The organism is Balneolaceae bacterium (assembly GCA_034521495.1).
In the GTDB taxonomy this organism is placed as follows: Bacteria; Bacteroidota; Rhodothermia; order Balneolales; family Balneolaceae; genus Rhodohalobacter.
This window is the reverse complement of the sequence record JAXHMK010000002.1, coordinates 1-113347: the sequence shown is the minus strand read 5'-3', so window position 1 is coordinate 113347 and position 113347 is coordinate 1. Positions and strand designations below refer to the sequence as shown.

Here is a 113347-nt window from a genome sequence, read left to right as displayed (position 1 = left end):
TTTACCCGAGATAAGCTCTCAGAGCAGCACTTCTGTTGTGGTGTCGAAGTTTACGAAGTGCTTTTTCTTTGATCTGTCGAACACGTTCGCGAGTCAGGTCAAATCGTTCACCGATCTCTTCGAGTGTGAGAGAGTGTTCGCGGCCAATTCCAAAATAGAGACGAATCACTTCAGCCTCACGCTTTGTGAGTTTGGAAAGCGCCCGTTCAATCTCCACTTTCAGAGATTCGCCCATCAGGTCGTTATCGGGATCGGGAATTTCTTCATTTTCCAGCACGTCGAGGAGCCTGTTGTCTTCGCCTTGTGCAAAGGGAGCATCCATGGAAAGATGGCGGCCGGAAATTTTCAGCGTATCTGCAACTTCAGAAACGGTCATGTCCAGGCTTTCAGCCAGTTCGGCAGCAGAAGGAACACGCTCATATTCCTGTTCTAATTTGGAGAGCTCTTTACCAATTTTATTGAGAGCTCCTACCCTGTTCAACGGCAGACGCACAATTCGGCTCTGCTCGGCAAGTGCCTGCAGGATGGACTGTCGAATCCACCAAACGGCATAGGAGATAAATTTAAACCCTCTTGTTTCATCAAAACGCTTTGCTGCTTTTATCAACCCGAGATTTCCTTCGTTGATCAAATCACCGAGTGATAAACCCTGGTTTTGATACTGTTTTGCAACCGAAACCACAAACCGAAGATTGGCCTTGGTCAGATCTTCAAGAGCTCGTTGAGATCCTTTTTGAATTTCTTTGGCAAGACGTACTTCGTCTTCCGGGGTAATGAGTTTCTCTTTTCCAATTTCGTGTAGATAGCGATCCAGTGATTCTGATTCGCGAGTAGAGATGCCTGAACTTTTAGCCACTATATTTTAAATCTAAGTTAAGATTCGATTATTTACTTCGGTTTAACTACGAACAGAAACCGAGTTTCGTATATAAAAGGAGGTAGTTAAACAATCTTTAAAAGATATGAATTATTGACACTATAAGAAAACCATACGATCTATTTTATAGACTGCTCAAAAAGGAATCTCCCTGCAAGCTATTTTCCACTTTATGCACGTCTAAAATTGTAGCTGAAGCATCTGAAAAAGTTTCCAGGGTTCCTAAATTAACCCCCTTTTCTGCTCCTTTTTTATAGGCTAAGAATCGGGACGAATTCACGTGTGTGATCCGTACTATCATCAGCCGGGTCGTTTCCATGATCTCCTGAAATAATCAATAGGTCGTCTTCCAGGAGTTTATCTAACATAGCCGGTAGGGCCCGGTCAATCTCTTCAAGGCATCTGCCATACCCTTCGGGATCCTGCCGGTGGCCATATTTCTGATCTGTATCAATCAAGTTTATAAATGTAAAACTGTTCTGAATATTGGCACTCATCAGGCTCAGCAGTTGAGAAATTCCCTCTGCATTATCACTTGTTTTTCGATACTGTGTAAAATAATGATCTGCAAAAAGATCAATCACTTTCCCAATGGAGTAGATCGGAATTTTATTTTCCTGTAAAACAGAAAGCAGATTTGGCTCCGGGGGGACGAGAGAATAATCATGCCGTTTTTCTGAAATTCGCTCAAAAGATCCCGGCTCTCCATAAAAAGGCCGAGCAATCACCCTCCCAACGCCATGTTCACCGACCATCACTTTTTTTCTGGCAAAATTGCACCACTCGTAAAGCTGTTCAATCGGAGCTACATCCACATGACACGCAACCTGGAATACGCTGTCGGCAGAGGTATAAACGATGGGATTTCCTGTTTCCAGATGTTCTTCCCCGTAATCAGCAATCACTTGAGTGCCGGAATAGGGTTGATTACAAAGCACATCATCAATTCCTACACCTTTACAAAATTTCTCTATTACCTCACTCGGAAATCCCTCCGGATAGGTTGGAAAAGGTTGTTCGAGATGAATTCCTGCAAATTCCCAATGGCCGGTTGTGCTGTCTTTTCCGGCTGATACTTCTCTCATTTTTCCGAATGATGCTTTGGGTGAATCTACGGAACGAATCGACTCAAATTTCCTGATATTTCCTAAACCCAATCGTTCGAAATTTGGGAGTTTCACTTTTGCGATCCGGCTTACATTTCCAAGAGTATCTGCATTCTCGTCGCCATAAAGGTGTGCATCTTCCTGTGCTCCGACTCCCAATCCATCGATAATCAACAAAAACGTTCTTGGCATAATTAAAGACCTGATATAGTGGCATTTTCATCTCTCATCGCACTGCTTAAAGACTGTTTAACCTCTTTCCAATGCTCATTCATATCTCCTGAACCACTCTCAACCTTTTTTGACCCGTGATTTATTTGAACCTCAACCTTCCGTCCATCTCCAAGATCCAGCTTGTCCTGCAAATCTCTCTTAATAGTTTGTAACCACTTATCATGTTCATTTCTATCTGAACTCATCAACACATAGGAGTACACATAATCACTATAAAAACCGATCAATCCATTAAGGCCCAGCCTGGACGGATTTAGCGCTTTCACCATTAATCTCTGCAACTTTTTAAGATCTTCAAGACGAAACTTTGAACGAAGCTCCGAGAGATTTTCAATTCCAATTAACCCAAACCAGATCTGCTTTTTTCCAGTATCTCTTCTCCTCTCATTTTCTATACAAATATTCATAACCTCCGGCTGAAAATTTCCATATTCGCTGGCCAGAATATTTTGATTGTAATCATGTGTATTCTGTTTAGCCTGTATGGTAAGCGAAGTAATTTTAACCAGGTTTTTCAGCTGGTGCTTGGTTGATTCCTTAAAAGTTAGTGGATTTTTGTCGTATGCCAGAACAACAGCAAAACGCTTTTCGGCCATCAAAACAGGAATTGCAAGCGTAGCTCCCTCAGTGGATTTTTCAGAGGCAGAAATTCTCTTTGGATTTTGATTGAAGTGAATAGAAAAAAGTGTCTCCCCTTTCTGAAGTGCATCATATGCCATCGACTTTTCATCAACCATCAACCCAATTGTGGGCGATTCCGGAGAGTTTGACGAACGAAGAACATTCACCCACGTTTCCATACCACGCAGTACAACACAAACCCCACCTGTAGGCAGGAGCTTTTGCATCTCCTCAGCCATCGCACTAAATAGTTCAAACTCACTTAACTTGGTTGTAATTTGATCAGTGGATGCATCGTAATCCGTCCATTTTTTTTGGTCCTCATACAGATCCGTTAGTTCGAGGTAGGTATTCAGCACATTCATATGTGCATTGCGGTAAGCAGAAATTGGTTTCTCAAACTCTTTCAGGTCCAGGGGGTGCTCCGTTTCAAGAACAGTTAATGCTACAGTAGAATTGTTGTTTTCAAACGGAATAATCGTGAGGTAGCTTGTGGGAACATGATTGTAATAATGAAGCAGATCTTCCCGTGGTATCTGCCTTCCCACTTCGAGTTGCTGAATATTGTCAATGTCTTTAAACTCGTTCAGGAAAAAATTTTCAAACTCAATACGATCCTTAAATCTTACGTTAGAAAGCTCTGTGTAAGTCGTCTCCAATACAAACTGCTTACGCGACCGGTTCACCCAATACAGGTAAGCCGTTTTGGCATCTGTCGACCTGCCAACCAATTGCATCAGGTCGTCCATAATATGCTTAAATTCCAACAGTGCTTTCTCTTCCCGTTTCGAGCTCATACCGTATTTAATTTATCTCTAAAGAGTTATAAAGTAGGTTTTTATAGGGAAGCTGCCAATTCTTCAGCGTCTTTTACCATCTCCTCAAAAATATCGAGTCCCCGGCTCCAGAAATTCTTGTCTTTGATATCGAGTCCCATCGTAGAAACCAGGTTATGCGGCCAGTCACTCCCTCCTGCTTCAAGCAGTGAAAGATATCTATCTGAAAAACCATTTTTCTGTGATTTATACGAATCATACAGTGCGAGCACAAGAAGCTCCCCAAACGCGTACGCATACACGTAACCAGGTGTATGCAGGAAATGAGGGATATAGCACCACCAAATGTTGTAATCATCTGTGAGTGTTACAGAATCACCGTACAGATCTTTCTGAGACTCAATCCAAAATTCAGAAAACTGCTCTTTTGAGAGTTCTCCCTGTTCCCGCCGGGCTGTATGAATTTTATCTTCAAACCGGTTCATAGAGATCTGGCGAAAAACCGTGGCAATCGTATCGTCAATCTTACTAACCAGCAGAGCAAGTTTTTCAGCGGGGTCATCCAGGCGGTTCATTAGTTTATTGAACACAAGCATCTCGCCAAAAACGGAAGCTGTTTCTGCGGTCGTCAGCGGTGTGGATGATTGTAACTCTCCCTGTTTTCTTGAAAGGTACTGATGCACGCCGTGACCCAATTCATGAGCCAGGGTTTGAACATCCCGTAACTTCCCGTCAAAATTCATAAACACATACGGATGAACCGACGTAACCGTGCTTGCGGAGTAAGCTCCACCTCTTTTCCCCGTTTTGATGGCAGCATCAATCCAATTCTTCTCAAAAAACTCACCGGCAATGGAACTCATTTCGGGATGAAAATCTCCGTAGGCTTCCAGTACCATATCCTTCGCTTCATTCCACTGTACTTTTTTGGTGGATTTTGTGATAGGAGCGTACCGATCATAATCGAACATCTCTTCAACGCCAAGCAACTTTCGCTTCAATTTGTAATAACGCTGAGCAAGCGAATAGTTATCGGTTACGGCCGTTACAAGAGCGTTTACAGTTTCCCGATCCGTTTGGTTAGACAGGTTTCGCGATGTAATCCAGCTATCATAGTTGCGGAGTTTATCATTGGTGTATTTATCCGCCAAAATAGTATTAAAAATAAACGTCAGTGTCCTTGAGTGATCCTGAAATGTTTCAGTGAGCGATGCATGAGCTTTTTTTCTTAACTCGCGATCTGGTTCATGCAATTTGCTCAACACCTCCTGCTCAGTGAGCGTATCGTCATCCAGCTCAAACCGGGCGGCGCCCAGTGTTTCATCAAAATATCGGTTCCACGCGGCACGCCCCGTCACCGATTTTGCGCTCATCACTTTTTCTGCTTCCTCACTCAGTGTATGCTCCTTATACAGTCGGGAAACTTCCAGGTAGTGTTTCCATTTTTTAAGTTCGTCGGACTGAATCAATTTGTTTGCTTTCTCATCATCAATCTTCAGCCATTCCACATCCGAAAAAACCAATTTTTGGCTGACTTCGGAACTCAGTTCATTCGCCTGTTGCAACAACTTTCCAAGTTTAGGATCTTCCGTATTTGTAGACCAAATTAAATGAGAATATGAGCCTATTTTACCCAGAATCTGTATGATCTCTTCATATTCCTGAAGCATTTCGGCAAATTCTTCGGCACCCAGTTCACGAACTTTACCGCGGTAGGTGGCGTTAAATTTTTCTGCTTTTTTGATGACTTTTTCTGTATCTGCTGTTAAGGCAGTATCGGAGGGCGAATCGTACAGATCCGACAGATCCCAGTGAATATTTTCAGCGCCGTTTTTGTTACCCATTTAATGTAATTTATATCTGTTTTTATATAGATGAATTTGAAATTTAATATAAAGAAAGCAACACCCTCGATAAATGACGATTTTGATAAAAATTAACTATACAGGTGTACAAAAATCATCGTATTTTTGAGCTTTATTGGTTAGTTTTGTACTGTTTTATAATGTTAAATACGCTAAAATCATCTATATTTTCGAAAAAGCCGGAACAGGGCTCGTCGTACAGATGCATATTCTTAAATCATTTCTATCTAACTACATTCCCAATTTTCAAGACTCCCTATTTTGAAATCACTTGAAGCCGTTTTTGGACCGAATTCCGCACTTGTAGATGAACTATACAAACAGTACCAGGAAGATCCCGAGTCTGTACCCGGGCACTGGAAACGATATTTTGATGAACATGAAGGTATAGAGGTCGAGGAAGAGCCGAGCCAGGAAAATGGCGCTCCCGTAACTAAAGAAAAACCAGCTCCTAAAGAGGAAAAGCCGGCTAAGGAAAAAAAGGAACAAAAAATTCCTGAGGACGCCGAAGTCGAAAAAATAAAAGGAGTAGCTTCCAAAATTGTTGAAAACATGGATGAAAGTATCTATGTGCCAACAGCTACCTCTCTGCGTGTTTTGCCGGTAAAAATGATGACAGAAGATCGGAAGATCATCAACTCACATCTTCTGAAAACCAGCAATATGAAAGCCTCTTTCACGCACCTGATTGCATGGGCGGTTATCCAGGGGCTGAAGGAATTTCCGAATATTAACTCCTACTATGCCGAAAAAAATGGCGATCATTTTCGGGTAAAACCGGACCAGGTGAACCTTGGAATTGCTGTAGATCTTGAAAGCAAAGATGGTTCAAGAAATTTAGTTGTCCCCAATATTAAAAATGTGGACAAAATGAATTTCAGAGAGTTTCTTGAGGCCTACTCCGAACTCATTGATAAGGCTCGTAATGGAAATCTTGAACTTGCTGATTTTGACAATACCACCATCAGTGTTACAAATCCGGGTACAATCGGTACAGTTTCCTCTGTCCCCCGCCTGATGAAAGGCCAGGGTGCAATTATTGCAACAGGTGCTATCAACTATCCTGCAGAATTTCAGTCTATGGCCCAGGATGTGTTAAATCAGCTCGGCGTGAGTAAAGTAATGACGATGACCAGCACGTACGATCATCGGGTGATTCAGGGTGCAGAGTCTGGAATGTTTCTGCAGCACATTCATAACCTGCTGAATGGCAAAAAAGATTTTTATGAGAAGATCTTTTCTGATCTGGATATTCCTTATGAGCCCTTCCCTTACGGAGAAGATAAATATGAGGGACAGTTAGGCGGCCGCGGAAATACACTTGAGCAAGACCGAAGAGCGATAGCCGTTTGGAGGCTCATCAACATGTATAGAATGCGGGGTCATGTTCTTGCCGATCTTGACCCGCTTGAAACAGAACCGGGCCGGGGACCAGAACTCGACCTTGAGTACTACGGGCTTACTCTCTGGGATTTGGATCGCGAATTTTACTGTGATGGACTTGGCGGTAAAAAGACTGCTAAACTACGCGATATTATCCAGCTCCTCAGAGAAACATATTGTGGCAAAATTGGCGCTGAATATATGCATCTGCTCGACCTGGAGGAGAGAAAGTGGTTGCGTGAAACGATGGAATCGACCACCAATACCCCTGATCTCACTAAAGATGACAAAGAAGATATCCTCCATAAGCTTAACCAGGCGATGGCATTTGAACAGTTTCTCCACAAAAAATATGTAGGACACAAACGTTTTTCCCTGGAGGGAGCCGAAACCCTTATTCCGATGATGCATTTTCTGATGGAACAAGGAGTCAAAAACGATGTGAAAAAATTCTTTCTGGGTATGGCGCACCGCGGGCGTTTAAATATTCTCGTGAATATTATGAACAAACCGTATCGCAAAGTTTTTGCAGATTTTGAAGGAAATGTTGATCCCGACACAATCCAAGGATCCGGCGATGTAAAATACCACCTTGGTTCAAAAGGATCGTACAAGATTGATGAGGATGAATCTATTGAAATCGAATTGATGCCCAACCCAAGTCATCTTGAAGCAGTAAACCCCGTAGTTGAGGGTGCTGCCAGGGCCAGTCAGGATCACTACGATGAAGATGATGCCCGGAAAAAGATTGTACCGATTTTAATGCACGGAGATGCCGCATTTGCCGGGCAGGGTGTGGTTGCCGAAACACTGAATATGTCTCAACTGCGAGCCTATGAAACCGGTGGTACCATCCACTTCATCATTAACAATCAGATTGGCTTTACCACGCTGCCAAAAGATGCCCGTTCCACGGAGTATGCATCGGATTTGGCAAAAATGATTCTTGCTCCAATTTTTCACGTAAACGGAGATGATCCGGAAGCGGCCGTTCATTCCATCAACCTGGCGATGAATTACCGTCAGAAATTCGGTAAAGATGTTGTTATTGATTTGATCTGTTACAGAAAACACGGTCATAATGAAGGGGATGAACCTGCATTCACGCAGCCCGGACTATACAAAGAGATTGAAAACCATCCGACAGTTCGCGACAGCTACGTTAAAGAATTGCTCAGAAAAGGTGAGTTTACTGAAGAGGAAACTCAGGCAATTTTTGATGAGTTTGATGAACTGCTTCAACAGGCATTTGAAGATGCAAAAAGTTCGCCCTCTCTCGAAGTGACAGATAAAATGCTGAAACGTTCTGAGAAGGAACAGAGTGAACGGGATGAATTTCCCGATACCACTTATGAAATTGAGAAACTGAAAGATATTGCGATTAAACTCAATACCGTCCCAAAAGATTTTGATGCCAATCCCAAGCTTTTGAGACAGCTTGCCAAACGAGCTGAAGCGGCTCAAAACAACGACAAAAAAATTGATTGGGGATTTGCTGAGGCGCTTGCTTTTGGATCCTTACTTAAAAACGGGCGAACGGTTCGTCTTGTTGGCCAGGATGCCGAACGTGGTACATTTTCTCATCGCCACGCAGTATTGCATGGAACACAAACTGCTCAACGATTTACCCCCCTCAACCATTTGAGCGATGACCAGGGAAATTTCTATCCTTTTAACAGTTTATTGAGTGAGTTTGCAGCCCTGGGCTTTGAGTTTGGGTATTCATCCGCCACTCCCGAAGCACTTGTCATTTGGGAAGCGCAATTCGGTGATTTTGTAAACGGAGCTCAGGTTATTATTGATCAGTTTATTTCAGCTTCAGAAGAAAAATGGGGACAAAAAGCAGCGTTGGTAATGACACTGCCCCACGGATATGAAGGTCAGGGGCCTGAGCACTCCTCTGCAAGACTGGAACGTTTTCTTCAGTTATGTGCCGAGGATAATATGCAAGTGGCAAACCTGACAACACCCACTCAGTACTTTCATATCCTCAGAAAACAAACTCTTCAAGACAAGAAAAAGCCGCTTATCATAATGTCTCCCAAAAGCTTGTTGAGACACCCAATGGCAGTTTGCAGTGTTGAAGAATTAGCAAATGGAGCGTTTCAACCATTTTTACCGGATTCTGAAGTTGAAGATAAAAAATCAATCGATCGGCTTATTATTTGCTCCGGCAAAGTGTATTATGATCTGTATAAAGCCAGGGAAGAAAATGAGAAAGAGAATATTGCTATAGGCAGAATTGAGCAGTTCTATCCTTTCCCGGACGAAGATCTTGAAAAATTCCTTGATGATTATAAACATGTGAAGGATATCATCTGGTGCCAGGAAGAACCGAAAAATATGGGCGCATGGACATTTCTCTTTCCACGGCTCCAATCACTCCTCAAGGAGGACCAAACCATTACTTATGCCGGAAGACAAGCAGCCGCTTCTACCGCAGCCGGACAGAAGAAAATTCACGATGCTGAGCAGGAGAAGTTAGTGAACCAGGCACTTGGATTGGAGTAATACTTGGTGAAACAATTTCCTAAAACATGGTATTTTTAGAGCCAGCATTGAGTAAAGAAGATGCGCTGAGTTATTTATCTATATAGAACTTCAAAAGTGTTTCGAAAAATACCATGTTTATCTTAACCTCTTTTATCTGAGACCATTCGGCACACCTTTACAAATGCGACTCACGGCATCATGGCTGTGTAAACTCTCCAGGTGAGCGCATCGAACTACAAAATCTCTGATTCGTTCCTCTTTGTTCAGTTCGTCATATAAAAGGCGAGCTGCATCTTCCACAAACTTCTGGAAGGCTCCGTTCATCTCTGCAAATGCTTGCTCATCTTCGCGTTTTACAATTACCTGCGTCTCTGTTTGTAGTGCTTCCCGGCAGATCTCAACCAGATCATTCACAAACATTTCACTGTTTAGTTGAACAGTGAGGTTGGCAACACTACGCTGACTGTGCGGAATTGCAGCGATATCTCTTGTTTCGCGAGCATGCTCGGAAAGTTCATATGAGCATGGACAGGCACTGCTGTATTCAAAATCAAGATGCATAAAACTGGCGAACCGGTCATACTCATCTACTTTTCCTTCTATAGATACCCTATAATATTGATATCCTTCATACTCGGAACGAAGGCTTTGTTTCATCATCGGATAGTTAAATGAGAGCTTTAAAAAGGCCGTATGGCTCTCCACATCTTCTTTATAAGCAAGTAGTATCTCTTCCAGCTTATCAGGATGAAATACATCATCCTGGAATTTATAAAAGGTCCGCATGATGCGACCCATGTTAATTCCCTTCTTACCTGCATCGAGGCCTACATATCCGTCTACAGAGGTTTCAAGCGTAAGAAGCTCTCCGGATGGAGTGGGATATTTCAAAGGGAGCTTAAAATTAGAAATACCAACTTGCTGAATGGGAACATTCGCACCTTCAATGGAAGAGGCGGGGCCATTTTGCATGTCGGGAAGGCTCTCTTTGTACTGGTCAGTTACTGCAAAGGTTGGGTCGTAAAATCGTTTTAAGTTTGTTGTAATCATAAATAAATTGGAAAAATATAGATTCTTATATCGAAAGGTTAGGACAATATTCCGCGCTGTTTCGTTCGGTTTCCTGCAGGCGTACCGAGTATAACCTGGAATCATTATCTGATAGTTGTTCGATCTCCTCTTCTATCTCATAAAAGAAAGCTTTACACAAATTTTCTGTAGAGGGAATAATTCCATCGAGAAAAGGAACTTCAAGGTTGAGATTTTTATGATCGCAGGGATCGATAATTCTTTTTTTGATGATGCTTTTTAATTCACCAAGATCAATTACATAGCCCGTTTCGGAATCTGGCTCACCGGCTATCGTTACTTCAATGATGTAATTGTGACCGTGCCAGTTTGGGTTGTTACATTTCCCAAAAACTCGCTTATTCCACTCATCCGATTTATTTGGATTATGGAGCCTGTGTGATGCGTTAAAATGTGCTTTTCGTGTTACGTGTACCAAGTCTTTACCCATAATTATTTATTGTCCAGCAAACTAACACTATTTGATAGAATCCTGTTCCCGATATACCTACTGAATATAAAAAAGCCGATTGAGTGTCTGTCAATAACACTCAATCGGCTCAAAGAAACGTTTAGCTAATTTTTTTGTTGTCGGCTAAAAGCAGTTTTAGAGAGCTTTGCAGAAACAATCATTTGTTTTCGACTTCATTCGTCGTACCTCCTCATTGCGCTCAAACTGACGTCCTATTGAGCGCAGCGGAGCGAAGTCGAAATATGTCCGGTATTTCAAAGCTCTCTTTTAGCTTTTAGAAAGAATATTCAAATCCTAAACTCACAGCTGTATAGGGACGATATAGGCTGAAAATCTGTTTTTCAGCTTTATAGCCTTGATAAAACTCTCCTCGCTGATCATTCAGAATATTTGTAACACTGAGGTTTACAGATGCACGATCTTGTGGGCCAAGTGTTTTATTAAGATTCAATCTCAAATTGTGAAATGGATTGGTGTACACATCAGGGAACAATCCACCCCCAACAGCGGTGAGTGTTTCACCCTGAACATTGTAGAAAAGTCCACCTTCAAGCCCTAAGCCCGGATTATCGTACGACAATCCAGCATTAATAATATAGGGTGCTTGTCCGGCCATTTGCCGGGTATCATCAATGGTTTGTCCGGTTTTTTCACGGTTTTTTCGTGCTTCAAACTCTTGCTCGGTCATATCAATTTCAGACTGTACAAATGTTACATTACTGTTGATATGGAAGTAGGTAAGTACTTCAGAGATAAACCCAAGATTTTTTCTGAATTCAAATTCAGCACCAAATACCTGGCCATCCCCCACGTTCCGAGGTTGAAATTCGCTTGAAGTTGCCTGAGCCTGGATTCTTACTAACTCAATCGGATCATCAAATGCTTTATAGAAGAAACTTATGGATAACAGTTGTCCTCTGTCAAAAAACATTTCCCAGCGAGTATCAAAGTTTTGGATTCGGGTTTCAGTCAAATTTCCGTCCCAGTCATCGATCGGGAATAATCCACCGTTAAAAATCCTGTCTGATACAGGATCTAAAATCTGCGCAAATGACAGTTCTTTAAATGATGGCCTCGCAATAGTTCCCGAGTATGAGAACCGAAGATTTTGCCGATCCGTTAAAAAATAAGTCAGATTTGCTGAGGGAAAGAAATCCAGTGCATCCAGTACTTTTTCATTATCCAGGTTATTTCCGTTACCACCTTGCGCAAAAATGGCATCCCTTCCGGTATGTCTTTGAACGTAGTTTTCAACCCGGAGGCCAAGGCTGGTTTTCAGATTGGAAAACAGTTGAAACTCGTTCGAAGCATAGAATGCATAATTATTGATATTTGAACTATATGCATTCGGATTAGGATCGGGATTTCCTGACTGATAGTAAATACTACCATTGGGATAGATATTCTCCGGCTTCAGGATTTCTGATGGATCACCGGTTAATTCGGGGATGCCACCAAAGAACTGCATATTAAAAGAAAGGATTTCATAATCTCTCTCTTTATAAATGTAGCTGCCGCCAAATTTTACTTTTGCAGGGTCACCAAACAGTTGATAGTCGCCGGTAATATCCATCCGGCCAACCCAGTTTACTTCGTCCATATTTCTCCAGATTCTGCTGGGGAATCCACCTGCTCCGGCATTAAACCTGGGGCCATTAGCTGAGCGGGTATATGTGGTTTTTCTTATATCAGGGTCATCCATGGTTGAAAAGGTTGGAGATACACGCCAGTTCACTTCCCATCGGGCATCATTAAAATAGTGGATTCCATTCAATAAGAAGTTTCTTACACTTCTCTCACTGTACTCAAGGTTGTACGAATCTGCTGTGTATCCTGACTGTCCCGGAGCGTCCACACTGTTATCAATAAAGAAATCAGTTGAGCGGTTCTCACCATTTTGCAGCTGCATACCCGTTAATTTATATTTCGACCGATTTGTTTTAAATGCCAAGCCGGCCATTCCGCCCAGAAGTACATTGCTCTCCGATACCGCCCCGTTCTGTATGGTCGCATATTTTAATTCATACGCATTTGCATCCGGCTGTGTTTGATACTCTCCATATTGATAATTTTCGTAATAATTACTCGATCTTCTATATGTACCTGTTAAAATATAGCCAAGCGTATTTCCGCCGCCCACATCAAACTGGTTGCCAAGCGATACCCCGGCACTCATATCCATCGGGTTCGTTAGCTCTTTTGGCCCCAGCGTTGAACTGAAACTGTTTACAAAATCATTTACTTCCTGATCTGAAGCGCCGCTGATAGGAGTAGGTATATTATTTTCAGCACCTGCACCACTCGGCAATTCACGTGTACCGCCATCAAAGCCTAAAAAGTCTGTCTTGCTTCCGTCGTAACTCAAAAAGTTACTGTTAAAGTGCATGGATGGATTATAATTTGTACTGAATGACACATTGAGTATCGGTTCTTCAGGAAATTCTTTTGTCTCAATGTTTACAATGCCCCCGGTAAAATCAGCCGGCATTTCTGCAACTGCTGTTTTTGTGATAATCATATTGTCGATCAGATTGGTTGGGAAAATATCGATCTGAAGACTGTTTTTATTTGGATCTAAACTTGGTATATCCACGGAGTTCATCATGGTCTTGGAGTATCGGTCTCCTAAACCGCGGACGTACACATATTTGCCGCCTTCAACAGAAACACCGGTAACTCTTTTTAAAGCTTCAGCCGCATTTGAATCTCCAATCGTTCTGAATCTTTCGGCAGAAATACCATCAAGCATATTTGCTGATTTTCTTTTTGTGGTGATCATTGCCGCTTCTGATATATTCATGACTTCAGCAGTAACTACAACTTCATCCATCTCTTCTACTGTTTTCTGCAAACGGATATTATTGATAATAGTCACCTCGCCTTCTTCCACTTCAATTTCTTCAATAATTACTGGAGTGTAAGAGACGTAACTAATTCGCAGATCGTATTCTCCTTCAGCAAGCGAGAGATTAAATTTTCCATCAAAATCGGTTGTTGTACCGTTTGATGTGCCTTGTACAAGAACAGTAACACCGTAAACGGGCTCACCTGTCTCTTCTTCGATAATGGTTCCCCGAATAGTTCCATTCTGAGCATGACTGATGTTTGAAAGGCCTATAAGAAGGCATATCGTCAACGCAAGTTTATGTAACATTTTCATAATCATTTTTTGTGATTTTAACGGCTGTTTATTTTTATCAAATAACGAATTGAATTTGAGATATAGATTGGTAGATCGTTTAAGAATGGCTTACTTCCGATTGTAAAAACCGGAAATAAGCCAGTATTGAATTGCATTATCAGAGCTAATTTAGAGTCCGATTGAACTGAGTGCTCCGGACTGGCTGGCCCATGTCCAGCTAAAATCTGCCACATTTGGCCCAACACTGTTACCATTGACGGAAACTTCGGTTAAAATCTCAGTCGGTACACCGGTAAAGATATCCTCAGCAGGAGCTCCACCTTCTGCGAGAGTATATTCCCAATTCGCAGATTCACAGTTACCGTCTCCACCGAAATTTGGTACCGGTTTGAATGATTCAGTTGCACCATAAGAGGGGCTAAAGCCATAGAAGTACACATCCGTTAAACCAGCATTGGTATTCTCATCGAAGTCAACCGTACTTACAATATTGTCACCTGCATACAGGATACCGTTTGTTAGCGTAAAACATCCACGATTTGTATCACCTTCAGGCCCGTCCAATTCGAATCCATGACCACCTGGAGTGACAATCAGGAAGTTAGATGCCGTACCGATCCAATCCTGGTCGGTGTCGAGTCCATCATCTCCTACGTTCCAGCTCACAATGCCATCTACGCTAACGTTTCCGCCAAACCATTCAATACCGTCATCCTGGTTCGCTACAACTTCAACCATTTCAACAACTGTACCCGATCCAATGGCGCCTAAGGTAAGGCCGTTAATTTCATTTCCTTCACCAATGTTGGCACCACCATGGCGAATAGAGATGTATCTAATCGTTCCTGAGCTTTCTGTTGGGTCATCACCGCCGTAGAGTCCGTTTGTGTCGGATGCCGGGATACCTTCAATTTGAGTTGGTGATGTGGAAGCAGAAATCGGTGCATTTCCTAATACGATTACACCGCCCCAAAGTCCGTTAACATCAGGATCAAGATTTGGACTTCCAAAGTTACCGGCAGCTACATCATCAGGAGTGATTTCATCAGCCACTGAAGTGAAAATGATAGGAGCGTCTGCTGTACCATTCGCGTTCAACATTGCGTCTCTCGCTACCAAAAGCGCTGTAGCGTTTGCGCCTGACCCTGCTTCACCTTTCACGATAACTCCAGGTTCAATGGTAAGAGTTACACCGGCTTCAACTGCAATTCGGCCACCTAAAATGTAGATTTTTCCTGTTTCCCAGGTTGTATCAGACGTAATATTGCTTGTTAGCAAAACTTCTGATGATTCTTCACCAATTGTAATAGCTGTTGTTGCATCATCAGACATTCCATCTTCATCAGTAACTGTAAGAGTAATTGTTGCAGCACCTGAAGTATTGGCTGTGAAGTTAACAACAACCTGTCCACTTGTTGAACCAGCGGACGGCTCTGATGAAATGGATGCTGTACCGTTCGTTGCCTCAACACTTGAGGAAGCGTAACCACCTGGAACATTTATATTAAATGTAACGTCAGTGGCCTCACCAATAATCAGATTAGGATTAGAGGAAGCTTGGGGCGCTGTTACACTTGGAGGGTTAGCATCTGATGATCCATTATTATCATCGCTACAAGAAACCAGAAGTGTGAATGCCAGCAGTACGCTGGAAGTGAGTGTTAGTATTGATTTGAAATTCATATTTGTAAGAATTGTTTTTATGAGTGTTTTAAATAACACTCGTAAAATATTCTTACAATGTTACAGGCAGGTTAATCCAATGTTATGAAAATGATAACAAAACTCTCTTGTTCTTTAATAAGATCTTAATGTTATCGTAAAGATGAAATAAATTACTTCTATATAAAGTTATAAATATCAGTTATTTATCTTTATAGAGAAGTCGATTTAAAAAGAAGGTAGTGTTTTACTTTTGCTCTTCCTCTTCATTCTTCTCTATCTCTTCTTCTTTCTCTGATTTTTTCTGTTCATCAACTTTGTTGGCTCCGTTGGTTGTTTTTTTCTTATCATGATCAATTACATTTGGCGATCCGTTTGTAATTGAACTGTCGGAAGAAGGATCTTCAAAAATTCCCTCAGGATAATTACCACTTGGCCGGTCACCCAGCATCTCTCTCAGCTCGTGGTGATTCAATACTTCTTTCTCAAGAAGAGTTTCAGCCATTACTTTAAGTTTGTCTTCATGTTTTTTGAGCAGGTCGAACGTGCGCTGGTAATTACGCTGAATAATCCCGCGAACAGCCTCATCAATTTGTCGAGCTGTATGCTCGGAATACTTCTTGTTAAAACCATAGCTGTTTTCCGGGCTGCTGGAATCTTTCAATGAAAGGTATCCAAGTTCCTGGCTCATACCATATTCAGCAACCATTGCAAATGCCATATTTGTAATACGTTCAAGGTCGTTCTGTGCACCGGTCGATACTTTTCCAAAGACAATTTCTTCAGCTACCCGTCCTCCTAAAAGCGCACAAATCTTATCATCAAGTTCCTCGGTCGTCATTAAAAACCGGTCTTCAAGCGGTGTCTGCAAAGTATAACCCAATGCAGCAAAACCTCTTGGCACAATACTCACTTTTAAAACAGGATCGGTAAATTCGAGCATCCACCCAACTATGGCATGGCCCGATTCGTGAAAGGCAACAATCTTACGTTCGTGTGGACTGATCAATTTATTTTTCTTTTCAAGCCCGGCTACCACGCGTTCAATTGCATCCTGAAAATCTACCATCTCAACTTTGTCTTTGTCTCGTCGGGCAGCAAAAAGAGCCGCTTCGTTGCAAAGATTGGCCAATTCTGCGCCGGCAAAACCTGGTGTTTGTGATGCAAGTACTTTCAGGTCGATGTTATCAGACAATTCAAGATTTCTTGAGTGAACTTCTAAGACCTGCATTCTTCCTTTTAGATCGGGTTTGTCAATCATTATTTGGCGGTCAAATCGGCCCGGTCTCAATAATGCTGAATCGAGAATATCCGGACGGTTGGTTGCAGCCATAATAATTACGCCTTTGTCGGAATTGAATCCGTCCATTTCACTTAGCAACTGGTTGAGCGTATTTTCCCGTTCATCATTGGAACTCATTGCCATTCCACGGCCACGTGTTCGCCCGATGGAATCAATTTCATCAATAAATACAATACAAGGTGCTTTTTCTTTGGCTTGTTTAAATAGATCGCGAACTCGTGCGGCCCCAACACCCACAAACATCTCAACAAAATCTGATCCACTGAGTGAAAAGAATGGAACTTCGGCTTCACCAGCCGTAGCTTTCGCTAATAATGTTTTACCAGTTCCTGGAGGGCCAACCAATAGAACACCTTTAGGCAGTGTACCCCCAAGTCTTGTAAACTTCTGTGGATTACTTAAAAATTCTACAACTTCTTCCACTTCTGCTTTGGCTTCCTCTAATCCCGCTACATCTTTAAAAGAAACTTTACTTTCGGTTTGTTTATCGTATAGTGAGGCTTTGTTTTTTCCAATATTCAATACCTGTTGACCAGGATTCATTCGGCGGAAAATAAAGATCCAGAAAATAATAATGAGTGCAATTGGTATCAGCCAGATCAAAATTCCACTGAACCAGTCTTCTTCAATCCGCACATCGTAAACAACATTGTTTTCGTCAAGAAGGGATCTGATTTCATCTCCTTCAAGCATAGTTGTTGAAAATGAACCGGTTGATCCTTCAGATGTACTTGTCCAGCTATTTTCATTTTCAGTTGGACGTTCAACTAATCCCTCTTCGAAGGCTTTTTCTGAATAATCTCCCAGGATTTCAACCTGATTGGTGATCGTAATTTCTTTTACATATCCCTCTTCTACATACTCAAGGAATTCACTGTATTTAATTCTTTCGGAACTGTTTCCGGGAACAAAGTACAGGTTGAATGCTATGAGCACCAGAAATAAGACAACATAAATCCAGATCGGAAAACGTGGTGTTTTCTTACTGTTTTTTTTGTCTTGATTAGATGATTTTTTTGGGGGGAAATTTTTTTTCGGCATTTCTACAATTTAGATATCAAAAGAGCCTTAAATATAACTCTTTTTTGAAACAATTTTTTATGAAGAGAAGAAGCACTTATTAAAGTTGCTCTATTCAACGAACAATAATGGATTTTATGCGAATATTTAGAGTTCGAATTTAATTGTTTTGTCCTCTCCGGTATTAATTCTAAGCTCATTAAATTCGTTCGACATCTTTCCAATCACAGAAAAATCTTCAAACTCTGCTTTTAGTTTTTCGACTTGTGGTTCACTGAGCGTAAAAAGCATTTCGAAATCTTCTCCACCGTAAAAAGCGTACTTGTCTACATCTTCTTTCATTTCGTCTGCCACGTTACGTGTTTCGAGTGCTATTGGTACAGCAGGAGAATAAATTTCTGCTCCTAATCCAGAGCTTTTTGCAATTTCCTTTAAATCTGCAATCAATCCCTGGGTAACATCAATAAGACTGGAAGGCTTGTCTTGCCATACCGTTAAAACATCAGCAAAATCTTTACGAGCCTTCGGAACAAGTTGTCGTTGAACAACAAATTCATAGGGCTCCAATTCCGGTTGAAAGCGTTCAGATTTCTGTTCCTGCCACTCTTTCTTCTCACGCATTAAAATTCTAAGTCCTGCAATTGCAGATCCCAGATCTCCTGTCACACAAATCATATCTTCATGATTTGCACCACTTCTAAGTATAATATTTTCTTTTGGCGATGATCCCAAAACCGTAACGGATACTGCCAACATCTGGTGAGAGGCTGTGGTATCCCCACCCGTTAGCTGTACCTGGTAATCAGTACACGCCTTATCAATTCCTTTGTACAACTGCTCTATCATTTGAACTGAATATTTATTGGGAACGGCAAGACTGACAAGTATTTGAACCGGTTCACTATTCATAGCATAAACATCACTCACAGCCGCCGTAACCAGTTTATATCCTAAATGATTCAGGGGCGTATAGGTGACATCAAAATGAATTCCTTCCAGAAATATTTCTGATGAAGCAGCCGTAAGATTACCATCCCGTTCTTTATAAAGTGAGGCATCATCACCAATACCTTGTACTATCTCTTCTCTTTGTTTCCCGGTATAATTTGTAAACTTTTCAATGAGTGTAGAAAAGCCTAAGTCCTTAATCTGTTGAAAATCGTTTGAATCCATAAAAAAATAAAAAAGGCATTTACCCTATAAGGATAGATGCCTTTGAATGATAAAATTAAGTTAAATAATTAAATCTCGCGTCTTGTAGAGTAGTTAATTCTAAGGGTTCCGGCATGCCTGAGTTCCTGTTGAACATCAGTCACAACGCCAAACTCAGAATCATTATCAACCCGTAGAGATACGATAAGTCTCGGCTGTTCCATCAATTTATCGTACATGATATTTCGAATGGCTCCCATTTCGTCAACAAGAGCATCATCAATTTGAACAGCAGTTTCCCCTACCTGGTTACCACCCATACGTTTCGGACCAATATAAACGTAACTTACAAGTCGTTTCTGCTCAATCTTTTCTATGTTTTCTGCAGCCGCGTAATCAACCTGTACCTGCAGTTCCACTTCGCGGAGAACAGTGGTTACCATAAAAAAGATCAAGAGCATGAATACAACATCCGGCATGGCAGATGTTGGGACAGCTTGACTGGTTTTCGCTTGTTTCTTTTGAAAATGTGCCATAAAGATTAACCCTCGTCAGGTTCTGCGATTGAAATTTTCTTCGGATATAATTCCTGAATCTCCTCTCTTGGAGCACTATTGTCATCAAATGAGTCGAACGGTACACCATAGCGTTCCATTGACGCTTGATTTCGCAATTCGGCATAAGCGCCCATCACTTCATCAAGCATATCAATATAAACATTATACGGTGTTTGCCGAGTTGTCTTAATCGAAACAATTGCATCATCAGGTGATTCTGAAAGATCGGGGTTCACACCGTTATTGTCGACAAAAGTTTTAATTCTGTCTTTAACATTGGCTAACGATGCGGGTTCTTCGTCGATGAGAACCATTCCCTGTGCATTCACCAGAATATTGAGAAGATTACGCTCTTTTACTGGTGGTGGTTCTGTAGTCTCATCGGGAATGGGCGGCAGAATTAACCCAATGCCTGTATCAACGTCTATCGTTGTTACAACCAGAAAGAAAATCAGAAGCAGAAAGGCAATATCAGCCAGAGAAGACATCGGTATGTCAGCATCTTCTCTGCCTCGCTTTTTCTTTAACATATTGACCTGATTTAAAAGTTAAGTGTTCCTCGTGTTCCGGTTACTAAAATAGATAGCACCATCAGAGATATCATAAATATCATAGTTGCCACACCTGCTTGTACAAATGTTCCCATAATTCCAAAGGATGCGGCAAAAATGATGACTGGTACTACCATAACAGCAATTCTTTTGAAATCTGATTTGCCGGTGATCAGGTTTTTAATTCCTGATACAAATATGGCAATGACTCCAATTAGAATAAGACCTAAAGCTAAACCTATTGCTATATTATTAATCATAAAATTATCCTCTTATATAATCGAGTTTCGGTTTTGAGGCGTTATTCAGTTTCTTCTTCTTCAGAAACAATTTGTTTGCCTTCTTTGAGGAGTACAATAGAGTCAATAAGTGTAATAGAGCTTTCTTCCATGTCGGAAATCAGCCTGTCAATTTTAGATACACAGTAATTGTAACCGATTTGAAGAATAATACCAGCAAGAAGTCCACCAGCTGTTGTTAAAAGTGCAACTTTAATACCACCGGCAACAAGGCTTGGTGAAATATCAGCTGCAGCTTCAATAGCATCGAATGCCTCAATCATACCAACTACAGTTCCAAGGAATCCAAGAAGTGGTGCAATTGCAATAAACAAGGATAGCCAAACAAGCCCTCTTTCAAGGAAACTCATTTCAATAGATCCGTAAGTTGTAATCGCTTTTTCAGCAGCTTCGATCCCTTCATCGGCGCGCATTAGACCTGCTTGAAATACAGATGCTACTGGCCCGCGAGTTTTAGCGCACAGATCTTGTGCAGCCGGGATACCGCCTTCTTGCAATTCTTGTTGTACTTCCAATACAAATTTTCTGGTATTAATGTCAGCTAAATTCAATGTTATTATGCGCTCCAGAAAAATAGCCAGACCGAGAATCAGGGCAATTAATACAGGCCACATAAATTCACCGCCTTCATTAAATTTTTCGACGATTACATTAAAAAAGCCAGCATCAGCCCCAGCTTGTAGAAAAAAGAGAGCTAAAGATGAAGTCATACGTTTACTCCGCGTTATGTTTTGGTTTGAGCTTAATTTGAAGCAAAATGATAGATCATTTGTTACATAAAGTCAAAATATCAAATCATTAATGACATCTTTATAATTATGAACAGATCTATTGTTTTGCAATTTAAAATGTATACTATTGGAATATATTATTTGATAGCACTAAGTGCCAAACTGATTATCCAATTTCTCAATAAAAAATTTCATAGTTACTTCTTGTAAAAAAGGTAATCCAGTATGGATTCGTATAGTGACAGATATGAAAGATTTATTTACTTCCTTTAGATAGATAATATATTTCTATCGCAGAAACAAAAAACGCATCCTCTTGGATGCGTTTTAAAATTTAATTTAACTTCTCGGATTTATTGGGTGCGATTCCGCTCTCCGGTTTTTCTCACATCCGGGTGTGTCGTTATCCATCTCCATTTGCGAACATGGCACTGGAGCTTTCCCTAAACCGCGAGACTCAATTCTGTCTTCGCCAATTCCATTCTGACGATAAAAATCCACGACAGCTGCCGCACGACGTAAACTAAGTCTGAGATTATACTGGTCTCCTCCAACATGATCGGTGTAGGCATCAACGCGTACACTTGTTGCCGGATGATCTCGCAGCATTGTTACGTTATCGGCAAGCAATCTTGCAGATTGATCAGTTATACTATACAAGTCGAATCCAAAATTGATTGTATTCAGATCTTCAACAGTTTCAACTTGTTCTTCCTCTTCAGGTTCTTCTTCCTGCCAGTCATTGTCTTCTTCAACCGTTTCTTCTGTAACTGTTGGCTCCGGTTCCGGCTCCGTAATTTCTTCAGCGGTTTTACAAGACATAAGCAATGCCCCAATTGTTATAAAGACAAGGAATAGTGTTATTTTATGCAGTTTCATATTATTTATTTAATTGTTAATACTTGAAAAATAAAATCTAAAAAGACCGGATTCTTTGCAATAAAAAATCAACTATCATTCAATTTTTTTGCTGTGACACAGTTCTTTATTGATTTTCCAAAAGAATCTAAAAAAAATGTTTTGAAAAAATCACAAATCAGTAGTTTTTAAATTTTTCAAGTTACTTTAGATGCCATCAGACCGGAATAACATTACAAAAGTTTTACGACAAATATGTAAAATATTTTTAAGAAATGATGATTGATGCGCACTACTCTTTGCCCATCCGGATATTTTATGTGAAATGGAAATAATTGAAACAGAGGTTGCAGTTTTAACCTGGCAATTTATCGTTGAGTATTTTTTTTCTAAGGAGTTTATATACAACTAACAGGGTTAAAAAAACAGCAAGAATAATTAAAATAACCTCTGCTATCCAGCGTAGAGAACTATCATTCCTATCTGAATTATTAACAAACGGAGAATCTGAAACTCCGGCTAAAAAAATCGTTTCTTTCACCTGTTTAGTTTTCGGAGGTAGACAGGATTTATCATCACAAACCTGGTACAGCGCTTCAAGAATTAGTGTCTGTTCACCTTGCAGGTTGCTGCTAAAAGCGACCGGAATTGTGAATTGTGCAGTATTTGAATGCCAGCCTAAATCAGTTTCAAAATTTGGATCAAAAGCAATATCGGCTTCAGATTCTTCTATATTTCCTGCAATTACCATCTCGGATAAAGGAGTTGAAAACTGTGTTGGATAGGGTCCTGCCTCAGGAGTATTTTTGATTGAATACAGATGCCATTCCTTGTCTATTGAAGCCTCAACCGTGACCTCAAAAACCTGTCCCGCTTTTACCGTATCCGGTACATTGCTTAGCGTATATTCTACCGGGTCTAATAGTTGAGCAGAAACAAAAAATGGGGATAACGCAAAAAGCGTGATCCCCATAAAAAATATTACCCTATTCATCAGGTTATTCGATTTCAGCTAAAGCAAAATTTATGAATCTGCTTTTACTACCCAAACTTTCACCTGTGGATTTAAATCACCCATCAAATCGATGGTTGCTGTATATTCACCAAGTGTTTTAATATCCTGATCGATGGAAATTTTTCTCCGGTCAATCAAAATATCTCGCTCTTCGAGTGCTTCGGCAACCTGAATATTTGTTACTGTACCGTGGATTTTTTCATCCTCGCCTACTGTAACCGGTATAGTAACCGATGTATTTTCGAGCTGTTGAGCCAACTCTTTCGCTTTTTCAACGGTAAGTTCTGCCCTCAACTCTGCTTCTCGTTTCATCTGTTCATGGTGCTTAATAGCACCTTCTGTAGCCAATTCAGCTTTTGCCTGCGGTATCAGGTAATTTCGGCCATATCCGGGCTTTACATCAACCAAATCACCTGCAGATCCAAGTTTTTCAACGTCTTGTTTAAGTATCAGTTTCATATCTATACCTCTATCTCATGTTTTCACTTACGTACGGTATCAGCGCTAAAAACCTGGCTCGTTTTACAGCCGTTGAAAGTTGTCGCTGATGTCTTGCACTTGTTCCTGTAACACGACGAGGCAGAATTTTACCCTGATCGTTGATAAATCTTTCAAGAATATCGGTTTGTTTGTAATCGATATACTCAATTCCTGCTTTTGTAAATTTGCAGTCCTTACTTTTTAAATGTCCTTTCTTCGGATGCGATGGATTGTTAATCATAATCTAATCTCTTTGCTTATTCGTCTTCGTCTGATTCTTCTTCTGTCTCCTCATACAAAGCAGGCAACTCACCTTTCTTTGCGAGAGTGTAATGACGCATCATTTTTGCATCATACTTCAAAGTGAGATATCTCATGATATCATCATGAATTCTCATGTTCCGTTCAACCACTTCAATGGCTTCACCGGGTGCTTTAAAGTACATATTCACATAGTAACCTGTACTTTTTTTATCAATATCGTAGGCAAGCTTCTTTACTCCCCATTCATCAACGTCAACGACATCTCCATCGTTGTCTTCTATTAGTTTATTTACATAACTCACAATCTCTGAAAACTTATCCTCATCGAGAACAGGATTCAGGATGTAGGTCAATTCATAAAAATGTTTTTTCATATGATCTATTTGTCTTTGGTTGTTTTCCATTATTGGAAACAGTTGTCGTACGTACAGCCGACAACAGAGCCTGTAAAGATACGGATTGATCGGTAGTTAAACAATCTCCCTGGATGAGTTTTTAACACTCATTTTGACACAAATCCCTTGGACTGACAACGGTTGCTAACTTGTACATCAATTATCCAAGTCGCAAATTTGAACCAGTTTGAAAAGCGCAAGAGAGCAATCCTTTATTAACGCATGTTTATTACTTGTGCAACGATGGTCCAAGTTACAAACTTGAACCAGTGACAAGCTTATACCCAGATTGGAAAAGCCAATAGACAGATCTAATTGTATAGCAAAGCAGATAAAGAGCCTCTCAGATCGAGATTTCCTTTTCCGAAAGGCAAAACAACTAAACTGTATAGTAGGAAGAGATAAGTTCCATCAGGCTTGAAGTTGGAAGAACCGGCTCAATTCCATAGTACACTGTGAGTACAGCTAACAAAATGAGTGTCCATTTAAAAAGGAAACCAGGCGTTTTAAGTGAATACTCTTTGTGAGCTTCTTTGAAGTAAAGAAAGACCATGACTCTTAAATAGTAGTAAACACTTGCTGCACTGGCCAATACACCGATAATAGCAAGGGGAATCAACCCGGCCTGAACCGCGGCTGCAAACACATAGTATTTACCGATAAATCCAACCATTGGCGGAATACCTGCCAGGGAGAAGAGGAAAACGGAGAGCATGACTCCCATAACCGGAACTTTAAAACCAAGGCCTGCATAACTGTCAATTTCGGTGAAATCTAAACCGTGGTTTCGCTCGTAATAGGCAATCACACCAAAAGCACCAGCATTCATTATTGTGTAAGCAAACAGATAATAGAGTACTCCGGCGTATCCGGCTTCATTTCCGGCGGCAAGTCCAACCATAAGATAACCCGCATGTGCTATACTTGAGTAAGCGAGCATCCGCTTCACATTATCCTGCGCGAGTGCAATTAAGTTTCCAACAATCATCGTAAGAATGGAAACCACCTGCAGTACCGATTGCCAATCTCCAAGTTCAGAACTTGGGAGCATCCTGGTGAGAACTAATACAAAAGCAACAAAGGTAGCTGATTTTGCCGCTGTAGCCATAAACGCAGTAATAGTAGTCGGTGTGCCCTGATAAACGTCTGGCGTCCACATGTGGAAAGGAACGGCCGCAATTTTGAAAAACAAACCTACAAGAAGTAATCCTGTACCGGCAAGAAAGAGAAATGTGGGTTCAGCGGCTGCAGCGATCTCCGTCAGATTAGTTGCAGCTGTTGCTCCGTAGATGAGTGCAATTCCATATAAAAGAAATCCTGTTGAAAACGCACCCAGTAAAAAATATTTCAGAGCTGCTTCAGCTCCTATCTTCTCATTTTTAAGCAGCCCGGCAAGAACATAGAGGCAGATCGACATCGTTTCCAGGCTGATAAAAAGTGTAATAAGATCATTTGAGACAGCAAGCCCCAGCATTCCCGTTGTTGAAAAAAGAATCATCCCATAAACTTCGCCATTATGCAGATCCAGATCCCTCAAATATTCCCTGGAAATGGCAACACAAAAGAGTGCCCCGAGAAGTACTACAACAGAACCAAATGCACCGACACCGCCATATACAATCATCCCTGAAAAAGCTGTACCTGCCTCGCCGTAAAGAGACTGAATGGCAAATAACAGCGCAATAGCAATCCCCCCAATAGTTACGCTATATGCAAAGGATTGCGGCTTTTTAAAAGCTTCAAGCAAAATTGCCGCCAAACCGGCAACTGCTACAATAATACCGGGTAAAAATGATTGTAAATCTAAAAGATAATTCATCAATTTTAATTATTTATCTAATCGGTACAGACGCTCTGTTTACAATTTGGAGCATCCTCAAGAAAGTGTTATTACTGGTAAATTTCTTCGATGGCTTTAGCCAATTTTATATCCTTTTCAGTCACCTTATCACCGGCATCATGGGTACTCAATCGGATGGACACACTATTGTATACATTCGACCAATCGGGATGATGAACCAGTGCTTCGGCTTCAAATCCTACTCTTACCATAAAAGAGATCGCTTCTTTAAAATCAGGGAATGAGAAATCTTTTTTGATGGTATCATTCTCTAAAGTCCAGCCATCAAGCTGTTCTAATTCCTGTTTAATCTGTTGTTTGCTAAGTGGATCCATCACTTTATTGTTTTTGAAGTGAACGATTCTACTTTAGTCTCTGACTCTTCAACATTGTAAATTTTGTTTGTCCAATCGGGAAGATTATTACTGTCTGCTTTTTCAAGCACAGCCACACTCTTCTCCTGGGACATTGTAATATAACTCTCAACCCAGTTTTCAGAATACTTCGTAAAATCAACCGGACGAATTCCTATCCACACCATAAAGATGACAAGAGGAATCAGCAGTCCAATCTCCCGTCTGTTCAGATCCAATAATTTCTTGTTCTCTTCATTTGTGATAGGACCAAACATCACACGCTGGAACATCCACAACATATAGGCAGCTGCGAGAATTACACCGACTGCCGCAAGAACTGCATACACTTTATTGGCATAAAGTTCTGAGAAGAATGAGCCATTCAAAATTAAGAATTCGCCCACAAATCCATTTAAACCGGGCAAACCGATGGAAGCAAGTGTTGCAATCATGAAGAAGGTGGTAAATACCGGCATCTGTTTCGCGATACCTCCAAAGTCGGAGATCTGACGGGTGTGTGCCCTGTCGTAGATCATTCCAACAATAAGGAAGAGTGCACCGGTTGAAAGTCCATGGTTAATCATCTGAATAACTGCACCTTGTACAGCTACCGTGTTGAAAGCGAAAATACCGAGTACTACAAAGCCAAGGTGACTGACCGATGAGTAGGCCACCAATTTTTTCACATCTTTCTGAACCATCGCCACCAGTGCACCATAAATAATACCAATTACAGCAAGAATGGCCATCATTGGTGCAAACTCGGCAAAGGCATTTGGAAACACCGGCAAACAAACTCTTACCAGTCCGTAGGTTCCCAACTTCAGCATAATTGCCGCCAAAACAACCGATCCGGCTGTCGGGGCTTCTGTATGGGCATATGGAAGCCAGGTATGAAATGGAAAAAGCGGCACCTTAATACAAAACGCAAGGGCAAACGCCAGGAATAGCCAGGTTTGTTCCACAAGACCAAGTGTAAATTCAGGACTTGAAATAAATCGCCAGTCGGCAGAAAATTCGTAAATACCAGTTGCAGTTCCTGCTGCATAACCCAGATAGATCAGCGCAACAAGCATGATGAGTGATCCAACCAGGGTGTAAATAAAAAATTTAATGGTTGCTCGAATTTTATCACTCCCACCCCAAATTCCAATCAGGAAGTACATGGGAATCAATGAGAGTTCAAAAAATACATAAAACACAACCAGGTCGAGAGAGGCAAAAACTCCAAGCGAAGCAGTTTGCAAAATAAGCAGCATTGAGTAATAGCCTGCTAAACTTTTATTGATGGAGTTCCAGGACGACAATATGACAATAGGCCCCATCAAGGTTGTAAGCATGAACAGCAGAAGGCTCAATCCATCCAGGCCAACCAGGTATTTTACATCCATACCCGTGAAAACAGGGGAACCTTCTGTTACATATTGTGGAATTGCAGAATTAGCAACATCAAACTGAAAAAGCAGCGGCAGAGACAGCAAAAATGTAATGCAGGTAACAATAAGACTGGTCCATTTGATGGCTTGATCATTCCGAAATATCAGGAATGCCAGAACCCCAATCAGAGGAAAGTAGATGGTAAGATTTAACAAAAACTCCATAAAATAATGTCAGATTCTTAAAACAATAATATGGTTAAAACAAGAATGACTCCGAGTATCAGGAACAGTGCATAATTGCTGGCAACACCGGTTTGAATGTATCGTAATAAACTTCCGGAAATTCGAACAATTCCAGCTATCATGTTCACGAATCCATCCACAATCTTCATATCAAAAACAGCTAAAACACGATCGGAGAATTTAACTATTGGGTGAACAACGACTCCTTCGTAAAGTTCATCGAGGCTGTATTTATCTTTCCAAACCTGGTAGAACGGTCCAAACTTAGAAGCGATCCAGGCATCGGATTCTTCCTGCTGATCGTTGCCATACAATTTGTAAGCAATGTAAACTGATACGACTGCAACAATGATTGCAAATATCATAAGGGTCCACTCCGCAGCACCGGAAAGTGTTAGTGGAATATCTGAAGCGACGGTGTGAAGCCATTCGTGCAGCCAGTTAATATGACCGTCTCCGCCAAATGTTTTTGAAACGAAGTTTGGCAACCCAATAAATCCACCTACAATTGAAAGACCTGCGAGCGACCAAAGTGCAGTGGTCATAGTAGCCGGGCTTTCATGAAGGTACTGTTCAGAATTTTCAGCTCCCTGGATAAGCTTGGGCAATTTAAAACTGCCATGAAAAGTGGTGAAAGTAAGGCGGAACATATAAAATGCTGTCAGGAATGCAGTGATTGTTGCTACCCCCCAAAGAATGAAATACATTGCTCCGGCATACTCACCAAAGCCCATGTTAAAGGCGTGCATAACAATTTCGTCTTTGGAGAAGAAACCTGCCAATGGCGGAATGCCTGCAATAGCAATTGTTGCAATTAAAAATGTTTTATAGGTGGAAGGCATATACTTTCTGAGCCCACCCATATTTCGAATATCCTGCGGATCAAAATGAACGTCTTTTCCCTTATCGTGCAGTTTATGCTCTACATGTTCCATTGTGTGAATTACAGAACCGGAGCCAAGGAAGAGACATGCTTTGAAGAAAGCGTGAGTTATAACGTGAAATATTGCTGCCGTAAATGCGCCTGAACCCAATGCTAAAAACATAAAGCCAAGCTGAGATACTGTTGAATATGCAAGTACTCCTTTGATATCATATTGCGTAATTGCTATAGTAGCTGCAACAATTGCAGTTAATGCACCAATCACTGCAACAATCATCATAACTTCAGGACTCAACACATACATGGGTGACATCCGGGTAATCAGATAAATACCAGATGTGACCATAGTAGCTGCGTGAATTAGTGCAGATACCGGGGTTGGACCGGCCATGGCATCCGGCAGCCAGACAAACAATGGAATCTGCGCACTCTTACCCGTCGCGCCAATCAGCATTAACAATCCAATCCAGAAAATATCGTTCCCGGTGAACGCTTCAAGGCTGGTAAGTATCACTTCAAAATTGAGACTGCCCACCGTTTCAAAAATCATGAAAATAGCTACAAGGAATGCAAAATCTCCTACCCTATTATATAAGAAAGCTTTTTTCGCCGCATCGGATTTGCTCATGTCGGCATACCAGAAACCGATTAACAGGTAAGAACAAAGTCCAACTCCCTCCCATCCAAGGAATAACAGCAAAAGATTATCTGCCAGTACAAGATTTAACATTGCAAAAATGAATAGGTTCAGAAAAGAAAAATACTTCCAAAACCCTTCATCATGGGCCATATACCCAATCGAGTAGAGATGAATGAGTGCACCCACCCCTGTAACCACGAGTGTCATTATCAAGGAGAGCTGATCAACCTGGTATGCAATATCCACACTAAAACTACCGGCTTCCATCCAGGTAAACAGGTGCGCAAATGCGGGGCCAGAATCGGCATTAATATTTAAAAAGAGTGTGAGAGCACATAGAAATGGAATAAAAACAGCAAGATTGGCTATTATCCCAATCAGTGTTTTTTTACTGCGGTACGCAGTAGAGGATAGCCCTATAATTCCATTAATTAAAAAACCGAGTAGCGGTAAACCTATAATCAGACTTACGAGCGCTGTGGGTGATTCCATTTAACAGGTTACTTAGTTTTGGCGCTTTTATTCATCACTAAAAGTTTTTAGTGATATTTTCAGGTGGCAAAGATACAAAAATCTTCTCCAAGTTAAACTTAAAAGGGTGGAAATATCATCATCTTTTAATTTTTTTTCGATACCTCAACTTTGAGGACTTACCCCATTATTGAAAGTGTAAACTTATTGCATGTTGTATGTCCTTTTGTCTTGATACAAAAGAACGAAAAATCAAGACTGTGAATACTTGGCGGCGGACACGAGTTCACCGTGGAATCCTTTCAATGGTCCATCAGGCTTTCAGCCCTTAAATTTCGCTCCTCGCCGGTATGAAAGGATTCTTCTCACGGTTCACTCGTTGTCCTTTTTCCCGCCAACTATTCAAGGTCGGTTATTTTCCCAAAATCACTATTTCTACTTGTTAAATGTATTAAACTACTGTTATTAAATATTTTAACATACTTAAACTTAAAATTTCGGGGTAACTTCTCCTCAACTTTACAGTCAAAAAAGGCAAAAAATGACACCTCATTTACCCCTGCAAAATTTAGCGAAATCGTAAAATGAATAAAAGTTATAAAATTTAATTGCAGGTGATTCCACTTTTTTAATAAGTTTAAATCTCACAATGACGGGGAAACCTGCTACAAAGAACCTGATGTCAAAATTCTCTTTTTTTAGCCTAACATTGTCGTTTATCTCTCTGATGCTCTTCTGGATTGTTATGAGTGGTTTCCTCGATGCCATTCATATCACGTTTGGCGTACTCTCAGTTGCAGGGGTTATCATCTTTAATTACCAATTGAAAAAGCATCGTTTCTATGATGATGACATGGATAACCTTGACGATCTTCGTTTGGGCAGGTTTATTATCTACTGCTTCTGGTTGATCTATCAAATTATACTTTCGGGCTTTCATGTTTTGTGGGTAATTATGAGGCCTACGATGCCAATTGAAACCACAATTGTGAAATTCAGGGCAGATCTGCCGAGTTCGCATGCTAAAATGATTCTCGGCAACTCCATTACTCTCACTCCCGGAACACTCACCATCGATATTGAAGATGATCTGTTTACAATACACGCTCTTGATTCATCCTCCTATGCCGGCCTTCAAAGTGATGAAATGCCCCGGCAGGTCTTACAGCTATTTCAAACAGAAATACGGCAGGTCGTAAAAGATTTTGAAATTATAAAGAGCAGTGAGGGAGCAGCAGCCTGATGGAAACATTTTTTCTTTATAGTGCCATTATTTTAACGATCATTATTGCGATTCCCCTTGTTCGAGTTTTAAAAGGGCCTACTCTGTTTGACCGGCTCCTGGCAACGAATGCCATTGCTACAAAAACGATTGTTTTAATTTGCCTGATCGGGTTTCTATACGGTCGGATCGATATGTTTATTGATATTACCTTAGCCTATGCTATTCTTGGTTTTATCGGCTCGCTGGTGATAGCAAAATATGTTATATCATCAAAAGCAATGAGGGATTAGAATGGCCATATCAAACATTATCTGCATAATTTTAGTAGTGATTGGTATTCTATTTATACTGATGGGTAGCATCGGTATACTTCGCCTCCCCGATTTTTATTCCAGGTCTCACGCTTCCAGCAAAAGTGATACACTTGGGATTATATTCGTGATATCCGGATTAGTGGTTTATGAAGGATTTACTTTGAGTGGACTAAAATTAATTTTCATTATTCTTTTTATTGCTCTTGCAAACCCTATTGGCACCCACGCACTGGCACGATCTGCCATAAAAAGAGGGCTGCAACCTTTTTTCAGTGAAGATGCCAAAAACAGAGGTAAATCATGATTTGGGAATTAGAACTTATACTTTATCTCTTTTTGGTTATTTCCGGTGTGGTAGCTTTAGAAGTAAAAGATATGCTGGTTGCCGTAGTAATGATGTCTGTGTTTAGTTTTATAATGGCACTTCTGTTTATTTCGATGGGAGCAGTTGATGTTGGCTTTACCGAAGCCGTAATTGGTGCCGGAGTGACCGGTATCCTCTTTGTCGTAGTTGTCTATCAAACCACAAGAAAATCAGCAGATTGAAATACCTGAAAGCTTTTATAATGGCCTTATTTGCTGCTTTGTTAATTTATGCAGCATCCGACCTGCCCTACCGCGGCGATCCCGGCAACCGTATGCATGATCAAAGAAGTATGGTTGATTCTCCTGTTGCCGGCAACTATTACATTCAAGAAGCCTATCATGATGCTCACACTCCAAATATTGTAACCGTTGTTCTGGGCGATTACAGATCAATTGATACGTTTGGCGAACAGGTGGTAATCTATACTGCAGGCATTATTACTCTTCTTGTTTTAAGAAGATCACGAAGGAGGTTTTCATGAGAAGTCAGTTTAACAGCCCCATTATTGTTCTTGGAGCTCGTTTTCTCGCTCCTTACATCATGGTATTCGGGCTTTATGTAATTTTTCACGGACACTACAGTCCCGGCGGTGGTTTCCAGGGCGGTGCATTGTTAGCAGCGGCCATTTTGTTGATACGCGTAGCAACCGGACGCCGGGTTTCTCGATTGCTAATAAAGGAATTTGCAACCACTCCGCTGGCGGTTATAGGGGTCTTAATCTATTTTGCAACTGGATTCGCCGCAATGATCACCGGGGGTTATTTCCTGGATTACGGACAACTGCCTATCCCCGGAATGGAACCGATGTGGCTCAGATATACTGGTATTTTAATTATTGAAGTAGGTGTTGGGTTGGCCGTTGCAGCAATTCTTGTCATGATTTTTGACAATATGGTAAAGGGGGAAGACTATGCTTGATTTCTTATTTGGACATTACGCATACTGGTTTACTATAATTCTACTCTGTATTGGCCTGTATGGAATGCTTTTTAAAAAGAATTTGATTAAAAAAACCATCGGACTGGCAATTCTACAGGCAGCAATAATCTTGTTTTTCGTATCTGTAGCATCAAAGGTGGATGCAACTGTACCTGTTTACGATTCTTCGATTCCAGTTGAACAGGTTGCAAATTATATGAACCCCCTGCCCCATACTCTCATGCTAACGGCTATTGTTGTAGGCGTGGCTACACTTGGAGTGGCATTTACACTTCTGATTGCCATCTACAACCGGTATCAAACATTGGATGAACAGGAACTGATAAAAAAGATCCATGATTGAAACACAACTTCCTGCTCTAATTGCTTTAGCGTTTGTACTGTTTGCAGTACTTATACCGGTTTTTGGTCTCTTTAACCGAAAACTCTCCCAGCCACTTGCCGTAGTTGGTTCAGGTTTGGCAGCTACCTTATCACTTTTCGGCTTCATCAATTATCTGAACAACGGGGCAATACGCTACTTTTTTGGCGGATGGCAACCACCGATTGGCATTGAGTTTGTTTATGATGGCCTCTCCTCTTTTATGGTATTGGTTATCAATTCGGTAGCGTTGTTAATATTGATTCATTCAAAACATATTTCAAAAAAGGAATATCCTGGCAAGGAGATGCCTTATTTTACAATGACCATGCTGATGATGCTCGGCTTCAACGGGATGGTGCTTACCGGTGATCTGTTTAACTTCTATGTATTTCTTGAAATATCGTCACTTGCCAGCTATGCACTGATTTCTATCGGTGAAAAACAGGCGCCATTTTCTGCATTCCGTTATTTGATTATCGGTACTACCGGCGGAACACTCTATCTGTTTGGACTCGGATTTCTTTACACCGTCACTGGCACACTTAATCTAATAGATATGTCTGCAATGCTTCCAATGGTTGCCGACAATACTGCAGTCGTTGCCGCATTAATTTTAATGATTGTTGGAATTGGCGTAAAAGCTGCCCTCTTTCCCATGCACGGCTGGTTACCCGATGCTTATACCTATGCCTCGTCCAGTTCCACGGCACTCATCGCCCCAATTGGCACAAAGGTTGCTGCCTATATGTTATTCAGAATTGTCCTCTATCTCTTTGGGGTTGATCTTATGAATGCCGTTGCACCACTCACTACCGTCATTGGTGTACTGGCATGTCTCGGAATTTTATACGGCTCAATAATGGCCATTGCGCAAACCGAACTGAAGCGGATGCTGGCATTTAGTAGTATCTCACAGATTGGATATATCATCATGGGATTGAGTTTGGCAAATCCATTTGGTTTCGCCGGTGCACTGTTGCATGTAGTTAATCATGCCGTGATGAAAGCGTGTCTATTCCTGGTTTCCGGAAATTTAAGATTGAAAGAAGGTCACACAAACATCACACGTTTCGATGATTCCTTCCGTAAAAAGTACCCCTGGTCGATGGCTTCGTTTACGGTTGCAGCTATCTCCATGGTTGGATTACCACCCCTCGCCGGATTTTTTAGCAAGTGGTACCTCGCACTTGGAACCATCGACAACGAGAATTGGCTCTTTTTAGCTGTGATTCTGATCAGTTCGCTGCTGAATGCGGTTTACTTTTTTAGAATTTTGGAAAAAGTATATATGAAAAATCCTGATGTAGCTGATCAAAAAGAAAATATTGAAGTAACAAACAATGAGGTTTCTGCAAGCATGTTGACTCCAACGATGATTTTAGCAATCAGTCTTTTTGTTATTGGATTCGCAAATGCTGCTATTGTTGGATTTCTGATGGGTATTTTCCCGATGCAATGAAAAAATATAAACGTAATATACGGTTGAAGAACTTGTTGAAGTGTGTCCCCCTTCGAAGGGGGCAATGGGGGATGATTTATAGTGATGTTGATGGGTTATTTGAATTATTAATGAACACAACATTACGAAGGTCATCCCCCTGCTCGCTTGGCTCACTTCCCCCTTCAAAGGGGGATTTTTTAAGATCTCACAAAATGCCATATGACATTTAAAAAGAAATTTTATTAACGATAAATGGCTAACTCTATCGTCCCTTTACTGGCAATTTTAATATCACTGGCTGCCGTGCCTTTGATCTTATTCAGTTCGTCGAAGCCTAACCTTCGCGAAGGCTGGACGATCCTTGCAGGAATCATAAAATTCGGTTTGGTATTATCACTTCTGCCCGGTGCCATTGCCGGACAAACCGTTGAGCTTCACCTATTTGATCTGGCTCCCGGAATGCCGTTTGCTCTCAATGCTGACCCGCTTGGAGTCTTCTTTGCTATCATCGCATCGGGATTGTGGATCTTTACTTCTTTTTATTCGATTGGTTATATGCGGGGTGCCGGTGAGAAAAAACAGACACGATATTTTGCGAGTTTTGCCGTCTGTTTGTCAGCCACCATTGGTATTGCGTTTTCCGCCAACCTACTGACATTTATCGTCTTCTATGAAATGCTGACACTGGCTACCTACCCCCTTGTTATTCACAAGGAAACTAAAAAAGCGATCAATGCGGGACGAAAGTATTTATCATACACACTGACCGCAGGACTTTTGCTGATTGCTGCAGCCGGACTCACATACTACTACACTGGTTCTATCGAGTTTAATCCGGGCGGAATTTTCGCTGACGCCAATGTTTCTCACACAACCATGCTGATCATCTTTATCCTGTTTTTAGGTGGTGTGGGAGTGAAGGCAGGCATCATGCCGCTTCATAGCTGGTTGCCGGCTGCAATGGCTGCTCCTACCCCGGTGAGTGCTCTTCTGCACGCGGTGGCCGTTGTTAAATCCGGTGTGTTTGCAGTTACTCGTGTTGTTGGATATGTCTTTGGCACCGATGTCATGGCATCTTACGGCCTAAACGATATTCTAATTGTCTTGGCCGGAGCAACGATAATTCTCGCATCGCTACTCGCTTTTGCCCAGGATAATTTAAAACGTCGGCTGGCATACTCAACGGTTGGACATTTGTCCTATATCGTTCTTGGGATAGCACTTTTAACGCCCCTGGGAATGCAGGGTGGAATCATGCACATTGCTGCACACGCCACAATGAAAATCACTCTATTTTTCTGCGCTGGTGCGATTTATGTAAACCTGCATCGCGAAAACATCAGCCAGTTAAATGGAATTGCAAAAGTAATGCCCTGGACCATGGCAGCGTTTACCATCGGTTCCATGGGGCTCGCCGGTGTTCCGCCACTTAACGGTTTTGTGAGCAAGTGGTTCCTGGCTATGGGATCTCTACAGGGAGATATGGTATTACCGCTTATTATCTTAATTATTAGTGGACTTCTGAATGTTGGCTATTTCTTCCCCATTATTCAGCGGGCCTATTTTAGAAAAGGAGAAGGACTTGAGAAATATGGAGAAGCTTCACCTTTCATGGTTGTTCCGCTTTTTGGAACCGCCGTTTTATCAATTTTATTCGGATTGTTTCCGAACCTGTTTTTTAGCTTTTTTGATTTGGCGACCTCTATCGCAGGAAGTTTATTTGCGGGAGGTTAAGATGTTCATTTTTAATCAAACAGAACTATGAAAACCTGGCACTGGATTGTTTTGGGAGTATTGGCTCTCATAACCCTGATCCTCGAGTTTACGGTTTTAGCGGATTATCACCATCATTGGTGGAACTCCATTCCACTATTTTATGGAATTTTTGGATTCCTGGGATGCGTGTTCACCATCTATATAGCAAAAGGATTGGGCAAACTGTTGATCTATAGAAAAGAAGGATATTATGATCGTTGATCTGTTATTCATACCGGCCGTTGTGATGATCCTGGGAGCATTTTTACTTCCATTGCTTCCGGAAAAAACGCGGTCCTCAGCATTTTTGGTGTTCCCGTTGATTGCATTGGTATCGCTTTGGCAATATCCAAATGGTTTAACGATGTCATTAGTATTCGGGGTATACGAACTGATACCTGTCCACGTGGATGCTCTCAGCAGAGTATTTGGAATTGCATTTTCTCTTGTAACGATTATTGGCGGAGTCTATGCATTGCACTTGAAAGATGTAGGTCAGCAAAGCTCGGCACTTGTTTATGCAGGTGGCGCTTTGGGGGTTACATTTGCCGGTGATTATTTCACTCTTTTTGTCTTTTGGGAGTTGATGGCAGTCAGTTCTGTGTACCTTATCTGGGCACGAAAAACGGCCGAAACGGATCGCGCCGGAATGCGTTATCTGATCGTCCATATGTTTGGCGGAGGACTATTGATGACGGGAATTCTGTTACATTTCTCTCACACTGGTTCTTTGCTGATTGAAAGTCTGCCCTATCGATTTACTCTGCCCTCAACGCTGATGCTTCTGGGAATTGCCGTAAACGCAGCCGTCCCTCCCCTGCACGCATGGCTGGCTGATGCATATCCCAAAGCAACGATCACCGGCGCTATATTTATGTGCGCTATCACAACCAAATCTGCCGTCTATGTAATGATTCGACTGTTCCCTGAATGGAGCATTCTAATTGGGATCGGTGTGATGATGGGAGTTTACGGGACAATTTTTGCTCTCATCTCAAATGATATTCGACAGATTCTTTCCTACTCCATTGTCAGCCAAATTGGTTATATGGTTGCAGGCGTAGGAATCGGGTCGGAAATGGCGCTGAATGCGTCCGCTGCTCACGCCGTAAACAATGTTTTGTTTAAGTCTCTTCTCTTTATGGGTGCCGGTGCGGTGATTTATGTAACGGGCAGAAGTAAACTCACAGAACTCGGCGGACTCGCAAACAAAATGAAAACGGTCGTTGCTCTCTACATGGTTGGTGGCTTAGCCGTTTCAGGAGCACCTCTTTTTAATGGATTCACAAGTAAAACAATGGTCGTAAGTGCAGCCGGAGAAGCTCATCTTGAATGGGGGATGCTGTTATTAACGATCGCTTCCATCGGCTCTTTCCTTCACAGCGGTTTGAAACTGCCTTACTTTACATGGTTCGGCGAGGCCAAAGAAGAGATTACCGATCTCAAACCAATACCAAAAAACATGATTGCCGGAATGGGAATTGGGGCTTTTTTCTGTATCCTCATTGGCCTTTATCCGAATGTGCTTTACAGTCAACTGCCATTTCCTGTAGAGTACCATCCGTATGATGTATACCACCTCGTGGAGATGGTTCAGATACTTGTCTTTGCATTCATCGGCTTCTGGCTCTTCAGAAACAAATTTGCCGGTACTGAAAACATTCTTTTAGATTTCGATTGGTTCTATCGAAAAGCCCGACCCCTGACTGAAAAAGTATTCGTCACAAATGTGGATAGGTTTTACGGCTACGCAGAAAATGCTACACTTTGGCTGGCCGGTTTTATGACTGAAAAATTCAAAGATCCCCTTGTTTGGCTTAATCCATTCACAGATACGCAGCAAGAATCTGCAAAATACAGTCATGCTGTGGAAGTTGTCATGAGCTTTATACTTCTCAGCTTTGTGGTATTCGCGATTATCTATTTTGTCTGATTGGTTCAGTTACTTCCATTTATTTTATAGATGAGTCCCTGACTCTTGTAATCTTTAAAACTGCCATTCTTAAAGAAATCTGTCATTTTTTAAACTGAAATTTGAAAAAATGTCAATTTGAATCGCATAAATTTGACATTTTTTTCATGATATTGGCATTGGCATATATTTTGTATTCACCAATACTGAAGTAGAAAAGAGATAACGTGATTTAAAAAAAACGGAGGTGAAGAGTTATGTTGACCAAAAATTTTCCAACAATGCCTGAAGATCAGAATGGAAACAGACCTGAAAGTTTTACTGACCTGATGGATCAGATGTTTGATAAAATGTCTACCATGAACAGAGATCGGTTTGTACCGAAAATGGATGTAGCAGAGACAGATTCAACATTTGAAGTAACACTTGCTCTGCCTGGCATGGATAAAGAAGACATTAATATTGAGATTGAAAACAGCGTGCTAACTGTGAGCGGAGAACGCAGTTGGAAAGAAGAAGAAAAAGAAAACGGCCGTAGATATCACAGAGTTGAGACCGGTCGTGGTAAATTTAGCCGTGCTCTGTCATTGCCCAACATTGTTGACAGCGAACATGTGGATGCAACTTTTACAAATGGTGAACTTCATATCACCATCCCAAAACTCGAAGAAAAAACAGCAAAGAAAATTGAAATTTCATAAATACTAAAAAACCGGAATTTGATTAATTGAAACCGCAGTTCGTAGCTGCGGTTTTTTATTTTAAAAGACACTTAAAGTTTACTCCTCACTACAATTTATCCTATTTTAGGCGATATGGGTTTATTATTATTTTATTTGGCACTTGCAATTGGAGTCTCCTTTCTATGCTCTATCCTGGAGGCGGTATTATTATCAATTACACCTTCATACATCGCCGTACTTGAAAAACAGGGACATGCCTCCGGTAATATTTTACGATCATTAAAAAAAGATATCGACAGGCCGCTCTCAGCCATTTTAAGTCTTAATACCATTGCTCATACTATTGGTGCTGCGGGTGTGGGAGCCCAGGCACAGGTTGTTTTCGGGAATGCATATGTTACGGCTACGTCCATAATTTTAACACTCGCTATACTCATATTCTCTGAAATTATACCCAAGACACTTGGGGCTACGTATTGGAAAAAACTGTCAGGTTTTGCTGCAAAAACAACCAAAGGTTTAATCATTATAACTTACCCGCTTGTACTGCTTTCAAAAGGAATAACAAATCTACTCTCAAGCGAAGAAAAACAGCCCTCTGTTAGCAGAGAAGAGTTTAGCGCATTGGCTGATATAGGACATAAAGAGGGTATTTTTGAGGAGGAAGAATCCAATATTTTTAAAAATCTGATTAGATTTAATTCTCTTCGTGTAAAAGATATTATGACTCCTCGAATTGTTGTCGTAAAATTTCCAGAGGATTTAACCATTCAAGAGGTTATGAGTTCCAAGGATGATCTTCGTGTTTCCCGAATACCTGTTTATGGAAAAAATGAAGAAGACATAACCGGTTATGTTCTCAAAAATGACATCTACCTGAATTACTCTGAAGGAAACGAGGAAAAAAAACTGAAGGATATCAAACGGGAAGTCTTGATTTTACCTGAAAATATCTCCATTAAAACTTTATTTGAACGTCTGTTGGAATCACAAGAACATATAGCTGTTGTAGTTGATGAATATGGTGGGTTCTCCGGGGTTGTAACCATGGAAGATGTTGTGGAAACATTGCTTGGAATGGAAATTGTTGATGAGATTGACGCCATTGACGATATGCAAAAATTGGCCCGCCAAAAATGGAGAGAACGCGCCAAGCGTCTTGGAATTCCTCTTCCGGGATCGGTAAAAGAAGAAAAGAATTCAGGCTAATGGAATCAGTTTGGTTAGCTTTATGATTATACACCTCTACCACAGGCCTATCTCAAAAAGAGTCTTCATACTTTGGTAATTATTAACCGCTCTTTATACTCTTTATTTTCGAATTGACGGGGATGTTTGGGATATATATCCAAACTTAAAAGCTTACTATTCACCTTTTCAATTGATACTTCACGAAGTTCCAGATAGGTGTTCAGTTCAATGTTGGTATGATCAAAACGAAGCTGAATTTTTCCGTTTCCGGCCCAAAAACAATTTAGATTTACAGGACAACGTAGTGCACGGGGGAATTTCGCAATCTTTTACTTCGACACTCAAATTTGTGCTATAACCAATCTCCTATATATACTATAATATCAATCATTTAACATATATTTTACATTATTTTTTGAATAATCCGGGTTTAAGGTTTTCTTTTTGGATTCTTACACGTTCAATACGATCTTCAATATGGAAATTGAAAAATTCTTGATTGATGATAATTATTGTAATGGGTGTATCGGGATGTGGAAAGAGTACAATTGGCCAACTTTTGGCATCCCATTTAAACCTGCCTTTTTATGATGCTGATGATTTTCATCCGGAAGCTAATGTTGAAAAAATGCGTACCGGCATCCCTCTCACGGATCAAGATCGAAAACCCTGGCTGGAAAACCTGAATGCATCAATGAAAAAATGGAATAGGAAAGACGGGGCTATTCTTGCCTGTTCTGCTCTTAAAAAATCTTACAGAGAGTTATTGAAGAAAGATTTTAACGAGAATGAAGTGGTTTTCATCTTCCTGGACGGTTCCAAAAAACTGATATCAGAACGTCTAAAAAAACGAAAGGGACATTACATGCCGCCCGACCTGCTTACTTCACAATTCAGAGCATTGGAAAAACCAGAAGACGCTATAAGAGTATCGATCGATCGCAAACCGGAAAAAATTGTCGAAAAAATACTTTCCAAACTTCCTATAAACAATTCGACTGGTTATAATTAAACTCATCATGTACCAACATTTTCAAACAGTCTATAAACATTTCATATTGAATCTTTCTTTGGTAGCTAAGAATTCCAATCAAAAATTTTAACACAGTAAACATACAGATGAACAGCTTACAAATAGGTATTTATGGCCTTGGGGTTATGGGCCGAAACCTGGCTTTAAATCTTGAAGATAACGGTTTTTCAGTGAGTGTTTTCAACCGAAAAGCTCCGGGTGAAGAGACAATTGTTCAGGATTTTATGAAGGCCGAAGGACAAGACAAGAATTTCTATGGGGCAGATTCACTGGTAGGGTTTATTCAATCGCTCGAATCACCCAGAAAAATTTTACTGATGGTAAAAGCCGGTAAACCGGTTGACCAGGTATTGGAGAGTCTTATACCACACCTCGATAAAGGTGATATAATTATTGACGGTGGAAATTCATACTACAGAGATACTATACGTAGGATTAATAAACTTCAATCCGATGGGGTCCAATTTGTTGGTATGGGAGTATCTGGTGGTGAACAAGGCGCCCGTTTTGGCCCAAGCCTGATGCCTGGCGGATCGCATGAGGCATGGCCCGAGATAAAGCCTTTCTTTGAAAATATTGCAGCAAAAGCATTTGATGGTACACCTTGCTGCAGATGGGTAGGCGAGGGTGGAGCCGGTCATTTTGTAAAGATGGTTCACAACGGAATTGAATACGCTGATATGCAGCTGCTTGCAGAGGTTTATCATATCCTGAAAGAATCGCTGGGTATGCAAGCCGCCGAAATCGGCAGACTTTTTAAGTTGTGGAATGAAACCTCCTTGAACAGCTATCTGATGGAGATTACATCTAAGATTTTTATGGCTACCGATGATGACGGAGAACCCCTGGTTGAAAAAATACTGGATTGTGCCGCCCAAAAAGGTACGGGGCGATGGACCGCAATTGAAGCTCTCCAGCACAATGTTGCCCTGCCGGGAATTTCGCAAGCTGTTTTTGCACGTTTCTTTTCCAATTTAGTTGAGATACGAAATGAATTTTCAGAAACACAGAATTCAATTAGTGCTGCTTCTTTCAACAGGGAAGAGCTGATTGAAAACCTGGAAAAAACATTACTTGCCTGCCGTTTAACTGCTTATGCTGAAGGATTTTTTATGATCTCCTCAGTAAGTGATGAGTTTGAATGGGATATCAATTATTCTTCAATTGCAAAAATTTGGCAGGGCGGCTGCATTATCCGGTCAGTACTTCTTAAAGAGATCGAACAGGTTTTTCAGAAAAAACCCAATCTCAAACATCTCTATCTTTTTGATGATTTTTCTGAACAGTTATCAGAACTGCAATCGGGATGGAGATCTGTGGTCAGCCATGCCATCAATTCCGGCATACCTGTACCCTGTATGTCTGCTTATATGAGCTTATATGACACACTTCGATCTAATACTCTGCCTGCAAATTTAATACAGGCACAACGTGATTTTTTTGGAGCACATACATACGAACGAATCGATAAACCCAGGGGACAGTTCTTCCACACCGACTGGGAAAATCAATAATAAACCTCAAATTTATGGAAAATTTTCAGCTATTAGCTGCTACCATTCTTGGAATTGCACTCCTCCTGCTTTTAATAACAAAATTTAAAGTTAATGCTTTCATCTCCCTGCTCATTGCCAGTGTTTTTGTAGGCATTGGTGCCGGAATGCCCGCCACAGATGTGCTTACCAGCATGCAAGAGGGAATGGGCGGAACATTGGGTTTTGTGGCAACTGTAGTGGGTCTTGGAGCCATCTTCGGACAGATCCTGGAGCACTCCGGCGGGGCAGAATCAGTAGCGCGTACACTCATTCGTAAGTTTGGGCGCGATAAAGCCTCCTGGTCAATGGTTTTCACCGGATTTGTTGTAGCTATTCCTGTTTTCCTGGATGTTGGTTTTATAATTTTAGTACCGCTCATCTACGCACTCTCACGAGATACGGGTAAATCACTCCTCTATTATGGAATTCCTCTTCTTGCCGGTTTGGCCGTTACTCATGCATTTATTCCCCCAACTCCCGGTCCTATTGCCGTAGCAGATATTTTGGGTGCAGATTTAGGATGGGTGATACTGTTTGGCTTTATTGTTGGAATACCTACAGCGATCCTTGCAGGACCTGTATTTGGAAAATATATCGCGAATAAAATTCATGTACCTGTTCCGGATTATGTGGAAATGGTTGAGCATGAAGAAGATCAAGATGAAGATCTACCCTCTTTCACCCTTCTACTCCTGATTATATCAGTACCGTTGATTCTTATTTTAGGCAATACCATTACAGAAGCACTTCTTGACCAGGCCGTGATAGAACCACGATTTTGGACAGAAGCTGTCATTTTTATCGGGCATCCATTTAGTGCTCTTACAGCTGCCGTGCTTATTGCCATGTACTGGTTGGGGGTTCGAAGAGGAACAACCCGGGAACAACTATCTGAGTTGAGTATGGAAGCGATGAAGCCTGCGGGTGTTATTATTTTGATTACCGGTGCCGGTGGCGTTTTCAAACAAGTTTTGGTGAACAGCGGCGTAGGTGAAATGCTGGCAAACGGTATGGCCGATTTTGGATTGCCTCTTATAGTCCTGGCATGGTTAATTGCACTTGCGGTCCGGGTGACTCAAGGTTCAGCCACTGTGGCAATGATTACGGCTGCCGGAATCCTCTCACCAATTCTAATCTCTTTTGATGTAAGCGAGCCGCACAAAGCCCTGATAGTTTTAGCAATTGCAGCAGGCGCAACAACTTTATCTCATGTTAATGACAGTGGATTTTGGCTGGTGAACCGATACTTTGGAATGAGTGAAAAGGATACCCTAAAGTCATGGACAGTCATGGAAACGATTATCTCTGTGGTTGGCTTTGCCCTTGTGTTTGCTCTGAGTTTTATCGTTTAATAACAACGTTTAAGGAAGTAGTCGTATTTGTTTCTTATTACATTCAAAGTAGTGGGTTTGAATGTAATAAAACTCCACCTTCAAGAGCTCTCATATTTATTCTGTATTGCAATTTTCTGTCAAGTTATAAGAGGAAAGCCTTCACAATTACATAGCAAACCCACAGAAAAACTTTAGAAAAGAGTAACGGCTTATCTAATGTTGCAGCTATTACCAACGCAAGAGATTAACCTGCGTGATATCTACAGATAGATTGTTTCTGAAGATAGCCAGAATAATAGCAAGCCCAATAACAGCTTCCGCGGCGGCTACTGCCAGGGAAAAGAATACAAGTATTTGTCCGGTTACATCTCCATGGAAAGAACTGAACGATATAAGTGTCAGATTGACTGCATTGAGCATCAATTCCACACACATAAAGATCACAATTGCATTTTTTCGAATAAGTACGCCAATCAAACCAATAGTAAAAAGAACTGCACTTAATGCTAAATACCAATCAATCTCAATCATTCTGATACTCCGTTATTACTTTTTTTGTATTGCGCAATCATAAGTGCACCAACAACTGCTGCGGTTAGCAGAATAGCAGTCATTTCAAATGCAAACAGGTAATCTGTGTAGAGCACATCGCCAAGTGCTTCAACTGTACCGGCCGTTTGCATATCGGGTGAGATTTCAGGCAGAAATTCAACCACACCTTCCAGGCTGTAAAGAATCAGGCTGAGAACGACTACCCCAAGAAGAAACGCTGAAATATATTTGGCGCGTACTTTACTAAAAAGTGATTTTTCATCATCCAAATTCAACAACATAATGACGAAGAGAAAAAGCACCATAATGGCACCTGCATACACTAAAATTTGAATCAATGCCAGAAATTGTGCTTGCAACAACAGGTAAATCCCAGCTATGGAAACCATGTTGAGTACCAGAAAAAGTGCACTGTTTACAGTGTTTTTGTTGAGAACCATTCCCAACCCCGACCCGATAGCCAGAACCGCTAAAAATATAAAAGTAAATGTATCCATTCTTATTGTTTAATTATACAAGCGTTAAGGTACCCAAATTTAAAAATGCCATCAAGCGAATTGAGGCTTTTTCATTATTAAAAAAAATAGATCAACCCTACAATGCCCACAACCCAACAGTAGTAGGAAAAATAATAGAACTTAGCATTCTTCAACAATCGCACAAGATAACTAAGAGCCAGGTAACCGGAAATAAAGGAGGTAAAAAACCCAGCTACAAGTGTTATAACAGCTGCTGTTTCAATACCAGTTTCCATCAGGTCTAACAAAGCGAGCAGCATTGCACCGGCAAGAACAGGTAAAACCATCAAGAAAGAAAAATTGGCAACTTCTTCTCGCCTCATTCCGGAAAAAAGTCCAATCGAAATTGTTGATCCAGCACGACTTATTCCGGGAATAATAGCAAAGGCCTGGGCTATTCCCATCAATAAGCTGCGAACTCCGTTTACCTCTTTTTGAGGTTCTGTTACAAATTTTGTTGAAAATAGAAGTGTGCCAGTCACTATCAACATACAGGATACAAAAAACGGGTTCATAAAAAGTTGTTCAATGTTATCCTGCATCGTAAAGCCTACAATCATGGCCGGAACCATACTAATCAGAATAAACAAGCAAAATTTTACATTAGAGTTAGTCTTATACAAACCACTTTTTAAACCCCGTGGCGTAACACTTTTAAACAGATCACCGAGAATTTCGGAAATTAGTTTTCGATAGTATAATACAATACTACAAAATGAACCGAAGTGAACAACAATCTCAAATGTAATACCTGTTTCAAGTTCTCGGCCAAAGAGCGATTGAGCTAACACAAGATGGCCGGAACTGCTCACGGGAAGAAACTCAGTAATACCCTGTAGAATCCCCAAAAAAATTGCTTGAAATAAATCCATTTATAAATCTGTTATAGCCGGTATGACAACCTTCTAAAAGTTTTGAAATTTATTGTTTTGAAGGATCAAAATTTTGCAGCTGATCATTATTATTCGTTCATTATAAACCGCTTTTAAGAGTTTGAAAAGATAGCAATTTGAACATCAACATCTAACTGAAATTTGATATATGAGTACTTCTGTTGATATGCAGGCGCTGGGTGAAAAAATTGAAAAACACAGTGCATTTATTGATGATATTTATTCTGAACTAAATAAAGTAATCGTTGGTCAACGTTACATGATTGACCGCCTCTTGATTGGACTTCTGGCCGATGGGCACGTGCTTCTTGAGGGTGTCCCGGGACTTGCAAAAACTCTTACAGTTTCTTCGCTGGCAACAGTCATTAACACAAAATTTCAGCGAATCCAGTTTACACCCGACCTTCTTCCCGCAGACTTGATCGGTACACTGATTTATAATCAGAAAGAGATGAAATTTACGGTAAAGAAAGGACCGATTTTTTCAAACATTGTTTTGGCAGATGAGATCAACCGTTCGCCGGCAAAAGTTCAAAGTGCTTTATTGGAAGCGATGCAGGAGCGGCAGGTAACTATTGGAGAAGAGACGTTTAAACTTGAAGTGCCATTTCTTGTTCTTGCCACCCAAAATCCTGTAGAGCAGGAAGGAACATACACACTGCCAGAGGCCCAGGTAGACCGGTTTATGTTAAAACTGAAAATTGGATATCCGTCTAAAAGCGAAGAACTTGAAATTATGCGGCGAATGGCCAAAACCGGGAAGAAAATGGAACTGAAGCACGTAGTAACTCCGGAACAGATCCTGGAAGCTCGAAAAGTGATCAACGAAATCTATGTAGATGAAAAAGTAGAACATTATATTGTGGATCTCATCTTCGCGACCCGAAACCCCGAAGATTACAATATCACTGAGTTGGATGATTTAATCTCCTTCGGCGCATCACCGCGTGCTTCGATTAATATGAACCTTGCTGCTCGAGCTCACGCATTTATGCAGCACCGTGCTTATGTAACCCCGGAAGACGTTAGAACAGTAACTCTTGATATTTTACGCCATAGAATTATTCCAACCTTTGAAGCGGAAGCCGAGAATATAACCACGGAAGATATCATCAAAAAAATTCTTTCTAACGTACAGGTTCCATAAATTCTCTTTCTTCAAAAGACTGTTCTTATCTGGTGTGGTCAAATTCAATTTTGACTTAACTAATCCCGTTTCGTTGTCTCATTACTTGATTAACAGCTAAAGATCATTCAATAAAAGAACAGGTTCTGCATAGAATTCGGGCATTTTCTGTAGGCTCTATTCTTCTTTTTAATTTATCTCCTCCTTTGAGTACTTTTACATCTATATTTTTTTCTTTCCTATACCAATTTAACACGGATAACGCGTTTACCGGTTGACCAGAAAAGTGACCATGAAGTTTTTGCATTTCCCATCACATCGGGCGGAACTCCTTTTGAGCGGTAAACGTATCATAGATATAACTTTAACAGCATTGTAGACTGTCATCATTTTCATTAAACTGATCAAGAAGAATGTAGAGTAACCTGTAAATATGGTATTGAATTGTATATTAGCAGATATATATTTAATTATTTTTTAATTGACACTTTTTAAAAAATTAAAATATCTATTTTAAAATATTATACTTGACATAAGGCAATTTTAAGTATTTCTTATTTATAGTGTCTATAAAATTAGATCGTAACTCATAATTATAAAATTATGAAAATTAACATTGTACCAAGATCTAAAATTAAGTTTTCAAGAAAAAGCAGATCTAAGTACCAAAAATTACGGGAGGCCATCTCTAAGCTCAAACCAGATGGTGATGCAATACGGGTTGAATATTCTACAAATAAAGAGTTGAACTCAATACGGAATGTAGCTTACACCTACAACAGGAAGACAGGCAGTAACGTAAAAAGTACAACAAATGCTTCTAAAGATGCTGTGTTTTTCTTTATAGAAGAGCAGTAGGAATCTCTTTTAAAGATAAAAAAAAGGCCTCCTGTGTAACAAGAGGCCTTTATCAATAAATATTGAGTAGCGTAACTTAGTTATCGCCGTTCTTCTCTTTTTCAGCAAGTTTATCTGCCAATCCAGAAACTTCACCTAAAGTAGGTGTTCCTGTTTCAACATCCTCAGGTTTCTTGGATGGTTTTTTAGATTTTGGCTTTTTCTTCTTCACATCCTCTTCAAGTTGTGAAAGTTCGATAGTCTTGCTTGACTCTTCAAACTCAACGACAAAACCTTCAATCTTATCGCCTTCGTCGAAGCTTTCTTTCAAGTCTTCAACAGGTTCTTCAAGCTTACTTCCGGCAAGAAAAGCGTCAACGCCCAGATCCAATTTCACAAACATTCCTTTGTCGGTGATCTTGGAAATTTCGCCTTCTACTTTTGAGCCGATTCCGTACTCTTCCGCGTATTTCTCCCACGGATTTTCCTGTACTTGCTTGTGTCCGAGTGTGATTCGCCGGTTGTCAAAATCAACAGCCAGAATTACAACCTCAATCTCTTGCCCTTTATCGACAACCTCGTTCGGGTGCTCAACTTTTTCAGTCCAGCTCAGGTCAGAAACGTGGATAAGTCCGTCAATTCCCGGCTCGAGCTCCACAAACACACCAAAGTTAGTGAGGTTTCGAATTTCTCCTTTGTGGGTTGATCCAATTGGATACCTGTCCAGAAGATCTTCCCAGGGATCTTTCTCAAGCTGCTTCACACCAAGAGAAATTTTCTTCTCATCTTCGTTAATATTCAGAATCACACATTCAATAATGTCGTCTTTCTGAACCAATTGTGATGGGTGCTTAATATGTTGAGTCCAACTCATTTCACTAATGTGAATCAAGCCTTCAACACCTTTCTCAAGCTCTATAAATGCACCATAATCGGCAATGGAAACCACACGTCCCTGAACTCTCATGTTCTCGGGATATTTCTCAAAAATATCATCCCATGGATGTGGCTGAAGTTGCTTCAATCCGAGAGAAACTCGTTTCGATTCTTCATCAAAGTCGATAACAGCAACGTTCATTCGCTGATCAAGTTTAACGATCTCTTCGGGATGTTCAACACGGCCCCATGAGAGATCTGTAATGTGCAATAATCCATCTACACCTCCAAGGTCGATAAAGACACCAAAGTCGGTAATATTTTTCACGATGCCTTCGAGAACCTGACCGGCTTCGATGGTTTCGAGAATTTCCTGGCGCTGATCTTCAAGGTCAGATTCGATAAGAGCTCTGTGTGAAACAACAACGTTTTCAACTTGCATGTTGAGCTTCACAACCTGGAATTCCATGGTTTTGCCAACATACGCGTCGAAGTCCCGAACAGGGCGAACATCAATTTGTGATCCGGGAAGGAAAGCGTCAATTCCAAATACATCTACGACCATACCCCCTTTAATACGCCGCTGAATATATCCCTCAATAACTTCACCGGTTTCATAAGAGCTTTCAAGGTTTTCCCAGGCCTGGAGAATGTCTGCCTTTTTACGGGAAAGGATCAACTGACCTTCTCTGTCTTCAACTTTATCAAGAAAAACTTCTACTTCATCACCCGGTGCAAGGTTTTCTAATACTTTATCTGAAAATTCGTTTGCCTGAACAATACCTTCGGATTTAAATCCGATATCAACGATCACATATTTTTCATCAACAGAAACAACAATTCCTGTAACAATCTCTTTTTCTTCAATTTCACTGAGTGTATTCTCATACATACCGGCCAGCTCATGAAACTCTTCATCTGTATAATCTTCAGATGCAGCCTGGAGTTGATCAAATGTGTAGGTATCTCCATCTACCTCGCCGGTAAAGGTTGGTATCGATTCTTCAGATCTCTCTCTGTCTTCTGTTTCTTCTTCTTCGGTTGCTTCTTCTGCAACGGCTTCTTCACTTTCGGTTGTTTCTTCAACTTCCTCTTCAGTTGCAACAGCAGTCTCAACTTCTTCTTGTTGTTCTTTGTTTTTGTTTACGTCTTCTGTCATTTAATTACCTGTTAAATACTACTGCATTTCGACTTTCGAAATACAGGGTTTAATTATTGTTTTAGTTTAAGTTTCTTTCTGATAATAGTAGTCATTTCCTTCAGTTGTTCTTCAAATGTCTTGCCGGTCGTATCAATTAATATTGCATCTGCATCTTTTTTGAGCGGATCGGCAGCCCTGTTGCTATCTTTGTGATCTCTTTCTATTAAGTTAATTTTTACTTCTTCAAAAGAAATATCAGATCCAACAGAGATCAATTCGCGATATCGCCGCTTAGCCCGTTCTTCCAATGATGCATCCATGTAAAATTTCAAATCCGCGTTAGGAAATACAGCTGTTCCAAGATCCCTTCCATCCGCTATATATGTGTCATGCATAACAAGCTTTCTCATATATTGATTCACGAAGATTCGGGCTTCCGGTTTTGCCGCTATCTCACTTACATGATTTGCAACTCGCTGTGTCCGAATTTTATTTGTGATATCATTTCCATTCACTTTTACATGAAACAGTTGATCACGATATTCGGTTTCCAGGTTAACCTCCGGCAACATGTCAAAGAACTCCGATAAATCAGGTTTATCGTTGTTTAACCACAGAAAAGTAAGTGCTCTGTATAAAGCACCCGAATCGAGATATTGAATATCGAGCAATTCGGCTAATTTTTTTGCGGTAGAACTTTTGCCGGATCCTGCCGGCCCATCGATTACTATGATCATATCAGAGAACAGCTAAATTAAATTTTTTATACTTAATATTCAATCCCTTCTTGTAAGTTGAATACAGAAGCGTTAATTTTATGATTCTGTAAACAAAAAGAGTATTTATAAATTTTATTAATTCGTTATGCCACAGCATAAATCAGCTATCAAACGAATGCGCCAAAACAAGAAGCGCAGATCACACAACAACGCACGTCGTTCTAAAATGCGAACGCTTATAAAAAAAGTGATGGATTCTACTGACAAAGAACAAGCTGAAAAGCATTTAAAAGATGCAGTAAGCTTAATTGACAGACTGGCTGTAAAAAATATAATTCATCCGAATAGAGCAGCACGAAAAAAATCACAGCTTACTACTCACGTAAATAATCTATCGTAACATTGTCTAAAGCCCTTCTTGTTATACTTGACGGTTTCGGAATTGCCGAGAATCCAGAAGTTAGTGCCGTTGAAAAGGCCAGTAAACCATATTTTGATTCTCTCATTAAGAAATATCCCCATGCACAACTCTCTGCAAGCGGAGAAGATGTAGGATTACCAGACGGCCAATTTGGAAATTCCGAGGTGGGACACCTTAATATAGGAGCCGGGCGCATTGTATGGCAGGAACTTTCCCGGATAAACAAATCCATCAGAGACGGAGAGTTTTTCGAAAATGAGATGCTGACCGAGGCTTTCGAAAAGGCCAGAGAAAAAGGAAAAATCCATTTTATGGGGCTTTTTTCGGATGGTGGAGTTCACAGTAATAATGAACACCTGTATGCCCTGCTCAAGATGGCAAAGAAATACGATCTTGAGAACGCTTTTGTCCACGCTTTTACCGATGGGCGAGATACCTCTCCCCACGGCGGTGCAGAATATTTGAAAAAGTTTGAGAAGAAAGCCGACAATATTGGCGTTGGAAAAATTGCTTCCGTTATCGGACGATATTATGCAATGGACCGCGACAACAGGTGGGAACGAACTGAGAAAGCATACGATCTTTTGATTCATGGAAAAGGAGAGGAAGTTGATGAAGCATCAGAAGTTTTTGAGCAGAGTTATGAAAACGATATAACGGATGAGTTTCTTAAACCACACTTAATAAATACACCTGAAAACAGCCGAATTGAAAAAGGCGATGTAGTTGTATTCTTCAACATTCGGGGAGATCGAGCACGGCAGATAACAAAAGCATTCTTCCAGGTTGGAGATATTCCTTTTGAAATGGAGAATCTGGACCTCCATTATGTTACTTTTACCGATTATGATGATACATTTAACTCGTTTGCTCATGTGGCCTTCCCTCCTACCCGTTTAAAAAATACAATCGGAGAGTTTGTCAGCGCAAAGGGACTAAAACAGCTTCGGATCGCCGAGACAGAGAAATACCCACACGTTACTTACTTCTTTAATGGCGGTGAGGAAACACCCAATGACGGAGAGGAACGGATTATGGTACCAAGTCCTAAAGTTGCAACCTACGACCTGCAACCTGAAATGAGCGCTGCTGAAGTTGGTGATAAAGTGGTACAGGGATTGAAAAATGATTTCAGTCTTGTCATTGTAAATTTTGCCAATCCCGATATGGTTGGACATACCGGCGATATGGAAGCCGCCATAAAAGCTGTGGAAACAGTTGATGAACAACTCAAAAAAGTAACTGAAGCAGCTACGCAAAATGGCTATGAAGTTTTGGTTATAGCCGACCACGGGAATGCTGATTGCATGGTTCAGCCAGACGGAAGTGCGCATACAGCTCATACTACAGCCCCGGTACCTGTTGTACTTGTTTCAGAAAGAAATACTGAGCTCAAGAATGGTATTCTGGCCGATGTATCCCCAACTCTTCTAAAAATAATGGATCTGGAGCAGCCAGAAGAGATGACCGGTACTTCGTTGTTTTAAAAAACAATTCACTTCTCGATTTATTCCAAATTCCTTTTTAATTGTTTGCATTTGCATTTTCACCATACTACTTTCGTAGGTGAATGAACTAAAAAACTACTTCACTCGTTACCGTAAAAAATTAGTAACGACAAATCTTTTAGGTCCCACTATGGAGGGTAATTTTTCAAGTAAAGTTCGTGATGTAATTCAATTCAGCCGAGAAGAGGCGCTCCGGTTAGGCCACGATTATATTGGCACCGAGCATCTCATCTTAGGAATTGTTCGATTAGGCGACGGTGTTGCCATTCGAATACTGAAAAATTTGAATTGCGATCTATTTAAGCTCAAAAAAACTATTGAAGACACAGTCCGGGGTACCGGAGGTACGGTTACTGTGGGAAATATTCCTCTCACAAAACAGGCTGAAAAAGTACTTCGTATCACTTACCTCGAAGCAAAATTGTACAAAAGCGATACAATAGGTACAGAACATCTTCTGTTATCTCTCCTGAGGGATGAAGAAAATATAGCTGCTCAAATTTTACAGCAGTTTAGTGTGTCGTACGATGCTGTACGTGAAGAACTTGACATGATTATTTCCGGCAACACCCGGGATACAGATCAGTCTGACACCCGAACCGCAAGTTCTTCTACGCCGCCATCGTCATCTAAAGGTTCACAATCATCCGGTAGTTCACGAGAAAAGAAAATGGAAAAGTCAAAAACACCAGTATTAGACAATTTTGGCAGAGACCTTACTCAGCTTGCTGAGGATGGTAAGCTCGATCCGATTATTGGAAGAGAAAAAGAAATTGAGCGGGTGGCCCAGGTGCTGAGTCGCCGCAAGAAGAATAACCCTGTTCTTATTGGTGAACCGGGAGTTGGAAAAACCGCAATAGCCGAAGGTTTGGCAACCAGAATTAATGAGCGAAAAGTTTCGCGAGTTCTCTATGACAAGCGTGTGATTGCGCTTGATCTTGCTGCACTTGTGGCGGGAACTAAATACCGCGGCCAGTTCGAGGAGCGAATGAAAGCGGTTATGGGAGAATTGGAGAAGACAGAGAATGTTATTCTCTTTATCGACGAACTTCATACCATTGTAGGAGCCGGTGGAGCCAGTGGGTCATTAGATGCATCTAATATGTTAAAACCTGCTCTCGCACGCGGCGAAGTTCAGGCAATAGGTGCAACCACACTGAATGAATATCGGCAGTTTATTGAGAAAGATGGTGCATTGGAAAGACGTTTCCAGAAAATTATGGTTGATCCAACCACTATCGAAGAGACCCTTGAAATTTTAATTCAAATTAAAGGGAAGTACGAGAAGCACCACAGTGTTCGATATGAAAAAGATGCGATTGAAGCATGTGTGAAATTGACGGACCGATATGTGACCGATCACTTTCTCCCCGACAAGGCGATTGATGCTCTTGATGAAGCTGGTGCTCGTGTTCACTTATCAAATATTACAGTTCCCGATCACATTCTGGAGCTGGAAGATGAGATTGAAAAAACGAGCCAGGAAAAAAATTCTATGGTCAAAAAGCAGCGATTTGAAGAAGCTGCACGTCTCCGTGATACGGAAAAAAGGTTGATCGAAGAGTTAGATCAGGCTCAAAAAGAGTGGGAAAAAGAATCTGAACACATTGTTTATGATGTAACGGATGAAGATGTTGCATCGGTTGTTGCAATGATGAGCGGTGTTCCTGTTAACAAAATCAGCCAGAAAGAGGGACAAAAGCTCTTGAAGATGAAAGAAGAGCTTGGCAAAAGTATTGTTGGCCAGGACGAAGCGATCATTAAACTTACCAAAGCAATTCAGAGAACACGCGCTGGTTTAAAAGATCCGGCACGTCCTATCGGTTCATTTATTTTCCTCGGCCCTACCGGTGTAGGTAAAACCGAAATGGCTAAAGTACTTGCCAAATACCTGTTTGATAAGGATGAAGCCCTCATCCGAATTGATATGAGTGAGTACATGGAAAAATTCAGTGTATCACGTCTTGTAGGTGCGCCTCCCGGTTATGTTGGTTACGAGGAAGGTGGAATTCTGACCGAGAAAGTTCGGAGAAAACCGTATAGTGTAGTTCTTCTCGATGAGATTGAGAAGGCTCACCCGGATGTGTTTAATATTTTGTTACAGATCCTGGATGATGGAATTCTGACTGACAGCCTTGGCAGAAAAGTCGATTTCAGAAACACCATTATCATCATGACGTCTAACATTGGCGCACGTGATATTCGAAATATGGGCAAAGGAATTGGTTTCTCCACAGGAGAAGGAGAATTTGATTACGCTCAGATGAAATCGACCATTCAGGACGCTCTTAAAAAAGTTTTCAACCCTGAGTTTCTGAACAGGATTGACGATGTCCTCACGTTCAGGCCTCTCGAAAGGAAGGATATCTTCAAAATTATCGATATTCTTTCTGATGAGCTGTTCGACAGAATTCGAAATCTTGGATATGAACTCGAACTCACAAAAGGTGCCAAAGAGTTCATCACTGATAAAGGATTTGATCAGAAATATGGTGCACGGCCGCTGAGGCGAGCTATCCAGAAATATGTGGAAGATCCGCTTGCTGAAGAACTACTTGGCGTGGATCATCCCGAGGGATCACTCATCAAAATTAAGATGAATAAATCCCGTGATGGCCTTGCATTCGATTGGACTGACCCGGAAACACCTGTAGCTGAAAACACGAGCGAAGATGATGAACAAAGTTCTCCTTCGGAGGAATCAGAACAGGAAGCGAAAGCCTAATCTGCCCAAGTAAAACAGATCATTTTTGAAAGCACGTGGCCAATGGTCACGTGCTTTTTTTATGCCTTCTCTTTGCTGTTTAAAGTGAGCGAAGTAATCATGTTAAAACAAAGATTTATAACGCCAACGTAACTCATGGAGGGCTTTGCAAAACCGTGGTTATCGGTCAATCTGAACTCGATTCAGATTCTCCATTCGTCTTTATAGCCAGTATCTGGAGATCCTGAATCAAGTTCAGGATGACGGTCAGAGTTTTGCAAAGCCCTCTCATGAAGCGTCTCAGGAAAAAAGAATTTAAAAAGCTACATCAACAAACAGATCACGGTTTAATCCGGAAATTTCATAAGAATTAGAACCGGTTGTTATAATATCTAATCGACTCAAATCTAAAGTAGAAATTGAGAATGGTATCTCATCACGTGCAATTTCCCGCTGAGATATGCTAACAGCCGTAATCTCAGGTTCTTCAATCCTCAATCCATTTCGCGAACCACCGAGGGCGATGATCGTTTGAGCATCGGGATCATACCCTGCAAAAACAATGGAACTCCTGGATGATGCACTTCCAAGACGCTGGCCGCTTGGCACCTCATATACCTGTACCCTGCCGCTTGAGTAGATCGTCAGATGTGTCGCATTTTCACTCAACGTTGCCCCAATCAAATCTTCATCACTTGTAATTTGAAAAAGTTCGTTGCCAAATCGGTCATAAAGATAAACCATACCCCCAGCTGATCCTGCAGTTACAATCGAAATAAACTCACCATTTTTACTTACGCGAACATTCCTGATCTCATCTTCCCTGCTATTGAAAAACACCTCACTGTCCTGTTCGCCATAAACCAACTGAGCTCTCGATCCGGTTTCAGAGCCATACGCTATTACGGGGTTATACAGTACAATCGTACTTCCGGTTGGATCTGATACCAATTGGGATTCCTGTTCTCCTTCTGTACTCCCGGAGCTGTTGGATACCTGGTATGATGTCTCTCCTTTAGCATTCAAAAATGAAAAGTTAGCTACATTATCTCGCAATATAATTGCTCCATTATCAAACTGGTAAGTATCAATGGTATTATCAGATGGAGAGAAAAATTCAAGGTTCTGATCGACAAGTACATCGCCCACTGCGGTATAGCTTGTTAGGTTGATACCATTTCCCCTCTGCAAAAAAGAAGCTCTTTGGTTTGATGATGAAAACGACCATGCCTCTGGATTGGCAATTTGAGCAGACCCCAAAACAAATTGGCTGCCGGTAACTGTTATGGTGCCCTCCCCTGCTGTAAATGTGTTAGCCGTATAAGAACTCTGAGCCGGATCGGGTTCTATTACTAACGTTTGAGCAAATAGTAATGGTGAATAGCTTATTAAAATAAATACTGTGAGAAGAAACTTCATCGAATGAACCGTTAATGTTGTTATATTCAAATTCACTTAAAGAACGAGAATTTTGTAATGAAATGCATTGATGTTCTACTCCATTATTATACCGGTGTACAACCGACCGGTTGAAATTTATGAGCTTCTTGAGAGTCTGACTAAACAAACCTACACAAATTTTGAAGTTCTAATCATAGAGGATGGTTCCCAAAAAACTTCTGAAGATGTAGTTAAGAAATTTTCTGAATTATTGGACATCACGTATTACTATAAAGAAAACAGCGGACAGGGATTTTCAAGAAACTACGGATTTGAGAGAGCGGATGGCGATTATTTTGTAGTATTTGATTCAGACTGCATCATTCCGGAACATTATTTTGAAGCTGTAAATGAATTTTTGGCCCAACACTCTGTTGATGCCTGGGGCGGGCCTGATCGGGCTCATCCATCATTCTCACCTCTTCAAAAGGCCATCAATTTCAGTATGACCTCATTCCTGACAACAGGTGGAATACGCGGCTTAAAAAAGAACCTGGGAGGCTTCCACCCTCGAAGTTTTAATATGGGAATCAGCCGCGAGGTTTATGCAAAAACAGGCGGATACAAGATTACCCGAATGGGTGAAGATTTAGAGTTTAGCATTCGGATTATTAAACATGGATTTAAATCAGTTCTTATTGAAAATGCTTATGTCTACCATAAACGGAGAACAAATTTGCGTCAGTTTTTCTGGCAACTTCACTTTTTTGGGCGGGCTCGCATAAATATCCGAAGATTTTACCCCAATGAGGTAAAACCGGTCCACCTCTTCCCTACTTTGTTCTTTATTGGACTGATTCTCTCAATACTGTTCCTGGTTATGGATATGAATATTTTAAACCAGTTTTATCTGCTGTATGTACTCTACGCTGCTCTGCTTTTTATTAGTTCATTGATCCAGGAAAAAAATATCTTAATTGCCCTTCTATCGATTATCACGTCATTTACCCAACTTTCTGCTTATGCAATTGGATTCCTCTCCGAGCTGTGGAACGATGTAAAAGAATCTGAAATTTAACCCATTTTGAAATTGCAATCAGATTCAAAAACTTTTATCTTATGATTCTTTTGACATTCTGATACAGAAGAGCCTTGTCAGTTATTTTTGACAGGTATTTCGGGGAGTGGCGCAGGCCGGTAGCGCATTCGCTTTGGGAGCGAAGGGTCGCAGGTTCAAATCCTGTCTCCCCGACATTTAGGAAGGTTGAATTGTGAATGTTGAATTCATTGCGGGCGCGATTGTAATTCGCCATTCAACACTCTACAATCTTCATTCCAATTAGCGCCCATAGCTCAACTGGATAGAGCAACGGCCTTCTAAGCCGTAGGTTACAGGTTCGACTCCTGTTGGGCGTACGAAGGTTACTTGATTTGAATGATTGATAAACATTAATTTGTTATACAGATTATTCAGAGGCGAATTTACCAGGCGACATGGCCGAGTGGTTAGGCAGAGGTCTGCAAAACCTCGTACGGCGGTTCGAATCCGCCTGTCGCCTCTTTTTTTTTGAATTATTGATTTGAGATGTGAGATTTGAGATGTGAGATTATTCTTTCATTACTCAAATCTTAAGATCTCATTTCTGATTAGCCGCGTTCGTCTAGGGGTTTAGGACGCCGCCCTTTCACGGCGGTAACACGGGTTCAAATCCCGTACGCGGTACAAACCTTCGCAAAGCGAAGGAAATCACAAATTTCAATATCCAAATTCCAACGTAATCGCTTTTGGAATTTGTAATTTGATGATTGGAATTTTGAAGTATGGAGCTTGTAGCTCAGTTGGTTAGAGCGCCAGGTTGTGGCCCTGGAGGCCGTGGGTTCAAATCCCATCAGGCTCCCTTTTGAGATGTAAAATTCGATTGGCGCAAGCGTCTCGCTTGTGCCCAAAAATAAGAGCACGAGCGAGACGCTCGCGCTATCACATGCTGTGACGATCTGTTCTCACTACTCATATCTCAGCTTCTAACCTGCCGCGTTCGTCTAGGGGTTTAGGACGCCGCCCTTTCACGGCGGTAACACGGGTTCAAATCCCGTACGCGGTACTCTCCAAGATTATTTTAAACTGATTTCTTCCCATCATTTCCAAAAAGCCGTTCAAATCCGTAATAGGGTTTCAAAGGTATCAACTCAAAAGTAATGAGCCCGTTTTTAACGAGAGGCAGAGTTGATAATTTCTTTTTTGCCCGATCAACATCTTTTGCTTCCAAAATCAATACAGCTTCGGGTTTATCATCCCGGAAGTACATCTCACGGATAAATCCCTCCTTGTACAACTCCCATCCTTGTTTGGCTTCATCCCGCAGGTGCGGTACAAAATCTCTCTTGTTGAGTCCTGGTTTTTCTACTTCGATAGCTATAATTCGCATGGTGTTAAGTTTTGGCGGTTCATCCTTTCACCCAAAATTTACACGAATAGATTGTAAAGTTTAAACTTCAGCTGCTTCATAAAAACTGGAATACGGATTTTATAAACAGAAATATTTTTTATTGACAATCATACTCAACCATGGATATTCGATTTAACAGTAGTTCTCCCCTAAATAATGATCAAATCAAGAATATAAATGGATTTCCAAAAATAACAACCTGCCTTTGGTTTGATGACCAAGCCGAAGAAGCAGCCAAGTTTTATACCTCCATCTTTAAAAATTCAAAGATCTTGAAAACCAGTTACTATGGCAATGTGGGCCATGAAATTCACAGACAAAAAGCTGGCACTGTATTAACGGTTGATTTTGAGCTCAACGAACGCTGTTTCCAGGCGCTGAACGGAGGTCCACATTTCAAATTCAATGAAGCGATTTCGCTGGTTGTAAATTGCGAATCCTAGAAAGGGATCGATTATTACTGGGAAAAACTCCCAGTCGATCCACAAGCCGAGCAATGCGGATGGCTAAAGGACAAATACGGGTTATCCTAGCAGATTGTGCCAACCATGATTGAAGATTTGATGAGCGGTCCGGCCACTGAAGAAAGCGAACGAATGATGGATGCTATGCTGAAGATGAAAAAACTGGATATTGCTGAACTTCAAAAAGCCTATGAGAAAAGTTGAACGATGTCAACAAATAAATCAAAAACAATTGATGATTATATAAACACTTTTCCGAAAGATGTTCAGAGAAAATTGCAGAAAATCCGGAAAACAATCCAGAAAGCAATTCCAGAAGCCAATGAGGAGATGAAATGGAACCGGCCGGCTTTTGTAGATGGCAGAATTTTAGTGATGTTCGGAGGGTTCAAAAATCACATTGGGTTTTACTCTACACCCAGTACCCTGGAAGAGTTTGAAGACGAACTAAAGAGTTATAGAACAGGGTCAGGCTCTATTCAATTTCCATATAATGAGCCGCTTCCAACCGAGCTGATCACCAAAATTACCCAATACCGGGACTGGGAAAGCAAAAAGAAAGGCGTGAACTGGAAATCTTAGAAACATAAACATTAGCCTTATCATTGAATTATGACGAAAGAACTATGGCTGAATCTTCCGGTAAAAAACCTTGAAAAATCTAAAGAATTCTTCGCTAAAATCGGTTTCTCATTTAAAGACCGGGAAATGGAAAACATGATCGCGATGGAATTAGGCGAGAAAAAAGTGCCGATTATGCTTCTTGATAAAAGCACATTTAAAATTGCTTCGCAGCATGAAATTACGGATATTCGGCGGCTGTGAATGGTTTGATGAAATCAGCAGACGGAAAAATCTATGCGTTTTGTGATATTTATTCCTTCGATGGATTCTCGGACCCAAAGATCAAAGAGATGACTTCATATGCAATTGAAATAGACGAGTAGAGCTATGAGTATCAAAGTTATAGTTGAAGAAGATTGTGGAAATGCACCGAATAAAATCCTGCTTCGGGACTTTAAAACGGCTTTTGTCAACAAGGATCTTGATGCACTGTCAAACTATGTGACGAATAATATTACCTGGCAGATCATGGGAGAAAAGAAGATCAAAGGAATAGACAACTTTAAAAAGTATCTCGATGGGATGGATAGTACAACGATCACAGAACTCGAGCTCAATCATATCATTACGAATGGAAAATCCTGCGCAATGGAGGGAATTATCCGCCGGAAAGACAGACCAAATAATTCGTTTTCTGAAGTTTATAAACTACGAGGCGGCAAAAATCCAGCTATCAAAGAAATGACTTCTTATGTGATTGAAGTAAAAGCTGAGTCTTAACTCTTCAAAACTTTTTATTCCTCGGAAATTGATTAATCACCGGTTGTGTAATTCCGAGGGCGGAAATCCAAAACGCTTTTTAAACCTCCGGCTGAAGTACGATAAGCTATTAAATCCGCATGCATAGGCCACTTCAGAAAAATTATCATGCCCGGCGGAAATCAGTTTCTTAGCTCGATTTAATTTTGCTTCTGTTAGCATTTTTTGAGGAGACTGATCCGTAAACTTCTTGCATTTTCTGTACAACTGGGTCCGCTCTACATGCATCAACTCTGAAAGTTCAGAAATCCCAAAATCAGGGTTATCCAGATTTTGCTCAATATGATAATTGAATCGTTTCAGCCAATCATCCGGTAAAGAATTTCCAGCATTTGATTGTTTAGATACTAACTTCTCACGAAGCCTTTGTTGCATATTTAAAAGTGATAAAATCCTCGCCTTTAGCACATCCGGCCGGAACGGTTTGGACAAGTAGTCATCGCCACCTTCTTCCAGGCTTTCAATTTCATTTTCTTCGCCGGATCGGGCTGTGAGGAACAGCGGCGGAATGTTTTTATGAAGCGGATCTTCCCTCAGTTTTTGGCTGAAAGTAAACCCGTCCATCACCGGCATCATAATATCAGCAACAATCAGGTCGGGCGGCGATTGATCAATTTTCTCCAAAGCCTCTTCCCCGTTTTTTGCCGTTTTGATATGAAATTCTGACTCTAAAACCGATTGGATATAGGATCGCATATCACGATTATCTTCCACAATCAGAATATTTGTCCGATCTTCGGGACGCCTGTAACTTGATTCTTGATCTGCTGATTCCTTTCTAAAAAACTCAGTGACTTCATCGGTTGAACTCTCATTCGTTTTAAACTCATCGACTAATTTCTGGGAAGGTTTTTTCCCTTTCACAGCAGTTTTTTGAAGGCTGATTTGCATACAAACACCTTCCCCCTCTTCACTCCTTACGGTCAAGGTTCCATCATGCAAATCAATCAACTCTTTGCAGAGAGCCAATCCAATTCCAAGCCCTTCAGAAGTTCGGGTATCGGATTCATCAACCTGGTAAAACCGGCCGAATATCTTATCCATTTTTTCGGGTGGTATCCCCTTTCCGGTATCCTGTATATCTATTCGGATTTCATTTCCCTCCTCAAAAACCCGAACGGATACATCTCCATGTTCCGGTGTAAATTTTACGGCATTAGCAATCAAATTTCCCAACACCTGTTCCATTTTTTGAAAGTCTGCCTTCACATAGGATTCATTTAACTCCGATGTAAAATGCAGTTCTATCTCTCTTTGATCCGCAATCGGGCGAAACATCTTCAGCGTTTCCTCAGAAAACTCCACCATATTTATGGGTTGGAGATTTAAACTCATCTTGCCGGTTTCCAGTTTTACAATATCCAAAATCTGGTTGATCAGGCGCATCAACCGCTGACCATTGCGGAGCATCATCTCCATTTTCTCTCTCTCTTTATCTTTAAGCCCTTTTTTATTCTCCAACAACTGCTGAAGAGGATTTAAAATCAACGTTAGAGGTGTTCTGAATTCATGGCTCACATTTGCAAAAAACCTGGACTTGGCACGATCTAATTCTTTCAGATCTTCTGCCTGTTGCTCGGTTTTCTTTTTCTCTTCACGCAACTCTTTTGTGCGTTCACTCACCTTCACTTTCAGTCTTTTCTCTTCCATCTTAAGGCGATGCATCCGCCATTGAAAAATGCCAAGTACCAGTCCAGTAATCAAAAAAGCGCATAAAATGAGAAACCACGTTGTTTCGTAAAAATAGGGAGCAACGGTAATAGCCAGTTCAGCGGGATATTCATTCCAGGACCCATTATTATTTGCGGCCGTAACCTGGAACGTAAAATTTCCTTTGGGTAGATTTGTGTAAAATGCTTCTCGCCGAGTTCCAGCCTCCGTCCAGTTTTCATTCAACTCTTTGATTCGATACCTGAATTGCACCTCCTCCGGAACCATGTAGCTCAGCCCGGTGTACTGAATGGTAAGGTCCCGTTGAGTGGCTTCCAGCGAGATCTCTTCTGGCATGTTGAAGACAGATGTATCCGCCTCTGCCTGCTCAATCACAACTTTTGGAGGAAGCGCATTCCTGTTGACCGATGTGGGATCTACCACCACCACTCCATCCTGCGTGGGAAACCAAAGCCTTCCATCAGACGAGCGAACTCCTGACGGAAAAATACCTCCGTTCGCTTCCCGGTTGTTCATTCCGTTATCTTCATTGTAGGATGTGGATCGAATTTCAGAAATCTCCCCAGCCGTAAAATCATAAAGCTCTGATTTTTGGACCCAAAAAATTCCGCGGTTCGTGCTCATCCAGAATTTCCCATTTTGGTCATCTACAATCGAATGAATCACATTGTCGAAAAGCCCGTCAGAACGATCCATCAATGTAATTTGTCCGAGGCTATCTGAATTTTCACTCCAAATTGTGTGAATGAGTCCGCGATCTTCGGTCCCGATCCACAAATTCATTTCTCCCTGGCTTTCTTCAATAAAAATGGATCGTATCAGGTTACTGGAGAGGCCATCGCTCGTAGTAAAGGTGGTAAACTCATTCCCATCCAACCGAACAATTCCGGAACCGTTCGTCCCAAACCAAACATCTCCATTGGGAGCTTCTTCTGCTGTTCGAATACGGTTTGCTCCCTCGAAATCGCTGTTACTATAAGATCTCCATTCGCCATTTTCTTCAATAAAAAAACCGTTATCGGAAGCGATAAATAACCGGCCGGAAGAATCTTCAAAGAGTGCCGTTACAGTTGATGAATTCAGTTCATCCGGTGTTGGATACAGCCTGAAATTTTTGGTACCCTCGACATATTCATACACTCCGTCATCAAACATCGAAGCCAAGATCGTCCCGTCATCTTTTTGCCAGAGAGATCTCATATACGCATCGGATTCTTTTCCAATGAAATTATAACCGCTCATCACTTTTGCATTGCTGATTCTGGCGACTCCCTCTCCATGCATGCCCAGCCAAATATTTTCCTGGTCGTCCTCCAAAACGGGATATACAATTCGCATTGGCAGGCCTTCTTCCGTACTGAACACGGTAAACAGATTTGGTTTGATGCGATATAACCCGTCATTCCAAGTTCCAAACCAGAGACTTCCTTCGCGGTCAAACATCACGTCTGTAATATCGGTCGGGCTTCGAATGATCAGTTCATCCCCGCGATAAATTTCATTTCCCGTTGCTTTCCAGAGCTGTCCGTTTGGCCCTTCAAAAAAGGAACCACTCAGCAACACTTCCGTTTCCTCTCCTCTTCCGACCTCGACAATTTTCCCACCCTTGAAATACATAAACCCGCCGCCATCGGTTGAAAACCAGAGCGTATCGGATGCCTGGTAGATATCGATAATTTCTACTGACGTTTGAAAGGACTCCTTGATACCATTTTGATATCTGAACAGGCTGTCCGGCGTGGAAAACCAAAGATTCCCCAGATCGTCTTCAAAAAACGGAGTCGCATCATCAACAGCTTGACCCTCTGCAATTTTTTGAAGGATTTTATCTGATCCAAACCGATAGATATTCTGATTGGATCCATCCCTCAGCCAAAGTGTGCCATTGCTCTGGTAAAAAATGCGATCAATCTCCCCCTGAATTTTCTTCGGGGAAAACGGTTCAAGCTGACCATTTTCATAAAGATTCAGGCCTGTATCTGAACCAATCCACAATCGCCCTTGAGAATCGAGATAAAGCTTGTTGACCAGGTTTCCGTTGAAGGTTTCGGATGAATCGATCTCCGCGAATGTTAACTCATCGAATTTTACAAGATGTTGCTGCTCGGTCTCCAGCCAGAGCGTGCTGTCCGGTGCCTCCACAATTCCATCAATTCGGTTACTGGACAAACCGGGATATTGCCACGTTTTAAATGGAGTGAACGAAACACCATCAAACCGAACCAGTCCATCCGTTGTAGCCAGCCAAAGGTATCCATCGGATGTTTGAATCACTTTGTTAACGGAATTGACAGGTAATCCGTCTTCAATATCCCAGTGTTCAAGAATGTAGTCAGGATGAACAAAACGAGACTGATTTTGTGACTGTACAGGCTGACTCACACAGAGAACAATCCAAGTAATCAGAAAGAAAAGATGACTGAAATGTTGTCTTTTTGAGAAAATCGTCAAACCAAGTTCTGTTCCCTATTTGAACATTTTGCCCCTTCTGAAAGGATTCTGCCAACAAAAGTACAAGGATTTGCACGATTTGTGAAAACCCTTAAGGGCTTAAATCTATACTATTTAGACCGGTAAGCAAAAAACAAACTCTGCTTTGGCTTTAGAAGATGATAACGATTCCGAACCCACATCAAGAAAACCAGACGATCCTCTGAGTATTGAGGTGGGTGCGCTTGAATCGATTTTATCTCAGGACGAAGAATCTGAGGAGTCAGATGAGGATAAACGTGAATCAGAAAATTCAGATCAAGAAACGTAAAAATGAATACCCAAAAAATCTTATTTACAATCATTTTATCCTTGGTTTTTTACAATATCTGTAAAGCCCAAGAGACTATTTATGTTGATATAAATGCTTCAGGTAGTAATGATGGAACATCGTGGGGTAATGCCTATAATAACCTCCAGGATGCGATTTTCATCAGCTGATGGGACTGATGAGATCTGGATAGCGGAGGGAACATGTTATCCGGGTTACAGACCGGGACGAGAGTTTCAGAATCAACGGTAACAAAAATGGCCTGAAGATCTACGGAGGCTTCGCCGGTAACGAATCAACCCGTTCCAGCCGCGATCCCGGTGCCCATCCCGTCGTCCTCTCCGGGGAGATCGGCACCTCCGGTGACCGTTCGGACAACAGCTACCATGTGCTCTTTTTTGACGGCAGAAATTTCGATAACATCACCCGTGCCACCGTGCTCGACGGCGTGACGGTGACTGCCGGCTACGCCAGAGAAAACGCCACTGATTTCCCCCATAACGCGGGCGGCGGCCTGTTCTGTAACGGCCGCGGGAGCGGCAACACATGCAGCCCCACCCTCTCCAACATTGTCTTCACCGACAATCGAGGTAATTTCAGGTGGAGCTATCTACAACGATGGCGCTGGCGGTGAAAGCAGCCCCTTGATTGCCAATGCAATATTCTTCAATAACAAAGCTGTCTTTGGCGGCGCGATCCGAAATGTCGGAGGTGGAATAGATGGCAGCGGTCCGAGTACTCCTGTTATCACTAACAGCATTTTTTACAACAATACTGCTTTCGACAAAGGTGGAGCTATCTACAACACCGGCGCCAATGGGGAGGCAAGCAACCCCGTAATCACAAATAGTATTATCTATGGAAATGGTGACGAAATCTTTAACCGCATAGCCACTCCAATAATCACCTACTCCCTGGTGGACGGCGGCTATCCGGGTACCGGCAACATTGACGCCAATCCCCAATTTGTCAATTCGGGAGATGTGGCCGGCCCCGACGGCGTCTTCGCCACCACAGATGACGGGCTGCAACTGCAACCCAACAGCCCCGCCATCGATACAGGAAATAATAGTGCCGTACCTGATGGGTTGACCACAGACCTCACCGGTACGGCCCGTATCCAATACGAAAACGTCGATATGGGTGCCTATGAAAAGCCAGATCCGGCCCTGACGATCTACGTTGATGCCTCAGCTACCGGTGCAGGTAACGGATCGTCCTGGAATGATGCATTTCCTGACCTACAAGATGCAATTTCATTTGCTACGGAAAATGACCAGATTTGGATAGCGGAGGGGACGTATTATCCGGGTACGGACCGGAACGATAGTTTCAGAATCAACGGTAACAAAAATGGCCTGAAGATCTACGGGGGCTTTGCCGGTAACGAATCAACCCGTTCCGGCCGCGATCCCGGCGCCCATCCCGTCGTCCTCTCCGGGGAGATCGGTACCTCCGGTAACCACTCGGACAACAGCTACCATGTGCTCTTCTTTGACGGCAGAAATTTCGATAACATCACCCGTGCCACCGTGCTCGACGGCGTGACGGTGACTGCCGGCTACGCCAGAGAAAACGCCACTGATTTCCCCCATAACGCGGGCGGCGGCCTGTTCTGTAACGGCCGCCGGAGAGCGGCAACACATGCAGCCCCACCCTCTCCAACATTGTCTTCACCGACAATCAAGGTAATTTAGGTGGAGCTATCTACAACGATGGCGCTGGCGGTGAAAGCAGCCCCTTGATTGCCAATGCAATATTCTTCAATAACAAAGCTGTCTTTGGCGGCGCGATCCGAAATGTCGGAGGTGGAATAGATGGCAGCGGTCCGAGTACTCCTGTTATCACTAACAGCATTTTTTACAACAATACTGCTTTCGACAAAGGTGGAGCTATCTACAACACCGGCGCCAATGGGGAGGCAAGCAACCCCGTAATCACAAATAGTATTATCTATGGAAATGGTGACGAAATCTTTAACCGCATAGCCACTCCAATAATCACCTACTCCCTGGTGGACGGCGGCTATCCGGGTACCGGCAACATTGACGCCAATCCCCAATTTGTCAATTCGGGAGATGTGGCCGGCCCCGACGGCGTCTTCGCCACCACAGATGACGGGCTGCAACTACAACCCAACAGCCCCGCCATCGATACAGGCAGTAATAGCGATATTCCGGCAGACACTCCAGATCTTGACGGTGACGGAGATACAAGCGAACCAATTCCATTCGATATAATGGGTGATAATCGTATCAGTGACAATTCTTCAACAGTAGATCTCGGTGCCTTCGAAGGTGTATTTGATCCTCCGCTTACCTTATACGTAAACAGCGAAGTCTCCGGAGGTGGGAACAACGGCTCCTCATGGGGCGATGCTTTCTCCGACCTGCAAGATGCTTTAACTGCTGCAACATTCAACGATGAAATTTGGATTGCCGAGGGAACGTATCATCCCGGTACGAATCGGGACGACAGCTTTACAATCACCGGCAATCAGGACGGGATTGAAATCTATGGCGGCTTTGCTTCCGGTGACTCATTTAACGAGCGCAATCCCGCCGATCACCCCGTTGTGCTCTCCGGGGATATCGGCAGTGCTAATGATGCTTCAGACAATAACTATCACGTACTGGTATTTGATGGGACGGAAGAGTACAAATATTACCAACTCTACTGTTTTGGAGGGTGTAACCATTACCGGCGGGAACGCCGATGCCTCTTCTTCTCCAAACGACCGCGGAGGTGGTATTTTCTGCGATGGCAACGGAAGCGAAAAATATATGCAGCCCTACACTCACGAGTATAATATTTGATAAAAATTCTGCTGAAAGCGGAGGAGCCATCTATAACCAGGGGATTAACAACGGTGAAAGCAGCCCAATCATTACCAACAGCCTTTTTACGAATAATAACGCCCAAAACAGTGGTGGGGCCATCAATAATGTTGGCTTAAATAGTGGAGATAGTAGTCCAATCATTACAAATTCTACGTTCTTTAACAACACTGCCGACCTAAGCGGATTTGGGTTTCGCGGCGGGGCTATTTCTAATGAAGGAAGTAACGGCAAAAGCAGTCCTATGATAAGGAATACCATTTTATTTGGTAATAATGCCGGTGCAGGCAATGAAATTGGGAACCTAAACGCTTCACCGAACGTCCGTTACTCATTGGTTCAGGGTGGTTGTCCAACAGATACTAATTGCGGAGATGAAATCTACAATTATCAATGAAAATCCAATATTTGAAGATACTTCTGTCGGCAACTATAGATTGCAAGGTAACAGCCCTGCGATCAATGTTGGAACCAATAGTCCTTTTGAGACAGGTGGAGTAGCAGAAGGAATTACTATCGACCTGGCCGGTACCTCTCGAATTTATAACTCAGAAACTGTTGATATAGGCGCCTACGAATTCCAGGGTGAGCCAACCGATTCCGAAAAACCAATTGATCCCAATAATGAAAATATACTGTTCGTGAATATCAATCTGGAAGGTGGAAACGAAAGCGGGGATTCCTGGGATAATGCTATTCGTGAGCTTCAGCGCGCTTTGAATTGGGCGGCATCAGACTGGAATGCAGAGCAGGACGGCACCCTCCAAATCTGGGTAGCAGCCGGAACCTATACGCCGGGCGAAGAGGGGGACCAGTCAGCAACCTTTCAACTGGTCAACCATGTAGAAGTGTATGGTGGATTTGATGGGAATGAAGAATCCCTTGAAAACCGCGATTGGAAAACTCATACAACTATTCTGAGTGGCGATATAGATGACAATGATGACGACTTCGCCCCATCCACAAATAGCGATGAGAATTCATCTACTCCCTCGCAAACAGATCATATTAGTGGCAACAACAGCTACCAAATTGTGACCGGAAAGCAATACCGGCAACAGCGCCGTTATCGACGGCTTTTTGGTTACCGGAGGTTTTGCAAATAACGGTTCGGAATTAATCTTTGATGGCGCAGGGATGAACAATGAAAATGGAGATCCAACGGTCCGAAATATCATATTCAGGGGAAACAAAGCCTTCCTGGATGGTGGAGGAATGAATAATCAAAACAGTTCTCCCGTTTTAACAAATATCATCTTCAGAGATAATACCAGTAACTCCAGTGGAGCAGGTATCTATAACGACAACAGCTCTCCTTCGCTTAGAAATGTCAGTTTCATCAATAATATCGCTCTTATTAACGGCGGGGGGATGTATAACTTCGAAGAGAGTTCTGTCACACTTACCAATGCACTCTTCGCTGAAAACAGTGCGAGCCAAGGTGGAGGAGGAATTTATGTGGATAGAAATAGCTCGGCAGAAATAACCAATGCCACATTCGCAAATAATGAAACTGATGGCGGTGGCGGTGGAATTCGTACCCGCGAAAATAGTACGACAGAAATAAGTAATTCCATTATTTGGGGGAACAATGCCTCACAACCCGGCAACGAAATTTCAAGTAACGGATCTTTAACACTCGAATACAGCCTGTATGGTAACTTCGACGATGAAATAGATATTGAAGATGACATTTCCGGCACGGGTGACCGAACGATAACAAATTCCATTACTGATGACCCGCTTTATGCTGATCCGGATAATAGAGATTATAGTTTACAGGAGCTTAGCCCGGCTATTAACAAAGCGAGCAACCAGCTTTATACAGATGCCGGCGGTGATGTTGATAACGACACAGACCTTGCAGATAACTCGCGGGTTTTTAATGGTGAGACCGAAATTATTGATATGGGAGCCTACGAATTCCAGGGTGACCCAGGCGCTATTCAATTCACCAAATCTTTTGATGATCCCGTTGCCGTTGGCAACACCGTAACCCTGGAGTTCACGATTACAAACAATACGTCTGAGTCTCTGGCTAATCTCAACTTTACGGATGATCTGGATGCTCTACTACCCGGGCTGGAGGCTTCTGGCCTGCCAAAAAACGATGTTTGCGGAGCTGGTTCTCAAATATCGGGTACGAGTACACTCACCCTTACCGGAGGCAATACTTCGAGTGAAAGTACCTGCACATTTGATGTTACCCTGCAACTTCCAAATAATGCCAGACTCGGAAACTATACAAGTACAACCTCTGCACTGTCTTCCGGCAACAGCACGATTGCCGATCCTGCAACGGATGAACTTACAATCAGTACTCCCCTATCTGGAAATGACAACCGAGTTCTTGCCGGTAATCAAAACGGGTACACCTTTACCCCTGATGATTTTAGCCAGACGGATAACAATTTATTTGTTCATGTCGAGGATCTCCCGGAAGAGGGCAGCCTGGAACTGGACGGCAATGTTGTTTCGGACGGGCAGGATATTTTAGTCGGCGATATTGACAACGAAGATCTTGTTTGGACTCCGGATGATAACACCGCTTATGGAATAGACTACGATAAATTCGACTTTAACATTAAGGACTCCAGCGATAATGAAAGTGAAGACACCTACACCCTGACCATCAATCTGGCGGCTGCCACCGTAGAACTGACCGGCAGTGAAGGCTGGCGGTTTATGACCAGTCCGTCGGATGGCGAAACCTTTAGCAGTTTCCTTGATCCGATCTCTGTAGAAACGGCGTCCGCCGCGTTTCCTACTCTTTATCAACTGGATCAAGATGAGTACGAATGGAATGCCGTTGGAAACATGAACTCAGAAATCGATCCGGGTAAAGGATTTATTGTTCTTGTTGAAGACGAGCTACCCACAACTCTATCCTCCGGCGAATCCTGGGAGGAACTGGACGGCAGTTTCAACTACAGCGGCCTGGACTACAACGGGGACGACAGCAGCGCCAATCCCGGCAATTTCTACCTGCTTGCCAATCCGCATCCCATTGCACTGAACTTTTGCGAGTTTACAGATGCTGAAATTGCAACCTCGCTCTATTTTTGGAATCCCAATGCCGGGGCAGGTTTTGGCGATTATGTCAATGTGAGTTGTGATCTTGAAGAAGGCGAGGTACTCATCTCCCCGTTCCAGGCATTTTGGATACGAACCACGGCCTCCAATCCATCTCTTGGTATTCCTGAAGACGCATACGAAGAAAGTACCGAGCCGGGATATTTTAAATATCAACAGAAAGCAGTTGCTCAAAAAGCATCGACATCTTCATTAGAAACTTCAGAACAATCCACATCCAAATCGTCTGAAAAATCAGGGATTGTGAATAATGAGTTTGCCATAGGATTAACGGTTCAGGACGAAGAACAGAAATTCTCCAATTCCACTCACATCTTTTTCTCTGCTGAAGCAACGCCCGGTCTTGATCCCATCGATGCGCCCAAACTGAGTGCAGCAGGATTAGCCGAACACTGGGTTTCGCTCCACTCCCTGGATCAAAAAGGTAACAAATACGCGCTGCAAAGCCGGCCTCCTGTGGATGAATCTGCGATGAGTGAATCAACCCAAACAGATCAACAGGCAAAAACCACCATCCCCATTGGCGTACAAACCACAGAAAACCGTTCATTCACCTTATCCTGGAATCTGCCGGATCAACACGTATTTGACGGCCAGTATTTTCTGAAGGATACCCGAACGAACGATGTGATTGATCTGAATCAAACTGACAGGTACACGTTTGAAATCGAGCCAGTTCAAATCGCCAAGGATACTCATCCGATGAGTGAAGTAGCTGAAATCGGATCTATGGGCTTACATACTCATCGGATGAATGCCGGGGCCACACCGCGGTTTGAACTACTGGTGGCTGCTTCCGGCGTAGATGGACGAACCGAATTGGGAGACGTGCCTGATGATTTTACCCTGAACCAGAATTACCCGAACCCGTTCAATCCAACCACGGTCATCAGCTACGAACTGCCGCAATCTGCCGAAGTGCGCCTGGATGTGTACGATATGGTAGGGCGCCACATTGCTACGCTGGTCAACGAACAGACATCAGCGGGCCGTCACACCGTCAACTTCGATGCCAGCCAACTTTCCAGCGGCGTGTACCTGTATCGGCTACAAGCCGGAAGTACGATTATGACTAAGAAATTGACCATTGTGAAGTAACGTAGCGCGGGTCGCTGACCCGCGAAAACCGGTTCCCCTCTCTCCCAGCGGGAGAAGGGGAAAGAGCGAAACGAAGTACAAGCAACTATTTAAAACCAACGATCTAAACCAATCAACCATGGAAAACAAAACCAAGACTCTTAAAACCTGGATCAAACCAAAAATTTCTAATCTTTCAATCAGCAGGGACACCCAACAGAATGATGAGCCATTAAATCCACCCAGCAGGGAAGCTTCTTAGCATTTACCAACATTTTGATTTTTTATTAGATAGCGAATTCGGAATTGTGCAATAGCACCTCCAATTCACCCCAGATTATTATTGATTTAGTGACAGGTTTTAAATAACCTGTTTGATATATACTTTGCTCAAAGTTTATATCACAAAAAGATGTTCGGGAACTAATTTCTGAGGTCAGATCGCCCGATAACTAACTATATATTGATTAATTTAAATGGAGTGAATATGTCTAATATTTCTCGTAAAAATTTTCTGCGAAACAGCGCTCTCGGATTGGCCGGCCTGGCAATTGCCCCAAAAAGTGGCAAAGCTGCTGAACGGTTTGAGGAGCTACAAAGTCGCGACTGGAAAAAAAAGTTTCAGGCGAATGATCAAATTCAAATTGCCACAATTGGTATGGGAATCATCGCCCATTTTGATACACCAACAGCCTTGGAGGTTCCGGGCGTAAAAATGGTTGCCGCGGCCGACTGCTACGACTCGAGATTGGTTCGCACAAAAGAGGTATTCGGAGATGATGTCTTCACCACAAAAGATTACAGGGAAATTCTGGAAAGAGACGATATTGACGCCGTCCTGCTCTGCACACCCGACCACTGGCACGCAAAACATTCCATTGACTTCCTGGGTGCTGGTAAACATGTTTATTGCGAAAAACCGATGGTCCAGCAGATTGATGAGGGACACGAGGTAATCCGGGCTGATCAACAAAGCGATGCCGTTTTGCAGGTGGGCAGCCAGTTTACAAGTGACATGATTTTTCAAAAAGCAAAAGAGCTTTACGAGTCAGGAGCTATCGGGACTCTGAACCAGGTAGTTGCTGTATACAACCGGAACTCCTCACTCGGTGCATGGCAATATTCAATGCCCGAAGATGCTACTCCTGAAACAGTGGACTGGGATCTGTTTCTTGGAGATGCACCGGAGAGACCATGGGATCCCAAGCGATTCTTCAGATGGAGATGCTATGACGATTACGGAACAGGCGTTCCCGGAGATCTTTTTGTTCACTTGTTTACCGGAATTCATACCGTTCTTGGTGCAGTAGGCCCAACTCATGTTTCAGGGACTGGCGGCCTCCGCTCATGGTTTGACGGACGTGAAGCACCTGATGTAATTAATGGCCAATACCACTATCCGGAAACAGAAAATCATCCTGATTTTACACTTACACTGCAAAGTAATCTTGCAGACGGCGGCGGAACGGGCACACGATTCCAGTTTATTGGAGACGAAGGCGCGATGGAAATATCTCCCGGAAGTTCTGTTAAATTGACTCGAATTCCGCGAAGAGAACCTTCCCTGGATGATCTACAAGGCTATAACTCTTTGCTCACCTTTTCTGAAGAGGTACAGAATGAGTTCAAAGAAAACTATCGTGAGGAGCATGCCGATGAAGTGGAATATAAACCTGCCATGAATCAAACCGAAGAGTTCCGTACACCTGATGGTTATGATTCAAGACTGGATCACTTCGTCAATTTCTTCGATTCCATCCGAAATGGCACACCTGTGTTCGAAGATTCCACCTTTGGATTCAGAGCTGCAGCTCCTGCTCTTCTAACAAACACAAGTTTGAAGGAGCAACGGGTCGTTCAATGGGATCCCGAAAATATGGAGTTGGTTTCTTAATTAACTCAATCTATTCAAAAAAAGCCTGTCAGGATTTCTCTCGACAGGCTTTTTTTATTTGCTATACAAAAGTACGCATCCTAATATTTCCGATCTTTCATTCTACTCAATAATGTTGGAATCGTACACCTTCACATCAGCCCAAAGATTTTGATATTTGTCGATAAACTCCATGTGATCGGGATGCTCGGCATATACTTCGTAATCTTCCATCGTTTCAAACCAGACAAAGATCGAGTAGCCAAAGGAATGATCGGTTACATCGCGCTCCGGCGTTCCGGCCGGGACACCCGTCTCAGACTTGTAGATCTCTTCGATAGAGAGCAGTGCCTTAAGTCCCTCTTCAAATTGTTCCCGTTCTTCTTCCGTTACATCTTCATTCAGATAAAAATAAACCGTGTGTTGCAGCATTCCGATTGAGTTTTCTGTAGTTGAGGTTGATGATGTTTCAGTTGAATCTTCTGTGTTCATAGAAGATTCCTGGCTTTGCTGACATCCAGCAGCCAAAAATATAAGAGCCATTGTAATAGCAAAAAGTGTCTGTTTCATATTTCTGAATTTATTTACTGTTCGTTTGTTAACGACATCAATATACAGATTGATTGTTGATTTCTCTATCTGATCAGTTGTTATCGATTTTGTTTTAAATGTGATATTTATCCAATCAATAAAAAGAGCTGAAGAAAACAGCCCTCAGCTCTTTCATGAAATTCCGATTGTCTATTTTTGATAGGTAACTGTTTGTTCTAAGTCATCAACTTGAATTTTAAACTCTCCTTTTTCGGTAATCCACTGATGTTCTTTCCCGATAAATGCCAGATCATCTGCCGTAATTGAAAAACTGACCGTTTGAGTTTCACCGGGTTCTAAATCAACCTTTTCAAATCCCCGGAGTCGTTTCACAGGTGGTGTGATACTTGCCACCAGATCACTCACGTAGAGCTGAACCACATCCTTTCCGGCCCGCTCTCCTGAATTTGTGATATCCACAGAGATCTCAAGCTCATCATTTGGCCCAAAGGCAGAACTGCTCACACTCAGGTTACTGTAATCAAAAGTGGTATAGCTTAATCCGGTGCCAAATTCCCACTCCGGATTGAATCCCAAAGGTCCTACTTCATCGGTGTAGTTATGATCGTACGGCACAAGATCGTTCGAATCGCTGGGGTAAGTAAACGGCAGATGTCCGCTTGGGTTTTGATCTCCAAATAGAATATCAGAAACAGCTCTGCCGCCTTCGTGCGCCGGCAGATATGCCATCAGAACTCCATCAGCCTCTGGAACAATATCGTTGATAATTCGCGGTCGACCCTCAACCAAAACCAACACAACCGGCGTTTCGGTAGCCGCTACCTGTTTAACGAGTTCTCGTTGTGCTTCAGGTAGGTGCATATCAGAAAGATCGCCGGGGGTCTCCGTGTAGCTTTTTTCCCCAATTGCAATCACAGCAACATCTGAGTTCTGTGCGGCTTGAACAGCAGCGTCAATATCAATTGCTTCATGGATGGATGTTCCCTCAACATAATTCACATTCCCTTCGCCGATCTCATCCCGAATGGCATCCAGAATTGTCTTCTTGCCGGGAGTATCGTACTGCGGATCATCACCCTGCCAGGTTCGGCTCCATCCGCCATTCAGATAGATTAATGAATTTGCTGTCGGCCCTGTTACCAAAACATTGCTGTTTTTATCCAATGGCAGAATATCGTTCTCATTTTTCAGAAGTGTAATGGACTCAACTGCGGTTTGATAACTCGCCTCTGCATGTTCATCCGAAGCAAACTTTGAGTAGTCCACATCGGGATGATATGGCTGATCAAATAATCCAAGCAGAAATTTTACTCTTAAAATTCTGCGAACCGATTCATTGATCCGGCTCATCGGTACTTCGCCCTCTTCTACCAGTTCTTTCAACAATCGCGGAAATTCAAGGTCCAGCGGTACCATACTCATATCCACCCCGGCATTAATCGCCACTTTTATCGACTCTTTGTAATCTTTTGTGATTTTATGCCGGTCGTGCAGGTAAATAATATCTGCCCAGTCACTCACGGCAATTCCTTTAAACCCGAGTTCATCGCGAAGCAGATCGGTTAAAATCTCTTCATTTGCGTGAACCGGAATTCCATTAATCTCACCCGAGTTGATCATAACCGTGTGTGCACCGGCATCAAATGCGGCTTCGAATGTCGGCAATACGTGTTCGCGAAGTTGAATTTCAGGAATCCAGGCTACCGTCCGGTCATGACCCGAGGCGGGTAAACTGTAGCCCAGAAAATGTTTGGCAGTCGCTGCCACCCGATAGGGATTACTTACATCTTCTCCCTGGAAACCTTTCACCATAGCTACTCCCATTTCTGATGCAAGATGTACATCTTCCCCAAATGTCTCCCAAAATCGCGGCCATTCGGGGTTTCTCCCGATATCAAGAACCGGTGAAAAATTCCAGGGAATCCAGGAGGCTCGCGTTTCATAGGCAGAAATTCGTGATCCTTCCTGAATTAAATCTGTATTCCAGGTTGCGGCCATCCCGATCTGCTGCGGAAAAAGTGTTGAGCCCATCGTGTAATTTGCCCCGTGGATCGAATCAATGCCATAAATCACGGGAATGCCGGTCGGTTTTTCATTAACGGCCATTTCCTGGATTTGCCGAATCACACTGTGCCATTCATCCAGTGTATAAGCGTGTCCCGCCACATTCAGAATAGAACCAACTCTGTGATTCAGCAATACATTTCGAAGATTTTCTTCATTCAAATTCTCCGGTTCACCGCCTGGAGTTGATACCATATCGATTGCAAGCTGCGTCATCTCCCCTACCTTGTCGGTAAGCGTCATAGTTTGCATCACAGAATCCACCTTTTGGGCGATCTGTTCTTCTGTCAACTGAGCGAAACTGTTAAAAACAGTTGCCCCGAGAAATAGAATTGTTAGCAGTAGTTTTTTCATAACTGTAATTTTTTTGATGAGTATGTGCAGAATTTTATATCGTAGCTTATTATTAAAATATAGAAATCAAATGAGAACCAATTAAAAGAAATTCCCGGATCTCAATCTTGATAGAAATGAATCCTACTTTTCAATTCTAAAACATTTTATCTTAAATCTATATGAAGTGGATTGAGCCAAAAAAATATCTGAAAAAATTAGAACTGTCTGAGTTCCCTCAACCGGATATTATCCAGTTAAAATACCCGGTTTTATTATGCCACGGTTACGGCGGATTTTCAACTCTCCTCTCTCCTGCTCCCATGCATAAACCCTGTTTGAGGCTTCGAAGCCTTGGAATTCATGCGTTTGCACCGAATATTGTTCCTTACGGAACTATCTCCATCAGAGCCGAACAATGGGTGCGAATTATTGACATACTTCAGGAAAAGTATGGATATAAGAAGCTGAATGTGGTTGCACACAGTATGGGCGGACTGGATATGCGATATGCTATTGCAAAACTTGGAGTTGATGATTCTGTTGCATCCCTGACAACAATCGCCACTCCTCACCGGGGAACAAGCCTGGCAGAACTTGTGCTCAAATCTCCGGATACCATCCGGGATAAACTGGCTGAATTTGTGGATTGGTTTGGTGAGAGTATCTACCCCACCACAAAAAGTGATGCTGTAGCCGCCGTTCAGCAGTTAACACGAGACTATGTTATCAATGAGTTCAATCCCACGATTCTTGACAAAGATGGAATCGAATATTTCTCGTATAGTGCAGCAGTTGGTAAAGGCACAGAAGAGCCGCTTCATCCAATTTACCGGCTTCAAAATCAGCTTATCTTTCAAAACGAAGGTATTAATGATTCATTTGTAACGGATGAAAGTGCAAAGTGGGGAACGCACATAGAAACACTGCCCATCAGCCATTTGGAACAGATTGAGATCCAGGTCAAAGAAGATCGAAAACCGCTGGTTGAAAAGTTTTGGCTTGATCTGGCCGAGAACCTCAAAGAGAATGGGTTATAAGTTTTTTCGGCAATTGCTAAATTTCAAGATTGCCTGCTTCTCCGATGAAGCTAATCAATAAGAAGCGGAGCTTCCAATGGGATGTCCCGCAGCAGAGCTACGGAACAAGTAAAAGTAACACCCCTCTCGATTTTTCAAGAACGATTGAAAAATCTTTTCTCCTCTGAATGGGAGAATTTCATGTCGTAAGTCTATAGCTCAATATCTCTCAAGTCATCCAACAAAGAGTAGGCGGTTAAATCGTATTGGATGGGTGTAAGTGAGGCATAACCTTTTTCAAGGGCGGAGATGTCGTTGTTTTCGTCTTCGTCCAGGAGTTGGAACTTGCCGGTCATCCAATAATAGGAACGGTTGTGAGGATCGATTCTCCCCTCGAACTCCTCCACATACCGGCTGTTGGCCTGCCGGACCCATTTGATCCCTTTAAGCGGACCTGAGGGGGCATTCAGATTCAATGTTACTCCTCTGGGCAGCCCGTGATTCAACACATAGCCAATTACTTTTCGTGCAGCGTCTTTAGCACCGTTCAGATCGGCATCTTCCTCAAAATCGGTGCAGGATATGGCGATGGACGGATATCCCAAAATAGTGCCTTCCGTAGCAGCACTAACAGTGCCTGAATAGAGTATGTTAATACCCGCGTTACTGCCGTGGTTGATTCCGCTCACCACCAAATCCGGTTTCCTCTTTAGAAGCTGGTTATGAGCCAGTTTTACCGAATCAGCCGGAGTTCCTGAAACCGCCTGGCCGTTGAACCTGTCATCTATTCGAAAAGAACGGGCCCGAAGCGGTGTGGAGATCGTAATAGAATGCCCCACAGCACTTTGCTGTCGATCGGGTGCAATAATCTCTACATCACCAAACTCATCTGCAACTTCCGCAAGAGCTTTAATGCCTTTCGAAAAGATGCCGTCGTCGTTGCAAACTAAAATCAACGGTTTTTGGTACTCACTCATAATGTCCTGACTAAATTGGGGTATTTATCAAAAAAATGGGAAGTAAAAGTAGGAATAATTGAGTTGGGGATACAGTGCTATTTATCCCTTATGTGCTGCCAAAAAATTATTTTCTGTACTGGTTTGCTCGTTGCGAAGCTCCTCCTTCCTTCGCAACGGCACGGACTGAAGCTCCGCTTCCTTTCAACCTTCAAAATAGAATAGAAATAGAATCATTTTATTTGTCTGATCACCCTCCTTCTAAGGGTATTCTTTTTAACTATATTGCTCATCCTCGTTGGGAAAATCACCGCTTTTGATGTCCTGGATGTAGTGAGTTACCGCCTCTGTCATTTTGCTGTGAAGATCTTCGTAACGGCGGAGGAAACGTGGTGAGAAATCTTTATTGAGGCCTAACATATCATGCAAAACAAGTACCTGACCGTCGCATTGATGGCCGGCACCAATACCAATAGTAGGTACTGAAACGGATTCGGTTACTTTTTTAGCCAGATCAGCGGGAATTTTTTCCAGAACAATCGAAAAGACGCCGGCTTCTTCAAGAGCTTTGGCATCCTCAAGCAGCTGTGCAGCCTCCTCTTCTTCTTTCGCCCGGACTTTATATGTACCAAATTTATAGATGCTTTGAGGTGTCAGCCCCAGATGTCCCATCACGGGAATTCCGGCATCCACAATTCTCCGTACTGTAGAACAGATCGATTTGCCGCCTTCCAGTTTTACTGCATGCGCGCCTGCTTCTTTCATCATTCGTCCTGCACTTATCAGGGCTTCTTTGGCAGTAACCTGGTAACTCATAAATGGAAGATCTGCAATCACCAGAGCACGTTCAACACCGCGTACCACGCATGATGTATGATAGATCATCTGTTCCAGTGTCATCGGCACGGTAGTATCATGCCCGGCCATCACATTACTTGCGGAATCACCCACCAAAATCACTTCGATACCTGCTGAATCAATGATTCCGGCCATTGTATAATCGTAGGCGGTAAGCATGCTGATCTTTTCCCCGTTCCGCTTCATTTCTACAACGGTCTGGGTGGTAATCTTTTCAGGTTGTGTTGATTTGTTTTGTGTACTCATACTTTATCCCGTGGAACAATTGCCGCTGATGCAACCAATTCACAAACCTTATTTCCATCAACAGTCGCCGTTCCCTCCATCGTTGCAAAATTTCGGCGCATATTGGTCAATATTACTTCCATCTCTAACTGATCCCCCGGAACCACTTGTTTTCTAAATTTTGCATTTTGAATACCAGTAAATACAATCAGTGATTTATCCGGATCATCAACTTTATTTTTCAACATCAGAATACAGCCGCTTTGGGCCATCGCCTCTACTTGCAGTACAGCAGGCATAATTGGCGTACCCGGAAAATGGCCGTTAAAAAACTCTTCATTCACTGTTACGTTCTTGATTGTGCGAATCCGTTCTTCTTCAAGTTCTAAAACTCTGTCAACGAGCAAAAATGGGTAGCGGTGAGGTAAATATTTTCTGATTTCTTCAATATCCATGAAATAGTACGTTTGATGATTAAAAAAATTCCGGTCTTTCTTTTTTTGATACTTTTAGGCAGCAAAGAATCTCAAAGCTGATGTAAGATGTTGGTTTTCCATGAAATAAGAAACCTGAACATCAGTCAAACTGAAAAACCTGATTTCAGCAGGAATTGAATATACTAATTCTCTTTCACCGTACCCACATATATGTAAGATATTCCGCCTGTTAGTTTTACAGCTCTCTGATTGCTGAAAACATCCGCCTCTTTCATCAGGCTGAGAAATTTTTCACCCGCGGGAAATTGCGCACTGGTTTCCGGCAGATAGGTGTATGCTTCACGATTTCCGCTAATGAATCCACCGATGGCCGGCATGATATGTTTGCTGTATATTTCATAGGGAATTTTTACTGCTCCTTTCGGCTGACCAAACTCCAACACTACAACCTTTCCGCCCGGTTTTACAACCCGTGCCATCTCTTTCAGGGATACAAGCGGATCATCTACATTTCGAATTCCAAATGCAATACTGGCGATATCAAATGTATCATCCTCGTATGGCAGGTCCATCGCATCGGCCACTTCAAAGGCTACCACAAGATTCTCCTTGTCGGCTTTGCCCGGAGCGTGTTCAATCATCTCCTCGCAAAAATCGGTACCAACAACTTCTCCTTCGTGCCCAACAGCTTTTTTGAACTCAATAGCCAGATCGCCCGTTCCGGTTGCGCAGTCCAATACTTTATCGCCTGGTTTTGCTCCACTTTCCAAAACTGTTTTCTTTCTCCATGCATTATGCACTCCAAATGAAAGAATACTGTTGATGCGGTCATAATCGTCCGCAATATCAGCGAACATGTTTTTTACTTTTTCACTCATAATCGTTAATCCGTTGTCAACATTTTTAGATGATCTGTCTTATTCAGGTAAACAGGTTCAAACGAACCATTATTTAAGACCAGGTGATTCACTGCACCGTTTCCGTGTTCCACTTTATGCATATTTTTGAGCCCGTAACCCAGCCACTCCGACAACAAAACCCGTATTAAACGCCCGTGAACAAACAGCATAACCGTTTGGGAATCAGCTTCGTTAATATACGATCTTGCAGCTTCATCAGCTCTTTCAAACACCTCTTTGGGAGATTCTCCTCCCGGGATTTTCAGGGAAACATCTCCGCTTTTCCATCCATTTTGCAGATCATTCAACTCTTTCGAGATCTCATTCATGTAAACTCCTTCAAAGTCCCCGAAATCCATCTCATCCAAATCTTTGTTTTTCTGAACGGTAAGATCTGTCTTTTCCTCATAAAAAGAAGCTGTTTGCCATGCCCGTGTTAAACTACTGCTGATGATTGATGTAGCTTCATACGTAGCCAGGTACTCAGAGAGATATTTCGCCTGGGATTTTCCCAATTCATTCAGCGGTGCATCAATCCCGCGGCCCTGCAACAGTCCTTTCCGGTTGTAATCCGTTTCACCATGACGGGCTATAAATAGATGAACTTGACTCATTACTTCTTTTTTCTGTTGAACTTTAAAACTGCATCCTGAACATGCCGGTCTAACTTTTCAACTTCTTTTGGCGGCATATTTTGATAGATGGAATACCTAATTAGAACCATTTTTAAAACTCTGTCATTCAGCGGTAATTTCTCATCTGATATTTTATCCTGAAGCTTGTCCCATCCCCTTCGAAGTAATCCAACTTTAAACAGGAAAAAGAAAATAATTCCAAGGACAACTGCCGTATACATTCCACTCATTCCCATGTAACTCAGTACAAGAGCTGCCAAAAGAAGCTGGAAGAAATCCATATTAAAAAACGACAGAATGGGTGTCATCACAATATTTACAAAAGCACTTTTTTTGTGATACCAAAACACATGGAATCCCAATGCTATACCCGCAGCTATCCATGGATTAATAAGAAACGCCAAAATGAAGTATAGAATCAAAGCGAGTGAATCGGCACTGTCTATCCACGTGACCGCTTTTTTGATAAGAGCCTCAAAATCATATTTATCCAGTAGTCCCGGAACATAATCCTCAATCGTTTCGCGGGTAGCATGAAACCAATGACCGCCGGATGTAACCGTGGAAACGGATGTTTCAAGAATATTTTGTGAGTGAGAACGCTTAGAATTCATAGGATGAAAAGATAGGCTCTATTCGACTAAAATGATACCGAGGGAATGGGCGGAAACGTATCACCAATCTCGCATTCCACGTGCACGCTTCTGAGATTCTCAAGAATTTCTGAGATTCTCTGAGGCTGTCCAAAAAGGATGTGAGAGAAATCAATATTCTCATTTTTGTCATACCGGACCCCGATCCGGTATCTCCAAACAAAGTTAAAGAGTGGAGATTCTGTCCCAAGGACTCCTTTGGAGAATCGAGTTCAGAATGACATCCTCTTTGGACAGCCCCTCACTCATTCACGCCCTTGCCACAGTTAATATTATGGATGGTTTCTTATTCACTTTATACAGTGTTTTTGCTAACTCAAACGTGGTAGCACCGGTTGTAAAAACATCATCTATAATAATACACTGCCGATTTCTGAAAGAGTTCGAATCCGTAACTTGAAAAGCATTTTTTAAATTTCTTGAACGCTCTTCCAATGTTAACCCCGTTTGGGTCTGGGTCTTTCTTATCCGTTTAACCGTCCCTTTTTTGATGATTGCCCACCCGGTGGATCTTCTCACACCCTCTGCCAACGCTCTCGCCTGATTGTAACCTCTTTTTCTGCGTTTTTTAAAGTAGAGAGGAACAGGAATTATTACAGGATCAATTTGATCCATCCGTTTTAACTCCTTTCCAGGCTGAAGTTGCAAAAAATCTTTACCCAATAAACTTCCAAGCTCAACCCCCACTCCCCTCATAAAATGATATTTAAGCTTGTGCAACAGATCCTGCAGATATCCGCCCTTATCAAAAAACCACATATTATGTACGTATAATACAGATTGTGGCAGTATATTCTTCTCAGCCGCCCCGGCACTTTCAAATCTTTCCAGGCGACAGAGGGAACAAATAGAGTTTTCATCACTCTTTGTAGAGGAGCCACAACACACACAAGTGGGTGGAAAAACAACTTCAGCGTATGATTTACAGATTTTTTTAATTATCTCCATATCTGTATGAACCTAAAACTTGAAAACCCTTACATTCTTTTAATCTTTTTGTGTTTTAGCTCTTTATGAATGCATAACAATTCATTAGATTTATTAAAAACAATTTACAAATAATTGCTTGTATGCCGGCCTTAGGTAAAGACCTCTCTAAAATTCGTTCTCATCTCGGCTTATCCATCCAGGATGTTCAGCATGACACAAAAATCCCTGTTTCAACACTTAAAAACATAGAAAATGGTTCGATTTTCGATCACCCCGAAGAAAATCAAACGTATGTAAGAAGTTTTGTTCGAAGTTACGGGCGGGCGTTGAAGATTGATGACGATGTGATGATTAAAGCGCTCGACCAAAATGAAACGGGAAATTACAATAATCTACTGCTTGAGGAATATCCCGAATTAAAGGATAGTACCAGTCAGCAGGAGCCTGAAACAGAAACGGAGACATCCCCTCTATCAGAAGAAGACGACCAGGCTGAAACAGCCGAGCAGCAACTTTTTGATGAGGAGAAACCGAAACCGGAAAATGATGCCGGTGAAAGCGAAATTAAACATATTGATATATCGGATGAAGACTCTGATGAGGCATCACAAAAAGAACCTAAAACCGGAGAAAAATCCCCTACACCAGATAAAGTAAGACAAAAAACGAGCAGCACTGAAAAATCAGTTAAAAGTGTAGACTGGGCAGATGTTGGCAGAAAGTTTAACCAAGAGAAGAAGCAAACTCCCGTTTGGCTAATTGGGCTGATTATTATTTTGATTATCGCAGCTTTTGCAGGGTATTTTCTCTATCAAAACGGATTTTTTTCTCTCAATGGATTAACGGAAAGTGATCAACAGGAACAGGTTTCATCTGCAAATGAAGCATCTCAAAGCAACTTATCGCTTGATCTGTCTGATTCTCTTGCTTCAACCGAAGCAACAAACGCAGTACAACAATTGATGACATCACCGGAACCTGCTTCAGAACTTGGTGATATACTTGAATTGACCGTATATGCTGCCTACGACGGCTTAGGACCCGTTCGCGTTTGGAGCGACCTGAAACCCAGGATGGATCCCTATTGGCTGGAACAGGGTACTGCAATGCAATTTGAATTCAGAGATACAATACGGATTCGAGGCTCTTATTCCGATCTTCTTCTTCTGAAAGATGGACACCTTGTGGAAAATGCTGCACAGGAATTTCTACAGCAGGAGGAAGAATACATTCAACTTACTCGTGATTTTTTTGCTTCCGACCCAAAATGGACAACAACCGTTGAGTATCAACTGCCTGAAGGTGTACCGCCGCCTGATTCACTCGCTGATCGCCCCACCTTTTAAACTGTTTTAAGCATGAATAAAGCATCTGCAAAAAAACGTGCAGAAGAGTTACGGGATCTTCTTCATCGTGCTAACCGGGCTTACTACGAAGAGGCCCGCCCCTTCATCAGCGACCGCGAATTCGATGAAGCTCTGGAGGAGCTCGAAAAGCTGGAACAGGAATATAATCTTGTTACCGAAGACTCCCCCACCCAGCGGGTTGGCGGAGAGCCATCCAGTGATTTCCCTACAGTTGAGCATCCCACACAAATGCTGAGCCTCGATAATACCTACAATGAAGAGGAGTTGCGGGACTTCGACAGACGTGTAAAAGATATATTGGGACATGAGGAATTTACCTATGCCTGCGAACTGAAATTTGACGGAGCCTCCATCCGCCTGCGATATGAAAATGGTGATTTGGTTCTTGGCGCTACCAGGGGGGATGGCGAACGGGGCGATGATATCACACAAAATATTAAAACTATACAGGATATACCTCTGTCTGTACAGGGTGATACACCTGCTGTTCTCGAAATTCGCGGTGAAGCCTACATGGAAAAAGAAGCATTCGTTCGAATGAATCAGAAGCGTGATGAGGAGGGGCTACAACCCTTTGCAAATCCAAGAAATTCTACAGCGGGTTCTCTCAAAATGCAGGATTCAAGAGAAGTAGCCAGGCGACCCATTAAATTTTTTGCGTTTGATCTGTTGATGGAATCCCCCGATACAGAACGAACACATAAAGAGAAGATGGAGCTATTAAAAAGCTTTGGATTTGAAGTGTGTGAATATTTTGAGGTCCGCCAGTCAATTGATGATGTTTTTGAATTGATCGATCACTGGGGAGAACTCCGCCACAACCTGCCCTATGAAACAGATGGAGTGGTTTTTAAAATAAATGAAGAAAAATATTACGAAGAGCTTGGCACTACATCAAAATTTCCGCGCTGGGCTATAGCTTATAAATTTGAGGCTGAACAGGCTACCACAGTACTTGAATCAATAACATTGCAGGTGGGACGGTTGGGTAAAATTACCCCGGTAGCGGAACTGCAGCCGGTACTCCTGGCCGGAACAACTGTAAAGCGGGCATCGCTTCATAACGAAGATGAAATTCAACGAAAAGATATTCGTCCCGGCGACACCGTAATTGTTGAAAAAGCCGGTGAAATTATTCCACAGGTAGTTAGCGTGGTAAATCCGGATGCAGAAGACAGAAACGAGCGCTTTACAATGCCGGATAATTGTCCTGCATGTGGAGAGGAGTTGGTAAAACTGGATGATGAAGTAGCCTGGAGATGTATAAACCCACAGTGTCCTCCTCAAGTTCGTGAACGCGTTACACATTTTGCATCACGTGATGCAATGGATATTGATGGACTTGGCGAAGCGGTCGTTGAACTTTTGATCGATCAAAATTTAATTTCAACCTATGCCGACCTTTACAATCTCACAAAAGAACAGATTGTTCCATTAGAGCGGATGGGTAAAAAAAGTGCCCAAAACCTGGTGGATGCGATCCGGAAAAGTAAAGAGCAATCATTAGATCGGCTGATTTACGCACTCGGAATTCGATTTGTTGGCAAAACTGTGGCACGGGACCTGGCAAATCATTTTCAGTCGTTGGACGCGTTAATGAGTTCAGACCTTGAAACTATGACAGAGATCAACTCTATTGGCCCGAAAATTGCTGAATCCGTAGTAGCATTTTTTGATAAAGAAAAAAATCGTGATTTGATTGAGCAGTTAAAAGAAGCAGGCCTGTCGATGGAACAGGAGCAGACGACATTGCTCTCAAAAGAACTGGATGGTAAAAAAATTGTGTTAACAGGTTCATTGCCAACATATACACGAAAGGAAGCTAAAGAATTAATTGAAAAGCATGGGGGCTCCACTACATCTTCTGTAAGTAATAATACGGATTTTGTTCTCGCCGGCGACTCACCGGGCAGTAAACTTAAAAAAGCTCAAGATCTCGGAATAGAGATTTTAGATGAAGATCAATTCAAAAAATTAATCGGAGAAGAATAACCTCAACGACCTTCAATAGATTTATAACCCTTCGGGGTCTCTTTTAATAATCACAAACCCTTCTTATACTTTTATTTCTTCCATAGCGTATTTGACCGCGTGGAAACTTAACTGAATTCTCATGAGTATTCTCAAAAAACTCGGACTCGGGCAAAAGAAGCAAGAAGCAGCTCCAAATATCGGTGTTAATAAAATTAAAGAACAAAAAGAGTCTGCAGAGAGAAAAAACAGGTATCTGCGGGCTTTAATTGTTGTCTGCTTTCTACTTGTTATTCTCATTACATTGCCAAGATCTGCATTTCAAAGCGTTTCAAACTATTCCGTAGGCGAACCCTGGAGATCGGAAGATTTAACGGCTCCTTTCACATTTGCCATTCAGAAAACAGCCGAAGAACTTGAACAGGAACGACAGCAGATACGCCGCCAAACAGCGCCCATTTTTCATGTAGAGCCTGATGCCCGCGAGGATGTACATGCAGCGATCGATTCTCTCTACCGCAATCTCCAACCCGTTCTTGACAGCTACGTGCAGTGGATGCAATCAAAACAACAAGAGAATTCGAGTGCCAACGACAGTATTCGGTACATGCAGGAACGGGAGTTTTCAAATGTTGAACTTGATTCCTCCTCCTGGAGAACCATTCTTGAAAATTATTCAGCGGTAACTCTTAACAATCAGCCCGAACAACGATCTGTTATCGCCCAGATCAGAAACCAGGTTCAAAATATTGCGAATTCTGTTTTGTCAGACGGCATTATTAACCGGAGTAAAGAGAACCTGGAGAGTGATGAAATTACTATTCGGAATTTACAGGATCGAACTGAACGTACCGTCAGTGTTGAAACTGTGAGAGACCTACCGGAAGTAAGAGAATACTCGCGCCGGCACTTTAACAGAATTTTTATACCGGAGGTTGCACAAGCTTCATTTCAGATATTCAATCAGGTGATAAAACCCAACTGGATCTATAGTGAGGCCGCAACGGAAGCGTTACTCGCTGAGAAGCGCTCCAACATATCACCTACAAAGGGAGCTGTGGACCAGGGGCAAATTATCATACGAAACGGGGATATCATCACACCGGAAACTGCAAATATATTGAGAAGCCTCGCTGAGGCACGTGCACAAACAGCCTCCACTCTGGAGCGATGGCTGCGATATCTTGGTGAGTCTATTGTAATTACAATGGCCACGCTGATGTTTCTCTTTTACATCTTTCTCTACCGAAGAAATATTTTTAGCCAACCCTCCATGTTGTTACTGGTTTTTCTAATAATGGGCATCGTAACACTGGCCAGTGCTCTTATTTATCCAATTGAAGTTGTTAACAGCTACATAATACCCATTTCTGTAGCCCCGATTATTCTGACTATTATTTTTGATTCCCGGGTTGGGCTTATGGCAACCATTACCCTTGCAATTATCACAGGATTAATACATGACAATAATTTTGAATACCTGGTTGCCACTACTGCCGCATGTACATTAGGTGTATTCTCTGTCCGCGATATTAAAAAGCGTTCACAGTTTTTCTTTATTACTCCCGGTATCGTTTTTGTCACTTATCTAATCATAATTTCAGGGTTTGCGCTTACACGCCTCAGCGGGTGGGAAAATTTTTGGCCCACTCTGCTGTTTATAGGTATCAACTCAGTGTTTATCCTTTTCACGTACCCATTAATTCTTCTGTTTGAGAAATTGTTTAAAATCACTACAGATTTTACCCTCCTTGAGCTGGCAGATACCAATCTACCTCTCATGAAAGAACTGATGGGGAAAGCACCGGGTACGTTTCATCACAGCCTGCAAGTAGCCAACCTGGCAGATTCGGCCGCATCAGAAATTCATGCTAATGCCCTTGAATGCAGGGTTGGTGCTATGTACCACGATATCGGCAAAATGGTAAAACCGGGTTATTTTATTGAAAATCAGAATAAGATAAACGAGCATGAGAAATTGAAACCGCGCATGAGTACAATTGTGATAAAAGCTCATGTTAGCGAGGGAGTGAAAATTGCGGAAGAACACAACCTACCCAAGGTAATTGTTGAATTTATTAAAACGCATCACGGAAATTCGCTCATTAAATATTTTCATAAAAAAGCATCTGACGAAGAAGAAAACGTACAGGATGAAGATTTTCGATATGACGGCCCCATTCCCTATACCAGAGAACAGGGTATTTTATTACTGGCTGACAGCGTAGAGGCCGCGTGCCGATCTTTGAAAGAACCTACATATAATAAACTCGAAAATATGATTACAAAGGTTGTTGATGATCATATTAACGACGGCCAGCTAAACAACTGTCCACTCACATTTAAGCAGATTCAGATCATAAAAGATTCTTTCCTGGGCATTCTGAAAGGCGTCTATCATTCCAGAATTGAATACCCCGATGATAAGGAAGACAAGAAATCGGAGAAATTGCCAAAAAATAATCCTGAAAATCAGCCCGAACCTTCAGAAACTTCTGACTCCTGACGTTGATAAAGGTTCTTCTGCATTATTGTTAGTTGGGTGAATAACGATTAACAAATAGCAAATAATCAATATCTTGCACGTATTTATATTTCATTTTTCTATACTTTTTTTGTGATTATAACAATAAATTCACCGGGTTATGAAGGCGTTTGAACGCGAACTCAAACAGTATCTTCAGTTCATTAAACTTGAAAAAGGCCTTTCCGAAAACTCCGTTATCTCCTATCAGAACGACCTGAACCGATACCTGGAGTTTCTTGTAGAAGAGTTGAAGATTCGCGATCTGGGTGGGGTTACCCATTCGCACATCGAGCAATACCTGGATCTTCTCACAGATTTAGGATTAGCAGTGAGCACCATTGCCCGGAATATCTCCAGCATTCGGAGTTTCCATGAATTTGCGCTGGTTGAAAAGCTGGCTGAAGCCAATCCCGCGGAACTGATCGACCTCCCCCAAAAAGCCCAAAAACTGCCTGAAGTATTAGATGCCCATGAAATTGAACGAATTATCGATGCTGCCGACCGCACAACTTCCGCCGGTATTCGGGATGCTGCCATTCTTGAAACCCTTTACGCCAGCGGCATGCGCGTAAGTGAACTCACCAATCTTGAAATGAACCGATTGTTTTTTGAGATCGGTTTTATCCGGGTAATAGGAAAGGGAAATAAGGAACGTCTTGTGCCCATCGGAGAGATAGCACAGCAGGCGATTGAGCATTATATAGAAACAGCTCGGCAGGAGTTCCTGAGTGATAAAAATCCCGAGAAAAGTGAAAACAAGCTTTTCCTGAATCAACGCGGCGGACCGTTGAGCCGGATGAGCATTTGGAATATCGTGAACAAGTATGCCGACAAAGCGGAGATTAAAAAGAATGTATATCCTCATATTTTCCGCCACTCCTTTGCCACACACTTGCTGGAAGGCGGTGCCGATCTAAGGGCCGTCCAGGAGATGCTCGGGCATACCTCAATTATCACAACCGAAATTTACACGCACGTAGACCGCTCCCTGCTTCACCAGGTTCATAAGCAGTTCCATCCCCGGGCCTGATTCAGGTTTCAGGTTTCAGGTTTTAGGTAAAAAATAACTCATCATTCACCTCCTGTACCATCCGCCAGGTAAAGGTTTGAGTATCCATAACCAAGTGAAAATAGCGCTGTTCGTCAGTGCGTACCACGTAGTGATATTGATACCCCTTCCCTACCCGTTCGCGGTGCACTTTTCGAATCTGTGCGATCTTATGCTTGGCTCCCTGCCGTGTTTCAAACCGGTACGGCGTGACGTGATGAGGGATATCGGGATTTTTAAATCCACGCATAATATTGAGCACATTGATCGGGGGAAATTTATTGTCATCCATAAGCGTAATGTTTAATGCTTTTATAGATTACACATGTTTTACACATATATCAAGAGGAATGGAAAATTTTTCACTGCTGCCGATGCAATTCTCCATTGGACATTGAATTCTGAAACAGTGATTTTTGAGCTATGAATAATCAAATTCCTTTCGCATTTGACGTGCCGACCGTCTCGGAGTTAACCAACCAAATTAAAACCCTGCTGGAAAATAATTTCAGGGATATTTTGGTTGAAGGTGAAATCAGTAATGTAAATCAAAGCCGAAATGGCCACTACTATTTTACAGTAAAAGATGATGATGCTCAGCTTCCCTGCGTAATTTGGCGAAGCAGAGCAGCCCGTATGGATGTGGAAATAAAAGATGGTCAGCAGGTGGTTTTGGGAGGAGATATCCAGGTGTATCCGCCGCATGGGCGTTATCAACTCATTGTATCGCTCGTGCAGCAGGCTGGTATCGGGAGGCTACAAAAGAAATTCGAAGAGTTAAAAAAGAAACTTCAGGATGAAGGGCTGTTTGATGATGCCGTCAAGAAACCACTTCCGCCATTTCCATTCCGGTTTGGAGTCATCACCTCCTCTACCGGAGCCGCATTTCACGACATTCAATCTACTTTTCAGCAGCGCTGGCCGGTGGCTACGTTGTATTTGCATCATGCCAGCGTTCAGGGATTGCAGGCGGCAGGTGAGTTGGTGAAAGCCATTGAATATTTCGACCGCCAGGAAGATCCCGTGGATATCATCATCATGGGTCGCGGCGGCGGCTCACTGGAAGATCTCTGGCCATTTAATGAAGAAGCGGTTGCACGCGCTATTTTTAACTGTTCCATTCCCGTAGTGAGTGCGGTTGGGCACGAGGTGGATTTTAGCATTTCAGATTTTGTGGCTGACGCCCGTGCTGCAACTCCCACACAGGCCGTTACTATTTCAACCCCGGATATAAACGAGTTGCGGTTCCAGGTTGAAGATGATGTAAAAAATCTCGAATCAGTTATCAAACAGAAATTCCAGTATTACCGGGATTATGTGGATCGGCTGGCCCATTCGCATGCTCTATTGGTTGTTCAGGAAAAACTCACCATTCAACGCAACAGTGTGGAACGTTTATCGGAAAAAGTTCGTAACCGATTCAGACAGATGATAACTGACCACCAATCCAACCTTCAGCATCTCAGCAATCAGCTTGAACAGCAAAATCCGGACTTTTTAATCCGGGAGTATGTAAACAGGATCGAGTCACTTCGGGAGAAGCTTCAGAACAGATCAACAATAATTCAATCGAAAAAAGAAGCCCGGTATAAGGAACTGTTTTCAAAGCTGCGTGAGATCAACCCGAAGGCACCGCTGGAACGTGGATTTTCGCGAATTCTTCAGGATGGTACATGGGTACGTGCCAAATCGTCTCTTAAATCGGATAAAAGTTTGGAAATTGAATGGAAAGATGGCACCGTTCATATACCCTGAAAACCGTTTCCACACTTTAAATGACGTGGAATGTTCCCGTTATTTTTATATGTTTTGTATCTGCAAAATTCTGCTGTAGTAACAGAGCCCCCTCGATAAACTTTTAAACAACACTGCCATCCCTGAATGAATGTATAGGATCTAATTGTTTATGATTTGAGTTTGTTTTTCGAAATAGATCCAATCACTATGAAAATAACAAGCATATATCTTATAGAAGGCTTTGCAAAACTCTGACCGTCATCCTGAACTTGATTCAGGATCTCCAGATACAGGCTATAAAGACGAATGGAGAATCTGAATCGAGTTCAGATTGACCAATAACCACGGTTTTGCAAAGCTCTCTTATAAATAGGCAGATATTTGTTAGATTCTGAATGTCATAAAAAATTGAAATATTCTCCGATGAACACACTGGTTACAGGATTTAATAAAGAGGTTCGAAACCTATTGGTTAATGCACTGGAGAGGCGATACCACGAAATAACTGTTTCAGAACCTACCAATGAGGCTTTAGAAACTCTTAAAAAGAATAATATCTCACTGATTATTATCAGTGACTATTCAGACGATGTCATTCAATTCTGCAAATTGGTACGAGCGCGGGAATATGGGCGTAAATACACTATTTTTGCTGTAATAACTCAAGATCAGACCGATCTTCTTCCCAAATTAATCGATGCAGATATTGATCAGTATATCATAGAATCTCTTTACGATGAACAACGGCTGGATGTACGGCTTGCATTTGCCGAAAAAATGGCACGTAATAAAGAGGGGCAATTTCTCATCGAACAGAAACTTCGTGAAAGTGAGGCCCGTGCCCGAAGCATTCTAAAAACAACGGTAGATGCAATTATTACGATTAACGACCATGGCTTAATACGCACATTTAACCAGGCGGCCGAAGAGCTTTTTCAGTACAAAAGCTCTGAAGTAATTGGGGAGAACGTAAAAATGCTGATGCCGCAACCCTATCGGCGTGAGCACGATGATTATATAAACAACTACCATGAAACCGGTGTTCGAAAAATAATTGGAATAGGCCGGGAAGTTACGGGTAAAAGAAAAGATGGTTCAACATTCCCGATGTATCTTGCCGTAAGTGAGGTTAACGTAAATGATCAGCGGCTCTATACGGGAATTATTCGCGATATCTCCGAGCAGCGCAGGCTCGAACAGGAAGTACTTCGGGTAAGTGAACATGAACGCCACCGTATTGGTCAGGATCTGCACGACGGCCTCGGGCAAATGCTGACCGGGATTACACTTATCAATAAAAACATAGCCGCTACACTGAAAGAGGAAGACCACCCCCTTGCAGAAGATGTAGATGAAATAACAGATTTGCTGAAAGAAGCTGATGAATATGCCAGGGGGCTATCCAGAAACCTGGTACCGGTTGAGCTTGACAGCAGCGGATTAGTGGCAGCACTGCAGCGTTTAGCCTCGAATGCAGAACGACTGTTTAATATTGAGTGTGAGTTAAAGAATACCCTGAACATTCAATTTGATGACCCCACCAGCCTCACACATCTCTTTAGGATTGTACAGGAGGCTACCAGCAATGCCGTAAAACATGGAAATGCCTCGAAGGTACAGGTTGATATGCAGTCTGATGATACCAAGCTTACAATTAAAATTGAGGATAATGGAACCGGGTTTGCACCCGATTGGGATCAACACAAGGGGCTTGGCGTTCGAATCATGAAATTCCGGGCTCGGCTGATCGGTGCTAATCTCGACATTGCAAACAGTAGTCTTGGCGGAGCTGCCATTATTGTAACTCTTTTATCCGTGGGTTCATCATATAAAATCTTATCTTCTTAACGATCTATAAACTGAATAAAAAACCATGGCTGATAACAAACAGATTTACATTGTCGATGACCACCCACTTATGAGAAAAGGCCTGGCGATGACCATTGACAAAGAGATGGGTTTTGAAGTATGCGGCCAGGCCGAAAGTGCAGAAGAGGGATTAACCGAAATTATCAAATTAAAACCGGATGTTGCGGTGGTTGATATTTCGCTTCCCGGTATGAACGGTATTGAGCTGATTAAAAATGTACTGCATCAGATGCCGGATCTGAAAATATTGGTTGTATCCCGCCACGATGAAGAGCTGTATGCCGAACGTGCTATCCGTGCCGGAGCAAAAGGATACCTGATGAAGCTGGAAGCCGCAGAAGTTATGATCACTGCCATTCGGCAAATTCTGAAGGGAGGTATTTACCTGAGTGACAGTATTGGCACAAAATTGATTATGAAAATGGCTTCAGGAAATTCAGCAAAAAGCGACAATCCACTTGATCTGCTCAGCGACCGTGAATTGGAAGTTTTTGAATTGACCGGAAAGGGACTATCCACAAGAGATATTGGTGAAAAACTACACATCTCAGTAAAAACAGTGGAATCTCATCGGGCTAACATCAAAGACAAACTACAAGTAGATACTGCAAACGAATTGATGCGCCACGCTGTTAAATGGGTAGAGGAATCCGCCAATTAACAGCATTATCTTTTTAATGAACTACCTCGGGGCAGAGCCCACGAGGTATCAACTTATAATCCAAATTTTTTTAACAATTTATGCACTTATTGTGAAGTGTCCCCCTTCGAAGGGGGCAATGGGGGATGATCAATCTCCCCTTGAGGGGAGTACGGCTTTAGCCGGGAGGGGTGTAATGCTTCAGAACCAAGACTTGGTCAATTCAAAACTCAGAACATCATCCCCCAGCTCACTCCGTTCGCTTCCCCCTTCGAAGGGGGACTTTTATCTTTTTTCTGACCCAGAGGATCGGGGAATTAAACCACCTTTGATTGACTATTCGTCACTTATTATCTCACTTCTTACTTACGTCTTTTAGGGGAAATCCCTACTGCCATAGGGGATGCCCTTAGTACCTAATCAGATTAAGTCCCCTTATTCTTATTTCTCTTTCTCCCCATATTTATTCCATGATTAATAAACAAAAGACAGCCCTGAATTTGACGGAATTAGTATTGAAACCGTTGTAAGTTTCTAAATAACATTAAATAAACCCCAAAACAGGACTGCTAAAAGACAGTCCTGTTTTTAAAAAATAACAACTATGACTACTCAAAAAATTATATCCCTTTTAGCAGTACTCCTCCTCACAGCAGGTGTGTCTATAGGACAGGATGTTCAGCTTAATATCCAGGACTCACCAAACATGCATTTGTATGGGGAAGCCAACATTAAATCCTGGGATGCAGCTATAAATCAAGTCGATGGTACGCTGACTTTGCAAAACATTGAAAATTTAACCGCAGAAAGTTTAACAGCGGACGCATTTCAAAACCTATCTCTGACAATACCTGTTGAAAAAATTGAAGCTGAATCAGATGGATTGACCAAAAATCTCCACAAATACCTAAAAGAAGATGACTATCCCAACATTACTTTTGAATTGAATAACGTTACAGATATAACAGAACAACAGGATGGTTCTCTATTGGTTACAGCTTCGGGTGTAATAACAGCCGCAGGAACTGAAAATCCGGTTGATATGCAAGTAACTGCAAACCTGATTGATGATGGCATCCAATTTACGGGAAAAAAAGAACTGCTCATGACGGACTTTGGAATTGATCCTCCTACCGCAGTTTTTGGTACAATTCGTTCCAGAGACGAAATTAGAATAGAATTTGACGTATCTTTCAGTAAGTAGTTAACAGAAAGCAATGAAAAACTTCCTCTCCATATCATTATTAAAAAGCTTATTTCTTATCAGTTTCATACTGATGAGTACAGGGGAAGTTTTTTCATTTCAATCCACGTTTGTTCCTATTAACGAGAGTAGGCTTTGGATTCAGGGGAGTTCAAATGTCAATCAGTTTGAGTGTTATGCAGAAAACTACTCGGGTGAAGCAACTGTGCCCAATGAGGTGGAAGAGACACCATCTGTTATTAATGCATCCAGCGAACTGCTTCTCTTAAAAATTGATATTGAGGTGGATAGCTTTGAATGTGGAAAACAGAGTATGAATAAGGACCTGCAAAAAGCATTACAGGCCGAAAAATTCCCTGAAATTACCTTTCTCTATCAAAATACAACCCTCTTAAGTGAGCCTCAGAACAGGAATGACGGATTCGAGTTAAGAGTTCATGGATTGTTAACCGTAGCCGGTACAACCAAGGAGATTTACTTTAATACAGAGGCATACTATATAAATCAACAGCGTGTTCGTGCAGTCGGGAAAACTACTATTAACATGACTGATTTTGGCGTTGAACCGCCAACAGCTTTAATGGGATTGATCAGGGCAAATGAGGAACTTACCGTAAACTTTGATCTGATTGCCGAGCCGCAAAATTAGCAGAGAGATGTTAAAAAAATGGATTGATGAGATACGGGCAAAATCGAATCTCTATAAAACAGAGTGCTGGAAGTATCATTTGTCGGGCAATGTAATTGAACTTTCCATTTTGCCTGCTTACTTGAAACAAAATGAATCCTACCGATGCTCAGTTATTGCTGTAGGACAGGTTTTAAATGCACTTTCTAAAAAAATTGAAAAAGGGCATCTGAACTTTCATATTCAAAGTTTTCCAAATCTCGAGAGTCCCGAAATTGTAGCTGCAATCCGAACGGGAGAGAAAAATGAATTTACCGGCAATTCTACCTGGAAAAAAGTGATAGATAGCGATGACCAGGATGCAATTTCAATGATTTACAAATATGCAGAACGCTACCAGCTTGATGTTCAGAAAGCTGATAATTTATCACAAGCAGACCCCAACAAGGAGATACCATTTGAGGACTACCCAACATGGTTAGCTCTCTATTCCAGGTTCAACAATCCGTTTACCTGGCTGAATATTGGGTACTTGAAAGAGTGTCTGCGGTATGATTTTTCGAACTCATCGAAATCTGAACAACTTCGTATTATCGATTTTTGTTCAATAAACACTAAGCAATATCCTAACCTTAAAGTCCCCGAAAACAAGTTTATCCAATCTCTGATTGGTATACGATCGATGAATATGTAGTCACTTCATTCCAGTAATGAACTACCTCATGGCAGAGCCCACGAGGTATCAACTTGAAAACCATAATTTTCTTAAATGTACTGTAGCGAACTAATTTCCTATTGATATTGTATCTGTCATTGGAAAAGATGAATATCATTTATAAAATAGTTTATCAACCTTATCGTTTACCTTGTTCATTTTGTCTTGAAACAAAAGAACCAAAAATTCAAGGCGGTGAAAGAATTGGCGGCGGTCACTGAATCTCTGCTACCTTTTATCAATGGTCCGCCTCGTTTATAGCTCGTTAAATTAGTTCAGAGCCGGTATGATAAAAGGTCCCCGCAGATCTTCAGGCTTCCTCAATCCGCCAATTCTTTCGAGGCCGGAGTTGTTCTTACCCTAAAATAAGTCAACTCTAAAACGGCGATAAATGGATGTTGAAATAACTATAATTCTTCTTTCAAAAGCTTATTGTAGATCTATTTTTAAAATATTAAACGGATATTTTTAGAAAATATACGTAACAGCTTTAAGTCAAGAATTACCAACCTTTTACATAGCCTAAATTGGCTATATTTAAAATTACATGGGTAATGTCAGCTTCGAAGGTATCGTGTGGACACAAGTTTATCTTTAAGACATTTACCGGAATCAATGATCAATAGTTATCAGGAGATCCCTCCACTGCAACCCCGACAGAAAAATCGCAGTCGGGGTTTTCGGTCGGGATGACAATGGCGTGGTGGGTATCGGCGGCGGGCAGTACATGACGTTTTTTCCAAACACGGCCCTTTATGCCCGCCGCTTCCTCACCCCTTGTTGTGTCATCCCGACTAAGAGAGCGGAGCGAACGCATGGAGGGATCTCATAGATATAGGCTTATTATGCCTGCACGGCTTCACAAGGATCTTGGTATATAATTGAATAATGTAGAAGATGTGTCCACACGATAGCCTTCGAAGGGGGCAATGGGGGATGATCATTTATGCTTCAGAACCAACATAAATTCCAAAGGGATCCGCCTAACAGCTGAAAGGATCTACTTGTTTCTATTGCAAATTTGTATCTACACAATGGAACTCTTTGGAGTGTATCTCTGTAAGAATCCTTTGGACATACCAAAAAATTATAGAGCATCAAACAAATAAATCACACAAAAAATAGTGTAACTCAACAAATGCTAATGGGCTGTAAATCGTTATAATCAAGCGAATTTTAAAATCTACTTCTAAATTCAAAAAGACTTACCTACTATTATTTTAAAGAAGGCTTTGCAAAACCGTGGGTATGCGTCAATCTGAACTTGATTCAGATTCTCCATTCGTCTTTATAGCCAGTATCAGGAGATCCTGAATCAAGTTCAGGATGACGGTCAGAGTTTTGCAAAGCCTTCTTAAATTTAAAAGTCTATTAGTCATAACCAACTTTTAATGTGTTTAATAATTGAGTGTAAACATTCCCAAAATGCCTTCTGAAATTTTTTTAAAATTAACAAATAGATTAATTGATTCAGATGAAAAGGCATTTGATCAACTTTTTCGCCACTTATATGCACCATTAGTGAAATTTTCACATAAATACACGAAAGACAGATCGGCCGCAAGCGACATTGTACAACAGGCGTTTATAAATGTGTGGCAAATTCGGGAGGAGTTATCCCCGAACCAGTCCATTAAAACATATATGTTCAGAACAGTTCGAAATTTATCTCTGAATTATATTCGCGACAGATCGCGTATCACAACCGGGCTTGAAACTGAAAATCTTGAGTCTGATGAAATACCATTCTATGGTGAATCAAGCAGCTTACATGAAAATAAACAGCTTCATTTGGTGAAGAAGTGGATTAGCAAGCTGCCGGACAGACAACGGGAAACGTTGAAAATGAGCAGGTTCGAAGGATTGAGCCACGAAGAAATTGCAGAAGTTCTGGATATATCAAAAAGAACTGTAAACAATCATATTGTACATGCAATGAAAAAATTGAAGCAATATCATGATGAATATACACAAATGAATATGTGATTTTATGAGTAAAGACCCATCAGATTACCCACAAAATGAAAAAGAAGTATTGCAAAAGCTATTTGAAGAATTATCCGATGAAGATCTGGATTTTGAAAAGCTGAGTACTGATTCCAACCGTTCTGAATCAAATGAAATTACAGTAACAAATTTCGAAACAGAACATGTACTCGATTCTTTAAAAAGCAAACTTGGCCATGCAAAAGATGAGGCACCGGCAGACAAACAACATGAGGCCAGTGACAAATCAAATGTATGGCGAAATTTTAGATATTATCTGGCTGCGGCAGTCATATTAATTGCCACGGGAATCGGCTACATGGTTGTGCCGGTCACCCATTCTGTACCCTACGGTGAAACAGCTACAATTCAGCTCCCTGACGGAAGCAATATAGTAATGAACAGTGGCACGGAAATTCAATACAATCGCCTATTTGGGAAAACGAACAGGCATTTACAATTCAATGGCGAAGCTTTTTTCGAGGTAGAACCTTCAGATAATGTATTTATTGTTGAGGCTAATGGAGCTGTTGTGGAAGTTACAGGAACTGAATTTAATGTACGTTCGTGGCGCAATGATCCAGGTTCTGCCGCCCAAGTTACAGTTGCATCCGGCACGGTACGCTTCTATCCGGCTGCAAACAAGTCAGCAGGTGTAGAATTAACTCAGGGTCTTTCCAGCAGATGGTATCCCGATGACCGCAGCCCCACAGATCCCGATGAGGTTGACTTAGATGATGTAACTGCGTGGAAGGAAAATAACCTCTCATTTATCGGCCAGCCACTGCGTTTAATTTTTAATGAAATCGAAAGAAAATTTAATGTAAATATTGAAATACAAGATGAAAAAACCGGTAACGAAGTACTGACAACTTTCTATACCGGTCCTCAAAATGCAGAAACATTACTGGATGATATTACAACGGTGAAGGGCTTGAATTACAGAGAGACAGCAAATGGGTATATCGTCTTCAACGAAAATTAAACCAATACACGGAAAATCTGTTTGCAGCTTAATGACCAAAGCATGCACATTTGCGATTGTGTTTTTGATGGTTGGATTTTTCCATCAGCCCAACCTGAATGCACAGAATTCTGATTCCGACAGATATACTTTCGAATTTTCAGGAATTGAATTGTTTGATGCATTAAAAACAATTGCAAATTCAACTGAAGCTGATATCGTATTTGATCCGGCCATACTCGAGGATTTCTACATATACGAGCGAATAAAAAATAAGACTATTGAGCAGATTTTAACTACAGTGCTCAACGGAAGTGGCTTAGATTATCTTGTACTCTCATCCGGCACTTATGTAATCATACGAACCACAAAACGGATGCCTGAATATGGTACATTTGCCGGCAAAATTTTTGACGCACAAACAGGCGAAGTACTTCCCGGAGCTACCGTAATGCTGGCAGACGCCAGTGGCGGAACAAGCAGCAATCATAATGGCTATTTCAGTTTGGGCAAATTAAAAACAGGTACTTATGATATTATTTTCTCCTACACAGGTTATCGGCCTGTAAAAAAATCTGTCACAATTTCATCTGACGAAGATCCTCCGGAACAGATAGCCCTTCGTTCAAAAAGAGTAGATATTTCACCAATAGTGGTTTCCGCACATCAACCGCTGATGCCCATCAATCATAGCAATGAACTTACCAGTCAGATGCAGACTGATTGGGAAGCCGGAAGTTTATCAAATGATGCTATACGTGCGCTAAATCTTTTTAGTGGTGTGCAATACGGCTTGCCAATGACGGATGTACACCTACAGGGCGGCCAAAACAGCGATCACAGAATGTTCCTGGATGGTGTTCCCGTCTATAATCCATACAGCTTCGGACAGCTTTACAGCGCATTTAGCCCGTATGCACTGGGCCGGATATCTGTTGAGAAAACAGGCTTCGGGGCATCCTCAGGCAGTCATATTGCCGGAAAAATAAACCTGACCCATGATCTGAGTAACAGGAGAGAAGAGCAGGGAACTATTCAGGCAGATCCGGTAAATACGAATGCCCGGTTTACCATTGGCAGTGAAAATTCAGCATTTCGCTTGATGGGTGCTCTGAGATTGAGCTTTTGGAACCAGTTTCAATTTCCGGCCTTATCCAATACCATACAGGAATGGGATTCTGTTGATCCATTAACCTACAACATTCTTGTAAATGCAAACGAAGACACTCCTCTGTTTCAATCCGCCGCCAATCAAACAGATATACGTTATCACGATTTACACCTGGCGGGAACCTACGAAATAGATGATTACCGTGACTTCTCTTTTTCGGTATATCAAGGGAGAAATTTTGTTGAGACAGATCTGCTCGCCTCCGGTATGCAAAATCCCGAACAGCACCGGATGTTTGCCACAGACACCTACGACTGGAACAACCTGATTTCACAAATTCAGTATAACTGGATAGCGACTCCCCGTTTGGATATCCAGGCGAAATTGAGTTACAGTTCCAACCGGCTCCATCATCAATATTCCATGTTTGACAGAGATCAGATTGTGGCAATCACCGGAAATAGTGTCGGATCACCCGATGAAGAATTACGTTTGTTGTCAGAAAGAATAGATGAAGCCGGTTCACAAACCGACAGAAATGAGATCCGGCACCTGACACTGAAAAGTGATCTCAGCTATTCATTTTCTCCAAATTTCTCGCTTACAGGTGGTATCAAAATGGATAAAGTAGAGTCGTTTTTTGACCTGGAAGGACTTTTTTACCTGCCATCTGTGAATCAACAAAACAGTTATATCTACAGCAGTTACGTTGATGCGGAATGGAGGCCTGCTCAAAATTTTAGGTTAACCGGGGGATCACGATTTACCATGTTTGGATCTGGCGGAGAGATTTATACTGAACCGAGAGCAGCTATTCAGTACGACCGATCAAACACATCTATTGGATATTGGTCCTTAAGGCTTTCCGGAGGCGTTTACAGGCAGTTCATCAACAGATTTGATATAACAAATGTAGGCCCAAGCTCCCTGGTCCCCTCCTTTTCGATATGGTCTCACAACAATGCGATACAACAACCCCTATCGTACAATGCAAATGTAGATTTACTGGTTGAGCCGACTGATAGAACTTCTTTCAGAGTTGAAGGCTATGTAAAAAAGCAGCCTTCAGCTTATATCACTTCATACAACAATCTGATACTGAACAATGAATCAGAACGTACCGGTTTCAAGTCGTTTGCAGAACTCACAGACATGAATATCTACGGAGGCGGGTTCAGGTATCATCAGGCTCTGCTGAATTCGGATCTTCAGCTACTGCTTGGGTACGACCTTAGTATTTCCAGGGTAAATTACAAAACACAGTTTGGAAGAGTGTTACCTGCACCGTGGAATGAGCCTCATCGGATCCAGGCGCGGGTGCTTGGCAGACTCACGCCAGGTTTATCAGTAATTGCCAAATGGCAGAGTACTTTCGGGCGCACATGGGGATTCAGGCAGGCCTATTACGATTTTCTTGTACTCCACAATTTCAACTCGGCCGGCAGCCGTGATTTTTTGACACCCGAAAATGACCGCCTAAAACCCTTTCACCAACTCGATCTTGCATTTGTATATCAGGTATCGGCCTATGGAATGAACACTGAGATTCGGTTGGACCTTATCAATCTTCTGAACCGTCAAAATGTTATTGATCAAACGTTGGTTCCCACACGGCCAGAATTATCAACTTCTCAAATTTCAGAAAGAGAGTTTGAAGTCAGGGAGAGAACCATGCCGGGTTTTACGCCATCCATTAGTGTTCAGATCGGATTTTAATCCAGACTACTGAACAATTTATAGTTTAAGCAGCGGATTTTAGAATACCCACTGTGGTTTTTTAAAAAACTACCCTTTGGCTTTCCATGGAAGCTTTCACGCTTATTCCACATCTATTTCCCGTTATCATTATCTCATTGAGCAAATGCAGGATTATCCTATATACTGTCCTGACCTTTCAAAGTTAGATGCGTTTAGCTGATCTAACGTGCCGTTACCTACAATTTTAAGCGTCTGCAGTATGCTGCGCTAAAGTCTTTTGCTTACCAACAAATGTCCTGCTAACGGAGCATACGTATTAACTTTCGTAAAAATTACCACAAAAGTTGATCTAATTTTTTTTGAATGATTATTAGTCACCTCGGAATTCTCTCGTGTTAGTAGGGCAGACCAATCATGGTAAACTAACAACTAATTAAAAAGGTAACTGTTCCAATGAAAAATCTTTTAAATCCTAAATTAATATTTATCGCCTTGTTATCACTTGGCTTGCTTTTTATGAAGGCCTGCAGTGATGACGATAACGTAACCTCAAACGAACCAGAACCCGAACCTGAAGAAACACTCGCGGATGTACTAACAAACGATGACAGCTACAGCACACTGGTTTCACTTGTACCCGACAATTTGCTTTCTGACTTACAAAATGAGGAGCTTACCGTATTTGCTCCAACGAACGCGGCATTTGAAGCGATTCCTTCCGATGTGCTTAATAGCTTAACAGAAGACCAGGTAGAATTAATAATTACCTATCATCTCGTGGCCGGTACCACACTGTCCGGAGACATACCATCGCAAACAGATGTTGAGACCGTTCAGGGTGAGTTACTACTGCTGCAGTCTAATAACGGAGTGTTTGTAAACGGAGATACTGAAGTGGTTGCACCCGATTTAACCGCTGATAATGGCGTAGTACACGGTATAGACCAGGTATTGCTGCCATCAGATATCAGAAAAGCACTTGGTGAAACCAATATTATTGATGTTGCAGAGGAAGCCGGTGGTTTTGAAACACTGCTTGGCGCGGTAGAATCTACAGGATTAAAAACCACCCTTCAGTTCCTTGAACCGTTTACCGTTTTTGCACCTAACGACGACGCATTTGCCGCTCTGCCTGAAGGAACGTTAGAAAGCCTTACAGCCGATCAGTTAACACAAATCCTTACCTACCATGCACTCGATAGCGAAGTATTTGCCGGTGATCTCGAATCTCAACAAGCTCCTGCTTCTCTAAATGGCGAAGAACTCTATATTTCTGCGGATGACGGGTCTGTCACTATCAATGGAAATAGCAATGTAGTTGCAGCAGATATTGAAGCAACAAACGGTGTGATTCATGTAGTAGATAGCGTTCTGTTACCTGACGCATTCGGTACAGTTGTTGATAATGCAATCAAGCGTTTTGATTTCAATACACTTGTGAATGCTGTTGTTGATGCAGATCTTGCAGATGCACTTCAAGCGGAAGGCCCATTTACAGTTTTTGCTCCAACGGATGATGCAATTGCTGAACTTCCGGACGGACTTTTAGCAAGCCTTTCGATGGAAGATCTTCAGGAAGTACTTCTCTATCATGTAATTGGTGCAGATATTAAATCCGGAGATCTTGAGGAACAACAGTCGCCGAATGCCCTTAGCGAAGAAGCTCTCTATATAACAGCAGGCGATGGCGTGACCGTGAACGGGAGTTCCAGTGTGATAGCTGCGGATGTTGATGCTTCAAACGGAACCATTCATGCAATAGACCAGGTATTATTACCAAATAAATTTCTGAACGTTGTTGAAATTGCACAGAAAAACTATGATCTAACCACTTTGGTGAATTTGGTTGTTGATGCCGACTTAGCCGGCACTCTTTCAGGTGATGGCCCCTTCACAATCTTTGCACCTGTAAACAGTGCATTTGATGAAATTTCGGATACTCTTGAAGGATTGTCTGAAGAAGAGGTCTCGGATGTCCTCACCTATCACGTAATTCCGGATCTTATTAAGAGTGGCGACATTCCAGAAGGAACTACCGAAATAGGTACGGTTAATGGCGCTGAGGTTACGATTGTAAATGACAGTGGCTCAGTTACTGTAAATGGCGAAAGCGTAATTACAGTAGACCTCGAGGGTACCAATGGCGTAATACACCTGATTGATGGCGTATTAATTCCGTAAATGCTTTCGAAGTAGTACTATAACGCGTTTACCGGTTTCAAAGAATCAAGTATTCTGAATTAGAAATCTATCGGCTTGCTGTAATGGCAGGCCGATTTTATTTTCTGAAATGTCATCAAACTCGTGGTTTCTACCCTTCGGTTGTCCAGCTACAGTTTTTTGTTCAAATTTCTGTGGATAACCACAAAAAGTTGCGTTCACGTAAGACCTTTATTGTGAATGTCCTTTTCAATTGAAACGTATATCAGGCAGATAAAAAATATCTACTGTCATGTCAATTATCATTTGTCGGATATAGACCTGACAGCATTCCCGGTGCTTTTCCGGGTTTCTGTCAGCGTCAAAAATCAACGCTGTCAGATCCAGTGGGTGCTGACAGGTTGCTTCCGACATTTCATATTTGACTTAACACTACTTTCTTTCCACACTCGATGCGATCTCCACATCATTCAGCAATGTTTTATGAACAGGGCACTTTTTTGATATTTCCAGAAGCCGGTTCAACTGCTCCTCACTCAAATCTCCCTTCACGATCAAATCTTTTTCAATCTTATCAATCCTCGCTTTTGGATCATCACAATCCTCGCAATCTTCAGCGTGGGCTTTGTGATGCCGCATTTCAACGTAAATGTCCTCAACAGGCCACTCTTTTCTGTCAGCATACATCTTCAACGTAATGACAGTACACGCACCCAGCGACATTAAAAGATAATCGTATGGATCTGGCCCGGCATCTTTACCGCCAACATCTTCCGGTTCATCGGCAATAAGTTCGTGGGGACCAGCTGTCATTACCGTTTTATAATTCTCATCGCCCAAATGAAAATGAACAATTTTCTTTTTGTCTGATTCTGACATGATCTAATCCATTTTTTTAATTCCGATTTAAAACTTTGGTCAATAATACAATTAAATTTAGAATTGCTTGTAACAAATGATTCAAACAAATACCGCCGATAGTGTAGTAACCAGTAAATTAATATAGTGTCAGGATCAATAAATAAATTTAATAGCCCACCTGAGAAGAGGCCACAAAAGCACCAAAACACAAATAATTTTGTGATTTCGTGTTTTTGTGGCTACCTGATTGACTAAACTTTTTTAAAGATTGTAACACTAGCGAAAGTGTTAAGCAAAACGTCACTTTATCCAGTCTGGTTTTTGCCAGAAGCGGAGCTACCAGACGCAATGTTCCGAAGGAGGACCTTCGGAGCAAGTAGAAAAGTCATTGTGAGGAAGTGAAATGACCGCGGCAATCTACCTTTTGTTGTCAAGCCAGGAGATTGCTTCGCTATCCTCACAAAGATATAAACTCCCGACTGGCTCAAGTGTTAAGCGAAGCGTCACTTGTGCCCCGACTTACCGACTTCCAAATACCCGCTAAGGTATCATCCGAAATGATTTCTTAACAATCTGATCATTAAAAACTAACAATAGGCACATCTACAAATAATATTAGATGGTTTTATTACCCATAAACAATCATCTGTTATGGTAAAAAAACCGCTCGATATCGTTGTCTTGTCAGACATTCACCTGGGAACAGTAGGATGCCACGCCCTCGAACTTTTACAATATTTGAATTCCATTGATCCAAAAATCATAATCCTGAATGGTGATTTTGTAGATGTTTGGAATTTCAGAAAGTATTACTGGCCGGAATCGCACATGATGGTTTTGCGAACCATGCTGACCATGATGACCAACGGAACCGACATTTACTACCTCACCGGCAACCACGATGAAATTCTCAGAAAAGTATCCAGCCTGCAGCTCGGGCCATTGTTTATTCGGGACAAACTGGTTTTAGAGTTAAATGGTGAAAAGGTCTGGGTTTTCCACGGGGATATTTTTGACATCACCATGAAACACAGTAAATGGATTGCCAGAATTGGAGGAAAAGGCTACGATCTGCTCATTTTGTTGAATCGTGCCATTAATAAAATCACAGAAAAAACAGGTCGAGGTAAATTCTCTCTTTCTAAAAAAATAAAAGACAGTGTAAAAAAAGCTGTTCGTTTTATTGAAGATTTTGAAACAACTGCCATAGAACTGGCCATTGAACAGGGATACGATTATGTAATCTGTGGTCATATCCACCAACCCAAAATTCGGGGATACGAGAACGAAAAAGGTTCAGTAATATATATGAACTCCGGCGATTGGATTGAAAATCTTACCGCCCTGGAGTACGACGGAAATGAGTGGAGCATGTTCAAATTTAGAGAAGAAGATTTTGTTCAATCCGAACGTATAGAAAAATTAATCCGCTCTCACCGGCGAAATTCAGAGATTCTTATCAAATGAACATACTTTATGGAATCCAGGGAACCGGTCATGGTCACATTAGCCGGGCACGAGAAATCATACCCATATTATCTGAAAAAGCGAATGTAGATGTACTGGTAAGCGGCTATAACTGCAATATGAAACTTGAAAATATTGAAGTGATTCAAAAAAGAGGAATAAGCCTTTCGTATGATTCAGAAGGAAGTGTTTCTTATTTAAAAACAGCCCTCAATCTTAAGCCGATCACATTTGTCCGCGATATTAGTACTATGAATGCGCAAGATTACGATCTGATCATTTCAGATTTTGAACCGGTAACAGCCTGGGCTTCTCAACAGAAAAATGTGTTTTCGGTTGCGCTTAGTCATCAGGCTTCATTCATCTCGCCTAACTCTCCGCGCCCGGCTAAAAAATCTGTGATTGGAGAACAAATTCTAAAACATTTTGCACCCTGCTCAGCCCCAATTGGTTTTCATTTTAAGCGGTATGATTCGTACATACTTCCTCCTATTATTCGCCGCGATGTACGATCACTATCAACCAAAAACGGAGACCATGTAACTGTGTATCTTCCCGCTTTTGATCATCAACTATTACTTCGGAAGTTTCTGCATATTCCACGGGTTGAGTGGCATATTTTTTCGCCAAGCTGTAAAAACTCCTACTCTGTGATGAATGTGAGCATCAACCCGGTTGGAAATAAACCGTTTTTAGACAGTATGAAAACCAGTCTTGGGGTGATTACCGGAGCCGGATTTGAAACCTGTGCTGAGGCGATGTTTCTTGGCAAAAAGCTGTTGGTTATCCCCATCTCAAATCAATACGAACAATATTGCAATGCAGCGGCTTTACAACAAATGGGCGTTCAAACCATTCGGAAAATTGATGAGTCTTTTGTCAGTATCATAAAAAACTGGGTTGATCATACACCTGCGGTTCAGCTTTCCGAAATTGCCGATACCTCCAATTTGGTTGATCTTCTTCTTGAACTGGCAACAAATCATCACAAGGTATTCAAATTTGAAAATCTTCTTGAGAAAGAGAATTACAGATCCTATCTGCCGGTTTCAGAGATTATGCACTAATCCCTGGCAAATATTTTTCATTGATAATGTTCAGGTGATGAAGCTCATGGCCTGCAATTACATAGCCGGTAGCCCGAACTGTAAATTCAGATCCGCTGATGGTCCCCCGTCTCAGTAACTCTGCGTTGGTGAAATTTGAATAAAGAGCAATAGTAGAATTTCGGGTGGCTTCATATTGTTCTTGCAGATGATCAAGCGACTGATCGTTAAAGTTTACTTGGTTCATATACAGATCCTGGTCAAACCCCGGCAATGGTTTTGGCTCTCCCCTCGCAACGCATAAGGCCCGGTAGTTAAAAATTCTCTCCGTATCCGTAAGGTGGCCAAAAACCTGTTTTAAAGTCCACTTTCCCTTCTCGTACCGGAACAATGCATCTTCATCAGTTAATCCCAAAAACAGGTTTTTCATCTCTTGTGCATTCGAAAGAAGCTGATCTTTCAACGGTACGTTATTGCTGAGTTTTACATACCGTTCATAAAACTCGCCGTATTCGTTTTGTTCAATTTTCATAACCTTTTTTGGATTGATGGGTTTTGGAGTCATGAACATGTTAGTGACCTGTCAGAGTGCGATAGCTCCTGTCAGAGTCACGGTTAGCTATTTCTAAGAGAATTCTTTGGCACAACTCTGGCAGGAGCCGAAAAGCACGGCGCTCTGCCAGGTTGTTTGATTTAGTAATTAAAGTAAATTACTCAACGGAATGCGATGAAACATTTGTTACCGCATTTTGCTCTCCACCTGCATACGAAATGGTTTCATACGGCATCAAAACTCCATCGGATTCCCGCCAATCTGTTGATACTATCTTCACTTCCACCTGCTCTCCGGCTTGAGGGTCGAACTGGCGATACGTGCGAACAATTGGAAGTGATGTTTCTGGATCAAGATACAGGTGCAGTGTCGGCTCGGCTTCCACCCGTATATGAGCCAACTCCTGCCCTTCCATCTGTTCCATGCCCAGATATTCAACATTAAAATCATCTCTGTTTAGCGCAAGATAGATGTGATTGCGGTGGTACTCAGCCATCAACTGTTGTTTTTGAGCCGGCTGCATTGGCATTTCGTTGCCGCCCATACTCATTGAACCTTCTCCGTCCACAATCTGCATGGTTACCTGGCCCATTGGCATAGTCACATCAGCCACCAATTTATCTGTGTTGAAATTGATGGTTTGAACAAGGTCCAGATTCATCTCTCCCTGTGGAGTTTGAACAATATTTTCTGCTTCAAAAACCAGTTCACCATCTATCGGGCCATTCGGCAGTACTGCATTCGCCATATTGTTGAACCATTCACGGCCAGCCGCAGCATCCCCGGCAACCGATTCTTCCTCAGCTCCCGGTTCCGGAATGGTGATATCCACTTCATTCACTTCACCGTATTTTTGAAGCTGATCTCCAATCTCTTCTTCATTACCTATAACCAGTATTTCAAGCTGACCGGGATTCAGGTACTCCTGGGCAACCCGCTGTACGTCTTCAATCGTTGTCTCACGAACTTCATCCAGATATTTCTCAAAGGCATCTTCAGGCAATCCGCGAAATTCGTTCGACATTTGTTGGTTTAGAATCTCTTCGTAACTATCATACTCAAAAATGGCTGAGTTCAGAATGAGATCTTTAGTACTTCGAAGTTCCTCTTCCGAAATCGGTTCATTCTGTAATCGTTCAATCTGTTCTATGATGGCATCAATCGCTTCTGCAGTTGTTTCGCTTTTCGTCATCACTCCGGTGTAAAATATTCCCGGGTAAAATGTATTCATGCTGTACTGGCCAAACGCAGAGTATGCCAATCCCATCTCTGTTCGAACCACCTGCATCAACCGGCCGGAAAATGTACCTCCACTCAAAACATTATTCATCACCTGGATCTCTGCATAATCAGGATTATCCCTCAAACCGCCAATATGTCCTAAAAGAACAACACTTTGATTGACATCGGACTTATTTGCAAAGTTGATTGAACTCCCCCATTCATAGTTCGGGTCTGGAAAGTTTAGGGTTGTTTCTTCACCCGAGGGTATATTACTGAAAGCATTGTCCAGTTTTTTGCGCATTTCAGATGCATCAAAATCTCCAACAATACCAACCATCATGTTTTCTGCAACGAAATGATTGTTATGAAAATTGATAATATCATCACGCGTAATATTATTAACGGTTTCATATTCAACATTACGTCCATAAACCGAATCTTTTCCATATATCAAACGGCGGAATTCACGAAAAGCTACTTGCTGGGCATCATCATTTCTCCTCGAAATACTGGATTTCCTCTGCGTTTTTGCAAGTTCAATTTTATCCTCCGGAAATGCAGGATTTTTCAACAGATCGATAAATACGGATAGAAGTTCATCGAAATCTTCTTTCAGAACGTTCATACTTGCACTTCCCGAAGAAAATCCGATTCCCGTTTCCATACTTGCCGCCCTGTTTTCCAGCATCACATTCAACGAATCTGCAGGATGCTGTTCTGTTCCACCAGACCGAATTACTGTACCGGTAATGGATGCCAATCCCTCTTTCTCTGCAGGATCTAAAACACCGCCGGTTTTAATGATTACACTAAGATCGATCAGCGGCAGTTCTTTGTCTTCAAGCAGAAAGAATGTAATTCCATTATCAGACGTATATGTTTCAACTTCAGGAACCTGGAATTCATTGAGTTCGGGAAATTCCAGTTCATCATATGTTTTTTGTGCATGGAGTATGGAGTTCGTTAGAATAAACAACATGCATAAAAGGGCAACTCTTTTCATAAGTCCAGAGATATTTTCAATTAAAAAATTGTGGAATTGTTGATTATCAGTTCGCATCTGCAACCTCCTCATTCTCTTGGTTGACAATGGTTCCAACCGTAAGATTATCTTTTATAAAGTAGGTATTTGCTACTCGTTGCAGATCATCCAGGGTAACTTCGTTCAGTTCCTCTATATCTGTAAAAACCTTTCGCCAATCGCCTTGCTGCCCCTCTGCAATAGCAAAAGCTTGTGCTAAACCACTGTTTGAATCAAGTGACCGGACTAAATTGGCCCTGGCATTTGTCTTAGCCCGCTGGAGTTCCTGTTGGGTTAATTCTCCATTTTTTACTTTCTGAATCTCTTCATGGATTGCATTTTCAAGTGTATCTACTTCTACGTCTTGATTTGGCAAAGCATAGGTCAGAAACATGGTTTCGTACTTTGTGCCCGGAAATCCATTAAAAGCTTGCACCGTTAAAGCAAGTTGTTCTTCCTCTACCAATCTTTTATACAGGCGTGATGTACGTCCACTTGAAATAATGGATCCCAATATTTCAAGTGCTTTTGCATCCGGATGATCCTGTGCTACCGTATGATAACCCATCAGTAATATTGGCTGTGATTGACCTTGAATACTAAAACGCCGTTCACCTCTTTGCTCTGGCTCCTTAGTATAAACCGGCGGAGCTTCAGGTCCTTCTTTCAAATCACCAAAATACGTTTCTGCCATTTCGCGTACTTCATCTACATCCACATCTCCTGCAATGGAAATCGTAATATTACTGGGTACGTAGTAGGTATTATAGAACTCCCGGGCATCTTTTATAGTGGTTGCTGTAATATCAGAATTCCACCCAATAACCGGGCTGCCATATGGATGAGCTGTATAAGCTACGGCAAGAAATTCTTCAACAAGCCTTCCAAGAGGCTGCGATTCAACACTTGATCTGCGCTCTTCCCGTACCACCTCTTTTTCTTTATAAAACTCACGGAATACAGGATTTTTAAAACGAGCAGATTCCAGTGAGAACCATAATTCCATTCGATTTTCTGGCAGGCTGTAAAAATAAACTGTAAGATCTGCTCCGGTTCCGGCATTCATTCCGGTACCACCGTTTCTATCAATTATTTGAGAATATTCATTATTGACTACATATTGATCTGCCTCTTCCTGAAGTTCAGTAAACCGATTCCATAGTTCTTCTAACTTTACAGAATCAGGTGAAGGACTATACGATTCATGCAACCACTGCTGATATGTTTGATCCAGTTCCTCAATTACTTTTTTCTCTTCTTCCCAATTTGTAGTGCCAATGTAGTGCGTCCCTTTAAATGCCATATGTTCGAATATATGAGCCATTCCTGTATTACCGATGGGTTCGTTAACTCCCCCAACATCCACATGGGTTACAAAACTTACTACCGGGGCAACCGGCCGTTCTACTACAATAAATGTGAGACCATTATCGAGTGTGAACTCTGTGACTTTTTCTTCAAAGCTTTCGAGATCCTGGG

Annotated in this window: 95 protein-coding genes, 6 tRNA genes and 1 pseudogene; 57 read left to right on the top strand and 45 right to left on the bottom strand. The window is 41.9% G+C overall.

What is annotated here, in order from left to right:
• Position 1 precedes the first annotated feature (1 nt).
• From U5K72_00660 to U5K72_00645, 4 genes are all read right to left on the bottom strand, one after another.
• Positions 2 to 856, bottom strand: a complete 855-nt coding sequence (locus U5K72_00660; GenBank protein MDZ7717313.1) for an RNA polymerase sigma factor RpoD/SigA — start codon at positions 854 to 856, stop codon at positions 2 to 4.
• Between the two features lie 272 nt (positions 857 to 1128).
• A complete protein-coding gene (locus U5K72_00655; GenBank protein ID MDZ7717312.1) occupies positions 1129 to 2175 on the bottom strand; it encodes a phosphopentomutase in 1047 nt (348 codons plus the stop codon).
• A gap of 2 nt (positions 2176 to 2177) precedes the next feature.
• Positions 2178 to 3635 (bottom strand): GAF domain-containing protein, encoded by a 1458-nt coding sequence (locus U5K72_00650; protein ID MDZ7717311.1) that lies wholly within the window; start codon positions 3633 to 3635, stop codon positions 2178 to 2180.
• 41 nt (positions 3636 to 3676) lie between these two features.
• Entirely contained in the window at positions 3677 to 5458 is a 1782-nt protein-coding gene (locus tag U5K72_00645) for a M3 family oligoendopeptidase (protein MDZ7717310.1), read from the bottom strand.
• 282 nt (positions 5459 to 5740) lie between these two features.
• On the opposite strand from U5K72_00645, the gene U5K72_00640 reads away from it, so the two are divergent.
• Positions 5741 to 9373: a multifunctional oxoglutarate decarboxylase/oxoglutarate dehydrogenase thiamine pyrophosphate-binding subunit/dihydrolipoyllysine-residue succinyltransferase subunit gene (locus U5K72_00640; protein ID MDZ7717309.1), complete on the top strand. Its 3633-nt coding sequence runs from the start codon at positions 5741 to 5743 to the stop codon at positions 9371 to 9373.
• A gap of 132 nt (positions 9374 to 9505) precedes the next feature.
• Here the strand turns inward: U5K72_00640 and folE2 are convergent, their stop codons facing one another.
• The 19 genes from folE2 to nuoL all read right to left on the bottom strand — a co-directional run bounded on the left by folE2 (position 9506) and on the right by nuoL (position 30157).
• The gene (gene folE2, locus U5K72_00635; protein ID MDZ7717308.1) at positions 9506 to 10405 is read right to left on the bottom strand and encodes a GTP cyclohydrolase FolE2; all 900 of its coding nucleotides are present in this window, start codon (positions 10403 to 10405) and stop codon (positions 9506 to 9508) included.
• A gap of 25 nt (positions 10406 to 10430) precedes the next feature.
• The gene (locus tag U5K72_00630) at positions 10431 to 10874 is read right to left on the bottom strand and encodes a 6-carboxytetrahydropterin synthase (GenBank protein ID MDZ7717307.1); all 444 of its coding nucleotides are present in this window, start codon (positions 10872 to 10874) and stop codon (positions 10431 to 10433) included.
• Positions 10875 to 11169: 295 nt separating this feature from the next.
• Positions 11170 to 14049: a TonB-dependent receptor gene (locus U5K72_00625; protein MDZ7717306.1), complete on the bottom strand. Its 2880-nt coding sequence runs from the start codon at positions 14047 to 14049 to the stop codon at positions 11170 to 11172.
• Between the two features lie 156 nt (positions 14050 to 14205).
• Positions 14206 to 15720, bottom strand: coding sequence for a hypothetical protein (locus tag U5K72_00620; GenBank protein ID MDZ7717305.1), 1515 nt, complete (start codon positions 15718 to 15720; stop codon positions 14206 to 14208).
• A gap of 226 nt (positions 15721 to 15946) precedes the next feature.
• Positions 15947 to 18043: an ATP-dependent zinc metalloprotease FtsH gene (ftsH, locus tag U5K72_00615; GenBank protein ID MDZ7717304.1), complete on the bottom strand. Its 2097-nt coding sequence runs from the start codon at positions 18041 to 18043 to the stop codon at positions 15947 to 15949.
• A gap of 126 nt (positions 18044 to 18169) precedes the next feature.
• On the bottom strand, positions 18170 to 19195 hold the full coding sequence (gene thiL, locus U5K72_00610; GenBank protein ID MDZ7717303.1) for a thiamine-phosphate kinase: 1026 nt from the start codon (positions 19193 to 19195) through the stop codon (positions 18170 to 18172).
• A 68-nt stretch (positions 19196 to 19263) separates the two neighbouring features.
• Positions 19264 to 19710 (bottom strand): biopolymer transporter ExbD, encoded by a 447-nt coding sequence (locus tag U5K72_00605; GenBank protein ID MDZ7717302.1) that lies wholly within the window; start codon positions 19708 to 19710, stop codon positions 19264 to 19266.
• 5 nt (positions 19711 to 19715) lie between these two features.
• Positions 19716 to 20261, bottom strand: a complete 546-nt coding sequence (locus tag U5K72_00600) for a biopolymer transporter ExbD (protein ID MDZ7717301.1) — start codon at positions 20259 to 20261, stop codon at positions 19716 to 19718.
• An 11-nt stretch (positions 20262 to 20272) separates the two neighbouring features.
• Complete coding sequence (locus tag U5K72_00595) at positions 20273 to 20542, bottom strand: hypothetical protein (GenBank protein MDZ7717300.1); 270 nt, start codon at positions 20540 to 20542, stop codon at positions 20273 to 20275.
• 41 nt (positions 20543 to 20583) lie between these two features.
• Complete coding sequence (locus U5K72_00590; GenBank protein MDZ7717299.1) at positions 20584 to 21291, bottom strand: MotA/TolQ/ExbB proton channel family protein; 708 nt, start codon at positions 21289 to 21291, stop codon at positions 20584 to 20586.
• A gap of 360 nt (positions 21292 to 21651) precedes the next feature.
• The gene (locus U5K72_00585; GenBank protein ID MDZ7717298.1) at positions 21652 to 22134 is read right to left on the bottom strand and encodes an OmpA family protein; all 483 of its coding nucleotides are present in this window, start codon (positions 22132 to 22134) and stop codon (positions 21652 to 21654) included.
• A 391-nt stretch (positions 22135 to 22525) separates the two neighbouring features.
• A complete protein-coding gene (locus U5K72_00580) occupies positions 22526 to 23164 on the bottom strand; it encodes a protein-disulfide reductase DsbD family protein (GenBank protein ID MDZ7717297.1) in 639 nt (212 codons plus the stop codon).
• A gap of 30 nt (positions 23165 to 23194) precedes the next feature.
• A complete protein-coding gene (rplI, locus tag U5K72_00575; protein ID MDZ7717296.1) occupies positions 23195 to 23644 on the bottom strand; it encodes a 50S ribosomal protein L9 in 450 nt (149 codons plus the stop codon).
• Between the two features lie 10 nt (positions 23645 to 23654).
• Positions 23655 to 23906, bottom strand: coding sequence for a 30S ribosomal protein S18 (gene rpsR / locus U5K72_00570; GenBank protein MDZ7717295.1), 252 nt, complete (start codon positions 23904 to 23906; stop codon positions 23655 to 23657).
• A 16-nt stretch (positions 23907 to 23922) separates the two neighbouring features.
• Positions 23923 to 24303, bottom strand: coding sequence for a 30S ribosomal protein S6 (gene rpsF, locus U5K72_00565; GenBank protein MDZ7717294.1), 381 nt, complete (start codon positions 24301 to 24303; stop codon positions 23923 to 23925).
• 400 nt (positions 24304 to 24703) lie between these two features.
• Entirely contained in the window at positions 24704 to 26143 is a 1440-nt protein-coding gene (locus U5K72_00560) for an NADH-quinone oxidoreductase subunit N (GenBank protein MDZ7717293.1), read from the bottom strand.
• Between the two features lie 71 nt (positions 26144 to 26214).
• Positions 26215 to 26499 carry a 4a-hydroxytetrahydrobiopterin dehydratase gene (locus tag U5K72_00555; GenBank protein ID MDZ7717292.1) on the bottom strand — a complete coding sequence of 95 codons (285 nt, stop codon included), beginning with the start codon at positions 26497 to 26499 and terminating at the stop codon, positions 26215 to 26217.
• A complete protein-coding gene (locus U5K72_00550; protein MDZ7717291.1) occupies positions 26499 to 28121 on the bottom strand; it encodes an NADH-quinone oxidoreductase subunit M in 1623 nt (540 codons plus the stop codon). The genes U5K72_00555 and U5K72_00550 overlap by 1 nt, the downstream gene beginning before the upstream one ends.
• Before the next feature lie 17 nt (positions 28122 to 28138).
• Complete coding sequence (gene nuoL / locus U5K72_00545; GenBank protein ID MDZ7717290.1) at positions 28139 to 30157, bottom strand: NADH-quinone oxidoreductase subunit L; 2019 nt, start codon at positions 30155 to 30157, stop codon at positions 28139 to 28141.
• A 658-nt stretch (positions 30158 to 30815) separates the two neighbouring features.
• Here nuoL and U5K72_00540 point away from each other — a divergent pair.
• From U5K72_00540 to U5K72_00465, 16 genes are all read left to right on the top strand, one after another.
• Positions 30816 to 31379 carry a Na+/H+ antiporter subunit E gene (locus U5K72_00540; protein ID MDZ7717289.1) on the top strand — a complete coding sequence of 188 codons (564 nt, stop codon included), beginning with the start codon at positions 30816 to 30818 and terminating at the stop codon, positions 31377 to 31379.
• On the top strand, positions 31379 to 31651 hold the full coding sequence (locus tag U5K72_00535) for a monovalent cation/H+ antiporter complex subunit F (GenBank protein MDZ7717288.1): 273 nt from the start codon (positions 31379 to 31381) through the stop codon (positions 31649 to 31651). The genes U5K72_00540 and U5K72_00535 overlap by 1 nt, the downstream gene beginning before the upstream one ends.
• Before the next feature lies 1 nt (position 31652).
• Positions 31653 to 31979, top strand: coding sequence for a monovalent cation/H(+) antiporter subunit G (mnhG, locus tag U5K72_00530; GenBank protein ID MDZ7717287.1), 327 nt, complete (start codon positions 31653 to 31655; stop codon positions 31977 to 31979).
• Positions 31976 to 32221 carry a hydrogenase subunit MbhD domain-containing protein gene (locus tag U5K72_00525; GenBank protein ID MDZ7717286.1) on the top strand — a complete coding sequence of 82 codons (246 nt, stop codon included), beginning with the start codon at positions 31976 to 31978 and terminating at the stop codon, positions 32219 to 32221. Before mnhG ends, U5K72_00525 begins: the two co-directional genes overlap by 4 nt.
• A complete protein-coding gene (gene mbhE, locus U5K72_00520; GenBank protein MDZ7717285.1) occupies positions 32218 to 32523 on the top strand; it encodes a hydrogen gas-evolving membrane-bound hydrogenase subunit E in 306 nt (101 codons plus the stop codon). Before U5K72_00525 ends, mbhE begins: the two co-directional genes overlap by 4 nt.
• Positions 32520 to 32960 (top strand): MnhB domain-containing protein, encoded by a 441-nt coding sequence (locus U5K72_00515; protein MDZ7717284.1) that lies wholly within the window; start codon positions 32520 to 32522, stop codon positions 32958 to 32960. Before mbhE ends, U5K72_00515 begins: the two co-directional genes overlap by 4 nt.
• Complete coding sequence (locus tag U5K72_00510) at positions 32953 to 33324, top strand: cation:proton antiporter subunit C (GenBank protein ID MDZ7717283.1); 372 nt, start codon at positions 32953 to 32955, stop codon at positions 33322 to 33324. Before U5K72_00515 ends, U5K72_00510 begins: the two co-directional genes overlap by 8 nt.
• Positions 33317 to 34804: a monovalent cation/H+ antiporter subunit D family protein gene (locus U5K72_00505; GenBank protein MDZ7717282.1), complete on the top strand. Its 1488-nt coding sequence runs from the start codon at positions 33317 to 33319 to the stop codon at positions 34802 to 34804. Before U5K72_00510 ends, U5K72_00505 begins: the two co-directional genes overlap by 8 nt.
• 234 nt (positions 34805 to 35038) lie before the next feature.
• The gene (locus U5K72_00500; GenBank protein ID MDZ7717281.1) at positions 35039 to 36520 is read left to right on the top strand and encodes a monovalent cation/H+ antiporter subunit D family protein; all 1482 of its coding nucleotides are present in this window, start codon (positions 35039 to 35041) and stop codon (positions 36518 to 36520) included.
• 27 nt (positions 36521 to 36547) lie between these two features.
• Entirely contained in the window at positions 36548 to 36763 is a 216-nt protein-coding gene (locus U5K72_00495; protein ID MDZ7717280.1) for a hypothetical protein, read from the top strand.
• On the top strand, positions 36753 to 38474 hold the full coding sequence (locus U5K72_00490; GenBank protein ID MDZ7717279.1) for a Na(+)/H(+) antiporter subunit D: 1722 nt from the start codon (positions 36753 to 36755) through the stop codon (positions 38472 to 38474). Before U5K72_00495 ends, U5K72_00490 begins: the two co-directional genes overlap by 11 nt.
• A gap of 236 nt (positions 38475 to 38710) precedes the next feature.
• Positions 38711 to 39154, top strand: a complete 444-nt coding sequence (locus U5K72_00485) for an Hsp20/alpha crystallin family protein (protein ID MDZ7717278.1) — start codon at positions 38711 to 38713, stop codon at positions 39152 to 39154.
• A gap of 114 nt (positions 39155 to 39268) precedes the next feature.
• Positions 39269 to 40345 carry a hemolysin family protein gene (locus U5K72_00480; protein ID MDZ7717277.1) on the top strand — a complete coding sequence of 359 codons (1077 nt, stop codon included), beginning with the start codon at positions 39269 to 39271 and terminating at the stop codon, positions 40343 to 40345.
• Positions 40346 to 40829: 484 nt separating this feature from the next.
• Positions 40830 to 41339 carry a gluconokinase gene (locus U5K72_00475; protein MDZ7717276.1) on the top strand — a complete coding sequence of 170 codons (510 nt, stop codon included), beginning with the start codon at positions 40830 to 40832 and terminating at the stop codon, positions 41337 to 41339.
• A gap of 107 nt (positions 41340 to 41446) precedes the next feature.
• Positions 41447 to 42874 carry a decarboxylating NADP(+)-dependent phosphogluconate dehydrogenase gene (gene gnd / locus U5K72_00470; GenBank protein MDZ7717275.1) on the top strand — a complete coding sequence of 476 codons (1428 nt, stop codon included), beginning with the start codon at positions 41447 to 41449 and terminating at the stop codon, positions 42872 to 42874.
• Between the two features lie 14 nt (positions 42875 to 42888).
• The gene (locus tag U5K72_00465; GenBank protein MDZ7717274.1) at positions 42889 to 44247 is read left to right on the top strand and encodes a gluconate:H+ symporter; all 1359 of its coding nucleotides are present in this window, start codon (positions 42889 to 42891) and stop codon (positions 44245 to 44247) included.
• Between the two features lie 210 nt (positions 44248 to 44457).
• Here the strand turns inward: U5K72_00465 and nuoK are convergent, their stop codons facing one another.
• From nuoK to U5K72_00450, 3 genes are all read right to left on the bottom strand, one after another.
• A complete protein-coding gene (nuoK, locus tag U5K72_00460) occupies positions 44458 to 44760 on the bottom strand; it encodes an NADH-quinone oxidoreductase subunit NuoK (GenBank protein ID MDZ7717273.1) in 303 nt (100 codons plus the stop codon).
• The gene (locus U5K72_00455; GenBank protein MDZ7717272.1) at positions 44757 to 45278 is read right to left on the bottom strand and encodes an NADH-quinone oxidoreductase subunit J; all 522 of its coding nucleotides are present in this window, start codon (positions 45276 to 45278) and stop codon (positions 44757 to 44759) included. Before U5K72_00455 ends, nuoK begins: the two co-directional genes overlap by 4 nt.
• Before the next feature lie 77 nt (positions 45279 to 45355).
• A complete protein-coding gene (locus U5K72_00450) occupies positions 45356 to 46171 on the bottom strand; it encodes an undecaprenyl-diphosphate phosphatase (GenBank protein ID MDZ7717271.1) in 816 nt (271 codons plus the stop codon).
• 169 nt (positions 46172 to 46340) lie between these two features.
• Between U5K72_00450 and U5K72_00445 the strand changes: the two genes are divergently transcribed.
• Together U5K72_00445 and U5K72_00440 are read left to right on the top strand one after the other, a co-directional pair.
• Positions 46341 to 47339: a MoxR family ATPase gene (locus tag U5K72_00445; GenBank protein MDZ7717270.1), complete on the top strand. Its 999-nt coding sequence runs from the start codon at positions 46341 to 46343 to the stop codon at positions 47337 to 47339.
• Between the two features lie 582 nt (positions 47340 to 47921).
• Positions 47922 to 48176 (top strand): hypothetical protein, encoded by a 255-nt coding sequence (locus tag U5K72_00440; protein ID MDZ7717269.1) that lies wholly within the window; start codon positions 47922 to 47924, stop codon positions 48174 to 48176.
• A 76-nt stretch (positions 48177 to 48252) separates the two neighbouring features.
• Here U5K72_00440 and rpsA read toward each other — a convergent pair whose 3' ends face one another.
• Positions 48253 to 50190 (bottom strand): 30S ribosomal protein S1, encoded by a 1938-nt coding sequence (gene rpsA / locus U5K72_00435; protein MDZ7717268.1) that lies wholly within the window; start codon positions 50188 to 50190, stop codon positions 48253 to 48255.
• A gap of 53 nt (positions 50191 to 50243) precedes the next feature.
• Positions 50244 to 50909, bottom strand: coding sequence for a (d)CMP kinase (gene cmk, locus U5K72_00430; GenBank protein ID MDZ7717267.1), 666 nt, complete (start codon positions 50907 to 50909; stop codon positions 50244 to 50246).
• 127 nt (positions 50910 to 51036) lie between these two features.
• Here cmk and rpsT point away from each other — a divergent pair, with 127 nt between their 5' ends.
• From rpsT to U5K72_00415, 3 genes are all read left to right on the top strand, one after another.
• Positions 51037 to 51291: a 30S ribosomal protein S20 gene (gene rpsT, locus U5K72_00425; GenBank protein MDZ7717266.1), complete on the top strand. Its 255-nt coding sequence runs from the start codon at positions 51037 to 51039 to the stop codon at positions 51289 to 51291.
• A gap of 2 nt (positions 51292 to 51293) precedes the next feature.
• Positions 51294 to 52799, top strand: coding sequence for a 2,3-bisphosphoglycerate-independent phosphoglycerate mutase (gpmI, locus tag U5K72_00420; GenBank protein ID MDZ7717265.1), 1506 nt, complete (start codon positions 51294 to 51296; stop codon positions 52797 to 52799).
• A gap of 79 nt (positions 52800 to 52878) precedes the next feature.
• The gene (locus U5K72_00415) at positions 52879 to 55545 is read left to right on the top strand and encodes an ATP-dependent Clp protease ATP-binding subunit (protein MDZ7717264.1); all 2667 of its coding nucleotides are present in this window, start codon (positions 52879 to 52881) and stop codon (positions 55543 to 55545) included.
• A 294-nt stretch (positions 55546 to 55839) separates the two neighbouring features.
• Here U5K72_00415 and U5K72_00410 read toward each other — a convergent pair whose 3' ends face one another.
• Positions 55840 to 56943 carry a hypothetical protein gene (locus U5K72_00410; GenBank protein ID MDZ7717263.1) on the bottom strand — a complete coding sequence of 368 codons (1104 nt, stop codon included), beginning with the start codon at positions 56941 to 56943 and terminating at the stop codon, positions 55840 to 55842.
• Positions 56944 to 57013: 70 nt separating this feature from the next.
• On the opposite strand from U5K72_00410, the gene U5K72_00405 reads away from it, so the two are divergent.
• From U5K72_00405 to U5K72_00375, 7 genes are all read left to right on the top strand, one after another.
• Entirely contained in the window at positions 57014 to 57982 is a 969-nt protein-coding gene (locus U5K72_00405) for a glycosyltransferase (protein ID MDZ7717262.1), read from the top strand.
• 100 nt (positions 57983 to 58082) lie between these two features.
• Positions 58083 to 58156 (top strand) — tRNA-Pro (locus U5K72_00400).
• A 90-nt stretch (positions 58157 to 58246) separates the two neighbouring features.
• Positions 58247 to 58320: transfer RNA gene (locus U5K72_00395), tRNA-Arg, on the top strand.
• Positions 58321 to 58392: 72 nt separating this feature from the next.
• Positions 58393 to 58463: transfer RNA gene (locus tag U5K72_00390), tRNA-Cys, on the top strand.
• A gap of 91 nt (positions 58464 to 58554) precedes the next feature.
• Positions 58555 to 58627, top strand: a tRNA-Glu gene (locus U5K72_00385).
• Positions 58628 to 58728: 101 nt separating this feature from the next.
• Positions 58729 to 58802: transfer RNA gene (locus tag U5K72_00380), tRNA-His, on the top strand.
• 131 nt (positions 58803 to 58933) lie between these two features.
• Positions 58934 to 59006: transfer RNA gene (locus tag U5K72_00375), tRNA-Glu, on the top strand.
• 15 nt (positions 59007 to 59021) lie between these two features.
• Here U5K72_00375 and U5K72_00370 read toward each other — a convergent pair.
• Complete coding sequence (locus U5K72_00370; protein ID MDZ7717261.1) at positions 59022 to 59330, bottom strand: hypothetical protein; 309 nt, start codon at positions 59328 to 59330, stop codon at positions 59022 to 59024.
• 140 nt (positions 59331 to 59470) lie between these two features.
• On the opposite strand from U5K72_00370, the pseudogene U5K72_00365 reads away from it, so the two are divergent.
• The 4 genes and pseudogenes from U5K72_00365 (at position 59471) to U5K72_00350 (ending at position 61159) form a co-directional block, all read left to right on the top strand.
• Positions 59471 to 59884 (top strand): annotated as a pseudogene (locus U5K72_00365) (VOC family protein).
• Positions 59885 to 60022: 138 nt separating this feature from the next.
• Complete coding sequence (locus tag U5K72_00360; protein MDZ7717260.1) at positions 60023 to 60397, top strand: DUF1801 domain-containing protein; 375 nt, start codon at positions 60023 to 60025, stop codon at positions 60395 to 60397.
• A 30-nt stretch (positions 60398 to 60427) separates the two neighbouring features.
• Entirely contained in the window at positions 60428 to 60640 is a 213-nt protein-coding gene (locus tag U5K72_00355) for a hypothetical protein (protein ID MDZ7717259.1), read from the top strand.
• A 126-nt stretch (positions 60641 to 60766) separates the two neighbouring features.
• Complete coding sequence (locus U5K72_00350; protein MDZ7717258.1) at positions 60767 to 61159, top strand: nuclear transport factor 2 family protein; 393 nt, start codon at positions 60767 to 60769, stop codon at positions 61157 to 61159.
• A gap of 36 nt (positions 61160 to 61195) precedes the next feature.
• On the opposite strand, the gene U5K72_00345 is transcribed toward U5K72_00350, so the two are convergent.
• Positions 61196 to 65320: a two-component regulator propeller domain-containing protein gene (locus tag U5K72_00345; GenBank protein MDZ7717257.1), complete on the bottom strand. Its 4125-nt coding sequence runs from the start codon at positions 65318 to 65320 to the stop codon at positions 61196 to 61198.
• Positions 65321 to 65465: 145 nt separating this feature from the next.
• Here U5K72_00345 and U5K72_00340 point away from each other — a divergent pair, with 145 nt between their 5' ends.
• The 7 genes from U5K72_00340 to U5K72_00310 all read left to right on the top strand — a co-directional run bounded on the left by U5K72_00340 (position 65466) and on the right by U5K72_00310 (position 74531).
• The gene (locus U5K72_00340; protein MDZ7717256.1) at positions 65466 to 65630 is read left to right on the top strand and encodes a hypothetical protein; all 165 of its coding nucleotides are present in this window, start codon (positions 65466 to 65468) and stop codon (positions 65628 to 65630) included.
• A gap of 569 nt (positions 65631 to 66199) precedes the next feature.
• The gene (locus tag U5K72_00335) at positions 66200 to 67327 is read left to right on the top strand and encodes a choice-of-anchor Q domain-containing protein (GenBank protein ID MDZ7717255.1); all 1128 of its coding nucleotides are present in this window, start codon (positions 66200 to 66202) and stop codon (positions 67325 to 67327) included.
• A gap of 44 nt (positions 67328 to 67371) precedes the next feature.
• Positions 67372 to 68439: a hypothetical protein gene (locus U5K72_00330; protein ID MDZ7717254.1), complete on the top strand. Its 1068-nt coding sequence runs from the start codon at positions 67372 to 67374 to the stop codon at positions 68437 to 68439.
• The gene (locus U5K72_00325; GenBank protein ID MDZ7717253.1) at positions 68391 to 68864 is read left to right on the top strand and encodes a hypothetical protein; all 474 of its coding nucleotides are present in this window, start codon (positions 68391 to 68393) and stop codon (positions 68862 to 68864) included. The genes U5K72_00330 and U5K72_00325 overlap by 49 nt, the downstream gene beginning before the upstream one ends.
• Positions 68842 to 69573, top strand: a complete 732-nt coding sequence (locus U5K72_00320) for a choice-of-anchor Q domain-containing protein (GenBank protein MDZ7717252.1) — start codon at positions 68842 to 68844, stop codon at positions 69571 to 69573. The genes U5K72_00325 and U5K72_00320 overlap by 23 nt, the downstream gene beginning before the upstream one ends.
• The gene (locus U5K72_00315) at positions 69548 to 72658 is read left to right on the top strand and encodes a T9SS type A sorting domain-containing protein (GenBank protein MDZ7717251.1); all 3111 of its coding nucleotides are present in this window, start codon (positions 69548 to 69550) and stop codon (positions 72656 to 72658) included. The genes U5K72_00320 and U5K72_00315 overlap by 26 nt, the downstream gene beginning before the upstream one ends.
• Positions 72659 to 73124: 466 nt before the next feature.
• Positions 73125 to 74531, top strand: a complete 1407-nt coding sequence (locus U5K72_00310; GenBank protein MDZ7717250.1) for a Gfo/Idh/MocA family oxidoreductase — start codon at positions 73125 to 73127, stop codon at positions 74529 to 74531.
• A 102-nt stretch (positions 74532 to 74633) separates the two neighbouring features.
• Here the strand turns inward: U5K72_00310 and U5K72_00305 are convergent, their stop codons facing one another.
• Together U5K72_00305 and U5K72_00300 are read right to left on the bottom strand one after the other, a co-directional pair.
• Positions 74634 to 75080, bottom strand: coding sequence for a Dabb family protein (locus U5K72_00305; GenBank protein ID MDZ7717249.1), 447 nt, complete (start codon positions 75078 to 75080; stop codon positions 74634 to 74636).
• A 171-nt stretch (positions 75081 to 75251) separates the two neighbouring features.
• Complete coding sequence (locus U5K72_00300) at positions 75252 to 77480, bottom strand: glycoside hydrolase family 3 N-terminal domain-containing protein (protein MDZ7717248.1); 2229 nt, start codon at positions 77478 to 77480, stop codon at positions 75252 to 75254.
• Positions 77481 to 77641: 161 nt separating this feature from the next.
• On the opposite strand from U5K72_00300, the gene U5K72_00295 reads away from it, so the two are divergent.
• Entirely contained in the window at positions 77642 to 78499 is an 858-nt protein-coding gene (locus tag U5K72_00295) for an alpha/beta fold hydrolase (GenBank protein ID MDZ7717247.1), read from the top strand.
• A 191-nt stretch (positions 78500 to 78690) separates the two neighbouring features.
• Here the strand turns inward: U5K72_00295 and surE are convergent, their stop codons facing one another.
• The 7 genes from surE to U5K72_00260 form a co-directional block, all read right to left on the bottom strand.
• Positions 78691 to 79455 (bottom strand): 5'/3'-nucleotidase SurE, encoded by a 765-nt coding sequence (gene surE / locus U5K72_00290; protein ID MDZ7717246.1) that lies wholly within the window; start codon positions 79453 to 79455, stop codon positions 78691 to 78693.
• 255 nt (positions 79456 to 79710) lie between these two features.
• Positions 79711 to 80538, bottom strand: a complete 828-nt coding sequence (gene panB / locus U5K72_00285; protein MDZ7717245.1) for a 3-methyl-2-oxobutanoate hydroxymethyltransferase — start codon at positions 80536 to 80538, stop codon at positions 79711 to 79713.
• Entirely contained in the window at positions 80535 to 80972 is a 438-nt protein-coding gene (fabZ, locus tag U5K72_00280) for a 3-hydroxyacyl-ACP dehydratase FabZ (GenBank protein MDZ7717244.1), read from the bottom strand. The genes panB and fabZ overlap by 4 nt, the downstream gene beginning before the upstream one ends.
• 164 nt (positions 80973 to 81136) lie before the next feature.
• Complete coding sequence (gene ubiE / locus U5K72_00275) at positions 81137 to 81832, bottom strand: bifunctional demethylmenaquinone methyltransferase/2-methoxy-6-polyprenyl-1,4-benzoquinol methylase UbiE (GenBank protein ID MDZ7717243.1); 696 nt, start codon at positions 81830 to 81832, stop codon at positions 81137 to 81139.
• A gap of 5 nt (positions 81833 to 81837) precedes the next feature.
• Positions 81838 to 82467 (bottom strand): histidine phosphatase family protein, encoded by a 630-nt coding sequence (locus U5K72_00270; protein ID MDZ7717242.1) that lies wholly within the window; start codon positions 82465 to 82467, stop codon positions 81838 to 81840.
• Positions 82467 to 83102 carry a hypothetical protein gene (locus tag U5K72_00265; protein ID MDZ7717241.1) on the bottom strand — a complete coding sequence of 212 codons (636 nt, stop codon included), beginning with the start codon at positions 83100 to 83102 and terminating at the stop codon, positions 82467 to 82469. The genes U5K72_00270 and U5K72_00265 overlap by 1 nt, the downstream gene beginning before the upstream one ends.
• A 288-nt stretch (positions 83103 to 83390) precedes the next feature.
• Positions 83391 to 84089, bottom strand: a complete 699-nt coding sequence (locus U5K72_00260) for a ComF family protein (GenBank protein ID MDZ7717240.1) — start codon at positions 84087 to 84089, stop codon at positions 83391 to 83393.
• Between the two features lie 122 nt (positions 84090 to 84211).
• Between U5K72_00260 and U5K72_00255 the strand changes: the two genes are divergently transcribed.
• The 4 genes from U5K72_00255 to xerD all read left to right on the top strand — a co-directional run bounded on the left by U5K72_00255 (position 84212) and on the right by xerD (position 90966).
• Positions 84212 to 85417 carry a helix-turn-helix domain-containing protein gene (locus U5K72_00255; GenBank protein MDZ7717239.1) on the top strand — a complete coding sequence of 402 codons (1206 nt, stop codon included), beginning with the start codon at positions 84212 to 84214 and terminating at the stop codon, positions 85415 to 85417.
• A 12-nt stretch (positions 85418 to 85429) separates the two neighbouring features.
• Entirely contained in the window at positions 85430 to 87430 is a 2001-nt protein-coding gene (ligA, locus tag U5K72_00250; protein ID MDZ7717238.1) for an NAD-dependent DNA ligase LigA, read from the top strand.
• Between the two features lie 121 nt (positions 87431 to 87551).
• A complete protein-coding gene (locus U5K72_00245) occupies positions 87552 to 89915 on the top strand; it encodes an HDIG domain-containing protein (GenBank protein MDZ7717237.1) in 2364 nt (787 codons plus the stop codon).
• A gap of 139 nt (positions 89916 to 90054) precedes the next feature.
• A complete protein-coding gene (gene xerD / locus U5K72_00240) occupies positions 90055 to 90966 on the top strand; it encodes a site-specific tyrosine recombinase XerD (protein MDZ7717236.1) in 912 nt (303 codons plus the stop codon).
• A gap of 22 nt (positions 90967 to 90988) precedes the next feature.
• On the opposite strand, the gene U5K72_00235 is transcribed toward xerD, so the two are convergent.
• Positions 90989 to 91276, bottom strand: coding sequence for a hypothetical protein (locus U5K72_00235; GenBank protein MDZ7717235.1), 288 nt, complete (start codon positions 91274 to 91276; stop codon positions 90989 to 90991).
• A 131-nt stretch (positions 91277 to 91407) separates the two neighbouring features.
• On the opposite strand from U5K72_00235, the gene xseA reads away from it, so the two are divergent.
• From xseA to U5K72_00185, 10 genes are all read left to right on the top strand, one after another.
• The gene (xseA, locus tag U5K72_00230) at positions 91408 to 92739 is read left to right on the top strand and encodes an exodeoxyribonuclease VII large subunit (GenBank protein MDZ7717234.1); all 1332 of its coding nucleotides are present in this window, start codon (positions 91408 to 91410) and stop codon (positions 92737 to 92739) included.
• A 405-nt stretch (positions 92740 to 93144) separates the two neighbouring features.
• Entirely contained in the window at positions 93145 to 94569 is a 1425-nt protein-coding gene (locus tag U5K72_00225) for a PAS domain S-box protein (protein MDZ7717233.1), read from the top strand.
• A 25-nt stretch (positions 94570 to 94594) separates the two neighbouring features.
• Positions 94595 to 95251, top strand: a complete 657-nt coding sequence (locus U5K72_00220; protein MDZ7717232.1) for a response regulator transcription factor — start codon at positions 94595 to 94597, stop codon at positions 95249 to 95251.
• A gap of 583 nt (positions 95252 to 95834) precedes the next feature.
• On the top strand, positions 95835 to 96434 hold the full coding sequence (locus U5K72_00215; GenBank protein MDZ7717231.1) for a YceI family protein: 600 nt from the start codon (positions 95835 to 95837) through the stop codon (positions 96432 to 96434).
• Positions 96435 to 96507: 73 nt separating this feature from the next.
• Positions 96508 to 97083 carry a YceI family protein gene (locus U5K72_00210; protein MDZ7717230.1) on the top strand — a complete coding sequence of 192 codons (576 nt, stop codon included), beginning with the start codon at positions 96508 to 96510 and terminating at the stop codon, positions 97081 to 97083.
• Between the two features lie 7 nt (positions 97084 to 97090).
• Positions 97091 to 97756 (top strand): hypothetical protein, encoded by a 666-nt coding sequence (locus U5K72_00205; protein MDZ7717229.1) that lies wholly within the window; start codon positions 97091 to 97093, stop codon positions 97754 to 97756.
• A gap of 1446 nt (positions 97757 to 99202) precedes the next feature.
• Positions 99203 to 99763: an RNA polymerase sigma-70 factor gene (locus U5K72_00200; GenBank protein ID MDZ7717228.1), complete on the top strand. Its 561-nt coding sequence runs from the start codon at positions 99203 to 99205 to the stop codon at positions 99761 to 99763.
• Between the two features lie 4 nt (positions 99764 to 99767).
• Complete coding sequence (locus tag U5K72_00195; protein MDZ7717227.1) at positions 99768 to 100748, top strand: FecR domain-containing protein; 981 nt, start codon at positions 99768 to 99770, stop codon at positions 100746 to 100748.
• Positions 100749 to 100779: 31 nt separating this feature from the next.
• Positions 100780 to 103554 carry a TonB-dependent receptor gene (locus U5K72_00190; GenBank protein MDZ7717226.1) on the top strand — a complete coding sequence of 925 codons (2775 nt, stop codon included), beginning with the start codon at positions 100780 to 100782 and terminating at the stop codon, positions 103552 to 103554.
• A gap of 435 nt (positions 103555 to 103989) precedes the next feature.
• Positions 103990 to 105717 carry a fasciclin domain-containing protein gene (locus U5K72_00185; GenBank protein ID MDZ7717225.1) on the top strand — a complete coding sequence of 576 codons (1728 nt, stop codon included), beginning with the start codon at positions 103990 to 103992 and terminating at the stop codon, positions 105715 to 105717.
• A gap of 411 nt (positions 105718 to 106128) precedes the next feature.
• On the opposite strand, the gene U5K72_00180 is transcribed toward U5K72_00185, so the two are convergent.
• Positions 106129 to 106575 (bottom strand): OsmC family protein, encoded by a 447-nt coding sequence (locus tag U5K72_00180; protein MDZ7717224.1) that lies wholly within the window; start codon positions 106573 to 106575, stop codon positions 106129 to 106131.
• Between the two features lie 633 nt (positions 106576 to 107208).
• Here U5K72_00180 and U5K72_00175 point away from each other — a divergent pair.
• Together U5K72_00175 and U5K72_00170 are read left to right on the top strand one after the other, a co-directional pair.
• The gene (locus U5K72_00175; GenBank protein MDZ7717223.1) at positions 107209 to 108024 is read left to right on the top strand and encodes a UDP-2,3-diacylglucosamine diphosphatase; all 816 of its coding nucleotides are present in this window, start codon (positions 107209 to 107211) and stop codon (positions 108022 to 108024) included.
• Positions 108021 to 109091, top strand: coding sequence for a glycosyltransferase family protein (locus U5K72_00170; GenBank protein ID MDZ7717222.1), 1071 nt, complete (start codon positions 108021 to 108023; stop codon positions 109089 to 109091). The genes U5K72_00175 and U5K72_00170 overlap by 4 nt, the downstream gene beginning before the upstream one ends.
• Here the strand turns inward: U5K72_00170 and U5K72_00165 are convergent.
• The 3 genes from U5K72_00165 to U5K72_00155 all read right to left on the bottom strand — a co-directional run.
• Positions 109081 to 109602: a DinB family protein gene (locus U5K72_00165; GenBank protein MDZ7717221.1), complete on the bottom strand. Its 522-nt coding sequence runs from the start codon at positions 109600 to 109602 to the stop codon at positions 109081 to 109083. The genes U5K72_00170 and U5K72_00165 overlap by 11 nt on opposite strands.
• A 178-nt stretch (positions 109603 to 109780) precedes the next feature.
• Complete coding sequence (locus U5K72_00160; GenBank protein ID MDZ7717220.1) at positions 109781 to 111826, bottom strand: pitrilysin family protein; 2046 nt, start codon at positions 111824 to 111826, stop codon at positions 109781 to 109783.
• Positions 111827 to 111896: 70 nt separating this feature from the next.
• Positions 111897 to 113347 (bottom strand): pitrilysin family protein (locus tag U5K72_00155; GenBank protein ID MDZ7717219.1); only part of this gene is annotated, 1451 nt, incomplete at its 5' end.

Coding starts and splice junctions, on each gene's coding strand:
- U5K72_00450 (MDZ7717271.1), bottom strand. CDS start 46,171: ATGGATTTATTTCAAGCAATTTTTTTGGGGATTCTACAGGGTATTACT.
- nuoL (MDZ7717290.1), bottom strand. CDS start 30,157: ATGGAATCACCCACAGCGCTCGTAAGTCTGATTATAGGTTTACCGCTA.
- U5K72_00325 (MDZ7717253.1), top strand. CDS start 68,391: ATGGCAACGGAAGCGAAAAATATATGCAGCCCTACACTCACGAGTATA.
- U5K72_00465 (MDZ7717274.1), top strand. CDS start 42,889: ATGGAAAATTTTCAGCTATTAGCTGCTACCATTCTTGGAATTGCACTC.
- U5K72_00215 (MDZ7717231.1), top strand. CDS start 95,835: ATGACTACTCAAAAAATTATATCCCTTTTAGCAGTACTCCTCCTCACA.
- gnd (MDZ7717275.1), top strand. CDS start 41,447: ATGAACAGCTTACAAATAGGTATTTATGGCCTTGGGGTTATGGGCCGA.
- nuoK (MDZ7717273.1), bottom strand. CDS start 44,760: ATGATTGAGATTGATTGGTATTTAGCATTAAGTGCAGTTCTTTTTACT.
- U5K72_00600 (MDZ7717301.1), bottom strand. CDS start 20,261: ATGTTAAAGAAAAAGCGAGGCAGAGAAGATGCTGACATACCGATGTCT.
- U5K72_00455 (MDZ7717272.1), bottom strand. CDS start 45,278: ATGGATACATTTACTTTTATATTTTTAGCGGTTCTGGCTATCGGGTCG.
- U5K72_00410 (MDZ7717263.1), bottom strand. CDS start 56,943: ATGAAGTTTCTTCTCACAGTATTTATTTTAATAAGCTATTCACCATTA.
- U5K72_00220 (MDZ7717232.1), top strand. CDS start 94,595: ATGGCTGATAACAAACAGATTTACATTGTCGATGACCACCCACTTATG.
- U5K72_00645 (MDZ7717310.1), bottom strand. CDS start 5,458: ATGGGTAACAAAAACGGCGCTGAAAATATTCACTGGGATCTGTCGGAT.
- rpsA (MDZ7717268.1), bottom strand. CDS start 50,190: ATGACAGAAGACGTAAACAAAAACAAAGAACAACAAGAAGAAGTTGAG.
- xerD (MDZ7717236.1), top strand. CDS start 90,055: ATGAAGGCGTTTGAACGCGAACTCAAACAGTATCTTCAGTTCATTAAA.
- U5K72_00195 (MDZ7717227.1), top strand. CDS start 99,768: ATGAGTAAAGACCCATCAGATTACCCACAAAATGAAAAAGAAGTATTG.
- thiL (MDZ7717303.1), bottom strand. CDS start 19,195: ATGGATTCAAACGATTTTCAACAGATTAAGGACTTAGGCTTTTCTACA.
- U5K72_00295 (MDZ7717247.1), top strand. CDS start 77,642: ATGAAGTGGATTGAGCCAAAAAAATATCTGAAAAAATTAGAACTGTCT.
- U5K72_00180 (MDZ7717224.1), bottom strand. CDS start 106,575: ATGTCAGAATCAGACAAAAAGAAAATTGTTCATTTTCATTTGGGCGAT.
- surE (MDZ7717246.1), bottom strand. CDS start 79,455: ATGAGTGAGTACCAAAAACCGTTGATTTTAGTTTGCAACGACGACGGC.
- mnhG (MDZ7717287.1), top strand. CDS start 31,653: ATGGCCATATCAAACATTATCTGCATAATTTTAGTAGTGATTGGTATT.
- U5K72_00590 (MDZ7717299.1), bottom strand. CDS start 21,291: ATGACTTCATCTTTAGCTCTCTTTTTTCTACAAGCTGGGGCTGATGCT.
- U5K72_00270 (MDZ7717242.1), bottom strand. CDS start 82,467: ATGAGTCAAGTTCATCTATTTATAGCCCGTCATGGTGAAACGGATTAC.
- rpsF (MDZ7717294.1), bottom strand. CDS start 24,303: ATGAAAAAACATTTTTATGAATTGACCTACATCCTGAATCCTGTTCTC.
- U5K72_00350 (MDZ7717258.1), top strand. CDS start 60,767: ATGAGTATCAAAGTTATAGTTGAAGAAGATTGTGGAAATGCACCGAAT.
- U5K72_00490 (MDZ7717279.1), top strand. CDS start 36,753: ATGATCGTTGATCTGTTATTCATACCGGCCGTTGTGATGATCCTGGGA.
- U5K72_00580 (MDZ7717297.1), bottom strand. CDS start 23,164: ATGAATAGGGTAATATTTTTTATGGGGATCACGCTTTTTGCGTTATCC.
- folE2 (MDZ7717308.1), bottom strand. CDS start 10,405: ATGATTACAACAAACTTAAAACGATTTTACGACCCAACCTTTGCAGTA.
- U5K72_00175 (MDZ7717223.1), top strand. CDS start 107,209: ATGGTAAAAAAACCGCTCGATATCGTTGTCTTGTCAGACATTCACCTG.
- rplI (MDZ7717296.1), bottom strand. CDS start 23,644: ATGAAACTGATACTTAAACAAGACGTTGAAAAACTTGGATCTGCAGGT.
- U5K72_00540 (MDZ7717289.1), top strand. CDS start 30,816: ATGTCAAAATTCTCTTTTTTTAGCCTAACATTGTCGTTTATCTCTCTG.
- U5K72_00555 (MDZ7717292.1), bottom strand. CDS start 26,499: ATGGATCCACTTAGCAAACAACAGATTAAACAGGAATTAGAACAGCTT.
- fabZ (MDZ7717244.1), bottom strand. CDS start 80,972: ATGGATATTGAAGAAATCAGAAAATATTTACCTCACCGCTACCCATTT.
- U5K72_00625 (MDZ7717306.1), bottom strand. CDS start 14,049: ATGTTACATAAACTTGCGTTGACGATATGCCTTCTTATAGGCCTTTCA.
- U5K72_00320 (MDZ7717252.1), top strand. CDS start 68,842: ATGAAATCTACAATTATCAATGAAAATCCAATATTTGAAGATACTTCT.
- U5K72_00550 (MDZ7717291.1), bottom strand. CDS start 28,121: ATGGAGTTTTTGTTAAATCTTACCATCTACTTTCCTCTGATTGGGGTT.
- U5K72_00165 (MDZ7717221.1), bottom strand. CDS start 109,602: ATGAAAATTGAACAAAACGAATACGGCGAGTTTTATGAACGGTATGTA.
- xseA (MDZ7717234.1), top strand. CDS start 91,408: ATGAATAATCAAATTCCTTTCGCATTTGACGTGCCGACCGTCTCGGAG.
- U5K72_00190 (MDZ7717226.1), top strand. CDS start 100,780: ATGACCAAAGCATGCACATTTGCGATTGTGTTTTTGATGGTTGGATTT.
- U5K72_00510 (MDZ7717283.1), top strand. CDS start 32,953: ATGCTTGATTTCTTATTTGGACATTACGCATACTGGTTTACTATAATT.
- U5K72_00495 (MDZ7717280.1), top strand. CDS start 36,548: ATGAAAACCTGGCACTGGATTGTTTTGGGAGTATTGGCTCTCATAACC.
- U5K72_00370 (MDZ7717261.1), bottom strand. CDS start 59,330: ATGCGAATTATAGCTATCGAAGTAGAAAAACCAGGACTCAACAAGAGA.
- U5K72_00440 (MDZ7717269.1), top strand. CDS start 47,922: ATGAAAATTAACATTGTACCAAGATCTAAAATTAAGTTTTCAAGAAAA.
- U5K72_00160 (MDZ7717220.1), bottom strand. CDS start 111,826: ATGTTGTTTATTCTAACGAACTCCATACTCCATGCACAAAAAACATAT.
- U5K72_00655 (MDZ7717312.1), bottom strand. CDS start 2,175: ATGCCAAGAACGTTTTTGTTGATTATCGATGGATTGGGAGTCGGAGCA.
- U5K72_00265 (MDZ7717241.1), bottom strand. CDS start 83,102: ATGAATTCTAAGCGTTCTCACTCACAAAATATTCTTGAAACATCCGTT.
- U5K72_00605 (MDZ7717302.1), bottom strand. CDS start 19,710: ATGGCACATTTTCAAAAGAAACAAGCGAAAACCAGTCAAGCTGTCCCA.
- U5K72_00200 (MDZ7717228.1), top strand. CDS start 99,203: ATGCCTTCTGAAATTTTTTTAAAATTAACAAATAGATTAATTGATTCA.
- U5K72_00595 (MDZ7717300.1), bottom strand. CDS start 20,542: ATGATTAATAATATAGCAATAGGTTTAGCTTTAGGTCTTATTCTAATT.
- U5K72_00225 (MDZ7717233.1), top strand. CDS start 93,145: ATGAACACACTGGTTACAGGATTTAATAAAGAGGTTCGAAACCTATTG.
- U5K72_00235 (MDZ7717235.1), bottom strand. CDS start 91,276: ATGGATGACAATAAATTTCCCCCGATCAATGTGCTCAATATTATGCGT.
- U5K72_00255 (MDZ7717239.1), top strand. CDS start 84,212: ATGCCGGCCTTAGGTAAAGACCTCTCTAAAATTCGTTCTCATCTCGGC.
- U5K72_00245 (MDZ7717237.1), top strand. CDS start 87,552: ATGAGTATTCTCAAAAAACTCGGACTCGGGCAAAAGAAGCAAGAAGCA.
- U5K72_00505 (MDZ7717282.1), top strand. CDS start 33,317: ATGATTGAAACACAACTTCCTGCTCTAATTGCTTTAGCGTTTGTACTG.
- U5K72_00355 (MDZ7717259.1), top strand. CDS start 60,428: ATGACGAAAGAACTATGGCTGAATCTTCCGGTAAAAAACCTTGAAAAA.
- U5K72_00305 (MDZ7717249.1), bottom strand. CDS start 75,080: ATGAAACAGACACTTTTTGCTATTACAATGGCTCTTATATTTTTGGCT.
- rpsT (MDZ7717266.1), top strand. CDS start 51,037: ATGCCACAGCATAAATCAGCTATCAAACGAATGCGCCAAAACAAGAAG.
- ligA (MDZ7717238.1), top strand. CDS start 85,430: ATGAATAAAGCATCTGCAAAAAAACGTGCAGAAGAGTTACGGGATCTT.
- U5K72_00585 (MDZ7717298.1), bottom strand. CDS start 22,134: ATGTCTTGTAAAACCGCTGAAGAAATTACGGAGCCGGAACCGGAGCCA.
- ubiE (MDZ7717243.1), bottom strand. CDS start 81,832: ATGAGTGAAAAAGTAAAAAACATGTTCGCTGATATTGCGGACGATTAT.
- U5K72_00205 (MDZ7717229.1), top strand. CDS start 97,091: ATGTTAAAAAAATGGATTGATGAGATACGGGCAAAATCGAATCTCTAT.
- U5K72_00310 (MDZ7717250.1), top strand. CDS start 73,125: ATGTCTAATATTTCTCGTAAAAATTTTCTGCGAAACAGCGCTCTCGGA.
- U5K72_00210 (MDZ7717230.1), top strand. CDS start 96,508: ATGAGTACAGGGGAAGTTTTTTCATTTCAATCCACGTTTGTTCCTATT.
- U5K72_00485 (MDZ7717278.1), top strand. CDS start 38,711: ATGTTGACCAAAAATTTTCCAACAATGCCTGAAGATCAGAATGGAAAC.
- U5K72_00260 (MDZ7717240.1), bottom strand. CDS start 84,089: ATGGAGATAATTAAAAAAATCTGTAAATCATACGCTGAAGTTGTTTTT.
- U5K72_00300 (MDZ7717248.1), bottom strand. CDS start 77,480: ATGAAAAAACTACTGCTAACAATTCTATTTCTCGGGGCAACTGTTTTT.
- U5K72_00360 (MDZ7717260.1), top strand. CDS start 60,023: ATGTCAACAAATAAATCAAAAACAATTGATGATTATATAAACACTTTT.
- U5K72_00515 (MDZ7717284.1), top strand. CDS start 32,520: ATGAGAAGTCAGTTTAACAGCCCCATTATTGTTCTTGGAGCTCGTTTT.
- U5K72_00620 (MDZ7717305.1), bottom strand. CDS start 15,720: ATGAATTTCAAATCAATACTAACACTCACTTCCAGCGTACTGCTGGCA.
- U5K72_00480 (MDZ7717277.1), top strand. CDS start 39,269: ATGGGTTTATTATTATTTTATTTGGCACTTGCAATTGGAGTCTCCTTT.
- U5K72_00525 (MDZ7717286.1), top strand. CDS start 31,976: ATGATTTGGGAATTAGAACTTATACTTTATCTCTTTTTGGTTATTTCC.
- U5K72_00185 (MDZ7717225.1), top strand. CDS start 103,990: ATGAAAAATCTTTTAAATCCTAAATTAATATTTATCGCCTTGTTATCA.
- U5K72_00445 (MDZ7717270.1), top strand. CDS start 46,341: ATGAGTACTTCTGTTGATATGCAGGCGCTGGGTGAAAAAATTGAAAAA.
- U5K72_00170 (MDZ7717222.1), top strand. CDS start 108,021: ATGAACATACTTTATGGAATCCAGGGAACCGGTCATGGTCACATTAGC.
- U5K72_00560 (MDZ7717293.1), bottom strand. CDS start 26,143: ATGAATTATCTTTTAGATTTACAATCATTTTTACCCGGTATTATTGTA.
- U5K72_00405 (MDZ7717262.1), top strand. CDS start 57,014: ATGTTCTACTCCATTATTATACCGGTGTACAACCGACCGGTTGAAATT.
- U5K72_00535 (MDZ7717288.1), top strand. CDS start 31,379: ATGGAAACATTTTTTCTTTATAGTGCCATTATTTTAACGATCATTATT.
- U5K72_00500 (MDZ7717281.1), top strand. CDS start 35,039: ATGGCTAACTCTATCGTCCCTTTACTGGCAATTTTAATATCACTGGCT.
- rpsR (MDZ7717295.1), bottom strand. CDS start 23,906: ATGATTAACAATCCATCGCATCCGAAGAAAGGACATTTAAAAAGTAAG.
- panB (MDZ7717245.1), bottom strand. CDS start 80,538: ATGAGTACACAAAACAAATCAACACAACCTGAAAAGATTACCACCCAG.
- U5K72_00650 (MDZ7717311.1), bottom strand. CDS start 3,635: ATGAGCTCGAAACGGGAAGAGAAAGCACTGTTGGAATTTAAGCATATT.
- ftsH (MDZ7717304.1), bottom strand. CDS start 18,043: ATGCCGAAAAAAAATTTCCCCCCAAAAAAATCATCTAATCAAGACAAA.
- U5K72_00630 (MDZ7717307.1), bottom strand. CDS start 10,874: ATGGGTAAAGACTTGGTACACGTAACACGAAAAGCACATTTTAACGCA.
- cmk (MDZ7717267.1), bottom strand. CDS start 50,909: ATGATCATAGTAATCGATGGGCCGGCAGGATCCGGCAAAAGTTCTACC.
- U5K72_00475 (MDZ7717276.1), top strand. CDS start 40,830: ATGATAATTATTGTAATGGGTGTATCGGGATGTGGAAAGAGTACAATT.